This window comes from Spongiibacter pelagi, from assembly GCF_014705705.1.
Lineage (GTDB): Bacteria > Pseudomonadota > Gammaproteobacteria > Pseudomonadales > Spongiibacteraceae > Spongiibacter > Spongiibacter pelagi.
In genome coordinates, this window is the sequence record NZ_JACXLD010000001.1 from 1 (window position 1) to 115,343 (window position 115,343).

At 51.6% G+C, this 115,343-nt stretch carries 112 protein-coding genes and 1 tRNA gene (1 of these 113 running past the window's edge); 54 read left to right on the forward strand and 59 right to left on the reverse strand.

Annotated elements, in window-relative coordinates; genetic code table 11:
- Positions 1-215: 215 nt before the first annotated feature.
- The 3 genes from IB286_RS00005 to IB286_RS00015 form a co-directional block, all read right to left on the reverse strand.
- On the reverse strand, positions 216-1,163 hold the full coding sequence (locus IB286_RS00005) for a site-specific integrase (protein WP_317889667.1): 948 nt from the start codon (positions 1,161-1,163) through the stop codon (positions 216-218).
- A 142-nt stretch (positions 1,164-1,305) separates the two neighbouring features.
- Positions 1,306-1,382 (reverse strand) — tRNA-Arg (locus tag IB286_RS00010).
- 366 nt (positions 1,383-1,748) lie between these two features.
- Complete coding sequence (locus tag IB286_RS00015) at positions 1,749-2,441, reverse strand: FKBP-type peptidyl-prolyl cis-trans isomerase (RefSeq protein ID WP_190761627.1); 693 nt, start codon at positions 2,439-2,441, stop codon at positions 1,749-1,751.
- A gap of 273 nt (positions 2,442-2,714) precedes the next feature.
- Between IB286_RS00015 and IB286_RS00020 the strand changes: the two genes are divergently transcribed.
- Positions 2,715-3,488, forward strand: coding sequence for a hypothetical protein (locus tag IB286_RS00020; protein ID WP_190761628.1), 774 nt, complete (start codon positions 2,715-2,717; stop codon positions 3,486-3,488).
- Between the two features lie 17 nt (positions 3,489-3,505).
- On the opposite strand, the gene IB286_RS00025 is transcribed toward IB286_RS00020, so the two are convergent.
- Positions 3,506-4,006, reverse strand: a complete 501-nt coding sequence (locus tag IB286_RS00025) for a TIGR02444 family protein (protein WP_190761629.1) — start codon at positions 4,004-4,006, stop codon at positions 3,506-3,508.
- Positions 4,007-4,059: 53 nt separating this feature from the next.
- Between IB286_RS00025 and IB286_RS00030 the strand changes: the two genes are divergently transcribed.
- Positions 4,060-5,967, forward strand: a complete 1,908-nt coding sequence (locus IB286_RS00030; protein WP_190761630.1) for an ATP-binding cassette domain-containing protein — start codon at positions 4,060-4,062, stop codon at positions 5,965-5,967.
- Positions 5,968-5,973: 6 nt separating this feature from the next.
- Here IB286_RS00030 and IB286_RS00035 read toward each other — a convergent pair whose 3' ends face one another.
- Both IB286_RS00035 and IB286_RS00040 read right to left on the reverse strand, forming a co-directional pair.
- Positions 5,974-6,291 (reverse strand): DUF4870 domain-containing protein, encoded by a 318-nt coding sequence (locus tag IB286_RS00035; RefSeq protein ID WP_190761631.1) that lies wholly within the window; start codon positions 6,289-6,291, stop codon positions 5,974-5,976.
- 19 nt (positions 6,292-6,310) lie between these two features.
- Positions 6,311-6,970, reverse strand: a complete 660-nt coding sequence (locus IB286_RS00040; protein WP_190761632.1) for a glutathione S-transferase family protein — start codon at positions 6,968-6,970, stop codon at positions 6,311-6,313.
- Positions 6,971-7,199: 229 nt separating this feature from the next.
- On the opposite strand from IB286_RS00040, the gene IB286_RS00045 reads away from it, so the two are divergent.
- Positions 7,200-7,817, forward strand: a complete 618-nt coding sequence (locus IB286_RS00045; RefSeq protein ID WP_190761633.1) for a class I SAM-dependent methyltransferase — start codon at positions 7,200-7,202, stop codon at positions 7,815-7,817.
- Between the two features lie 4 nt (positions 7,818-7,821).
- Here IB286_RS00045 and IB286_RS00050 read toward each other — a convergent pair whose 3' ends face one another.
- A complete protein-coding gene (locus IB286_RS00050) occupies positions 7,822-8,487 on the reverse strand; it encodes a 2OG-Fe(II) oxygenase (RefSeq protein ID WP_317889668.1) in 666 nt (221 codons plus the stop codon).
- A 127-nt stretch (positions 8,488-8,614) separates the two neighbouring features.
- Here IB286_RS00050 and argA point away from each other — a divergent pair, with 127 nt between their 5' ends.
- Together argA and IB286_RS00060 are read left to right on the forward strand one after the other, a co-directional pair.
- Positions 8,615-9,922, forward strand: a complete 1,308-nt coding sequence (gene argA / locus IB286_RS00055; protein WP_190761634.1) for an amino-acid N-acetyltransferase — start codon at positions 8,615-8,617, stop codon at positions 9,920-9,922.
- 3 nt (positions 9,923-9,925) lie between these two features.
- Positions 9,926-10,660 carry a 16S rRNA (uracil(1498)-N(3))-methyltransferase gene (locus IB286_RS00060; RefSeq protein WP_190761635.1) on the forward strand — a complete coding sequence of 245 codons (735 nt, stop codon included), beginning with the start codon at positions 9,926-9,928 and terminating at the stop codon, positions 10,658-10,660.
- A 6-nt stretch (positions 10,661-10,666) separates the two neighbouring features.
- Here the strand turns inward: IB286_RS00060 and IB286_RS00065 are convergent, their stop codons facing one another.
- The 6 genes from IB286_RS00065 to pilG form a co-directional block, all read right to left on the reverse strand.
- On the reverse strand, positions 10,667-11,245 hold the full coding sequence (locus IB286_RS00065) for a hypothetical protein (protein ID WP_190761636.1): 579 nt from the start codon (positions 11,243-11,245) through the stop codon (positions 10,667-10,669).
- Positions 11,242-16,656 carry a hybrid sensor histidine kinase/response regulator gene (locus IB286_RS00070; RefSeq protein ID WP_190761637.1) on the reverse strand — a complete coding sequence of 1,805 codons (5,415 nt, stop codon included), beginning with the start codon at positions 16,654-16,656 and terminating at the stop codon, positions 11,242-11,244. The genes IB286_RS00065 and IB286_RS00070 overlap by 4 nt, the downstream gene beginning before the upstream one ends.
- A gap of 27 nt (positions 16,657-16,683) precedes the next feature.
- A complete protein-coding gene (locus IB286_RS00075) occupies positions 16,684-18,714 on the reverse strand; it encodes a methyl-accepting chemotaxis protein (protein WP_190761638.1) in 2,031 nt (676 codons plus the stop codon).
- Positions 18,715-18,763: 49 nt separating this feature from the next.
- Entirely contained in the window at positions 18,764-19,309 is a 546-nt protein-coding gene (locus IB286_RS00080) for a chemotaxis protein CheW (RefSeq protein ID WP_190761639.1), read from the reverse strand.
- A gap of 5 nt (positions 19,310-19,314) precedes the next feature.
- Positions 19,315-19,683, reverse strand: coding sequence for a twitching motility response regulator PilH (pilH, locus tag IB286_RS00085; RefSeq protein WP_190761640.1), 369 nt, complete (start codon positions 19,681-19,683; stop codon positions 19,315-19,317).
- A 70-nt stretch (positions 19,684-19,753) separates the two neighbouring features.
- Entirely contained in the window at positions 19,754-20,146 is a 393-nt protein-coding gene (gene pilG, locus IB286_RS00090) for a twitching motility response regulator PilG (protein WP_190761641.1), read from the reverse strand.
- Positions 20,147-20,457: 311 nt separating this feature from the next.
- Here pilG and gshB point away from each other — a divergent pair, with 311 nt between their 5' ends.
- The 4 genes from gshB to ruvX all read left to right on the forward strand — a co-directional run bounded on the left by gshB (position 20,458) and on the right by ruvX (position 23,422).
- A complete protein-coding gene (gene gshB / locus IB286_RS00095) occupies positions 20,458-21,414 on the forward strand; it encodes a glutathione synthase (RefSeq protein WP_190761642.1) in 957 nt (318 codons plus the stop codon).
- A gap of 44 nt (positions 21,415-21,458) precedes the next feature.
- On the forward strand, positions 21,459-22,352 hold the full coding sequence (locus IB286_RS00100) for an energy transducer TonB (protein WP_190761643.1): 894 nt from the start codon (positions 21,459-21,461) through the stop codon (positions 22,350-22,352).
- A gap of 85 nt (positions 22,353-22,437) precedes the next feature.
- The gene (locus IB286_RS00105) at positions 22,438-23,004 is read left to right on the forward strand and encodes a YqgE/AlgH family protein (protein WP_190761644.1); all 567 of its coding nucleotides are present in this window, start codon (positions 22,438-22,440) and stop codon (positions 23,002-23,004) included.
- Entirely contained in the window at positions 22,997-23,422 is a 426-nt protein-coding gene (gene ruvX, locus IB286_RS00110; RefSeq protein WP_190761645.1) for a Holliday junction resolvase RuvX, read from the forward strand. Before IB286_RS00105 ends, ruvX begins: the two co-directional genes overlap by 8 nt.
- On the opposite strand, the gene IB286_RS00115 is transcribed toward ruvX, so the two are convergent.
- Together IB286_RS00115 and IB286_RS00120 are read right to left on the reverse strand one after the other, a co-directional pair.
- Positions 23,419-24,564 (reverse strand): PilT/PilU family type 4a pilus ATPase, encoded by a 1,146-nt coding sequence (locus IB286_RS00115; RefSeq protein ID WP_190762633.1) that lies wholly within the window; start codon positions 24,562-24,564, stop codon positions 23,419-23,421. The two genes, ruvX and IB286_RS00115, sit on opposite strands and share 4 nt — an antisense overlap.
- Before the next feature lie 23 nt (positions 24,565-24,587).
- A complete protein-coding gene (locus tag IB286_RS00120; RefSeq protein ID WP_190761646.1) occupies positions 24,588-25,622 on the reverse strand; it encodes a type IV pilus twitching motility protein PilT in 1,035 nt (344 codons plus the stop codon).
- A 166-nt stretch (positions 25,623-25,788) separates the two neighbouring features.
- Between IB286_RS00120 and IB286_RS00125 the strand changes: the two genes are divergently transcribed.
- From IB286_RS00125 to rdgB, 8 genes are all read left to right on the forward strand, one after another.
- Positions 25,789-26,487, forward strand: a complete 699-nt coding sequence (locus tag IB286_RS00125; RefSeq protein WP_190761647.1) for a YggS family pyridoxal phosphate-dependent enzyme — start codon at positions 25,789-25,791, stop codon at positions 26,485-26,487.
- A 115-nt stretch (positions 26,488-26,602) separates the two neighbouring features.
- The gene (gene proC, locus IB286_RS00130) at positions 26,603-27,427 is read left to right on the forward strand and encodes a pyrroline-5-carboxylate reductase (protein ID WP_190761648.1); all 825 of its coding nucleotides are present in this window, start codon (positions 26,603-26,605) and stop codon (positions 27,425-27,427) included.
- A gap of 15 nt (positions 27,428-27,442) precedes the next feature.
- Positions 27,443-28,030, forward strand: a complete 588-nt coding sequence (locus IB286_RS00135; RefSeq protein ID WP_190761649.1) for a YggT family protein — start codon at positions 27,443-27,445, stop codon at positions 28,028-28,030.
- Positions 28,031-28,039: 9 nt separating this feature from the next.
- A complete protein-coding gene (locus IB286_RS00140) occupies positions 28,040-28,333 on the forward strand; it encodes a DUF167 domain-containing protein (RefSeq protein WP_190761650.1) in 294 nt (97 codons plus the stop codon).
- Between the two features lie 50 nt (positions 28,334-28,383).
- Positions 28,384-29,586 carry a homoserine O-succinyltransferase MetX gene (gene metX, locus IB286_RS00145; protein ID WP_190761651.1) on the forward strand — a complete coding sequence of 401 codons (1,203 nt, stop codon included), beginning with the start codon at positions 28,384-28,386 and terminating at the stop codon, positions 29,584-29,586.
- The gene (metW, locus tag IB286_RS00150; protein WP_190761652.1) at positions 29,576-30,166 is read left to right on the forward strand and encodes a methionine biosynthesis protein MetW; all 591 of its coding nucleotides are present in this window, start codon (positions 29,576-29,578) and stop codon (positions 30,164-30,166) included. Before metX ends, metW begins: the two co-directional genes overlap by 11 nt.
- A gap of 4 nt (positions 30,167-30,170) precedes the next feature.
- Positions 30,171-30,659, forward strand: coding sequence for a DUF4426 domain-containing protein (locus IB286_RS00155; protein WP_190761653.1), 489 nt, complete (start codon positions 30,171-30,173; stop codon positions 30,657-30,659).
- Between the two features lie 5 nt (positions 30,660-30,664).
- Complete coding sequence (rdgB, locus tag IB286_RS00160; protein ID WP_190761654.1) at positions 30,665-31,276, forward strand: RdgB/HAM1 family non-canonical purine NTP pyrophosphatase; 612 nt, start codon at positions 30,665-30,667, stop codon at positions 31,274-31,276.
- Between the two features lie 6 nt (positions 31,277-31,282).
- On the opposite strand, the gene IB286_RS00165 is transcribed toward rdgB, so the two are convergent.
- The gene (locus tag IB286_RS00165) at positions 31,283-31,657 is read right to left on the reverse strand and encodes a DUF4345 family protein (RefSeq protein WP_190761655.1); all 375 of its coding nucleotides are present in this window, start codon (positions 31,655-31,657) and stop codon (positions 31,283-31,285) included.
- Positions 31,658-31,822: 165 nt separating this feature from the next.
- Between IB286_RS00165 and IB286_RS00170 the strand changes: the two genes are divergently transcribed.
- Together IB286_RS00170 and IB286_RS00175 are read left to right on the forward strand one after the other, a co-directional pair.
- Positions 31,823-33,487, forward strand: coding sequence for a TIGR03545 family protein (locus tag IB286_RS00170; protein ID WP_190761656.1), 1,665 nt, complete (start codon positions 31,823-31,825; stop codon positions 33,485-33,487).
- Between the two features lie 71 nt (positions 33,488-33,558).
- Entirely contained in the window at positions 33,559-33,897 is a 339-nt protein-coding gene (locus IB286_RS00175) for a HopJ type III effector protein (RefSeq protein ID WP_190761657.1), read from the forward strand.
- Between the two features lie 12 nt (positions 33,898-33,909).
- Here IB286_RS00175 and IB286_RS00180 read toward each other — a convergent pair whose 3' ends face one another.
- Positions 33,910-34,530, reverse strand: a complete 621-nt coding sequence (locus tag IB286_RS00180; protein WP_190761658.1) for a class I SAM-dependent methyltransferase — start codon at positions 34,528-34,530, stop codon at positions 33,910-33,912.
- Positions 34,531-34,671: 141 nt separating this feature from the next.
- Here IB286_RS00180 and coaD point away from each other — a divergent pair, with 141 nt between their 5' ends.
- From coaD to cyaY, 3 genes are read left to right on the forward strand one after another with little or no spacing between them, the layout of a single operon-like run.
- The gene (gene coaD, locus IB286_RS00185; RefSeq protein ID WP_190761659.1) at positions 34,672-35,154 is read left to right on the forward strand and encodes a pantetheine-phosphate adenylyltransferase; all 483 of its coding nucleotides are present in this window, start codon (positions 34,672-34,674) and stop codon (positions 35,152-35,154) included.
- A gap of 3 nt (positions 35,155-35,157) precedes the next feature.
- On the forward strand, positions 35,158-35,412 hold the full coding sequence (locus tag IB286_RS00190) for a YfhL family 4Fe-4S dicluster ferredoxin (RefSeq protein WP_190761660.1): 255 nt from the start codon (positions 35,158-35,160) through the stop codon (positions 35,410-35,412).
- 17 nt (positions 35,413-35,429) lie between these two features.
- Entirely contained in the window at positions 35,430-35,756 is a 327-nt protein-coding gene (cyaY, locus tag IB286_RS00195) for an iron donor protein CyaY (protein WP_190761661.1), read from the forward strand.
- Here cyaY and IB286_RS00200 read toward each other — a convergent pair.
- Positions 35,753-38,500 (reverse strand): class I adenylate cyclase, encoded by a 2,748-nt coding sequence (locus IB286_RS00200; RefSeq protein WP_190761662.1) that lies wholly within the window; start codon positions 38,498-38,500, stop codon positions 35,753-35,755. The two genes, cyaY and IB286_RS00200, sit on opposite strands and share 4 nt — an antisense overlap.
- Before the next feature lie 159 nt (positions 38,501-38,659).
- On the opposite strand from IB286_RS00200, the gene mutM reads away from it, so the two are divergent.
- Positions 38,660-39,478, forward strand: a complete 819-nt coding sequence (gene mutM / locus IB286_RS00205; protein WP_190761663.1) for a bifunctional DNA-formamidopyrimidine glycosylase/DNA-(apurinic or apyrimidinic site) lyase — start codon at positions 38,660-38,662, stop codon at positions 39,476-39,478.
- Here the strand turns inward: mutM and ggt are convergent, their stop codons facing one another.
- Positions 39,479-41,158 carry a gamma-glutamyltransferase gene (gene ggt / locus IB286_RS00210; RefSeq protein WP_223826025.1) on the reverse strand — a complete coding sequence of 560 codons (1,680 nt, stop codon included), beginning with the start codon at positions 41,156-41,158 and terminating at the stop codon, positions 39,479-39,481. It lies immediately after the preceding gene.
- A gap of 172 nt (positions 41,159-41,330) precedes the next feature.
- On the opposite strand from ggt, the gene lptM reads away from it, so the two are divergent.
- The 4 genes from lptM to IB286_RS00230 all read left to right on the forward strand — a co-directional run bounded on the left by lptM (position 41,331) and on the right by IB286_RS00230 (position 44,324).
- Positions 41,331-41,453 (forward strand): LPS translocon maturation chaperone LptM, encoded by a 123-nt coding sequence (lptM, locus tag IB286_RS00215; protein WP_190761665.1) that lies wholly within the window; start codon positions 41,331-41,333, stop codon positions 41,451-41,453.
- Between the two features lie 3 nt (positions 41,454-41,456).
- Entirely contained in the window at positions 41,457-42,707 is a 1,251-nt protein-coding gene (lysA, locus tag IB286_RS00220; RefSeq protein WP_190761666.1) for a diaminopimelate decarboxylase, read from the forward strand.
- A gap of 71 nt (positions 42,708-42,778) precedes the next feature.
- Entirely contained in the window at positions 42,779-43,609 is an 831-nt protein-coding gene (gene dapF / locus IB286_RS00225; RefSeq protein ID WP_190761667.1) for a diaminopimelate epimerase, read from the forward strand.
- A gap of 13 nt (positions 43,610-43,622) precedes the next feature.
- A complete protein-coding gene (locus IB286_RS00230) occupies positions 43,623-44,324 on the forward strand; it encodes a DUF484 family protein (protein WP_190761668.1) in 702 nt (233 codons plus the stop codon).
- Positions 44,325-44,371: 47 nt separating this feature from the next.
- Here the strand turns inward: IB286_RS00230 and IB286_RS00235 are convergent, their stop codons facing one another.
- The 3 genes from IB286_RS00235 to IB286_RS00245 are packed head-to-tail and all read right to left on the reverse strand — an operon-like array spanning position 44,372 to position 47,525.
- A complete protein-coding gene (locus IB286_RS00235; protein ID WP_223826026.1) occupies positions 44,372-45,472 on the reverse strand; it encodes a prenyltransferase/squalene oxidase repeat-containing protein in 1,101 nt (366 codons plus the stop codon).
- A complete protein-coding gene (locus IB286_RS00240) occupies positions 45,469-46,185 on the reverse strand; it encodes a class I SAM-dependent methyltransferase (RefSeq protein ID WP_190761669.1) in 717 nt (238 codons plus the stop codon). Before IB286_RS00240 ends, IB286_RS00235 begins: the two co-directional genes overlap by 4 nt.
- Positions 46,182-47,525 carry a glycosyltransferase family 4 protein gene (locus tag IB286_RS00245; RefSeq protein WP_223826073.1) on the reverse strand — a complete coding sequence of 448 codons (1,344 nt, stop codon included), beginning with the start codon at positions 47,523-47,525 and terminating at the stop codon, positions 46,182-46,184. The genes IB286_RS00240 and IB286_RS00245 overlap by 4 nt, the downstream gene beginning before the upstream one ends.
- 268 nt (positions 47,526-47,793) lie before the next feature.
- Between IB286_RS00245 and IB286_RS00250 the strand changes: the two genes are divergently transcribed.
- Complete coding sequence (locus IB286_RS00250; protein WP_190761670.1) at positions 47,794-48,240, forward strand: hypothetical protein; 447 nt, start codon at positions 47,794-47,796, stop codon at positions 48,238-48,240.
- 197 nt (positions 48,241-48,437) lie between these two features.
- On the opposite strand, the gene IB286_RS00255 is transcribed toward IB286_RS00250, so the two are convergent.
- The 3 genes from IB286_RS00255 to IB286_RS00265 are packed head-to-tail and all read right to left on the reverse strand — an operon-like array spanning position 48,438 to position 54,187.
- Complete coding sequence (locus tag IB286_RS00255) at positions 48,438-49,364, reverse strand: branched-chain amino acid transaminase (RefSeq protein ID WP_190762637.1); 927 nt, start codon at positions 49,362-49,364, stop codon at positions 48,438-48,440.
- A 52-nt stretch (positions 49,365-49,416) separates the two neighbouring features.
- Positions 49,417-52,353, reverse strand: coding sequence for a bifunctional [glutamate--ammonia ligase]-adenylyl-L-tyrosine phosphorylase/[glutamate--ammonia-ligase] adenylyltransferase (gene glnE, locus IB286_RS00260; protein WP_190761671.1), 2,937 nt, complete (start codon positions 52,351-52,353; stop codon positions 49,417-49,419).
- Positions 52,354-52,357: 4 nt separating this feature from the next.
- Positions 52,358-54,187, reverse strand: coding sequence for a GspE/PulE family protein (locus tag IB286_RS00265; RefSeq protein WP_223826027.1), 1,830 nt, complete (start codon positions 54,185-54,187; stop codon positions 52,358-52,360).
- Positions 54,188-54,359: 172 nt separating this feature from the next.
- Here IB286_RS00265 and IB286_RS00270 point away from each other — a divergent pair, with 172 nt between their 5' ends.
- From IB286_RS00270 to argE, 3 genes are all read left to right on the forward strand, one after another.
- A complete protein-coding gene (locus IB286_RS00270) occupies positions 54,360-55,034 on the forward strand; it encodes a TIGR00153 family protein (RefSeq protein WP_317889669.1) in 675 nt (224 codons plus the stop codon).
- A gap of 34 nt (positions 55,035-55,068) precedes the next feature.
- Positions 55,069-56,343, forward strand: a complete 1,275-nt coding sequence (locus tag IB286_RS00275; protein ID WP_190761672.1) for an inorganic phosphate transporter — start codon at positions 55,069-55,071, stop codon at positions 56,341-56,343.
- A gap of 161 nt (positions 56,344-56,504) precedes the next feature.
- Entirely contained in the window at positions 56,505-57,671 is a 1,167-nt protein-coding gene (gene argE, locus IB286_RS00280; protein WP_190761673.1) for an acetylornithine deacetylase, read from the forward strand.
- 70 nt (positions 57,672-57,741) lie between these two features.
- Here argE and rpmG read toward each other — a convergent pair whose 3' ends face one another.
- Both rpmG and rpmB read right to left on the reverse strand, forming a co-directional pair.
- Entirely contained in the window at positions 57,742-57,912 is a 171-nt protein-coding gene (rpmG, locus tag IB286_RS00285) for a 50S ribosomal protein L33 (protein ID WP_190761674.1), read from the reverse strand.
- Between the two features lie 12 nt (positions 57,913-57,924).
- Positions 57,925-58,161: a 50S ribosomal protein L28 gene (gene rpmB / locus IB286_RS00290; protein ID WP_190761675.1), complete on the reverse strand. Its 237-nt coding sequence runs from the start codon at positions 58,159-58,161 to the stop codon at positions 57,925-57,927.
- Between the two features lie 303 nt (positions 58,162-58,464).
- Here rpmB and IB286_RS00295 point away from each other — a divergent pair, with 303 nt between their 5' ends.
- Positions 58,465-59,583, forward strand: a complete 1,119-nt coding sequence (locus IB286_RS00295) for an NADH:flavin oxidoreductase (RefSeq protein ID WP_223826028.1) — start codon at positions 58,465-58,467, stop codon at positions 59,581-59,583.
- 12 nt (positions 59,584-59,595) lie between these two features.
- On the opposite strand, the gene radC is transcribed toward IB286_RS00295, so the two are convergent.
- Positions 59,596-60,270, reverse strand: a complete 675-nt coding sequence (gene radC / locus IB286_RS00300; protein ID WP_190761677.1) for a RadC family protein — start codon at positions 60,268-60,270, stop codon at positions 59,596-59,598.
- Positions 60,271-60,346: 76 nt separating this feature from the next.
- Between radC and coaBC the strand changes: the two genes are divergently transcribed.
- From coaBC to slmA, 4 genes are all read left to right on the forward strand, one after another.
- Entirely contained in the window at positions 60,347-61,552 is a 1,206-nt protein-coding gene (gene coaBC, locus IB286_RS00305; protein WP_190761678.1) for a bifunctional phosphopantothenoylcysteine decarboxylase/phosphopantothenate--cysteine ligase CoaBC, read from the forward strand.
- 139 nt (positions 61,553-61,691) lie between these two features.
- On the forward strand, positions 61,692-64,100 hold the full coding sequence (locus IB286_RS00310) for a phosphomannomutase/phosphoglucomutase (protein ID WP_190761679.1): 2,409 nt from the start codon (positions 61,692-61,694) through the stop codon (positions 64,098-64,100).
- A 37-nt stretch (positions 64,101-64,137) separates the two neighbouring features.
- Complete coding sequence (gene argB, locus IB286_RS00315) at positions 64,138-65,040, forward strand: acetylglutamate kinase (RefSeq protein ID WP_190761680.1); 903 nt, start codon at positions 64,138-64,140, stop codon at positions 65,038-65,040.
- A 31-nt stretch (positions 65,041-65,071) separates the two neighbouring features.
- Entirely contained in the window at positions 65,072-65,656 is a 585-nt protein-coding gene (slmA, locus tag IB286_RS00320; protein ID WP_190761681.1) for a nucleoid occlusion factor SlmA, read from the forward strand.
- Between the two features lie 16 nt (positions 65,657-65,672).
- On the opposite strand, the gene IB286_RS00325 is transcribed toward slmA, so the two are convergent.
- Positions 65,673-66,314, reverse strand: a complete 642-nt coding sequence (locus IB286_RS00325; RefSeq protein WP_190761682.1) for a hypothetical protein — start codon at positions 66,312-66,314, stop codon at positions 65,673-65,675.
- Between the two features lie 44 nt (positions 66,315-66,358).
- Positions 66,359-67,000 (reverse strand): orotate phosphoribosyltransferase, encoded by a 642-nt coding sequence (gene pyrE / locus IB286_RS00330; RefSeq protein ID WP_190762642.1) that lies wholly within the window; start codon positions 66,998-67,000, stop codon positions 66,359-66,361.
- Between the two features lie 243 nt (positions 67,001-67,243).
- Here pyrE and IB286_RS00335 point away from each other — a divergent pair, with 243 nt between their 5' ends.
- On the forward strand, positions 67,244-68,020 hold the full coding sequence (locus IB286_RS00335) for an exodeoxyribonuclease III (protein WP_190761683.1): 777 nt from the start codon (positions 67,244-67,246) through the stop codon (positions 68,018-68,020).
- A 61-nt stretch (positions 68,021-68,081) separates the two neighbouring features.
- Here the strand turns inward: IB286_RS00335 and rph are convergent, their stop codons facing one another.
- On the reverse strand, positions 68,082-68,801 hold the full coding sequence (rph, locus tag IB286_RS00340) for a ribonuclease PH (protein WP_190761684.1): 720 nt from the start codon (positions 68,799-68,801) through the stop codon (positions 68,082-68,084).
- A gap of 116 nt (positions 68,802-68,917) precedes the next feature.
- Between rph and IB286_RS00345 the strand changes: the two genes are divergently transcribed.
- The 4 genes from IB286_RS00345 to IB286_RS00360 all read left to right on the forward strand — a co-directional run bounded on the left by IB286_RS00345 (position 68,918) and on the right by IB286_RS00360 (position 73,204).
- Positions 68,918-69,784 (forward strand): YicC/YloC family endoribonuclease, encoded by an 867-nt coding sequence (locus IB286_RS00345; RefSeq protein WP_317889670.1) that lies wholly within the window; start codon positions 68,918-68,920, stop codon positions 69,782-69,784.
- A gap of 315 nt (positions 69,785-70,099) precedes the next feature.
- Positions 70,100-71,350, forward strand: coding sequence for a tyrosine-type recombinase/integrase (locus IB286_RS00350; protein ID WP_043877032.1), 1,251 nt, complete (start codon positions 70,100-70,102; stop codon positions 71,348-71,350).
- 1 nt (position 71,351) lies between these two features.
- Positions 71,352-71,690, forward strand: a complete 339-nt coding sequence (locus IB286_RS00355) for a hypothetical protein (protein ID WP_001160163.1) — start codon at positions 71,352-71,354, stop codon at positions 71,688-71,690.
- Positions 71,691-72,514: 824 nt separating this feature from the next.
- Positions 72,515-73,204, forward strand: a complete 690-nt coding sequence (locus tag IB286_RS00360) for a hypothetical protein (protein WP_190761685.1) — start codon at positions 72,515-72,517, stop codon at positions 73,202-73,204.
- Positions 73,205-73,322: 118 nt separating this feature from the next.
- On the opposite strand, the gene IB286_RS00365 is transcribed toward IB286_RS00360, so the two are convergent.
- The 12 genes from IB286_RS00365 to IB286_RS00420 all read right to left on the reverse strand — a co-directional run bounded on the left by IB286_RS00365 (position 73,323) and on the right by IB286_RS00420 (position 87,484).
- Entirely contained in the window at positions 73,323-73,838 is a 516-nt protein-coding gene (locus IB286_RS00365) for a hypothetical protein (protein ID WP_190761686.1), read from the reverse strand.
- 2 nt (positions 73,839-73,840) lie between these two features.
- Entirely contained in the window at positions 73,841-74,539 is a 699-nt protein-coding gene (locus IB286_RS00370) for a DUF3800 domain-containing protein (protein ID WP_095500542.1), read from the reverse strand.
- 62 nt (positions 74,540-74,601) lie between these two features.
- Positions 74,602-76,638 carry a DUF3732 domain-containing protein gene (locus tag IB286_RS00375; RefSeq protein ID WP_175246652.1) on the reverse strand — a complete coding sequence of 679 codons (2,037 nt, stop codon included), beginning with the start codon at positions 76,636-76,638 and terminating at the stop codon, positions 74,602-74,604.
- Positions 76,635-77,087: a three component ABC system middle component gene (locus IB286_RS00380; RefSeq protein WP_190761687.1), complete on the reverse strand. Its 453-nt coding sequence runs from the start codon at positions 77,085-77,087 to the stop codon at positions 76,635-76,637. The genes IB286_RS00375 and IB286_RS00380 overlap by 4 nt, the downstream gene beginning before the upstream one ends.
- Positions 77,084-78,211, reverse strand: a complete 1,128-nt coding sequence (locus IB286_RS00385; RefSeq protein WP_190761688.1) for a hypothetical protein — start codon at positions 78,209-78,211, stop codon at positions 77,084-77,086. Before IB286_RS00385 ends, IB286_RS00380 begins: the two co-directional genes overlap by 4 nt.
- Positions 78,212-78,220: 9 nt before the next feature.
- On the reverse strand, positions 78,221-79,408 hold the full coding sequence (locus tag IB286_RS00390; RefSeq protein WP_190761689.1) for a restriction endonuclease subunit S: 1,188 nt from the start codon (positions 79,406-79,408) through the stop codon (positions 78,221-78,223).
- A gap of 2 nt (positions 79,409-79,410) precedes the next feature.
- Positions 79,411-80,889, reverse strand: a complete 1,479-nt coding sequence (locus IB286_RS00395) for a type I restriction-modification system subunit M (protein ID WP_190761690.1) — start codon at positions 80,887-80,889, stop codon at positions 79,411-79,413.
- A gap of 3 nt (positions 80,890-80,892) precedes the next feature.
- Positions 80,893-82,689 (reverse strand): ATP-binding protein, encoded by a 1,797-nt coding sequence (locus IB286_RS00400; protein WP_190761691.1) that lies wholly within the window; start codon positions 82,687-82,689, stop codon positions 80,893-80,895.
- Between the two features lies 1 nt (position 82,690).
- The gene (gene hsdR, locus IB286_RS00405; RefSeq protein WP_095500549.1) at positions 82,691-85,003 is read right to left on the reverse strand and encodes an EcoAI/FtnUII family type I restriction enzme subunit R; all 2,313 of its coding nucleotides are present in this window, start codon (positions 85,001-85,003) and stop codon (positions 82,691-82,693) included.
- 21 nt (positions 85,004-85,024) lie between these two features.
- On the reverse strand, positions 85,025-85,240 hold the full coding sequence (locus tag IB286_RS00410; RefSeq protein WP_005458449.1) for a helix-turn-helix domain-containing protein: 216 nt from the start codon (positions 85,238-85,240) through the stop codon (positions 85,025-85,027).
- 272 nt (positions 85,241-85,512) lie between these two features.
- Complete coding sequence (locus tag IB286_RS00415) at positions 85,513-87,255, reverse strand: DUF927 domain-containing protein (RefSeq protein WP_190761692.1); 1,743 nt, start codon at positions 87,253-87,255, stop codon at positions 85,513-85,515.
- Entirely contained in the window at positions 87,242-87,484 is a 243-nt protein-coding gene (locus IB286_RS00420; protein ID WP_031214901.1) for a helix-turn-helix transcriptional regulator, read from the reverse strand. The genes IB286_RS00415 and IB286_RS00420 overlap by 14 nt, the downstream gene beginning before the upstream one ends.
- A 479-nt stretch (positions 87,485-87,963) precedes the next feature.
- Between IB286_RS00420 and IB286_RS00425 the strand changes: the two genes are divergently transcribed.
- Positions 87,964-88,278, forward strand: coding sequence for a helix-turn-helix domain-containing protein (locus IB286_RS00425; protein ID WP_178969552.1), 315 nt, complete (start codon positions 87,964-87,966; stop codon positions 88,276-88,278).
- Positions 88,279-88,548: 270 nt separating this feature from the next.
- Here the strand turns inward: IB286_RS00425 and IB286_RS00430 are convergent, their stop codons facing one another.
- Entirely contained in the window at positions 88,549-89,898 is a 1,350-nt protein-coding gene (locus IB286_RS00430) for a type II toxin-antitoxin system HipA family toxin (RefSeq protein ID WP_190761693.1), read from the reverse strand.
- Positions 89,888-90,178 carry a helix-turn-helix domain-containing protein gene (locus tag IB286_RS00435; protein WP_190761694.1) on the reverse strand — a complete coding sequence of 97 codons (291 nt, stop codon included), beginning with the start codon at positions 90,176-90,178 and terminating at the stop codon, positions 89,888-89,890. Before IB286_RS00435 ends, IB286_RS00430 begins: the two co-directional genes overlap by 11 nt.
- A gap of 423 nt (positions 90,179-90,601) precedes the next feature.
- On the opposite strand from IB286_RS00435, the gene IB286_RS00440 reads away from it, so the two are divergent.
- Positions 90,602-91,033 (forward strand): type II toxin-antitoxin system PemK/MazF family toxin, encoded by a 432-nt coding sequence (locus tag IB286_RS00440; protein ID WP_190761695.1) that lies wholly within the window; start codon positions 90,602-90,604, stop codon positions 91,031-91,033.
- A 207-nt stretch (positions 91,034-91,240) separates the two neighbouring features.
- Here IB286_RS00440 and IB286_RS00445 read toward each other — a convergent pair whose 3' ends face one another.
- Positions 91,241-92,143: an HPP family protein gene (locus tag IB286_RS00445; RefSeq protein WP_190761696.1), complete on the reverse strand. Its 903-nt coding sequence runs from the start codon at positions 92,141-92,143 to the stop codon at positions 91,241-91,243.
- Positions 92,140-92,589, reverse strand: a complete 450-nt coding sequence (locus IB286_RS00450) for an Rrf2 family transcriptional regulator (protein ID WP_190761697.1) — start codon at positions 92,587-92,589, stop codon at positions 92,140-92,142. The genes IB286_RS00445 and IB286_RS00450 overlap by 4 nt, the downstream gene beginning before the upstream one ends.
- A gap of 123 nt (positions 92,590-92,712) precedes the next feature.
- On the opposite strand from IB286_RS00450, the gene IB286_RS00455 reads away from it, so the two are divergent.
- Positions 92,713-93,069, forward strand: coding sequence for a group I truncated hemoglobin (locus IB286_RS00455; RefSeq protein ID WP_190761698.1), 357 nt, complete (start codon positions 92,713-92,715; stop codon positions 93,067-93,069).
- Between the two features lie 233 nt (positions 93,070-93,302).
- Here IB286_RS00455 and IB286_RS00460 read toward each other — a convergent pair whose 3' ends face one another.
- A complete protein-coding gene (locus IB286_RS00460) occupies positions 93,303-93,503 on the reverse strand; it encodes a DUF465 domain-containing protein (RefSeq protein WP_190761699.1) in 201 nt (66 codons plus the stop codon).
- A 259-nt stretch (positions 93,504-93,762) separates the two neighbouring features.
- Between IB286_RS00460 and IB286_RS00465 the strand changes: the two genes are divergently transcribed.
- Positions 93,763-94,890, forward strand: coding sequence for a nitronate monooxygenase (locus tag IB286_RS00465; protein ID WP_190761700.1), 1,128 nt, complete (start codon positions 93,763-93,765; stop codon positions 94,888-94,890).
- Positions 94,891-94,956: 66 nt separating this feature from the next.
- On the opposite strand, the gene IB286_RS00470 is transcribed toward IB286_RS00465, so the two are convergent.
- Positions 94,957-95,583: a riboflavin synthase subunit alpha gene (locus IB286_RS00470; protein ID WP_223826029.1), complete on the reverse strand. Its 627-nt coding sequence runs from the start codon at positions 95,581-95,583 to the stop codon at positions 94,957-94,959.
- A 113-nt stretch (positions 95,584-95,696) separates the two neighbouring features.
- Between IB286_RS00470 and IB286_RS00475 the strand changes: the two genes are divergently transcribed.
- Positions 95,697-96,497 (forward strand): ParA family protein, encoded by an 801-nt coding sequence (locus tag IB286_RS00475; RefSeq protein ID WP_190761701.1) that lies wholly within the window; start codon positions 95,697-95,699, stop codon positions 96,495-96,497.
- 8 nt (positions 96,498-96,505) lie between these two features.
- Here the strand turns inward: IB286_RS00475 and IB286_RS00480 are convergent, their stop codons facing one another.
- The 4 genes from IB286_RS00480 to IB286_RS00495 all read right to left on the reverse strand — a co-directional run bounded on the left by IB286_RS00480 (position 96,506) and on the right by IB286_RS00495 (position 101,154).
- Positions 96,506-96,982: an LEA type 2 family protein gene (locus IB286_RS00480; protein ID WP_190761702.1), complete on the reverse strand. Its 477-nt coding sequence runs from the start codon at positions 96,980-96,982 to the stop codon at positions 96,506-96,508.
- Positions 96,983-97,036: 54 nt separating this feature from the next.
- Positions 97,037-97,708, reverse strand: a complete 672-nt coding sequence (locus tag IB286_RS00485; RefSeq protein WP_190761703.1) for an OmpA family protein — start codon at positions 97,706-97,708, stop codon at positions 97,037-97,039.
- 247 nt (positions 97,709-97,955) lie between these two features.
- On the reverse strand, positions 97,956-100,757 hold the full coding sequence (locus tag IB286_RS00490) for a CehA/McbA family metallohydrolase (RefSeq protein WP_190761704.1): 2,802 nt from the start codon (positions 100,755-100,757) through the stop codon (positions 97,956-97,958).
- A gap of 10 nt (positions 100,758-100,767) precedes the next feature.
- Positions 100,768-101,154 (reverse strand): MAPEG family protein, encoded by a 387-nt coding sequence (locus IB286_RS00495; protein WP_190761705.1) that lies wholly within the window; start codon positions 101,152-101,154, stop codon positions 100,768-100,770.
- Positions 101,155-101,386: 232 nt separating this feature from the next.
- Here IB286_RS00495 and IB286_RS00500 point away from each other — a divergent pair, with 232 nt between their 5' ends.
- Entirely contained in the window at positions 101,387-102,289 is a 903-nt protein-coding gene (locus IB286_RS00500) for a LysR family transcriptional regulator (RefSeq protein WP_190761706.1), read from the forward strand.
- Positions 102,290-102,306: 17 nt separating this feature from the next.
- Here IB286_RS00500 and IB286_RS00505 read toward each other — a convergent pair whose 3' ends face one another.
- The 3 genes from IB286_RS00505 to IB286_RS00515 all read right to left on the reverse strand — a co-directional run bounded on the left by IB286_RS00505 (position 102,307) and on the right by IB286_RS00515 (position 105,756).
- Positions 102,307-103,941, reverse strand: coding sequence for a ShlB/FhaC/HecB family protein (locus IB286_RS00505; RefSeq protein ID WP_190761707.1), 1,635 nt, complete (start codon positions 103,939-103,941; stop codon positions 102,307-102,309).
- Positions 103,942-104,005: 64 nt separating this feature from the next.
- Positions 104,006-104,869, reverse strand: a complete 864-nt coding sequence (locus IB286_RS00510) for an OmpA family protein (RefSeq protein WP_190761708.1) — start codon at positions 104,867-104,869, stop codon at positions 104,006-104,008.
- 38 nt (positions 104,870-104,907) lie between these two features.
- Entirely contained in the window at positions 104,908-105,756 is an 849-nt protein-coding gene (locus tag IB286_RS00515) for a DUF4126 domain-containing protein (RefSeq protein WP_190761709.1), read from the reverse strand.
- 98 nt (positions 105,757-105,854) lie between these two features.
- Between IB286_RS00515 and IB286_RS00520 the strand changes: the two genes are divergently transcribed.
- The 7 genes from IB286_RS00520 (at position 105,855) to IB286_RS00550 (ending at position 112,985) form a co-directional block, all read left to right on the forward strand.
- Positions 105,855-106,640 carry a DUF2889 domain-containing protein gene (locus IB286_RS00520; protein ID WP_190761710.1) on the forward strand — a complete coding sequence of 262 codons (786 nt, stop codon included), beginning with the start codon at positions 105,855-105,857 and terminating at the stop codon, positions 106,638-106,640.
- A gap of 341 nt (positions 106,641-106,981) precedes the next feature.
- Positions 106,982-108,427 (forward strand): coniferyl aldehyde dehydrogenase, encoded by a 1,446-nt coding sequence (locus tag IB286_RS00525; protein WP_190761711.1) that lies wholly within the window; start codon positions 106,982-106,984, stop codon positions 108,425-108,427.
- An 89-nt stretch (positions 108,428-108,516) separates the two neighbouring features.
- Entirely contained in the window at positions 108,517-108,999 is a 483-nt protein-coding gene (locus IB286_RS00530; RefSeq protein WP_190761712.1) for an ATP-dependent zinc protease family protein, read from the forward strand.
- A 23-nt stretch (positions 109,000-109,022) separates the two neighbouring features.
- Positions 109,023-109,928, forward strand: a complete 906-nt coding sequence (gene rimK, locus IB286_RS00535) for a 30S ribosomal protein S6--L-glutamate ligase (protein ID WP_190761713.1) — start codon at positions 109,023-109,025, stop codon at positions 109,926-109,928.
- 17 nt (positions 109,929-109,945) lie between these two features.
- Positions 109,946-111,043 (forward strand): succinylglutamate desuccinylase/aspartoacylase family protein, encoded by a 1,098-nt coding sequence (locus IB286_RS00540; RefSeq protein WP_190761714.1) that lies wholly within the window; start codon positions 109,946-109,948, stop codon positions 111,041-111,043.
- A gap of 197 nt (positions 111,044-111,240) precedes the next feature.
- Positions 111,241-112,152, forward strand: coding sequence for a DNA-binding transcriptional regulator OxyR (gene oxyR, locus IB286_RS00545; protein ID WP_223826030.1), 912 nt, complete (start codon positions 111,241-111,243; stop codon positions 112,150-112,152).
- 101 nt (positions 112,153-112,253) lie between these two features.
- A complete protein-coding gene (locus IB286_RS00550; protein WP_190761715.1) occupies positions 112,254-112,985 on the forward strand; it encodes a YebC/PmpR family DNA-binding transcriptional regulator in 732 nt (243 codons plus the stop codon).
- A gap of 9 nt (positions 112,986-112,994) precedes the next feature.
- Here IB286_RS00550 and IB286_RS00555 read toward each other — a convergent pair whose 3' ends face one another.
- The 3 genes in view from IB286_RS00555 to IB286_RS00565 are tightly spaced (each overlapping or abutting the next) and all read right to left on the reverse strand, a layout consistent with a single transcriptional unit that may run on beyond the window.
- Positions 112,995-113,735, reverse strand: coding sequence for a 4'-phosphopantetheinyl transferase family protein (locus tag IB286_RS00555; RefSeq protein WP_190761716.1), 741 nt, complete (start codon positions 113,733-113,735; stop codon positions 112,995-112,997).
- Positions 113,735-115,051 (reverse strand): glycosyltransferase, encoded by a 1,317-nt coding sequence (locus IB286_RS00560; RefSeq protein WP_190761717.1) that lies wholly within the window; start codon positions 115,049-115,051, stop codon positions 113,735-113,737. The genes IB286_RS00555 and IB286_RS00560 overlap by 1 nt, the downstream gene beginning before the upstream one ends.
- Positions 115,042-115,343, reverse strand: the end of a protein-coding gene (locus IB286_RS00565; protein WP_190761718.1) for a non-ribosomal peptide synthetase. Its footprint extends 3,847 nt past the window's final position; 302 of the gene's 4,149 nt are visible here — the last part of the coding sequence; its start codon lies off the right edge, out of view; its stop codon occupies positions 115,042-115,044. Before IB286_RS00565 ends, IB286_RS00560 begins: the two co-directional genes overlap by 10 nt.

The window sequence follows — 115,343 nt, forward strand, 5'->3', positions numbered from 1 at the left end:
GGGATGTTGTTTTACCGATTGTTGCAGCAGGCTGTTGCAACTGAACCGGTGACTTACGAGAACGTCGTTGTGAGGAAGGCTAAGGAGGAATAAATGAGAGGTGGAGCTAAATGGATACCCCTTATGCACATACAGTACATTTCCATTTTTACTTTGGCAACTATCCCAATTAACTATCAACGCCTAACGAAGCTTTACTGCAAGGTCTTCTGCTTTTAGGTGCGTAACCGCTTCAGCATCGCCAAATCTTTGTGCCCTGTAATTGCGGATACTTCCATTATCCCAAGCCCCAGCTCAAACAGACGGCTTGTGGCCTCATGCCTCAGGTCGTGGAAGCGTAGGTCTTCAATCCCCGCTTTTTTGCATACCCGATCAAACGCCTGAGTAATTGAGTCGCTACGGATAGGGTATACCCTGCCGGAAACATGACGCGGCTCTTTTGCGAGGATTGATACTACCCTACTGGATAGAGGAATAGTCCGATCCTCGCCATTCTTCGTGTCCCTCAGAGTGGCTGTGCGCCGGATCAGGTTCACATCTTCCCAGCGGAGAGCAGTAAATTCCCCTCTACGCATGCCGGTTTCAATAGCCAGTCGAATGATATTTCCAATATAGCCGCCGTACTCACTTGCAGCATTGAGCAAGCTTTCCTCTTCGCCGGGCTGTAGGCGGCGCTCTCTGGCTTTGGATTTCTTGGGCAGAGCGATGGATTCGACGGGATTACCGTGCGGCAGGTAGATATCCCATTCGCGCTGAGCGATTTTAAAAATCTGGCTGAGTAGCTGAACTTCCTTTCGAACTGTATCGCTGCTGACGGTTTCCGCCCGAAAATCCCGATACTCTTTGATCGTGCCTGGTGTCACCGCCGCTAACGTCAGGTGCCCCAGGTGGCGATCAAGCCGCTTCAGCCGACAATTTATTGATTCGACAGATTTTTTGGTGGGAGCCACTTCTTTGCCGTATTGAGCGATGGCCTCGGCAATGGTTGTCGTTTCGGCCTGGCTGGTGGACAGGAATACCCCCCGATCCATCTCAGACTCGACGAGGCGCGCCCACTGCTTGGCAAGGGTTAGATTTGCAAAGGTTTTGGATTGGGGCTCGTAGCCCTTGCGGCGAACTTTGGCTTGCACCTTGTTGCCGGGTCGCTTGGTGAAAGTGGCCACTTTCTCACCCTGATTTCTGTCCTTGAAATACTGAGCGTCCCAGAATTGTCCCAGAAACGCAATTCACAGGATTTGGAGTCGTTTTGAGATTCCGAAAACCCCATGTATCCTACTGTTTTTATTGGATTTTTATATCTAAAAATGGCCCGCCCGAGAGGATTCGAACCTCTGACCTTTGCCTCCGGAGGGCAACGCTCTATCCAGCTGAGCTACGGGCGGTTTAAGAGCGCGCAACTATACCAAAGCGCCTATAGGGCGGCAATCAAACGCTAATAAATAAGGTGCTATTCGCTCTACGCAATGACACGTTCTCGCTTCAACACGTATATCTACTGAGAGATAGTTCACATTTCTGCCGGTAATCTCCAACTCAGCCCTAATGCTGATAACGGGGCCCACTCAAGTAATGAAAGGGGTCACTCCATGTTTGAAGATACGCTCAACAAAAATCTGTCTGTTCTAGTGCTTTTCATGGCCGTTATCTGCATGTTCGCACCACAAATTGTCTAAAATAAGGCAATCCAAATAAAAAAGCCCCGGAAGTCCGGGGCTTTTCATTTCTACACTAACAAGCAAGAGCGGTAATTATTTTTCGCCGATGCTGATCAGCTCTACATCAAATACCAAGGCCGCATTGGGGCCAATCATTTGACCCGCGCCACCAGCACCGTAAGCCAGCTCTGGTGGAATAAACAACTTCCACTTAGAACCCACGGTCATCAGCTGCAGGGCTTCGGTCCAGCCCGGAATCACACCACCCACTGGAAAGCTCACTGACTGGCCACGCTTGTAGGAGCTGTCGAAAATGGTGCCGTCCAACAACTTGCCTTCGTAATTTACTTCTACGGTGTCTTCCGCGGTAGGTTTGGCACCAGTGCCTTCGGTAATAACCTGGTACTGCAGGCCGCTCTCAGTAGTCACCACACCTTCAACCTTGGCATTTTGCGCCATAAAGGCTTCCGCCTCGGCCTTATTGGTTTCAGACATTGCCTGACTTTCTTCACGGCGCTTGGTCATTTGCTTCTGCTGGAACGCTTGCAGAGTGCTCATGATTTCTTCTTCGGTCATTTTCAGTTCGGTGCCAGCAATGGCATCGCGAACACCGGCACTAAACGCATCCACATCCAGATCGATTTCATCACCGAAGCGCGATCCAATATTTACACCAATGCCGTAGCTCACCTGCGCAATTTCGCTATCCAGCTTTACTTCCGCTGTTGATTCGCCGCAGGCAACCAGCAAGCCAGACATCAGGCCTGCCACAATAATTCTTTTCATGAGTGTTCCTTATATTAAGTCAAACGTGCGTTATGTCAGTTAAAAGTTTAGTGCCAGCTAAACGTATTGTTACGCAAAGCAAGGGCTTAGCCGAGAGCTGCCCTAATCAGACTCAAGTTTGCCACAGCGGTTCATTCATCCCCAAACAAAATGCAAAGAAGCCGAGAATTGTTTCAAATTTAACCAAAAGCCCCTCTATATCCATAGATTCTAAGTGTCAAGTTTGTATAATGAAGAATGGCTATTTTTAACGCATTTAAACGAGTAAGAGATATGGCAAGCAATAATAAAAAAGCTGGTGCCGCTCCTAACCCTTTGGACGAGCTCAAAAAGCTGGAAGGCCAGCTAAGCGAGTTGCGGGAAAAGCAACTAAGCACGCTGGAGAAACAACTCCAAGACATTGAAAAACTTATAGAAAAACAGCAAGCCAAGACCGAAAAAGCCCGCGAAGATGTCGCCACAAAAAAGCAGGCGCTAGCCGATAAAAAGGCCGCCAGCCCCAGCGTAATCAAGCGCGCTGAAGACAGCTTGGCCAATAGCCAAAGCAAGCTTGAAGACGAACAAGCCCAATTGGCGACCCTACGCGGCGACGCCGTTGCCTTAAAGTTGGAAATTCGCAAGGAAAAAACTGTAAGAAGAGCGGTTACTAGCGCCGAAAAAACAATAACTCCTGCGAAAACCACCAAAACAGAGGCGCCTGCAGAAGCCAAACCCGCAGCCAAGAAAGCTACCGCTGCTCCCAAGGCTACTACGGCGAAACCTAAAGAAACTGCAGCGAAAAGCAGCAAACCAGCAGCCAAAACGACCGCTTCCAGCAAGAAAGTAACTGAGAAAGAAACGCCTGCGGCTGCAAAAAAAGAGGCCCCGGCAAGCACTAAGCCCACAAGCAGTAAGAAAGAAGCTACTGCCCCGGCTGAGACGAAGAAGCCAGAGCCGAAGCCGCTTCCCAAAGTGGAGCCGCGCAAGATTGTTCACCGCATGAGTGACATTCCAAGTCATCCAGACAAAGCGGAAGACCGGCTAGCGAGCCTGTTCGAAAACTTTTAAGCGCGATCTGCCAGTTGCTACTGCAGTAAAGCGGCTAATTTCTGCAGTAGCTCGCCCCGCCCTTCGCCCGGATTAAGCTCAAGGTAATGAGCAAAATTACGCCATATCGCGGCTTGATCCCCGGTGTTATCACACAATTCCCACATTTTCAGCTCGGCATTCAGACTTTCCAGCAGAGCTTTCATCAATTTCTGCTCAGCCTCCAGCTCCAAACGTTTCAAGCCCTCATACTCCCCAGCGCTCGACTGGGTTTTGGCCTGACGCCGCCGCTCACGCAAGTCGCGCAAGGCATTCCTTTCAACATCCTCAGCAAGCTCAGACAGGCTGCCTACCACTTCAAGAGAGCATTCCCATCCCCGACCTCCAAGAAACGCGAGAGTCAGCAGCAGCGAGACATTAAAACCATAACGATCCTGAAGCTCGAGGCAGATCGCCTCAACCCCCTCACGCCCATAGCGCTCCAGCGCAAATTGCCAAAGCGCCTTCTCCAGCTCTGATTGTAAAAAAAGTAGCTCCAAGCCCCCTCCAACACTGCTGCTTATCCCAGCAAGTCAGTATAATCGCCGCCATCATGATTGAGCTAAAAAACCTCAGCCTCCAACGCGGCGGCAAACCCCTTCTCGAGCAGGCAAATCTGCGCATTAATCCCGGCGAACATATGGCCCTGATTGGCGCCAATGGCACCGGGAAATCGAGCCTATTCCAGTTGCTAACTGGCAAATTGGGCTACGACAGTGGCGAACTGCAAATTCCCCAGCGTTGGCAGATTGCCGAAATGCGGCAGGAAGTTGAAAGCAGCTCACGCCCCGCTGTGGATTATGTTATCGACGGCCACCAGCAATTCCGTAAACTGGAAGCCGAGCTGAACACCTGCCAGGACGACCACCGCCTTGCGGAGCTGCACGGTGAATTAGACAGTCTCCGGGCTTATGAAATTAATAGCCAGGCCGAGCGCCTCTTGTTGGGTTTAGGCTTTCAACTGGCAGACTTGCAACGCCCGGTTAAGGACTTCTCCGGTGGCTGGCGCATTCGCTTAAACCTTGCCCAAGCATTGATGTGTCCGTCCGACCTGCTGCTGCTCGACGAGCCCACCAACCACCTTGATCTCGATGCCAGCCTTTGGCTGGAACAATGGCTGAACCGCTACCCCGGCACACTGCTATTGGTTTCCCACGACCGTGACTTCATCGATGCCTGCTGTGATTTTGTCGTGCATCTTGAGCGCTGCGAGCTGACCCGCTACAGCGGCAACTACAGTGGTTTTGAACGCCAGCGTGCCGAGCGGCTCGCGCAACAACAACAAGCCTTTGAGCGCCAGCAAATTGAACGCGCCCACATGGAAGACTTTGTGCGCCGCTTCAAGGCCAAAGCCAGCAAGGCCAAGCAGGCTCAAAGCCGGGTAAAAGCGCTTGAACGGATGCAGGAAATTGCCCCGGCCCATGTGGATTCGCCGTTTAAGTTTCGCTTTTATCCACCGACTCGATTCTCGGATCCGGTACTAAATCTTAGCGAAGCGGATCTGGGTTACAGCTCGCCACTGCTCAGCAAGATTAATTTAAGCATTCATCCCGGTACGCGCTTGGGATTGCTCGGCGCCAATGGCGCGGGTAAATCCACCTTAATGAAATCACTCGCCGGTGAAATTCCGCTGCTAAAAGGTCAGCGGCAACAGGGCGAACATTTTTACCTGGGTTATTTTCATCAGCACCAGCTCGAATCACTGGACTTAAATGCCAGCCCGCTGTTGCAACTGCAGCGCCTGCGACCAGATGCCCGAGAACAGGATATTCGCAACTTTCTCGGCGGATTTAATTTCAAAGGAAAGGTGGCCGACGAAAGCTGCACCAATTTTTCCGGCGGTGAAAAAGCCCGTTTGGCGCTCGCCATTATTGTGTGGCAACGGCCCAATATTCTGCTGCTGGACGAGCCCACCAACCACCTTGATTTGGAAATGTGCCACGCCCTGACCCAAGCACTACAAGAATTTGAAGGTGCGGTGGTGGTGATCTCGCATGACCGCCATCTGCTGCGCAACACGGTAGATGAGCTGCTATTAGTCGATAACGGCCAAGCCGAGCTCTATAAAGGCAGCCTAGATGATTATCGCGACTGGCTGTTAAGCCGCAACAAGAACAAAGACGGAGCGGAAACAGAAAAAGCCCCCGCACCAACTATAGAAGCTCCCAAGAGCACTCCGGTGGATAAAAAGCAGGCCCGGCAAGATGCCGCCGCCCAGCGCGCCAAGCTGGCGCCACTCACCAAGGCGATTAAGCAGCTTGAAAGTAAAATGGAAAAACTGGGCAAACAATTGGCAGAGATTGAGGCCGCACTTGGTGATAGCGCGATGTATGAAGAGGCCCAGAAGGACAAGCTAAAATCCCTGTTGGCAGATCAGGCCTATCTCAACCGAGAAAATGACGAAATAGAAGGGCAGTGGCTGGAGCTTCAAGAAGAACTCGAAGCTCTCAGCGCAGACTAAAATCCCTTATTTAATAAGGCGAAATGCAAAGGGCACCTGAAAAGAGTCGCCCTTATAACTGCCAATAATGCCCAAAATACAGAACACCAAATGGCAAATACCAATAATGGGCAGCAGTATCAAACCGATGCCAATAAAGCTCAGCAGATAAGCCACGATATATCCCGCCAGCACGGTGATCGACCAGTTCATCGCTTCCTTCGACTGCTCCAATACGTAGCGATCGTCTTTTTTCAGAAGATAAAAAATCAAGCCGGAGAAAATGCCAAAAAACAGCGTTCCGATCCAGCAAAGCAAGGCCATATTTTTTGAATCTTGATCCATCAGTGTCACCCCTTAATCATCACGCACGCTGTTGAAGATATTCCATAAAGGCCGGCATCATTTCTTGAGAAGCATGATCCAACTGCTGACTAATTTCAGAATCAGCCATCATCGCCTGCCAAGTTTTCATGCCCGGCACATCTGCCGCCAAGTCCCAAGCATAAACCGTCTGCGCCGAAATCTCCGCCGCCACCAAACTATAGCGCAGCGCAATATCCGCCAAGGTCATTTCAGTACCCATTGCGTAGGGCGTAAAGCTGCATAACTCTGCAAGGGCGGCACAGGCTTTTTGCATTACCTCGCGGGTTTCCACTTTCATCGGCTCTGGCAGGGCTTTGCCCATTAATGCCTGCGGAAACAATTTACGGCCCGACAATTCCAAATACAGCTCAGCAATTTTCATCACCTCGCGCACTTTGGCTTGCTGCCACGCGTCTTCGGGCATCAAAGGTTTGTCAGGGTAGCGCGCCTCAAGGTAGTCGAGTATCACACTGGTTTCGCAAAGCGCTCCGCGCTCAGTTTCGATGCAGGGCACTTTACCCACCGGGCTTTTGCTCAGGTATTTGGGATCCTGCCCCGGAAACACCGTGACCTCTTCAAACTCCACACCCTTATACAGCAGCACATGCTTGACCATATTGAAATAATTGCTAACGGCAAATCCATAAAGCTTAAGCATGAAAACCCCCATTGGCTGATTGTTGTTCTAGCAAGCACTATAGAAAGGAAACCTTTACGGCCACAAGCACAATCCATCGCATATTTAGAAAAAATCCAAGTACCGGCTATGGAGTAGCCAATGGAATTGTGTCGAAGCAAAGCATTAGCTAGAGTACTTGGTCAATAAAAAGCTCGGCCACTAAAATGCTCGGCCAATACCAAGGCCCAGCAATCAGAAAGGAAGAATTATGGCGCTGTCACTGCCAATCAATATTGAAGAGGTTAAAGGCTTTCTGGCCGAGGATGAAGCTCAGGCACTATATGACTACGCCCTTTCCGTTGCCGAGCGTGGCCCGCTACTTGAGGTGGGCAGCTACTGCGGCAAATCCACCATCTATCTCGGCATGGCCTGCCAGCAGAAAAACAGCCAAGTCTTTGCTGTCGACCATCATATCGGCTCAGAAGAACATCAGCTTGGCGAGATGTTTCACGACCCCGATTTATACAATGCCACCGATGGCATATTCGACACCTTCGCGGAATTTCGGCGCAATATCCGCCGCTGCAACTTGCAGGACGTGGTCGTACCTTTAGTCGCCCCTTCCGAGGTCTGCGCCAAATTCTGGACGACGCCTCTATCAATGGTTTTTATCGATGGCGGCCACAGCCTTGATGCTGCACTAAATGATTTTCGCTGCTGGAGTGGCCATGTAATGCGCGGCGGCCTGCTAGCCATTCACGATTTATTCCCCGCACCGGAAAAAGGTGGCCAAGCACCCATCGGCATTTATCGGCTGGCCTTGCAATCAGGTTTATTTGAAAGCGTCGCCCGCGTAAATTCACTGGGCATTCTGCGCCGCTTATAAAACGTTACTGAGGCGGGTTGAGCTGGCCATTGATGGAATCATTCACCCGGAACCAGCCGGCAATGCTGTAGCGTTGCCGATGGGCAACGACTACCTCATGGGGAACACGGTCGCTGAGAAAAACCACCAACGTCCCCATCAGCGGCAGAATGCTGTCCACCACCTGCTCTTCACCGTCGCGCTTATCGTAGATCAAAAGCTGACCACCATCGGCCACGGTCCAACCCGGATTCAAATAGGTCACCGTAGACAGAACCCGATTGGTGCGCCCCTGAAAAGCATCAAGATGCTTCTTATAAAACGCCCCCGGCGCATAACGGGCAAAATGGCATTCATAATCAAACAAGCCGAGAAACAAGCGCCGATTCATGGCCTCGCGCAGGCTTTCCATCCAGTCGAGATAATCGCGCTCTAACTCATCGGCACCGGTAAACCAGTGGATTTCATCGCTGCGAACAAAACGGTTCTTTTGAAAATCCCCAGAACGACCAATACCGGCCGAGCGAAATTCCGCATCTTCCATATCGATCACGCGCAGCAACAAGCGCTCAGCAAGCTCGGGCGGCACCGCTCCCGGCAATTCCATATAGCCACGCGTCTCCAGCGCCTCGGCCAAGGCATCAAAAGACGATTCACGCTGCGGATCAAAGGCTAAAAGTTCGGCGCTCACGGCAAACTCGCTCTAAAAAACGCCTATATACGCTTAATTCTTCCGCCGGTCATCAACTAATTGACTCTGTCACCTATTTATCTACACTGCCGGTAACTTCTTATTTTGCACACGCAGCGACAGCAACATGGATCAGCAGACAGATTACGTAAAATGGTTTCGCAACTCGGCCCCGTATATTAATGCGCACCGAGGCAAAACCTTTGTACTGATGATTCCCGGCGAGGCAGTCGCCGACCCGAACTTTGCCAATATCGTGCACGATATCGCCCTGCTCAACAGCTTGGGCGTGCAAATGGTATTGACCCACGGTGCCCGGCCCCAGATTGAAGAACTGGTCACCAATTCCGGCATGGAAAGTCGCTTTCACAATGGCATGCGGATCACCGATTTGCCGGAATTAAAATGCGTGACCTCGGCCGCCGGCAATCTGCGCGCAGAAATTGAATCCTTGCTGTCGATGGGCATAGCCAATTCGCCCATGCACGGTGCCGCCATTCGCATCTGCTCCGGCAACTTTGTCACCGCCAAACCCATTGGCGTATTGGACGGCGTGGATTTCCGCTATACCGGTCTGGTAAGAAAAATCGACGCCGGCGCTATTCGCGATGACTTACAACAGCGCAATATTGTGTTGCTATCTCCGCTCGGCTATTCACCCACCGGTGAAATTTTTAACCTCACCGGGGAAGATGTCGCCGTGCATGCTGCTCAAGCACTGCAGGCCGACAAGCTGATTATCTTCACCGGAGACGAGGGCTTGATGGATGCCGAAGGGCAGCTAATTCGACAGTGCGAATACCGGGACGTTAACGCCTTGGTCGCCGCCAATAATAACCTCGCCTATAACAACTCCGTGCAGGCCGTGGTGAACTCTGGCAGCGCCGGCATTAAGCGCTGCCATATGATTAGCTATCAACAAGACGGCGCATTGCTACAAGAGCTGTTTACCCGCGACGGTGCAGGCACGTTGATTACGCAAGAGCACTATGAACAGTTACATACCGCTGATATTGATGATGTCGGCGGTATTCTCGGCATTATCGAACCCCTTGAAGAAAAGGGGATTTTGCTAAAACGCTCACGGGAAGTGCTGGAAACCGAAATCAATCAATTTAAAGTGATTGAGCGCGACGGCATGGTCATCGCCTGCGCGGCACTGTATCCCTACCCAGAACAGTCTACGGGTGAAATTGCCTGCGTGGCGACCCACGCTGACTACCGGGGAGCCGATCGGGCTGAACGCCTACTGCAACAACTGGAAAAAGATGCCCGCAAAATGGGGCTGAAGCAGGTTTTTGTACTGACCACGCAAACCGCCCACTGGTTTCAGGAGCAGGGCTATGTGCAGTGCAGCATTGACTCTCTGCCGCCGGCCAAGAAGAAACTGTACAACTTGCAGCGCAATTCCAAAGTCTTTCAAAAGACGCTTTAAGTCATGCGCATTCCAAGAATTTATACCAGCCAAAGCTTGGCGACTGGCACGTCTCTGGAGCTGGAAGAGCGCGCCGCCCACTACCTGATTCAGGTATTGCGAATGAAGGCCGGGCGGCAACTTATTCTGTTTAACGGTGACGGTTTTGATTATCCCGCCGAGATCACCGAGGTCGGTCGCCGCCAGTTAATCTGCACATTGTCAGACACCGCAGAAAAAATCCGTAGTGAATCCCCCCTGCATATCGAACTCGGCATCGCCATCTCCAAGGGCGACCGCATGGACTTAGTCGTGCAAAAAGCCACTGAGCTGGGCGTGGCCAGTATTACGCCCCTATTCAGCGAGCGGGTAGATGTAAAACTACCGGAGGAGCGCCGCGAGAAAAAATGGCAGCACTGGCAGCAGATTATGATCAGCGCCTGCGAGCAGTCTGGCCGCGCACGACTGCCAGATTTAAACCCAATCACCGAGCTGGATAACTGGATTACAGAAGATAAGAATGCGTTGAATCTGGTGCTGTGCCCAGCACGGCTAAACGAGACTGGATTAAGCCATCAGCAAGATCAAAACATTCGACTATTGATCGGCCCCGAAGGCGGCTTGAGTGATGCGGAAATTGAACAGGCGCTAACTCAGGGTTTTCATACCTTACAGCTCGGCCCACGGGTGCTGCGCACCGAAACCGCACCGCTGGCCGCGATCAGTATTTTGCAATACCGTTTTGGCGATATGAATTAGACAGACCTAGTGATCTTTGTTTTCTGCGCTATCGCTAAGGTTTTCTATGCTCTGACCTTCCGGGCTCTGATCCTCAACGCTATCGCCGTCTTCGCTCCAGCTACCATCGCCATACAAGGTTTGCAGAATTTGTCGCTCCAGATATTCCCAGTCCGGCACCAGCATTTCAATGCCATCAACCTGTACCCTGCTCTGAATCACATCCTCTTTTTCACCCGCCGAGCCCGACTTGGAAATATCCAATAGGCCAACTTCTGCCGGAGATAAATTCCGCAGCCTCGGCATACCGGCAAGGGCGATAGCAAAATAGGGCAAACGCTCCGGCGCACTCAAGCCAATTACAATTGCCGCTTGCTTGAACTGATAATCCCGAGGCAAGGTGCGTCCCAACATGCCTTCCACACTGACAATCGGCACCTCATTATCTCGCCACTGCAGCGTTCCCAGGGTCACGGACGAAGCGATCGCAGAGGCAAGCCCCGAGTTCACCACCTCCGCCACACAGTTGTTGGGCACCAGTAAAAGATTGCGGTCGATGGGTAACATCAAGCAGGGAAGTTGCGAGCTATCGGCGATCGTCTTCATGCCACTTCCTCGCTCGCCAAGACTTCGTCAATAGTCTTCAATAACTGAATTTCCTGATAGGGCTTGCCCAAGAAGCGACTGACGCCAAGGGTGCGAGCACGCTGCCGGTGTTTATCCCCGGTACGAGAGCTGATCACAATAATGGGCATGGCCGCCAAATGCGGATTGCCCTTCACCTGACTGGCGACTTCAAAGCCGTCCATACGCGGCATTTCAATATCGAGCAGCATCACATCGGGCAAACGATCCATGCTTTGTAGTAACTGCATGGCTTCCAAACCGTCGCGAGCCAGCACCACATCCATGCTCTGCCGCTCCAACAAGCGCGAGGTTACCTTGCGAACCGTCACCGAGTCGTCCACCACCATAACTTTACGGCGCAGACGCGATGGCTCAGCAAGCACACCCTGACGACCATCATGCAACAACAGGCGCGCTTCATTCGCGCGGATGCTGGCGAGAATATCGAGGATGATGACCACACCACCATCGCCCAGAATCGTTGCACCAGAGAGTCCCGGCACCGCCGCAAACTGCGGCCCCAACGTTTTAACCACCACTTCGCGAGCGCCGAGAATAGAATCTACCTGCACCGCCGAAGCCGGATCAGCATTGCGGATCAGCAACACCGGACGCGGCTCAAATTCGCTTTGCAACACTGGTTTACCACTGCCCAATAGCTGGCCGAGGTAATGCACTTTGTAAGACTGGCCAGCGTAGTTGTAATCCGGCCCACCGGGTTCGTAGTACACCTCAAGCTCGTAGGGGCTGATGCGCACAATGCCTTCAATACTGTTGAGTGGCACCGCATAAATTTCACCGCCAGCACTCACTAACAAGGCGCGGTTCACCGATATAGTGAAAGGTAGGCGAATGGTAAATTCCGTACCTTTACCGGATTCTGAGCTAACAGAAATGCCGCCGCCCAATTGCTTCAGTTCACTGCGCACTACATCCATGCCGACACCGCGACCGGATATCTGGGTCACGTTTTCAGCGGTGGAGAAACCGGCGTGGAAAATATATTCCAGCAATTGCGCATCGGTCAGTTCCGCCTGCGCATCCATCAAGCCCAACGACTCAGCTTTGCGGCGCACGTTCTGTAAATTGATACCGGCACCGTCATCGGCAATGCGAATTACAACGTCACCACCCTGACGCTCAAAGTGCATATCGATGTAGCCAACCGGCGGCTTGCCTTCCAGTTGGCGACGGCTTGCCACTTCAATACCGTGGTCAATTGAGTTGCGTAGTAAATGCTCCAGCACCGGGATAATGCGTTCAAGTACCCGGCGGTCCATCTCGCCATCGGCGTTAAATACCCGGAACTCAACCTGCTTGCCAAGCTCACCAGCAACCTGCCTAACACCACGACGTAGGCGAGGAACCATGCGCGAGAAATGCACCATCTGCGAACGCATCAAGCCTTCTTGCAGCTCGCTATTAACGCGCGCCTGCTGAGTCAACAGGGTTTCAACATCGCGCTTTTTATTGACCACGGTACTGCGCAAGTCGATCAAGTCTGAGGCCGATTCCATTAGCGCCCGCGACAATTCCTGCAAGTGGCTGTAGCGGTCAAACTCTAGCGGATCAAAGCCCTCCGCCCCTTCGCTGGCCATTTGTTCACGGCGGAACAAAATCTGCGCCTCGGTCTCGCGGTCGAGTACCCGCACCTGATCTTGCAAGCGGGCAACCGTCATCTCCATCTCATCGAGGGAGAAGTTAATATCACTAACTTGCTCTTCAACCCGGCCGCGCGCAATAGAGGTTTCACCAGAAAGATTGATCAACTGCTCCAGCAATTCCGCCGGTACTTTGATCATTTCTTGTGGGCCGCGCGCCATCATGTTCAGGGCGGGATTTTCGCCATCCATCAACTCAGCGGATGGTGCTGCCGTGGCGACCAATTCCCCAGCACCCGGCTCGGTAACCGATGGCAAGGCCGCCTCTGCGGGCGGATCTAATTCCACCGGCACGGCTACGCCATGAACTTGTGCTTCTACCGTGTTGAAATGGGCGACCAACACATCTTGTTGGCGCTGAATTTCGTGCAATAAAGACGTCAGATCCGGATTTGTTCGCGCAAGTTCGGCATTGATTACGCCTTCAAATTGGTGGCTGAGATCGCCCAGTTGCGACAATCCCGAAAGACGCGCACCACCCTTCAAGGTGTGCAGGGAGCGCAACACCCCATCGAGAGGCGAGGTGTTGGCAATATCCTCGGACCAAAGGTGAATGGACTCATCAAGGCTGTCGATAAGATCGCGCCCTTCCTCAAGAAATATCTCGAGAATTTCCGGGTCGGCATCAGCGTCAATCAAGCCGCTTTTGGCAAGCTCGTTCGCTTCGGGCTCAATCTGGCTTGTTTCAGATTCGAGATGAGTTGCGTCTGGGGTGGATAACTCCACTACCTGCTCGTCGGCCGGTACCGAATCTATAGGCGCAGCGTCGGTGTCATCGCCTGACTCATCAACAGCTAGCCCATCAACAACTAACTCACCAGCGATCTCATCACTTGTCTCGTTACCTATCTCAACACCTGTCTCGCTAACAACAGGCTCAAAGGTCTGGTCTTCGCTAACTTCTTCGTAATCTCGCAGGCTATCCAGCAGCTCATTGTCACCATCAACCGACTGCTGCGAGGCCAGCTGATTCAGGTCTACCATCAACTGTTCCAGTGCGCGCCGCACCAGTTCAGGATAGGCTGCCGGCAGAGGATCGCGGGTACGCGAAAACATCACCTGCAGCGCTTGCGCCATTTCCGCCGTAGCCTGGCTGCCAATTTCTTCTGAACGATTGGCAAATTGTCCCATCACACCGGCATAGTTTCTGAACAGCGCCGCACTGATGCCATCACCGCCCTGATCAATCAAATCCATCAACTTCTGCAGGTGATCGCCATAATGCAGAAGAAAATCCAGTAACTCCTGCTGCCCCAAGGTGACGTCATCAACACCGCTGTGAGCACGGCTTAGCTGCTGGGCGCTAACCTGCTCTATACGGGCAATAAGCTCACTGGCATCCTGCAATGCAGAAACCGGCTCGGAGCGCAAAGTACGCAACATGTTTCTGGCGCTCTCCGCCACAGTTGCAATTAATTCCACCAGCGACTTGTCAGCGGTTACCCGCATCGCGCGCAACTCTTTCACTAACTCTTCAAGCGGCGAAATGATATTGGCCAGCGGCCATACCTCCGCCATTTTGGACGAGCCCTTCAGGGTGTGAAGAGAGCGCTGCAATTCGTCGCTAAGGCGCACCGGATAATTAACGATGCTATCGAGATAATTTTCGATGGTTTGCAAATGCTGCCCAGCCTCAACCACGAATACCCGAATCACTTCCGGTTCGTGAGCGGCAGAAGGAGAAGCATTCAAGGCTGCGCCCGATGATTGGCTGCGCGCCAAGGCCGAGGCCTGTTGTTCTAACAACTCAATTCGCGAGTGCGGAAGCTCTCTGCCCTGCTTCAACTGCGCCAGCATTTCCGGCAACAGCGCAACCACTTGTTTGAGCAGATCAAAACGGGCTGCATCTGCCCTGAACTGACCATCCACCACCCGGTTAAGCATGTCCTCAACCAGCCAAGCCAGCTCGCCAAACTGCATGGCGCCCGCCATACGGCCACTGCCTTTTAAGGTGTGAAAGGCACGACGCACCTCAGCCAATAATTCCGTAGACTCCGGCTGCCGCTCCCACTTGGGCAATTGTTCCAGCAAGCCATCTAAAACTTCGGCGGCTTCTTCCAGAAATACCTCTAGGATTTCTGGATCTAAACCGCTCTCGACAACAGGCTCGATAAGCTCTTGAACCGTCTCTGGCACCGCCTCGGTTACCCTTGGCGGATAACCCAGCCCCGTGACGCAGCGCTCAGCCAAGGCCAATAGGCTCTGATCGTCTTCACTATTGCCGTGAACACTGCGGGCAAGATAATAATCCACCGACGACATCGCATCGGCCAGCGCGTCCAACTCGGCCCACTCAGGCTGGCGATTAACGGCAATAAGTTGTTCATCGATATAAAGCGCGCAGCTATCCAGCAAGGCTGCCGGCAATAGCAGTTGCGCTTCGCGCAAGCTACTGCTCAATTCCCACAGCCAACCAGAAACCGGCTCCAACTCCGCAACAAGCCAGCCGCTATCGACATAGCTCATCACCGCATCTTGCGCTTCCTCAATCAGTTGGGCACTGCGCTCGGCAAGCAGTTTGCGCGGGGTAGGTTCAAGCTCAGCAAGCTGCCCGCGATTTTGTCCGTGAGCATATTGCTGAAGCGCATTGGCGCCTTCTTCCAGCAGGGTTAAAAGACCAAGCTGATTGTCTTGGTCGAGGCGAATTGCCAAATCTTCCAGCTCGCCGCGCAGGGCAAAAAAGGCCCGCGACTCACCCAATACTGCCAAGCCCGTTGCCAGAGACAAACAAGCCTCGCCATCCAACTCTGCACCTGCGCGACCTAATTGCGCCTGCTCATTCAGCATCCTCGCCAGATCGACACGGGCCTGTTCTTCAAGCGCAACAACGTCACTCTCAACTGAGGTGAAGTAGCGTTCACGCAATGACTGCAAAGTCTGGTCATCACTTTCGCTGCAGGCAATATGAAACAAAATACGCCGCTGCAACGCTGCCGGTGGCGCTTGTTCAAATGCCGCCAAACCGTGTTCAGTTAACTCACTGGCAAGCTGCGCAAGCTGTTGATGTAGCGCCTGCAATAATTGTTCGGCAATGCCTTTGGCTATTTGATCCTTTGCACAGAGTACGATCAGCCCTTGCGCAAGCAGCCAGAAGTTTTCCCACGGACTTGCGGCCGACAGCTTGGCGGCACGCGCAAAGACTTTGAATAGATAGTCACAACTCTGTGCTCGCTGCGATCCCTGCCGAAAAGCGGTCAGCGCCAACTCGCCCATTTTGTCGAGTTTCGCGGCCATCTCGGCCAGTTTGTCGGCTTCCAGCGCCAGTGCCTGCGAGCTGGGAGGCGCTACATCCAGTGAAACAGAGAACAGTGGCGGGGCAGAAAGCAGCGGTTTATCGACCGCAGCCCGCAAGTGGTCAAACAGCGGAATCAAACGAAATGGCTGCAGGGACTGATGTTGCCTAACTTCCTGCAAATAATCCGGCAGTAGGCGGCACAGGTTTTCCAGCACCCGCAATTCGGCTGCATGTTGCGTAGAGTCGGTATCTGGTAGCGCCGCCAAGTCACTTAGCACCGCTTCCATTTCTTCCAGTAATTGCGCAGGGCCGCTGAATTCGGCAAGGCGCAAACTACCCTGAATCAAGTGCAGCTGACGCGCCAGTTTTTGAATCCGCTCACTGTCCGCCGCGTGATCACAGAACGTCGCCAGTGTTTGAGCACTGCGCTGCAGCGACTCCCGCACTTCAGCGGCGAGCCATTCCAAGGCGACAACATTGCGATGAGCCAACATATCAGGAAATCAAATCCGCTCGAGCCATCAACGATTCGGGTTTGGCAGAGTGAAACCCGCCACCGAGCTACGCAGGTCGTTGGTGATTTCAGCCAAGGCCCCAATCGACTGCGCCGTCTCTTTGGTTCCCGAGGAGGTTTTGTCAGTAATGCGCTGGATAATTTCCATAATGCCGGCAATCTGTTCCGCCGAGCGAGTCTGGTCGTTTGCCGCGCCAGAGATGGCTTCAATCAGTCCCGCCAATTCCTGAGATACGCTTTCAATCTCGGTTAGGGCCTGCCCCGCATCCTGGGCCAGATTTGCCCCGCGCACCACCTCAGAGGTGGTCTGCTCCATTGAGATAACCGCTTCATTGGTATCTGATTGAATGGTTTTTACCAGCGCCTCAATCTGCCGGGTCGCCGCAGAAGAGCGCTCTGCCAAGCGCTGTACTTCGTCGGCAACAACCGCAAAACCCCGACCCGCGTCGCCAGCCATCGAAGCCTGAATGGCCGCGTTAAGGGCCAGAATATTGGTTTGGTCGGCAATGTCGTTAATCAAAGAAACGATATCGCCGATTTCTTGCGAAGATTCACCGAGACGCTTAATACGCTTTGAGGTGTCTTGAATCTGCTCGCGAATATTATCCATGCCCTTAATAGTGTTCTGCACCACCAGCGAGCCATTGTTGGCGATGCCAACCGAGCGCTCTGCCACCGCCGCCGAGTCGCGTGCGTTATTGGAAACCTTATTGATGATCTGACGCATATCGCCAATCGCCGAGGTCGCGCCGGTAATTTCCCGCGCCTGACTCTCTGAAGCTTCTGCCAATTCCAAGGCGGTCGACTGGGTGCTTTGCGCCGCTTTTGAAACTTCCTGCGCGGTCTCGTTGATTTGCGAAACCAGTACCCGCAATTGGTCGATAGTAAAGTTAATCGAGTCAGCAATGGCGCCGGTAAAGTCTTCGGTTACCGTAGCTGAGGCGGTCAAATCACCATCCGCCAAGTCCGCCAATTCATCCAGCAAGCGCAAAATAGCGGCCTGATTTTTTTCATTCGCTTCCGACGAGGTCGCCAGCCGACGACGACTATTGCGCACCGACTGCAAAGCCAATAGCGCCAAACCAATAAAGGTTAGCGCACCAAATAAAATGGCGGTTTTTACGGTAAAAACCCGCTTGCTATCGAGCTTGGCAATTTCACCGCTGAGCGAGCTGGTTACCGAAGTGACTTCCGGCACATTGTTCACAATGGCCATTGCCGCCTCATTGGCCGCCAACAACTGGGGGGCAACCTCGAAAATACGGCTTACCGACGCGCTTAAACTTTGAAAGTCAGTACTAATACGAGACAACAGATTTTGTGCTTCACGGTTATCTACCCGATCAATATTGATCGCCTTATTGCCTTTCATCAGCCCGGCGAGTACCGCACCAAACTCGTTGGCGTCTACGCCGAACTGCGCACCCGCGGTGTTAGCCGCCTTATCGCCAAAGTGCATTTGTACCGTGCTATTGCTCATACGTTCCAGCAGCCACGCCTGCCGCTGGGCAATAGCAACTTGATCCGCCTTGGCATTGTTGCGCACCATCAAAGCCACAACCTGATTGCTGTACTCCTGCAACTGCGGCAGGGTACGTTTCATCTCTGCCGTTACTTCGTAAACAGACAGAATTTCCTCTCGGGAATCAATAATGGTGTTGGTCGCGCGGTACAGCTCATCCCACAATTTATTTAATTGCTGAACTCGATCACCCAATAATTTGGCCGGGCTGAGCATCTCATCGCCACCGCTTACCAACTCGCGGCGCACCGTTTCAAAATTGCGCTGAGCGCGGGAAAGGACTTCAAACGCGGGAGCATCGCCCGCCGCCGCCCGACCAGAAGCGGTGGCTAACTGCTGCGAGTACAGGCGCATTTCACTGCTTAACTCAAGATAGCGCTGATCGAAGTTGGCATTGCGTAAAACAATGTAGGAGTTGATGGCGGCTGCGACAAAGCTCACCACGATGAGCACCATCAAAAACACCGCGGTGCGGTTGCCCCGGAACCTCGCCTCATAGGCATTTCCTAAAGCCATATACTGCAACTCCCCCAAAAAACTTTTTAATAGTTGCTACGCCGCCGAATCAGGCAGCGACATTCAGAAATTCGTAATCGTCAAATAAGCGCGCAATTTTAAACAGCAGCCAGGTCTGGGCATTTTCGCCAACACGATACCCACCTTGGATAAAGCGCCCCAACTCGGCGGGCAAATCTTCATTGCTGTCAAAATAGGTTCGACGCTGAAAATATTGCATCCCCAGCACCTCGTCAACGAGGAGGCCCACAAGAAAATCGTCGTTTTCGCAAACCAGTACCCGGCGATTGCGGTGGCTGCGCGACTCCAACCCCAAAAACGCGCCCAAATCGATCATCGGCAACAGCCGACCGCGAATATTTGCCACGCCTTTAACCCAGGTTTTCACTCCGGGAATTCGCGTTACATTGGGTTCGACCAATACTTCACTAACCTCGCCCATGGGCACCACAAAGCTGTGCCCAGCCAATGCAAAGCCAACCCCGCTCCATAAATTTTCAACGGGCTGATTTAAGCTGGGGCTGCGCTGCTGCCCCTCTCCCGCTAGCTGGGAGAGAGACCGTAGGTATTCAAAAGGGGAAAGAGAAACATCCATCTATATTAAAAACTTGGCAGCAATTCGCGGATTGTATTCAGTAATAATTTGCCATCTACTGGCTTGGTTAAGTAACCCTTGGCGCCTTGGCGTTCGCCCCAAAGCCGATCGGTTTCTTGATTTTTGGTGGTGACAATAATAATGGGGATATTCTGTGTATCTGGATCGCGGCTCAATTGGCGAGTCGCCTGAAAGCCATTCAGCCCCGGCATCACAATATCCATCAACACCACGTCTGGCCCTTCGGCACGCGCCATGGCAATTCCCTGCTCACCATCTTCTGCCGACATCACATCGTAACCATTTTTGGTCAACAACTGAGTCAGCTTAAGCACCTCAGTGGGCGAATCATCAACAATCAGTATTCTCGGCATACCCACCCCACTATTTTTTATTGTGAATTAGTATCACTTTTGACATCAAAAACACAGCCCCACCCCACGTTTACGCCGATTGTTTTTCAGCATGAGCGGCAATCGCCTCAAGTAACTCACCCTTGCTAAACGGCTTAGTCAGATACTGGTCGGCCCCGACAATACGGCCCTTGGCCTTGTCGAATAAACCATCTTTACTAGACAGCATAATGACCGGGGTCTTTTTAAACTCGCTATTGTTTTTGATTAACGCACAGGTTTGATAACCGTCGAGCCGCGGCATCATGATATCCACAAAAATAATATCCGGGCGGTGATCGGCAATTTTCGACAGCGCATCAAAACCGTCTATAGCGGTAATCACCTCGCAACCCGCCTTGGCCAACAGGGTCTCTGTTGTGCGACGAATAGTTTTACTGTCATCAATGACCATCACTTTCAGGTCGGGAAATGTTGGTTCCATGGGAATACACTCTTCTCACAAATCAGCGCCGGCGCCACGCCTGCAAACACTAAGCTATATCACTCAGATTTATCACGGAATAGATCGTGCCGCCATAAGTGTTCGCCAATAACGCGGCCTAGCACTCACTTATAGGGCATCCATCTGCAAAAACCAAACCCTCGCGGCCTTCAAACGGTTAACAGGCGACGGGTTTTAAGATACTTTAGCCACACCTGATTCATATAATCGCCGGAACCAGCCTGCCAAGTCTTGCTCACCATACACCGGCCATTCATTTTCGCCTGCGGGCAAAACCGACGGAAACAAGCATGAGTATTCAACTCGGCGTGGTCATGGACCCGATTGAACGCATCACCTATAAAAAAGACTCTACTCTGGCCATGCTCTGGGCTGCCAGCGAACGCGGCTGGTCGCTCCACTACATGACCCAAACTGACCTCTACATTCAAAACGGTCAGGCCCGCGCTCACAGCCAAACTCTGCAAGTGTTCCGCGACCCCGCACACTATTTTGAGCTGGGCGAAAGCGAAGATATCGCGCTGGGCGATCTCGATGTGATTCTGATGCGCAAAGATCCGCCCTTTGATAATGAATTTCTCTACACCACACACATTCTGGAAATGGCCAACCGGCAAGGTGCCTGGGTGGTAAACCGCCCCCAAAGCCTGCGCGACTGCAATGAAAAATTGTTCGCCCAACAATTTCCACAATGCGGCCCCACGCAGGTGGTCACCCGCGACCCCAAGCGCCTGAAAGCCTTTCACCAAGAGCATCAAGATATCGTTATTAAACCGCTGGACGGCATGGGCGGCTCTTCGGTATTTCGGGTACAGGCCAAAGACCCCAACCTCGGCGTGATTATTGAAACCCTGACCGAGCACGGCCAAACCACAGTGATGGCGCAAACTTTTTTGCCGGAAATTAAGAACGGCGACAAACGTATTCTGATGATTGACGGCGAGCCCGTGCCTTATTGTTTGGCCCGTATTCCTGCCGAAGGTGAAACCCGTGGCAATTTGGCCGCTGGCGGCACCGGTCGCGCACAGCCATTAACAGACCGCGACCGCTGGATTGCCGAACAAATTGGTGAAACGCTGCGCGAAAAAGGGCTGCTGTTTGTCGGCCTGGATGTTATTGGCGACTACCTGACCGAAATCAATGTGACCAGCCCGACCTGTATCCGCGAAATTGACGATCAGTACGGTACCGATATTGCCGGCCAGCTTATGGACTGCATTGCCGACAAACTGGCTCAGCGCAGCTAATCGCAGCCCTAATTAGACCCCCTAGTTAGACCAAGGCAGCCGAATTGTCCGTCACCAACCCGCCCGCTGAAGCCTTATGGCCTTATGCTCCGGAACAAGCGAATCCGGAGCGCATGGGCTTTATTGTCTGTTTTGCCACAGCGATTCATCTCTGCCTGATTCTCGGGCTGGGTTTCAGCGCACTAAAAAGCGAGATACAACTGCCCAGCATTGAAGTCACGCTTGCGCGTTACCAGAGCGAACAAACACCCGATAAAGCCGACTATCTCGCCCAATTCGACCAGCAGGGCAGCGGCCAACTGGAGCACAAAGCAGAGCCCACCACAACGACTCAAAGTGCATTTCATGACAATCAGAGCGAGACCGAAAAAACCCTGAAGATCGCCAAGTCATCGCCAAGCAGCCAGCAGCGCGCCGTGCTTGAAACAAGCAGCAATAGCGCCAGCTCCAGCCCGAGTAAACCCCGCGAATTCTCGCCCCCGTCAAATCAACAGGGCCAAGACGAACAAACCGAACTCAGCCAAAATATCAGCGCACTGGAAGCCCAATTAGCCGAGCTGAATCAAGCCTACGCCAGCCTACCCCGCCCCAAATTTATTACCTCGGTGGCAACGCGCGGCTCGCCAGATGCCATCTACCTCAACCGCTGGGAAGACCACATCGAAGCCATTGGCAACAAGCACTACCCGGAAGAGGCGCGCAAACAAGGTATTGAGGGTGAATTGCGGGTTCTGATTCTGCTATTTCCAGATGGCCGCATTGACGAAGTTCGCATTTTACAAAGTTCCGGCCAGCCAATTCTCGATCGCGCCACCCGCCGCATTTTGCGTTTGGCGGCCCCGTTTGAGCCGATTCCGCCTGAGGTTCTTGGCGACAAAAACCGTCTGGGAATTGTGCGAACCTGGCGTTTTGAGAATACCCGCCTGACCGCACAGTAGTTTTTTCGCCGGCCAAGCACTTGAGTTTGGCCCCTTTTCGACCATACTTGCAGTATTCGCCATCGAACCTCGCCGTCAACTTCCGATGCCAGATCCCAGCCCCTCACTCAAAGATCACTTTCTGATCGCCCTGCCAACCCTCGGCGAAGGCATCTTTGCGCACAGCATTGTGTATCTCTGCGAGCATAACGAAGAGGGCGCGATGGGCATAATTATCAATCGCCCACTCGATGTGCAGGTAGACGAAATTCTTGAGCAGCTAGACTTTCAGGTGCAGCCGGGCGATCACCCGGAATCGGTCTTTGCCGGCGGCCCAGTACACCCCGATCGCGGCTTTGTGCTGCATCGGCGCAATAGTCAAAACTGGGAATCCAGTGTTGAGGTAAATAGCGATATCTCGCTGACTACCTCGCTGGATATTCTCGATGCCATTTCCCATCGACGCGGCCCCAGCCAAAGTCTGGTCGCACTCGGCTATGCCGGCTGGGGGCCGGGACAATTGGAAGATGAAATTCTCGACAATGCCTGGCTGACCTTACCGGCAGACCAGCGCATTTTGTTTGATATCGACCCGGAACAGCGAGTCGATGCCGCCTTGGCCCAATTGGGCATTACCTTTTCCCAACTGGGCTCAGACAGCGGCCATGCCTAATATTAAATCGGCTATGGCCTTCGACTACGGCCTGCGCTGGATTGGCTGCGCCATTGGCCAAACCATTACCGGCAGCGCCTCCGCCTTGCCGGCATTGCGCGCCAAAGACGGCATTCCACGCTGGGAAGAAATCGAAGCCCTGCTTAAAGAATGGCGGCCCGATGTTGTCGTGGTTGGCCTGCCGCTGAATATGGATGGCAGCGAATCGGAAATGTGCCAGCGGGCACGAAAATTTGGCAACCGCCTGCACGGTCGTTTTGGTGTTCGAGTGGAGTTTAGCGATGAGCGGCTGAGCAGCTTTGAAGCACGCGGCCAGATTCTTGAACAAGAAGCCAGCCAAGACTTTAAGGCGCAGGGCGTAGACAGCCTCAGCGCCTGTGTCATTTTAGAAAGTTGGTTTCGCGAGCACAGCGCCTAGCGCTTGTAACCCGGCTTTTCCTTTTCGCCTTCTTCCATGCGCAATTTATCGGCACCCCGGCGCATGGTATCCACGCTATTATCCGCACCCAGTTTAATCAGCAGGCGCAGATCGTTGGCCGAGTCGGCATGGGCGATCGCATCTTCATAGGTGATTTCGCCGGTGGCGTACAATTCATACAAGGCCTGATCAAAGGTCTGCATACCCTGCTCATTGGACTGCTTCATCACCTCTTTCAGCCCGGCAACATCCCCCTTGCGAATCAAGTCTGCCGCCAGCGGTGTATTCAGCAGCACTTCCACACAGGCCCGTCGCCCTTGCCCGTCGCGGGTTGGCAATAATTGCTGAGCCACAATCGCTTTGAGGTTAAGGGACAAGTCCATCCACAATTGATTGTGCCGCTCTGGCGGGAAGAAATGCAGAATCCGATCCAGCGCCTGGTTCGCGTTGTTGGCGTGCAAGGTACACAAACACAAGTGTCCGGTTTCCGCATAGGTGATGGCGTGCTCCATCGCCTCACGGGTACGCACCTCGCCAATCATGATGACATCTGGCGCCTGACGCAGAATGTTTTTCAGCGCCACATCAAAGGATTCGGTATCAATGCCCACTTCGCGCTGGGTGATGATGCAGCCCTTGTGCTGGTGAACGTATTCGATGGGATCTTCCACCGAAATAATATGCCCGCGTGAATTTTCATTGCGGTGACCAATCATCGCCGCCAGCGAGGTGGATTTACCGGTGCCCGTCGCACCGACAAAAATCACCAAGCCGCGCTTGGTCATCGCCAGCTCTTGAATGGTTTCCGGCAGACCCAAATCATCAATCTTGGGAATTCGAGTTTCTATGCGGCGCAAAACCATGCCGATCAAGTTGCGCTGGTAAAAAGCACTGACCCGGAAGCGGCCTACGCCCCGTGCACTGATCGCAAAATTACATTCTTTATTGCGAGTAAATTCTTCACGTTGCTGGTCGTTCATTACCCCCATCACCAGCTCGCGGGTTTGCTCGGGGCTAAGCACCTGACTGCTGACCGGCATGACCTGCCCATGCAATTTTATAGACGGCGACACCCCCGCCGAGATGAACAGGTCAGACGCCCCTTTCTCGTTCATCAACTCCAATAATTTGTCGATTTTCAACATTCTGCGTTTAGCCTGTTAAATCAGAAATTTTCCGGGAAGCGGGCTTTCTGGCGCGCGCCATCACGGGTAATCACGCGTTTCGCGAGCAGGTCTTTCAGGCATTGATCCATGGTCTGCATCCCCATTTGCGCACCGGATTGAATCGCGGAATACATCTGCGCAACCTTATCTTCACGAATCAGGTTTCGAATCGCCGGCGTGCCAATCATGATCTCGTGAGCCGCCACCCGGCCACCCTCGGGGCGCTTGAGCAGGGTCTGGGAAATAACCGCCTGCAAAGATTCAGACAGCATCGAACGCACCATGGCTTTTTCTTCACCGGGAAAAACGTCCACCACCCGGTCGATGGTTTTCGCCGCCGAAGTCGTGTGCAGGGTGCCGAAAACCAAGTGGCCGGTTTCCGCTGCGGTCAGTGCTAGGCGAATGGTTTCAAGGTCACGCAGCTCGCCCACCAGAATAATATCCGGGTCTTCCCGCAGCGCAGAGCGCAGCGCTTCGTTAAAGCCGTGGGTATCGCGGTGAACTTCACGCTGGTTTACCAGACATTTTTTGGATTCGTGAACAAATTCGATGGGATCTTCAATGGTCAGAATATGGTCGAATTTATTGTCGTTAATAAAGTCGATCATCGCCGCCAGCGTAGTCGATTTACCCGAGCCGGTGGGACCCGTCACCAACACCAAGCCACGCGGCAGCATGGCAACATCTTTGAATACCTGACCCATGCCCAGCTCTTCGCAGGTTAATACCTTGGAGGGAATGGTACGAAACACCCCGCCGGCACCGCGGTTGTGGTTAAAGGCGTTTACCCGGAAACGCGCCACACCCGGCACTTCAAACGAGAAGTCAGTTTCTAGAAATTCTTCGTAATCCCGGCGCTGCCGGTCGTTCATAATCTCATAGATCAATGAGTGAACTTCGCGGTGCTCCAGCGGCGGCAAATTGATCCGGCGCACATCGCCATCAACCCGAATCATCGGCGGCAAGCCGGCAGAAAGGTGCAAATCCGATGCCTTTTGCTTAACGCTAAAAGCCAGAAGTTCAGTAATATCCATAGTATTCTCTAATCCAAATCCAGCAATTCAAATCGGATGCAATCACAATATCAGCGCAAAAAGATTGCACACATTAATGAGCACGCTTTGACACAGATAGCTTATATTCCACACCTGACCGATTCAGCGCAATGCCCAGCCGAAGTTAGTGAGGCATAATTCGCACATGAACTCCACTATTAGCAACAATATAGCAGCCATTCGCGAACGGATTCGCCTCGCTTGCGAATCCAGCCAGCGCCCATTAAAGGACGTTCGCTTAATGGCGGTTAGCAAAACCCGCTCCGCCGCCGATATTGCCGAGGCGATTGCCGCCGGCATTACCGATATTGGCGAAAACTACCTGCAAGAAGCGCTGAGAAAAAAAACCGAGGTCGATGCTCTTGGTCTCAAACCTTGCTGGCATTTTATTGGCCCTATCCAATCCAATAAAACCCGCGATATCGCCAATCAATTTGATTGGGTACACAGTGTAGATCGCGCCAAAATAGCTCGCCGCCTCAGCGAACAACGCCCTACTGATTTACCGCCGTTAAATATCTGCATACAGGTCAACATCAATCTTGAGGCGAGTAAATCCGGTGTTGCCCCTAATGAGGTCGCCGCGCTACTCACTGAAATCGCCAAGCTGCCCCAAATACAAATCCGCGGACTAATGGCGATCCCCGAAGCCAGCGACGCGCCACAAACCCAGCACCTTAACTTTGCCAAGGTGCGCCTGCTGCGCGACCAACTGCAACAGCAATTTCCACAATTGACATTGGATACGCTCTCTATGGGAATGTCGGGCGATATGGATGCGGCAATTGCCGAGGGCGCCACTATGGTCAGGATTGGCAGCGATATCTTTGGTGCTCGCGGCTGAAAATAGCGCGCACAAGCGCTTTCACCAAGCACAAACCAACACCCCAAACTGCTATACTGCCCAGCGTTTTTGCAAGGTGCTCAGTACGGCCTCAACATCAGTTTAGGAGCAATCGGTGTTAGATCTAAAAATTGGCTTTATCGGTGGCGGCAATATGGCGGCCAGCATTATCGGCGGCCTTATCGCCAGCGGCGTGCCCGCTGAAAATATCTGGGCCAGCGACCCCAGCACAGAAAGCCTGAGCAAACTCACCAAGCTGGGCGCCATTCACGCAGGCAAAGACAATAATGCCGTTATCAACACCGTCGATGTGGTGGTTATGGCGGTCAAACCACAGGTAATGAAAACCGTTGCCAACGATATTGCGGCCGCCGCTCAGAAAGCGAAACCCCTGGTCATTTCCATTGCCGCCGGCATTACCAGCGACAGCCTAAACAACTGGCTAGGTGGAAAAATCGCCATTGTGCGCTGTATGCCAAACACCCCCGCACTTTTGCAATGCGGCGCCACCGCGCTGTATGCCAATACCTCGGTAAGCTCGATTCAGCGCCAGCAAGCGGAGCATATTCTGTCTGCGGTGGGCATCAATTTGTGGGTAGAAAGCGAAGCCCAACTGGACGCCGTTACCGCCTTGTCTGGCAGCGGCCCAGCTTATTTTTTCCTGCTCATGGAAGCGATGCAGGCCAGTGGCGAAGCCATGGGCTTGTCGCCAGAGCAGTCGCAAAAACTGACCTTACAAACCGCCTTGGGCGCCGCGCGCATGGCAGTTGAAAGCGATGTTGATGCCGCCGAATTGCGCCGCCGGGTCACCTCACCCAATGGCACCACCGAGCGCGCCATCGGTATTTTTGAGCAGGGCGGCCTTCGCGAGCTGGTCGACCGCGCGCTAACCGGCGCCAAAATCCGCTCAGAAGAATTAGCCCAAGAACTGGATAGCTAAGGAAGCCCCTACCCAATGAGTGCTGCAAACGAAATCTCCATCATGCTGATCAACACTTTGTTCAGCCTGGTTTTAATGGCCTTTGTGCTGCGTCTGCTACTACAACTGGTGCGTGCAGATTTTTACAATCCCATCAGCCAAACCATCGTGAAGTTTACCAACCCGGTTGTATTACCTTTGCGGCGCGCCATTCCACCCATTGGACGCATCGACTCCGCCTCGTTGATTGCCGCATTACTGATTCAGGCGCTGACCATCACCCTGTTATTCAAGCTCTACACCAGCACTTTCCCCAACCCCGCCCAACTCATTATTTGGTCAATACTGGGCCTGTGCAGCTTGGTCATTCAGTTCTACTTCCTGGCCATTATCGGCACCATTATCATGAGCTGGATCGCCCAAGGCTCCTATCACCCCGCCGCCGCCATTTTGCATCAATTGACCGAACCGGTGATGGCGCCGTTTCGCAAATTGATTCCACCGCTGGGCGGTTTGGATCTTTCACCGATACTGGTGTTTCTGTCGATTAACGTCATCGAAGTTTTGCTGCGTCATGCAGCCGCCAGCGTCGGCCTGTATCCGGCTTTGGTATTTGGGCTTTAATTTCTGGCAATGAGCCCCTACTATCGCTGGCAAGGCGAAGAACTCCAGCTCTTTGTGCACTGCCAGCCCGGCGCCAGCAAAGAGGAATTTGCCGGGCAACACGGCGACCGTCTTAAAATCCGCCTGCGCGCCGCCGCCACCGAAGGGCAGGCCAATAAAGCGCTAATTAGTTTTTTGGCCAAGCAATTTAAAGTCGGTAAAGCAGAGATAGAGCTGAGCAGCGGGGCGCAGAGCCGCCAGAAAACATTAAAGATTAAGCAGCCCAATCGGCTGCCAGAAGAACTGGAAATCACAGCGCCCTGATTTATTTTAAAAATTAGGGTCGTTACATAATTTAGTGCAGTTTGGAAAAAATGAATCAAACGCCACACACCAACAAAGATAACGTCGGCATTGTCAGCCCGCAGACCCTGCATTTTTCGCAACCGCTGCAATTGGCCTGCGGGCAGGTGTTAGCCGCTCACGATATTGTGTTCGAAACCTACGGCGAACTTAACGCCGATAAAAGCAATGCCATTCTGATCTGCCACGCCCTGAGCGGCCACCATCACGCCGCCGGCTACCACTCCTCCGAAGACAAAAAACCCGGCTGGTGGGATAGCTGCATTGGCCCCGGCAAACCGATCGACACCTCGGCCTTCTTCATTCTCAGCATCAATAATATTGGCGGCTGTAATGGCTCCACCGGCCCAACCTCTATTAATCCAGAAACCGGCAAAATCTGGGGGCCGGACTTCCCGCCCTTACGCTGCCGCGATTGGGTAGAAAGCCAGAAGTTGATGATGGAGCATTTTGGCATTAGCCAATGGGCGGCCATTATTGGCGGCAGTCTTGGCGGTATGCAGGCCATGCGCTGGGCACTGGAATACCCAGACAGCCTGCGCCACTGCGTGGTCATCGCCTCGGCAATGAAGCTCTCTGCCCAGAATATTGCCTTTAATGAAATTGCGCGCACCGCCATCACCCGCGACCCCGATTTTCACGGCGGGCGCTATCTGGAACACAATACCCTGCCCCGACAAGGTCTGGGGCTGGCGCGCATGATCGGTCATGTCACCTATCTGTCTGAAGACGGCATGATGGAAAAATTTGGCCGCGAACTCAAAGCCGGTAACTTCGTCCGAGGCCGTCACGATGGCGTGGAGTTTCAGGTAGAAAGCTATCTGCACTACCAAGGCGAGAATTTCTCCTCTGGCTTTGATGCCAACACCTATTTATTGATGACCAAGGCGCTGGATTATTTTGATCTGGCCCGCGAGTATCAAGACGATCCGATCGCCGCATTCAGCAATGCCAAATGTCAGTTTATGGTGATGTCGTTTACCTCCGACTGGCGTTTTGCGCCCTCGCGCTCGCGGGAAATTGTCGATGCATTGGTCGCGGCAGGCAAAGAAGTGAGCTATGCCGAAATTGAAGCCAGCCACGGCCACGATGCGTTTCTAATTCCTATTCCCCGCTATATGGATGTATTTCAAGGCTATATGCAGCGTGTGAGTGATGAGTTGAAAAATCTTAGCCAGCCTTCAGCAATACCCGGAGATCGTCATGCGCTTTGATCTCACTCTGATTCAACCTTGGATTAATCCCAGCAGCCGCGTTCTCGATCTGGGCTGCGGTGATGGCACCCTGCTAAAAACCCTCAAGCAGGAAAAGCAGGTATTTGGCGTAGGTCTGGAAATCGACGCGGACAATATCAGCAAGGCGCTGCGCAACGGCGTTAATGTGATTGAACACGACCTCAACACCGGCCTGAGTAATTTTCAGGATCGCAGCTTTGATATGGTGGTCATGACACTTGCCTTGCAAACACTGCGCTATCCCCATTTAGTGATCGATGAAATGTTGCGGGTAGGCCGCGAATGTATTGTCACCTTCCCCAACTTTGGTCACTGGCGTAACCGCTGGCACCTGAGCAGCAAGGGCCGTATGCCAGTGTCGAAATTCCTGCCCTACAACTGGTATGACACACCCAATATTCACTTTTGTACGGTGCGGGATTTCGAAAAACTCTGCGAAGAAAAACAGATAAAAATTTGTAATCGACTGGTTGTTAGCGGCGATCATCCGCTCAATCCGATTGCTCGCACCATGCCAAATTTGTTTGGTGTCACCGCTATTTACCATATCAGCAGGTAAGACCATGCCCCGTCGACTTATTCCCTTTTTTCTTGCCTTAAGTTTGCTTGGCGGCCTCAGCCAAAGCGCTTTCGCGCAGGATATTGTGCAGCCCCAAACCAGTGACGGTGAAAGCAGCCGCCAGTTTGGCCCCGACACCATCCATTACAGCGTTCTCAATACGCGCTTTCTCTCGGCGCAAGTTGCCCAAGCCTATGGCATCACCCGTGGCGACAATAAGTTTCTGCTCAATATTGCCGTGCGTCATCAAGGGGAAGCCAGCGAGCACGCCATCAAAGCCAAAATCAGTGGCACCAGTTCAGATTTGATTTACCAAACACCACTGAAATTTCGCGAAGTGGTCGAACAGGATGCCATTTATTATTTAGCTGAATTTGAAGTGCGCAGCGAAGAGCGCCTGAGCTTCCGCCTGCAAGTTCAAACCGCGACCCGTCCCATGCCTTACGATTTGCAATTCAACAAAATGCTCTATCCCGCCAAGGATGGAATGTAAGCCCGATGAGCCAATCGCTAACTACTCAGCAGCCCCAAACACTGGTTTTGGCCAGTGGCAATAAAGGCAAGCTCGCCGAGCTCAATAGCCTGCTTGCCGAACAAGGCTTTACCGTTCGCAGCCAGTCTGAATTTGATGTTATTGAAGCCGAGGAAAACGGACTCAGCTTTGTTGAAAATGCGCTTATTAAAGCCCGCAACGCCGCCCGTCAAACCGGTTTGCCTGCACTGGCAGACGACTCTGGCCTGTGCGTAGATGCCCTCAACGGCGCGCCCGGAATCTACTCTGCTCGCTTTGCAGGTGCTAACGCGTCGGATGCCGACAACAACGCTCTACTCCTCGAAAAGCTGGCCGCAGAATCCAAGCGTCACGCCCATTTCCATTGCGCGCTAGTGATGGTGAATCACGCCGATGATCCCGCCCCGATCATTTGCGAAGGCCTGTGGCACGGCGAAATCCTGCACGCTCCCGAAGGAGAAAACGGCTTTGGCTACGACCCGCTGTTTTACGTGCCATCACTGAATTGCAGCTCCGCTGCGCTCAACAAAGCGCAAAAAAATGCCATCAGTCACCGAGGACTGGCGCTACAGCAATTCATTCAACGGCTGAGTAAATAATCCCGCTTACGCCGGCTTGCGCAATAAAATTACCGCTACCGCCGTAGCCAAAAATTCAAACACCAACGCCCCGGCGGTATAACCACTGAAATCGCTGGCCAGCAAGGCGCCCAATAAGCGAGCGCTAAACAAGCCACCGGTCGCAAAAGCCAAGGCAATTAAGGCCGGGCGCTGCATGGCCGCGTTTACAAGACCCGCCGCCGCCAACACCCCCAACGCCGTTTGCACACCACCGTACATAGCGCGTAGCTCTACCGTACCCGTTGCACTCACGGCCGTGATAACGCCCATATCATTAAGAACTTCCGGGGAAATAAAACAGTAAATCCCGTACCCCGCCCAAGCCAGCGCCGACAAACCCAGAAAAATTGAATGCCACATAGTGCTCTCCATTTATTATTTTTCATTTTTGCTCTCGCAGTGTAATCCAGCTAATCCGCGCGAACACAGACATTTTTTGGGAACAGGACCGGCTTCCACGGTGTCAATCTCAGTATCAAAACGCTATGCTGATTATCGAAATCTCGAACCATCTCCGAGGAAATCATGAGCAAGATTCTAAAAATTATTCTGGCGCTCGTTGTCGTTGTCATCGCCTCTGTAATACTGGCCATTGAACCCATCGCCAAATGGGCCATTGAAAGCGAGGGCAGTAAAGCCGTTGGCGCCAAGGTCAATGTAGATAGCGTGGATATTCAGTTTTATCCAACGCATGTTGCACTAAATAATTTGACCGTAGCCAACCCCAAAGAACCCATGAACAATCTGGTTGAGAGCGAAAAAGTCTCAGCAGATGTGGATATTGCCACCCTGATCAAACGCCAATTTGTGGTCGATCAAGTGCTACTTTCCGGCCTGCAGGTCAACACTGCTCGCAGCACCCCCGGCACACTGGACGGCAGTATGCCGCCACCTAAACCCGTACAGGAAAAACCCGGCCTACCCAGCATTAACTTGCCCAATCCCAAGGCCATGATGGATGAAGAGCAAGCCGCAATTCAGGCCGAAATTGATGAAATTCAAACCGGCTTTAAAACCATTGAAGGTCGCTGGAAGGGCAAAGAACAGGAGCTGCCCAAACAGGCCAAGCTGGATGAATTCAAACTCCGCTGGGAAGAGCTGAAGAAAAAAAGCACTTTTGAACGCATTGCCGGCACCAAGCAATTACGCGACGATATTAAGGCCGAGCTTAAAAAATTCGACAATTGGAAAAGCCAGCTTTCCACTGATATCGCCGAAGCCAAAGCCCTCAGCGTTCGCGCGGCAAAATTACCCGGCGACCAATCTCAACGCATCATTTCAAAATACGGTTTTGACCAAGGCACCGAAGGCTTTATTAAATTCTTGGTCGGTGATGAAGCCAATGCCTTAGTGCAACGCGGCCTGACCATGTACAAAGAAACCATGGGCATGTTGGCGGCACAAGAGTCGGAACCCGCCCCGGCGGAGCCGGAAGCCAGCAGCGAATTGCCGGTAAAATTGCTGATTCGCGAAATCCTGATCGATGGCTACCAAGTAATTGGCGGCGAGAAACTTGCCTATTCCGGCAAAGTTAACGATGTAACTGACCAGCAAGCGTATTGGGATAAACCCATTACTATGGCGCTACAAGGGGGTATCCAAAACCAGAAACAACTGTTGATTGACGGCATTTTTGATCAGCGTAGCGAAGTCATGAAAAGCGCGTTTAACATGGGACTTAAGCAATTGGCCCTTGCCGGGGTTCCACTATCACAGAACCCAAGTCTGCCCCTGCAATTGGAAAAAGGGGTGGCGGACATTGCCGCCAATTTCAAACTGGATGGCGACGCTCTGAGTGGCAAAGTTTCCGGTTTGATTCAACAAGCCAGCCTGTTGGTAACCAATCTTGCCGCAGATTCAACCAACACCACCCTGAAGCGTTTGGCGGAAGCCCTGAAAGGCGTCAACAAGCTGGTAATGGATTTGAACGTTGGCGGCTCAGTTGACGACCCGATCATCGGCTTAAAATCTAACCTCGACCGCATTCTTGGCGATGTACTCGGCGAGGAATTTAAAGGCCAACTTAAAGACGCCGAAACCAAGCTTAAGGCCGATCTGCAGAGCAAATACTCCAAGGAAATTGCCCAGCTTGAAAGTGGTAAAAATATTCTCAACGATTACAGCAAATTGCTGAATGATCGCGAAGCTGCCATGCAGGCATTGATGAACGAGCTGATTACTCGTCTTTAATTAAAACTTATCAACACTGCGCCATCGGCAGCCGAACTGCCGGTGGCGTTTTTTTTATTTATGGAGAAAATATGACCCCGAACGAACTCATTCAAGCACTGGCAAATGGCCCGGTAGATTTTAAACAGACCATGAGCGTTATCGACCAGTTTTACCAATTCAGCCCCACCACCTTCAGCAATGGCACCGCCGTAAACGAAGCGGGCAGCAATAACGGCTCTTGTAAAATCTTTGCTTTCGGCAAGTTAAATGAACTCTCTGAACAAGCCACTCTGAATGCCTTTGGCGATTTCTACACCGTAGATGTATTGCAAAATCCAGACGCGGAAGACCACGCCAATATCCGCAATTTTATGAAAACCGGCTGGGGCGGCGTTACTTTTTCCGGCGATGCCCTCAGCCCACTCTAATCGTAATTCAGTTCATTTCGGCTGATATTGAAAGCGAAAGTAGTGAAAGGCCTGCTCCCGCCCGGCGGGAGTGTGGTGCTGCTCGCGCCGCTCCTCCAGCAAATTAAAATCGGCCCCTAACACGGCCTGCAGCTTTTCGGCATCGTATTGCACAATCTCCAAACCACTGCATTTCTCCGGCCCGCCGATATCAAAAGCCGAAAGAATTAAAAATCCGCCGGGCTTGAGCGCCTGCTTTAAATTTTCAATATACGCCTGCCGATCCGCCGCCGCCGTTAAAAAATGGAATACGGCTCGGTCGTGCCAGAGATCGAATTTAACGCCGAAGTCCACCGCAGTTATATCGGCGGTGCGCCAACTGACCTTCTCGGCCAAATCACCAAGCCGCTGCTGACTGTGAGCGAGCGCCGCCGCAGAAATATCCAACACCGTAAGCGACGTAAAACCTTGCTCGAGCAAACTGTCCACCAACAGTGAAGCACCGCCGCCAACATCGATGACACTGGCGTCTTTCGGTAACTGGCAGCGCTCAATCAGCGCTAAAGAAACCTCCGGGATAGCCTGATACCAGCTAACTTCCACAGGAGATTTTTGCTGATAAACGTTTTCCCAATGTGTTTTTCGCTCAGACATCGTCTTTCTCACTTTTTATTTTTGTTTTGCCTTACTGACCAGTGCCCTCAAAATCCACCTGAGCGGTAACCAGAGCGGCATTTTGTGTTAGCCTAGCGCTTTCCGACATATCTGCCCAGAAAATTACCTCCCGGCTCTGTTATGAAACGTATTGTCTACCCCGGTACTTTTGACCCCATTACCCGCGGCCATATCGATTTGGTGCAGCGCGCCAGTAAATTATTCGACACGGTGGTGCTTGCCGTTGCCAATAGCGAAAAGAAAAAGCCCATGTTCGAGTTACAGAAGCGCATGGACTTGGCCGCTGAAGCCCTATCTCACCTGCCCAATATTGAAGTTTGCAGCTTCACCGGCCTGACCGTAGAACTGGCTCGCGAGCAACAGTGCAAGGTGATTTTGCGCGGCGTACGTACCGTTTCCGATTATGAATACGAATTGCAGCTCGCCAATATGAACCGGGCACTGGCCCCAGATATCGAAACAATTTTTCTCACACCCGGCGAATCCCTGTCGTATGTTTCCTCCTCGCTGCTGAGAGAAATCGCCAGCATGGGCGGTGACGTGTCACGCTTTGTACCCGACAACGTTATGGCCGCCCTGCACCAGCGCTTCGCCAATAAATAAGCCATGTCTCTAATCATTACTGACGAATGCATCAACTGCGATGTATGCGAGCCCGAGTGCCCCAACGACGCGATTTACATGGGCGAGTTGATCTATGAGATCGACCCCAATCGCTGCACCGAATGTGTGGGCCACTTTGACGAACCCCAATGCCAGCAGGTATGCCCGGTGGATTGTATTCCCCTCGACCCCAATAATATGGAAACCGAGGATGAGCTATTGGAAAAATACCAGCGCCTGACTTCAGCCGCAGTTTGAATTCAACGGAGCCAACGGTGAACGAAGCCGATTTCCACGATCAATTAGACGACCTCTACGACGCCATTGAAGATGCGGCTGACGAACTTGAAGCCGATATCGACTGCGAAATTAGCGGCTCGGTACTGACCCTGAACTGCCCCGACGGCAGTGCCATTATTTTCAGCCGGCAGGGTGCCAGCCGTGAATTGTGGCTTGCTGCCCGCAGTGGCGGATTCCACTTTAGCTGGAATGGCGAGCAATGGTTTTCGCAAAAGGAAAATCAATCGCTGCAAACCCTGTTTAATCAGGCCTGCCAAGAACAAATTGGCGAAACCTTCGCACTGGACTGGAACAAGCTCTAAGACGCTGGGTTTTCCATCACCCTATCGAGCAAGCGCTGTTCGATATAATGCTTATAGCGCAGAAAAACGGCGGTCTGTGGTGACGGCAGCAACGCATTGTTTTGAGCGTTTGCAGAAGCCTTAAAATACAAGGAGTCCAGTTGGATTTCCTTTGCAGACGGATTCAGATCACTGGCTGCCCGCTGCAAACTTCCCTCTCCCAACCACTGTTGACCCGCCCAATAAAGATCGACATGCGGCGGCGACGAGGGCAAAAACACATCGGCAATCAAGCGCTCTGACTCATTCAATTCATCGGTTTCAAAAACCGAAATATCGACCGCCTCACAAGACCAATGCCCCGCCTGATTTTCCAAGGCAAACACGTTTATCCCGGAGCGCTCTATATTGCTTTTGCAAGACTGCTGAAGAAAGCCAAGATAACGCCCCACGGTAATCTCCGGCTCTGAGCAGGGGTAGCTACTATAAAACAGGCTGCCTCGCTCATCGGAACTGAAGACATCCAGCACGCCATCGTGGAAGAAATAAAACACCGAAATCTGCTGCGACGGCGCCGTTTCCAAAATCATGCTCAGCGCCGTTCCAGCTAAACAATCTGGCGCCAAGCTAATTCGACTATAGCCGGATTGCCCCCGCCCCAAGCACTGAATCAGTTCCGCAAAATCTTTGGTTCGCGTGGCCTGTAACTCACCCGCTTGAACCTGTAAGAGCATAAACTCCTGGCCCAAGGACATAACAAAGCGACCGTGCTCCTGTTCTAAACAGGCTTTTTGCAGAGCGGAAAATAGTGCGCTCAACCACTGCGCGGTGGATTGATCCGTCTGCTTAAAATCTTCGACAATGACCTGTACCGATTCCGTGGCATTAAAATGACGTCTTTCTGAAAGGGCTAATTGCCAGCGCTGTAAAACCTGAAATAACGCCTCGCCACCGCTGTATGACCAGCTATTCACCTCGCCCCAACTACTCACCTCAACTACATCGGCGCTGTGAATTGAATAATGCCCACCAACGCTAAGATGACTTGCTCCCAAGCCATGCAACCCCTGCTCATCGAGATTCAAATAAATCAGCAAGCGGGTTGGTACTTTTGGCTTCGTAAATGCCGAATGTTGGCTGGCATCCGCCGCCATCAAACTTTTCGGCAAATGAGCATTAAGGTGCTGAGCCAATTTCAGCAGGCCCTTTTCAGTTAGCCCGCTACCACGCCAGTTCAAACGCGAACGCTCATTGACCAGACCGTTACACAAACACCAACTCAATAGCCCGGTTAAACTTTCATGCTCGTACAAAGGCGCTTCGCTTGAGGGCGGCGGCGTTGAATTGACCTGCCACTTGCTGCCCATTTTTTCCGGCCGGGAAACATAGAGCTGAGCCTCTACCAGCGAGGCAACAATCCCCGGATTGAGCCACTCCACCTTGTGAGACTTGCGCTCAAAGGCGGCAAACAACTTGCGCCCCAATACCGCCATTTCTTCCTTGGCGATTTTGGCCTGCCCGCCGTAGCGCTCGGCAAACTCCTGCAAAAGCCGATAGCTTCGGGTTAGCTCCGCCACCAAAATACGATGTTCTTCCCGCACTCGCCGCAGCCGCCAGTGTCGGTGAGTATCCAAGTTGCGCAACTGCTCATCCTTCCAGCCCCAATCTACTAGCAGTGACAGCATGCGCTGCTGACGCCAACCGGAGCGCTCAGTATCCTGACTCAAACTCAAATCGGTTTTGAAATACATCGCCCGCCGTATCAGTTCTAGCCGCTCTAACTGGCCTTTGCCCAGAAGATAATCTTCGAGATAGCGGTAGACTTGGATGTAATTATCAAGGGACTCCGCACACTGGCCATCCGCATAAAACTGCTGCTTATACTGCAGGCACAGCGGCGTGAGATTTTGCTGAATATGAGCATCGGCGTAGGCCTCCGCCAACATCAGTTTGAGAATCGCTTTGTAGGGAGAACGAATCGCCTTATAGAGTTGCCAGATACCCGCACCGATAAACTCCCCGGTAGGAATATCCGGCACACCACCAAAATCCAGCGTGGAAATATCGGCCAATAAGCCCGATTCCGTCAGCGCTGTTAAATACTCGCTGTAATTGCCTTCCTGCTCAGTGGGCACAAACCACCATTGCGGCAATTGGCCGGCCAGCAAAATATGGCTGCGATAAAATTCGTCTAACAAAAGATAGTGCTGACTACTGCCCACCCCTTCTGCCGAAAGCTGTTCACTAACCTCGGCCTTCATCTGAGCGGCATCAACAAGAAAGATATGCAGATCGAGCTCGATACTCGCCGCATGGGCCATTAAGGCCTCCGCTTTTTGCTGTAATTTTCCCAGCGCAGCGGCGTCTAAACCCGGCTTATGGCAGAGCCAGATATCTAAATCCGAACTCGCCTCCTGCGCGACGCTGCCACAGGAGCCCATAATAAAGACCCCCTGAATTTGTCGCTCTGCAGGCAAAAGCCGCTGGTAGTCCAAACTTTTTACATAGAAATCCTGCGCTCGCTGTAGCGTTTCCTCACTCGGCTCGTAATCAATAACCCCAGCGGCCACAAACTGCCCAACATAGCCGGGCAGCATGGGGTGATTTAAATGGAAAAACAGCGGCAGCAGTTCGAGAAACAATTGCTGTTGAGGTTTCAGCATCGAACGCGTGCTCAGCAGACGATCGCGGTTTACCTGCAAAACGCGCTGGCGGATCTCAAGCACCGACTCGCGGCTAGGCATAGCTGTCAGAGCAGAATTCACAAATCGCCCTTCACAAAAAATACGCTGTGCTGCCCCGAAGTCACCGCAAATTACTCCCGCTGCAAACCCATTGCCCTAAACCAGCCCAGACTTTACCACAAGCACGGTTTCTGCCCCTTGTGCTAAGCTCCCTTTTCCATTTTCTAGCCGTGATTGCCCGTGCCCGAATTACCCGAAGTTGAAACCGTCCGCGCTGGTATTGCGCCGCACCTCACCGAGCAGCGCTTTTCTAAAACTATCGTGCGCAATCCCAATCTGCGCTGGCCAGTACCGGCTAATCTTGAAAAATTATTACGGAATCAACGCGTACTGAATGTCGAACGGCGTGCCAAATATCTACTTATCAAACTGGAAACAGGAACGCTGGTCATCCATCTTGGCATGTCCGGTCGGCTGTATTTTGTCAGCCCCGACACCCCATTAGGCAAACACGATCACTTAGACTGGCTGCTCGATAACGGCAAATTAATGCGCTACACCGACCCCCGCCGTTTCGGTGCCGTGCTATGGCTCAATCCCGGCGAAGAAACCAGCCATAAACTTTTCAGCGCCCTTGGCCCGGAACCACTTTCCGATGCCTTTTCTGCGGAGTACTTGTACAGCAAAACCCGCAACCGCAAACAACCACTCAAAAGCTTTATTATGGACGGCCACATAGTCGTGGGCGTGGGTAATATTTATGCGAATGAAGCGCTGTTTTTAAGTGGCATTCGCCCCACACTTGAGGCCGGAAAACTCAGCAAGCCACGTTGTGAACGGCTGGTAGAAAATATAAAAATCGTGCTCGCCAAAGCCATTGCTCAGGGCGGCACCACGCTAAAAGATTTTGTGAATGGCGATGGCAAGCCCGGCTACTTTAAGCAAGAATTGATGGTCTATGGGCGTGGCGGGGAAGCCTGTGTCAACTGCAAAACCACACTCAAGGAAATCCGCCTCGCTCAGCGCAGCACGGTTTATTGCCCGCGCTGTCAAAAATGATTAAAACCCCTGTGCCACGCCTTCTCTGCGCGGATCAGCAACGCCATACCAGCCACCCTTAACCCTCATTATGCCGTGTAGGCCCGAGGTTTCTGCGGCCAATTTTGGTTTATGGCCAAGCGCGGAAATTGCCTGAACCTGCGCCTCACTAAACTGGCCTTGTTCCAGCTCAAGAAAATCCCCCATGGCCACAATATGGCCGCTGGCGATCGCCGGAGCGAGATCCCAACCAAGGCCCAACACCTTGAACAGGCTTCCCGCTACATAATCAATAATCCGCGCACCACCGGGGCTACCTATTGCCATGAGCGGCTCACCCCGCTCAAAGACCAAGGTGGGTGACATGGATGAACGAGGCCGCTTGCCCGCCTCAATCCGGTTGGCAATAAGCTCGCCCGCTTCGCCCTTGGGTGCGAAGGAGAAATCCGTGAGCTGATTATTCAGCAGAAAACCACCCACCATAATTCGCGAGCCAAAGGCGGTTTCAATGCTGGTGGTCATGCTCAGTATATTGCCCTTGGCGTCGACAATACTCAGATGGCTGGTTGAGGGCATGGCCTTGCTAATACCATCTTTAACCGGCACCGCTCCCGGCGGCTGCCCGGCAGTAACGGAGGCCAAGCGCTGATCACTCAGCAAGGCCGCTCGTGAGTTTAGGTAATCTGTATTCACCAGACCGTCCGTTGGTACCGGGGTAAATACAGGGTCAGCCACGTAGCGATTGCGATCGGCAAAGGCGAGCCGAGAAGATTCGATAAAATCATGCTGCCAGAAGGATTTTTTCTGGCTCTGCCGGGCATCAAGAATACCTAATATCCCCAATACCGTGGTGCCACCCGATGACGGCGGTGGCGCACCGCAGACTTGATACTGGCGATAGGGCGCACAGATCGGCGCCTGAATACGCGGCGCGTAGCTCGCCATATCTGACTCGCTTAATAAGCCCGCTCGATTGGGATCACGCTGTACGGCTTGAACAATTTTTGCGGCCAACGCCCCGCGATAAAATTCCGCGACGCCACCCTCGGCGATCGCCTTCAAGCTTTGTGCATACGCAGGGTTTTTCAGCAGGGCTCCCACCGGCTTAGGTGCAAAGCCGTCGCCATCTTTATTAAAAAAATACGCTTGAATTTCAGGGTTTACCGCCAGCTTGGGCGATTTTTCAAGCAGGGTGTAAAGTCGCGGAGAAATCTGAAAACCGTGTTTCGCCAGCGTAATCGCCGGCGTGAACAGCTCCGCCCAAGGCAGAACACCGTGAGCTTGGTGAGCGGCCCACAACATGGCCACCACACCGGGCACACCCACAGCATGACCACCAATGACCGCATCGTAAAAATCCATGGGCTTGCCGCTGGCATCCAGAAAATGATTTTCTGCCACCGCCGCCGGCGCTTCTTCGCGGCCATCCCAGCTGCTAACCCGGCGCTGCTGTGCATCCCAAAGCAACATGAACGCACCGCCACCAATACCCGATGATTGCGGCTCAACCAGCCCCAACACCAACTGCGCCGCAATTGCAGCATCCACCGCACTGCCGCCTTTTTTGAGTATTTTCAAGGCTGCCGCCGTGGCGTGAGGATTTGCGGTTACCGCCATAGCATGGGCGGCGGTCGCCGACTTAACGCCGCCAATCTCACTCTCCACCTCGGCCACAATTCGAGCATCGCTGGCGAATGTCATCGAATTTCCGAGCAACAATAAAATGGGAATTAAAACCAAGCGGAGCGAGCGAGTCATATCGGGATCACCATTCTTTACTTTCTACGTTCTGTCGCGGCCCTAGTCCGAGCGCATCAGCTCATCTCAGGCTATAATGCGCGGTCACTTTTTCAAAGGGATCAAGAGGGTCACTATGCCACAATTTCAAACTGCCTTGCTGATACTGCTGGTCAGCCTATTGTGTGGCTGCGGACAAACCGGCCCACTTGTATTACCAGACGAAAACCCGAACGCCCAATCGAGCACAACGAAGTAAACCATGGAAAATTTTCAATACCGCAACGGCGAGCTGTTTGCCGAAAACGTCTCCCTGCAATCCATTGCCGAAACCTACGGCACGCCCTGTTATGTGTATTCTCGCGCCCATTTTGAAGCGCGCTTTTCTGAGTACACCAACGCCCTGTCTGGCTGCGAGCATTTAGTGTGCTATGCGGTAAAAGCCAATTCGAATATTGCGGTATTGAATGTACTAGCCAAGCTCGGCGCCGGTTTTGATATTGTGTCTGTAGGTGAACTAGAGCGCGTTCTGGCCGCCGGCGGCCAAGCGAATCGAGTGGTATTTTCTGGCGTAGGCAAAACCCCAGAAGAAATTGCTCGCGCACTGGAAGTGGGCATTTACTGTTTTAATGTGGAATCAGAAGCCGAGCTAGAGCGCATCAATAATGTGGCCGGCAAGCTGGGCAAGGTCGCGCCGATTTCCGTGCGCGTAAATCCCGATGTAGACGCACAAACCCATCCCTATATTTCCACCGGTTTGAAAGACAATAAATTCGGTATTGATATTGCCCGCGCCCCGGAAGTGTATGCCCGCGCCAATGGCCTGCCGAATATTTCTGTGCAGGGTGTGGATTGCCATATCGGTTCACAACTGACCGACACCACACCGTTCCTCGATGCGCTGGATCGAGTTTTGACCTTGGTGGATGAGCTGGCCGGTCGCGGCATCAACATTCACCATCTCGATCTCGGTGGCGGCCTTGGGGTTCGCTACAAAGATGAAACACCGCCATCCACCGCCGATTATATTGCTCAAGTTCGCGCCCGCTTAGGTGACCGCAAGCTCAAACTCATGTTTGAGCCGGGTCGCTCTATTGCCGCCAACGCCGGTGTACTACTGACCAAGGTGGAATTTCTGAAACTGAATGAGCACAAGAATTTTGCGCTTATTGATGCCGCCATGAACGATATGATTCGCCCCGCCCTGTATAGCTCGTGGATGAATCTAATTCCGCTGCGCCCCCACCAAAATACTGAGAGCCGCCGCTACGATGTGGTAGGCCCGGTTTGCGAAACCGGCGACTTTCTGGCCAAAGATCGCGAACTTTGTATTGAAGAAGGCGACTATCTCGCCCTTTGTTCCGCTGGCGCCTATGGATTTACCATGAGTTCCAATTACAATAGCCGAGGACGCGCAGCAGAAGTCATGGTCGACGGCGAAACGCCACACCTGATTCGTGCCCGCGAAACTGTCGCCGACTTGATGCGTGGTGAAGCTCTGTTACCTGATTAACAGATCACAGCACAACCATAACGCCCGCATCACAACATGCACCACCGGCGAGGTGCACAACAGGATTTGTGATGCAGCTACGTTTTACCAAGATGCATGGCCTGGGCAACGACTTTGTGGTGGTCGATTTGATCACCCAGCGTTTCAGGCTTAAGCCCCACCATATTCGTCGCCTTGCCGACCGCCATTTCGGCATAGGTTGCGACCAAGTGCTGACGGTGGAAATTCCCACCCAGCCCGATGTCGATTTCCGCTACCGAATTTACAATGCTGAAGGCAGTGAAGTTGAGCAATGCGGCAATGGCGCGCGTTGCTTTGCCCGTTTTGTGCGCGACAAACGCCTGACCGGCAAACAGAAAATCAAAGTGGAAACCCTTGCTGGCATTATCGAACTGGAGCTGACGCCCAATCGCCATGTGCGGGTGGATATGGGCGAGCCGATCCTCGACCCCAAGCGCATTCCGTTTACCGCTGACCAACAAGCGCAAACCTATGCGCTGGAAGCGGATGGCCAGCAACTGCAAGTCGGCGCGGTTTCCATGGGCAATCCCCATGTGGTGCTCAATGTAGAAGACACCACTAGCGCACCGGTAGACCATCTCGGCGCTATTCTGGAGAGCCATCCGCGCTTTCCCCAGCGGGTAAATGTGGGTTTTATGCAGGTGCTCGATCGCCAGCATATCCGCCTGCGGGTATTTGAACGCGGTGTGGGTGAAACCCTCGCCTGTGGCACTGGCGCTTGCGCGGCCGTGGTTGCCGGAATTACCCAAGGCAAGCTCGATGAAACCGTGAGTGTTAAATTACCCGGCGGCGAGCTGGAAATTCACTGGGCTGGACCCGGCAATGCCGTGATTATGACCGGGCCGGCGGCCACGGTGTTTGAAGGCCAAATACAAATATAAATAGGACGCCACTATGGAAACCGTAGACGCGAATAAAGACAACCTGCCGAGCGAGGCCGAAGTTCAGCGCTATTTGCGCAACCATCCCGGCTTTTTTCTGCAGAACGAAGATATTCTCGCTGACCTGAAATTGGCCCACCAATCCGGCAAAGCCGTCAGCCTGCTTGAACGCCAAGTGGAAGTTCTGCGCGATCGCAACAAGGATATGCGCAACCGACTGAGCAGCCTGCTCGACAATGCCCAGCACAACGATATTTTGTTTGAGCGCAGCAAATCCCTGATTCTGTCGATTATCGAAGCCAAGCGTGCCGAAGAACTCAGCCAAGTGCTGTGTCGCAAACTAGTTAACGACTTTGACAATATCGACTACGCCAGCTTGATTGTTTTTGCCGATCCCAAACAAATTGGCAGCAGCCAACTCAAAGTGGTTAGCCCTGAGCGCGCGCGTGAAAAACTGGGTAATTTACTGCGCTCTGGCAAAGGCGTTTGCGGCGTATTGCGGGCCGATGAACTGAGCTTTTTATTTGGCGAACACGCTGGGCATGTTGGCTCCGCCGCATTGATGCCGGTACGCGCAGGTAATATCGACGGCGTACTCGCAGTGGCGAGCAAAAATCCCGCTCACTTTAAATCCAGCATGGGCACCATGTTTTTGGAATATATTGTCGAAGTGATTAATCGCTGCCTGCCAAAAACCCTGCGGGTCATTGGCTGATAATTTCAGCGCCGCCCGCCGGCCAAAATCGCAAACGCAGCAATGAATCAGTTTGAACGCGCCCGCTCGCGCGGCGCCGGTGCTGCAATCCGCGCATAGCCATCTTCCGGCAAATCCAACAGCGCAACTTTATTGAATAACTGATAAGCCGCGGTGTGCTCAGTCAGCGCATCCGCCGCGAGCAAAATGGCCGCTGCCGTCCATGTTGGGCGCTCATCGGGCCACAGCAAATCTTCAACAAACTGATAACCGGTCCAGTATTCGCCGCGCTCACCCCGCCACTGATGCAACCAGCTATACACCATCACCGCACGGGCATGATCCCCCGCCGCCAACAAAGCCATGGTCAACTCGCAGGATTCCGCCACGGTTACCCAAGGCTCGTCAGATACGCAGCGACACCCCATACCCTGTTCTACAAATTCACCCCAGCGTGCCTGCAAACGATCATGGGCTTTTTTGCCTGAAATCGCCCCACTTAAAACCGGGTAGAACCAATCCATAGAAAAGCGCTTTTTGCTTTCCCAGGTGCGGTCAAAGCGCTCGGGCTTATTGCGTAGCGCCTCGCCAAGTTTTTCCCGCGCATGACGCCAATGCAATTGTCGCTGGCCCAGCACCACCGAGATATTCCAAGCGCATTCCAGGCTTTTATAAATTGAAGAACAGCCGGTAATCAGCGCATCGACCATCGGCACGCCCTGCGCATCCACCGCCCAGTTGATCTCGCCGTGTTCGCTTTGTTGATAGAGCACAAACTCAATGGCGCGGCGCACGGTTGGCCAGATTTCCACAAGGAATTCACGGCGCTTGCTGATCAGGTAATGGTGCCAAACTCCGGTGGCAATATAGGCAACGAAATTCGTTTCCCGGCGCTCCCGATTGTCCACCTCACCATCGCGGTAGGCCGCCCACCAGCTACCATCTTCCAGTTGCGTATTTTTCAACCAGCGGTAGGCGTTTTCTGCAGCCGCAAATTCTCCGCCAATGCTGAGCCCCATGGCCGATTCCACATGATCCCAAGGGTCGGCATAACCACCGTCAAACCAGGGAATACTGCCATCGCTCTGCTGTGCCCGAAGCAAGAACTCCACCGTTGGGCGAAAAAATTCTTCCGGGTAGAGGCCCTTACTGAGGAACAGACCACTCATAGCTGCTCCCCTTTGCGAAAGTACATCACCACGGATTTACCCATAACCGGATTCAGTGCCGCTTCCATACCGCGGGTTAGCAAGGGCCGATCCAACAGATCCCACACTAAAAAGCGGTGGTAGGCCTTCACCAGCGGATTGTCGTCCTGCTTTTCCCAGAACAAACATTTCAGCCACCAGTACGGTGAATGCAAGGCGTGCGCCCAATGGCGGCGGTAAAACTTAAAGCCCAAACCTTGAATCTGCTTACGCAGTTTGGCGGCTTTGAAAATGCGTAAATGGCCGCCTTCAACCTCGTGATATTCGCGGCTTAATGCCCAGCAAATTTGCTCTGGCCATGCGCGCGGCACACTGGCGCAAAACAGGCCGCCGGGCTTCAGAATTCGCTCGATCTCAACCAGTACCGCGCGGTAATCCGGAATATGCTCCAACACCTCAGAGCAAATCACTTTGTCGAAGCTATTATCGGCAAAGGGCAGGTTCAGGGCATCGGCATTGGCCAAGCCAAAACTGCGGCGGGTATCGTCGTTATCAATAAAGTCACTGGCGCGCTGCTGAGCGGTTTGCAAATCCTTCAAGCAGAGATCTACACCCACCACATCGACTTCGCCTTCCACATAGGCCGAAATCACATGGCGGCCTTCCCCGCAGCCCAAATCCAAGACACGATCACCGGCTTCCAGCTGAAAGTGTTTGAAATCAACCGTCTTCATACCAGCACCTCCCGTGGAGATACCGCAGCATCCGCAACCAATTCCGTAGCCGCCTCATTGCGCTCGCCCAGCTTTAATACCCGGCGATAAAACTGCTCCATTTCCCCGGCTGCCTTGGCCCAGCAAAATTCAGTTTCCATGCGCTCGCGTCCCGCTTGCTCCAGAGTTTTGCGCAGCTCGGCATCATCCAGCAGGCGACGAATCTGCGCCGCCAGCGCTGCACTGTCACGCACCGGCACTTGCAAGGCCGCATCGCCAAACACCTCGGGAAGTGCACCGCCATTGGTAGACACCAGCGCAGTACCACAGGCCATGGCCTCGCCTGCCGGCAGGCCAAAACCTTCATACACCGAGGGCACAACGGCCACTTCCGCCTCGTTGTAATAGCGCACCATCTCTTCGGTGCTAATGCCCGAAACAAAGCGCACCGCATCCACCAAACCCAAACGTTGCAGTTGCTGCTCGGTCACGCCACCCGGCTGGGTTTTGCCCACCACTAATAATTCCAGATTCGGATAATCCGGACGCAGTGAAGCCATGGCATCCAGTAAATAAGACATGCCCTTTAACGGCTGATCCGCCGACACCGTTGCCATAAGACGCTGGGGAATTTTTTTAACGTCTGCCAGCGGGACAAATTCGTTTGTTTCAATACCGCAGTAGACCAAGGAAATTGCCGAGGGCTGAATGCCAAAGGCTTTGGCAATATCTTGGCGCGAACATTCCGACACCGTAACTACATGGTGTAATTGTCGCGCCACCTCGCGCTGCATATTAATAAACCCGTGCCAGCGGCGAATCAGCAAACGCTCGTACCAATTCTTGGCGTCTTTCAGCGCGATTTTCAGGTCACTGGTAATGGGGTGGTGAATGGTCGTTACAAAGGGGAATCCCAGCTTTTGTAACTGCAACATGCCATAGCTCAAGCACTGGTTGTCGTGAATCACGTCGTAGTCACGGCCGTGCTTTTTCAAATACTTAACGACCCGGCGACCAAAGCAATAGGGCTCAGAGAAGGAGCCGGTCAATTTTCCAGTCCACTCAATAATATTGGTCAGCGAGCTAAGGTGGTGCGGACGGAGTGAGCCGAGGCCATTTTCGTACAGGTTCATGCCCGGCATCTTGATCAGGCGAACCCGCTCATCGAGATGTGGGTAAGGTTGGCCGGAAATCACATCGACCTCATGGCCAGCATCGACCAGCGCCTTACTCAGATACTTTAAATAGATGCCCTGCCCGCCACCAAAAGGGGCGCTGCGGTATCCGAGTAAACAGATTTTCAGCTTTGTTCCCGCCTGAGAAACAGGCAAACCAGAAGGGGCCAGAACCGAGTCTGGCAATGTTGCGGCCGTATTGTCCAAAAAATTATCCACCAAATATCGTTGTTATGTTTTAGCTGCCGCGTCTGTGGGTGACGTAGTAAATATATTCGCGTAATTGGCGGCGGATGATGTGATCCGGGCCGGGCGCGGCATGGTATGCGTAAACCTCTGGCGGGTTCTGCGCAGGCTAGCCCGATTCTAACCAGTTGAATTAGGCCAAGTCCACTGATTGCGGGGCTTTTGGGGTCACAGGAGCATTACGACTTGGTCATGTTACACTGCTGAAATGAATTTTTTTAATGCCCAAGGCCCCATGAAATACCGTTTATCCACCTCTAGCCGATTCTCGGCATTGCTCGCGCTCTTTCTGGCCGTGAGCGCATGCAGCTCTCAGCCCAAAACCACCACCAGCGCCGGCGAATTTGTCCCTCAGGTACGCAGTGGCGGCATTAAGTTGTTTTCCTATACCGAGAAAATGATTATGCCCAAGGTCGGCCCCATTCATCAGGTGGCTGATCCCCAAGCCGAGGCGGCGAGAAGAGCGAAATATTTGCCCGCCACCCAGCTACAGGCAGCTCAAATTCGCCTGAATCGGGATGAGCGCTTAAAAAGCTTTTGTCCTAACGGGTATACGGAAATCGAGAAATACGCGGTGCTGGATGAGATCGTCATCCGGGGAGAGTGCCAATATACTGAAGACCTAGCCGCCAAAAGCTCAGGAACCTCTGATTAATTACTGCGTTTGCAATCTCAGTCGTCGGCGCTGCTCGAAATGCTCATTTATTTGCATATAAACTCCGCTTTCTGCGCTGCGGCGACAACCAATCTTGCTGCACTCGCTACATTAATCAGAGGCTCCTTGGACACATACGCAAAAAAAAAGGCGAGCCAATCGGCCCGCCTTTAGATAGGTTTGCGTAAGAAAAAATCTTAGGCGACTGGCGACAACCACTCAGGGAATTGCTCGCGGCGACCTTTAACTTGATCAAAGTAGCGGGTTTGCAATTCCGTGGTGATGGGGCCACGCACGCCGCTGCCAATGGTGCGACCATCCAGCTCACGAATTGGCAATACTTCAGCGGCGGTACCGGTGAAGAATGCTTCGTCAGCCACATAGACTTCATCGCGGGTAATGCGCTTTTCAATCACCTCAACACCCAGCTCTGCAGCCAATTCAAAAATGGTGTTACGAGTAATGCCATCCAAGCAGCTAGTCAGTTCTGGCGTGTAGATTTTGCCATTGCGCACAATAAAGACGTTCTCGCCACTGCCCTCGGCCACATAGCCTTCTGGGTCTAGCATCAGCGCTTCTTCACAGCCACTATCCAATGCTTCACGCAGGGCCAGCATCGAGTTGATGTACTGGCCGTTGGCCTTGGCCTTAGTCATGGAGATATTAACGTGGTGACGCGTGTAAGAAGAGCAGCGTACCTTAATACCCTTGTCGCGGGCTTCAGGGCTCATATAGCTCGGCCAATCCCAAGCCGCGACAATAATGTGGGTACGCAGATTGTCTGCTCGCAGGCCCATGCCTTCGGAACCGAGGAATACCATCGGCCGCAGGTAGGCTTCTTCCAAATTATTTTCCCGCACCACCGCACATTGCGCCGCATTGATGGCGTCTTTGTCGAAGGGCATTTTCATATTCATGATATGCGCGGAACGGAACAGGCGGTCGGTATGCTCCTGCAAGCGGAAAATACAGGTTCCGCGATCAGCAGTTTTGTAGGCGCGAACGCCTTCAAAAACACCCATGCCATAGTGCAGGGTGTGGGTCAGCACGTGCACTTGGGCTTCGCGCCAAGGCACCATTTCACCGTCAAACCAAATTAGGCCATCGCGATCAGCCATGGACATCATGCAATACTCCTCAAAGCGTAGTCAGGTCGAATCCCTACGGATTCGAGGTTTAGGCCGGTTCCTCAAGCATCAGCTGTTGCCAACACCGCTCAACGGCACCTCGCTCATCGGCCAACTGTGAATCGGCCACCTGACCACTTTGCTCCTGCAGACTCAATCGATGTGCCTGACTGCGGAAGGCCTTGTAGGCCTCAGTTAAGGTGTCAACGTCCTCGGCACTGAACAGGCCTTGCTGTTGCAGCGATTCAAGGATGCGGATATTGTCGGTATAGACTGACAGCGGCGGGTGCTGATGCGACCAAGCCAAAACGGCATATTGCACCATAAATTCGATGTCAACGATACCACCCTCACCCTGTTTCAAATCAAATTGCCGATTATTTTCATCCCGCTTGGTCTTTGGCAGCAATTGCGTGCGCATTTTGTCGCGCATTTGTACGACATCGGCCCGCAGCAGAGCTTCATCGCGGGATAAGCCTAAGATACTGCGGCGCAACTCGGTAAACTTCTCGGCCAGTACCTCGTCACCGGCGACCACGCGCGCCCGCACCAATGCCTGATGCTCCCAAGTCCACGCCTCTTTGTGCTGATATTCATCAAATGCGCGGAAAGAGCTGACCAACAGGCCGGAGTTACCCGAGGGACGCAGCCGCATATCAACTTCGTACAAGCTGCCCATGCGGGTTTGCGCGGTGAGGATATGAATAATGCGCTGACCCAAACGAGTCATAAATACCGCGCCATCGAGCGGGCGCTCACCATCGGTTTGGCAGTTGGGCGGCAGATCATGCACAAACACCATGTCCAGATCGGAGCCGTAACTCAGCTCGATACCGCCCATTTTACCGTAGCCGAGAATAATGAAATGGCGACGGGCATCGTGGATATCCGCGAAATTGCCGTGCTTGCTCACTAAATTCTGCCAGGCAATTTCCAGTACCGACTCCAGCACCACTTCAGCAATATTGGTGAGGTAATCGCTCACTTTCATCAGCGGCAAGGTGCCGCTAAGCTCTGCCGCCGCCACCCGCAACACATGCGCCAAGCGGAAATAGCGCAGCGCTTCCATTTGCGCCTCTAAATCATCTTGGTCGATACGCAATAGACGCTGGCGCAATTCACTGCGCAGGCCGTCTTTTTCCACCGCATGATAAAGCTGTTCCGTATTCAGTAATTCATCCAGCAGTACCGGATGGGCGCTGAGCTGCCGCGCCATCCACGGGCTGGTATCACACAGCGACACCAAGTGCTCCAATGCGTGGGGATTTTCCAGCAATAACACTAAATACGCCGTACGCCGCAACACGGCTTCAATCAGTGGAATCAGGCGAATCAAGGTTTCTGTGGGCTGCTCGGCACTGGAAAGCGCCTCTAAAAAAAGCGGCATAAAATCGTCCAGCCGCTCGCGACCGCTACTCTGCATGCGTTTTACTGCACCGCCGTCCATTAACAGAATCAGACGCCTTGCCGCTTCTTCCGCATTTTCAAAACCCGATTCCGCCAGCGCAGCGGTCAGTGTTTCCGGATTAAGCTCATCGAGCAGCAATTGCCAATGCTCACAGCGCTGCGAGGAAGGCGCACCGTCTTCATCTTCTGGCGGCGCAATAAAGTTCTCAAAATGATGGGTGACCCGCTGGCGATGCTCAGCCAAACACTGCTCAAAACCTTCGATATTCGCTTCGCCATCGGCAAACACAAAGCCCATGGCAAAGGCCAGCGCCACTCTAGCCTCATTGGATTGAGGCAACTGCTGGGTTTGCTCTTCTCGCCAAGCCTGAATGCCGTGCTCCACATCGCGCAAAAAACGGTAGGCCTGATGCAATTCATCCACGGCCTGCGCGGGCAGATACTGCCCATCTCGCAATGTACCTAAAATCGATTTCAATTCCCGGGCTTGCAGATCAGGTTCCTGCCCACCGCGAATTAATTGGAAACACTGGGCGATAAATTCGATTTCCCGAATTCCGCCCGCGCCCAATTTAACGTTGTCATGAAGATTGCGCCGGGCCACTTCACGCTGAATCATGGCTTTCATATCACGCAGGGATTCAATAGCCGAAAAGTCCAGATAACGCCGGTACACAAAGGGCCGCAGATCGCGCATTAACTCCGCCCCAGCAATATCATCGCCGGCCATACAGCGAGCCTTGATCAAAGCGTAACGCTCCCAATCCCGCCCCTGATCCTGGTAGTACTCCATCAAGGCATCAAAGCTAACCACAAGCGGGCCACTCTGACCGTAGGGGCGCAAGCGCATATCCACGCGAAATACAAAGCCGTCTGCCGTGCGCGCATCCAGACTTTTAATCAGGCGCTGCCCCAAACGGATAAAAAATTGTTGGTTATCAACACTGCGCGGCCCGCCCTGAGTGCTGCCCGACTCGGGATAAGCAAAAATCAGATCGATATCCGAGGACAGGTTTAATTCGCCCGCGCCCAGCTTGCCCATACCAATCACCACCATGCGCTGCGGCACACCGGCTTTCGAATGGGGCTCGCCCCACTCAATACACATTTGCGCGTGATGAAAATCCAAGGCCTGCTGAACGCAAATATCGGCCAGCACCGAGAGGTCTTCGGTGGTTTGCTCCATTACCGCAAGCCGAGTCAGGTCACGCCAGACAATGCGCATCCAGTATTTAATGCGGAAACGGCGCAATTCCGCCGCCGCCTCATCGGCGTTTTGACAAACGGATAAGCCCGCACGCAACTCATCAGCAAGCTGCTCTTGTGGCACATCGCCAAGTAACCAGCCATTGCGATCCAATGTCGGCAAAAAATCCGGAAAGCGCTGGGCATAATCCAGCACGATGGCACTACAGGAAAAGGCTTTGAGAAGTTCACCGCGCCGGGGTGAGGCGAGCATGTCGCCGTACCACTGAGCATCAAAAGGCTCAGCTCGCTCCATTAAATGAGCCCAACGCACCTGTAAATCAGCTTGCAAGGCGAGGGGAATCTCCCCCGCCATAAATTCCAAAGCGGTCATATTATTATTCCGATACTGTGTCGTTAGCCGTTTTAGGCGCATTCACACTAAACGCAGGCGCAACTCGCATAACTTCAGCCAAATTTGTTTCACCCGCCGCCACTTTATAGGCTCCCGCCAAACGCAGGGTGCGCATACCGTTTTTCATGGCCAATAGCCGCAGTTGATCCAGCGGGACATCCTCGTGAATCGCCGCCTGTAATTCACCCTCAACGGTGAGAATTTCATAAATACCCTGCCGCCCTTGATAGCCGGTGTTACGGCATTCCAAACACCCCTGCGCCTGATGCACTTGTTTGGGCGGGCTTAATTTCCACGGTTTTACCAAGGCCTGCCAGGTATCGGCAAACTCGGCCTGCTCAGCCTCACTCATTGGCTGAACGGTTTTACAGTGCGGGCACAAATTGCGCACCAAGCGCTGCGCCATCACCCCAAGTACGGTAGCCCGCACTAAATACGCAGGCACACCCAATTCCAGCAGGCGGCTTATTGCCGAGGGCGCATCGTTAGTATGCAGCGTGGAAATGACTAAATGGCCGGTCAGCGCCGCCTGAATCGCCATTTCAGCGGTTTCCCGGTCGCGTATCTCACCGATCATAATAATGTCTGGGTCTTGGCGCAGCAGGGCGCGTACCCCGGAGGCAAAATCCAATTTGATATTGTTCTGCACCTGCATCTGATTGAAGGCGCCTTCCACCATTTCGATGGGGTCTTCAATGGTGCAAACATTCACCTCTGTGCTGGCGATTTGCTTGAGGCTGGAATACAGGGTGGTGGTTTTACCCGAGCCGGTGGGGCCGGTGACCAGCACAATGCCGTGAGGCGCACGAATCATCTGCTGCCAGCGAGCGAGATCATCGCCGCGCAGACCGAGCTGATCAAAGCTGCGCAGTAGAACCTCGGGGTCAAAAATCCGCATCACCATTTTTTCGCCAAAGGCGGTAGGCAAGGTGGAAAGACGCAGCTCTATTTCGTCGCCAACGGGATTTTTGGTTTTCAGGCGACCATCTTGCGGACGGCGCTTTTCAGCCACATCCATCCGCCCCAAAATTTTTAAACGGCTGACCACCGCCGCCAGTACCGAGGCCGGCATTTGGTACACGGTGTACAGCAGGCCATCAATCCGAAAACGAATATTGCCCTGATCGCGACGCGGCTCAATATGAATATCACTGGCGCGCTGGTCATAGGCGTATTGCAGCAGCCAATCGACAATGCCGACCACATGGCCGTCATTGGCGTCCAACTCGCCGCGCTTACTGATCTCTAGCAGTTGCTCCAGATTGGCTGCCGGCTTGGTGCTGCGATTCACCGTGCCACCCTCAGCCCCGCGCACCGATTTCGCAAGGCTGTAAAACTCCAAGGTATAGCGATCAATATCCTCTGGATCGGCCAATACCCGGCGGATGGGTTTCTTCAGCGCCTGCTCAAGCACCGAAACCCAACCATCGACAAAGGGCTCAGCGCACGCCACTACCACTTCGTTAGAATTCACTTCCAAGGCCAAAATCTGATGACTTTTAGCAAAGGCAAAAGACATTGCCCCAGAAACACTCGCCACATCAATTTTGAGTGGATCAATACGTTTCACCGCCATACCGGCATGGCCGCCCAGCCATGCCAATAGCGCGTCGACATCCAGCACACCGCCCGTCTGGCGGGCATCCGGCAAGTTCTGACTTGCCAGATAATTAATAGGGTGTTGACGCTTACCGGCCACCATCGGTGGATTTAGCCCCACACCGCGCCGCGCTTCCACACTGAACACGCCGTCCTGCTGGAGCTGTTTTACCAGCGGGATAATATCGAGACTTGCCTGCGGAAAAGCGTTCAAAATTGACCGTCCATTATTGTTAGACCCGAAGTTTGCCGTAACAAGAGCCTATGACAAGGTGATGACAAACAGGAAAATAAAGTCCAGTTTTTCCATACAATCCGGGTTGGTTGCATCTTATTTAGCAAACTATAATACCGGGCAGTGGAGAACCCTAAAAGAGGAAGTCCTTGTGATCAGTCCGTTACAGAATTTATTCGGCAAGTCCCCATTCGGCCCCCTGCAAAAGCACATGAAGAGCGTACAGGCCTGTAGCGCCATTCTTCCCGATTTTTTCGAGGCGGTGCAAAACGCCAACTGGGATAAAGCCGCGGAGCTCAAGCAAGCAATCATTGATCGCGAAAACGAGGCAGACGCCCTGAAAAAAGAACTCCGCCTGAGTCTCCCTAAAAGCCTCTTTATGCCAGTCTCACGCAGCGACATCCTCGACCTGCTGCGCACTCAAGACAAAATTGCCAACGTATCACGCGATATCGCAGGCCTAGTATCTGGTCGCCGCATGAAGTTCCCCAGCGAGCTGGCCGGCAAGCTTAACGAGTATCTTGCCCACTGCGTAAAATCCAGCACTCTCGCCCTAGAAGCCATTGAGCAACTTGATGAACTACTGGAAACCGGGTTTCGCGGCCATGAAGTCATCTATGTTGAAAAACTGATCCTGCAATTAGAAGACTTCGAAAACGAAAACGACAAACTCTCTTCCGAGCTAAACCAATCTCTATTCGCCATTGAGAAATCACTGGACCCGGTAGACGTCGTGTTCCTCTATGAACTGATTCGGTGGTTAGGCGACCTTTGCGACCAAGCTCAAGCGGTGGGTTCACGCCTTCAGGTCATCATCGCTCAATAATTCTAAATTACTGACAATATTAAAAGGTACTTCCATGTCTATTATCGCTGAACACGGCCAGCTATTGCTTGTGCTGGGCTGCCTTTTCGGCTTCTTTATGGCCTGGGGTGTGGGCGCCAACGATGTAGCCAATGCAATGGGCACCTCGGTCGGCTCCAAAGCTCTTACCATTAAGCAAGCTATCCTTATCGCGATTGTCTTCGAATTTTGCGGCGCTTACCTGGCGGGTGGCGAAGTCACCTCGACCATTCGCAAAGGCATTATCGACGCCGCCTATTTCACCGACACTCCACATCTCTTGGTGTACGGTATGGCTTCCGCACTGCTTGCCGCCGGCACCTGGCTGTTTGTGGCCAGCTTGATGGGCTGGCCGGTCTCTACAACTCACTCGATTGTGGGCGCTATTGTCGGCTTTACCGCCGTAGGTGTCAGCGCCGACGCAGTTGCCTGGGGCAAAGTGGGACAGATCGTAGCGAGCTGGGTGGTATCACCAGTACTCGCCGGCGCCATGTCATGCATTCTGTTTCTCAGCGCCCAAAAGCTAATTATGGATCGCGACGATCCCTTTGCCGCCGCCAAGCGCTATATCCCCATTTACCTGTTCCTTGTCGGCTTTATGATTTCCATGGTGACGCTGACCAAAGGGCTGAAACATATTGGACTGGGGCTGAGCTTTAACGAAAGCCTTGGTGTCTCTGCCGCAATCGCCACAGTTATCATGATTATTGGCAAGCTGTTTATGGCTCGAGTCAAACCCAGAGCCACCGACTCAAGCCCACATAACACCGAGCGCTTTGCTGATGTAGAGCGCGTGTTTGCGGTACTGATGGTCTTCACCGCCTGCTCTATGGCCTTTGCTCACGGCTCCAACGACGTAGCCAACGCCATCGGCCCGGTAGCCGCTATTGTCAGCGTAATAGAATCCGGCGGCCAAATTGCCGCCAAATCCGCACTGCCCGGCTGGGTATTATTCCTCGGCGCCGGCGGTATCGTCTTTGGTCTGGCCACTTACGGCTTCAAAGTTATTGCCACCATCGGCACTCATATCACCGAGCTAACGCCAAGTCGCGGTTTTGCCGCTGAGCTAGGCGCCGCCTCTACCGTGGTGCTGGCCTCTGCCACTGGCCTGCCTATCTCGACTACCCACACCTTGGTCGGCGCCGTCTTGGGCGTAGGCTTGGCACGGGGCATTGGCGCACTCAACTTACGGGTAATCGGTAATATCTTTATGTCTTGGCTGATCACTCTGCCTGCCGGTGCCATTCTGGCAATTATCTTCTTCTTCACCTTTACCAGCGTATTCGGTTAAAGCTAACGCTAGAATATTTTTAGGGCGCGCAAGCGCCCTTTTTTGTGCCTAATTTTTTCCTCGACCTTTCAGATCCCCATTTTTAACTATCGCCCTATTTCCCTTTCCTACAGCTTCTCTACAATGAAGTCGCTAAAGACTTTATTCACACGAGAACCCTCATGCTCAATCTCAGCCTCACCGATATGCTGACCCGCCTGATTGCCCACCCCACCGTGAGTTCAACCAGTGTCAAATGGGATATGAGCAATCGCCCGGTTATTGATGAGCTGGCGGACTGGTTTGAAGAGTTGGGGTTTAAAACGCGGATACTGCCTCTCAAACATCAACCTCAAAAAGCCAACCTCATTGCCGTTTTGGGCGAGCCCTCGCAAAGCGGCGGCCTAGTGCTTTCCGGCCATACCGACACCGTACCCTATGACGATCGCCGCTGGGACAGCGACCCCTTTACCCTAAGCGAGCGCGATGGTCGTTTTTACGGTTTAGGCACGGCAGATATGAAGGGCTTTTTCGCACTGGCAATAGAAGCGATTCGGCCCATGCTGCAGCAGGGCATTTTAGGCACTTCGCAAAAAGCCCCGCTGATTATTTTGGCCACCGCCGACGAAGAAAGCAGTATGGATGGCGCTCGCGAGCTGGTCGCTGGCGATTTAGCCGGCGCCCGCCATGCCATTATTGGCGAACCGACCGGGCTTAAACCCATTCACGCCCACAAGGGCATCATGATGGAGTCGGTGAAGATTGTCGGCCGCTCCGGCCACAGCTCGAATCCCGCCCTTGGCAATAACGCCTTGGAAGCCATGCATGAGGTGATCGGCGAGCTATTAGGGTTGCGCGCCAAACTGCAAGACAAATACCGTCACTCCGGCTTTAAAGTGCCCACACCGACGATGAATCTGGGCTGTATTCACGGCGGCGACAATCCCAACCGTATTTGCGGACAGTGCGAACTGCACTTTGATTTCCGCATGATTCCCGGCATGGAGCTGGAATTTATCAAACATCAACTGTCCGACAGCTTGAGCCCTATCGCTGAGCGCCGCCAGATTGATATTTCATTGCACTCATTAATGCCCGGCCTACCCGCCTTTGAGCAAGCCCGCGACAGCGAGCTGATCAAAACCGTGGAATCACTGAGCAGCTACCCCGCCGAAACCGTCGGCTTTGCCACCGAAGCGCCCTTTTTACAGCAATTAGGATTACAGACCGTGGTACTCGGCCCCGGCCATATTGATCAGGCCCACCAGCCCAATGAATATTTAGGCACCGACCAAATCGCACCGACCGTTGCTCTGCTACAAAACCTCATTCGCCATTACTGCTGTTAAGCGCCGCAAAATATTGAGGCGAAAAAAAACCGCGCGGTAAAGCGCGGTTCTCTGTGTTCTTAAAAGAAGCTTATTTGATTTTGGCTTCTTTGTAGATCACGTGCTGGCGTACCACCGGATCGTATTTCTTGAATTCGAACTTATCGGGGGTATTGCGCTTGTTTTTTACAGTTGTGTAAAAGTGACCGGTACCTGCGGAGGAAACCAGACGGATTTTTTCAGTTACACCTTTCTTCGCCATGACTAACGCTCCTTAGAATTTTTCACCGCGGGCACGCAGATCGGCCAGAACCGAATCAATGCCCTTTTTGTCGATGATACGCATGCCCTTTGCAGAAACACGCAGACGTACAAAACGGTTCTCGCTTTCCACCCAGAAGCGGTGGCTGTGCAAGTTAGGCAAAAAACGGCGACGAGTGCGGTTTTTCGCGTGTGATACATTGTTACCTGTTACAGGACGCTTGCCGGTAACCTGACATACTCTAGACATGATCTTCGCCTCTAAGCTTTGTTTGCTTCGACTCACTACGCTGCGCAAAACCCGCGTTCAGCATAAGGGCCGATGCCAATAAATCTGCTCAATAATCGTTCAGTTTAGGGCCAGAGGGCGGCATTACCTGCGCCAAAAGACCTCGGAATTTGTTGCTATTCCGGGGGCGACCCGAATCAGAGCGCGACTTTATACCAGAAGCACCAAGTAGAAGCAACGAAAACCACAATTTTTGGCGATTTCTCTCTGAGTTTGAGCCCATTCCGTCTGCTGGTCTAAAATTGCCGCCCATTCCTTATTCCCTTGCTGGAGAATCCTGTGTTTGACGCCCTGTTTAAGCCCTTTCAGTGCAAGTCTCTAAACCTGCCAAATCGCCTCGTCATGGCGCCGATGACACGCTCTCATTCTCCCAACGGCATTCTCGGCCCAGATATGGCGCCCTATTACGCCCGCCGCGCCGCAGCCAATGTTGGCCTGATTATTTCTGAAGCCACCGGCATCGCCCGCCCCGGCTCATTGAACGATTTAGATGTACCACGATTTTATGGCGAGGCCGAACTGGCGGCATGGAAAACCGCCGTGGACGCAGTACATGCCTCCGGCGGACAATTTGTGCCACAACTTTGGCACGTTGGCGCCATGCGCGCCGCCGCCCATGCCCGCCGCGTAGATGACGCACTGTTGGAAAGCCCCTCCGGCCTCGACGCCAAAGGCCAGTTGCGCAACAAACCGATGACCGACAGCGATATTGCCGACACCATTGCCGCCTACGCCGATGCCGCCGCCAATGCCAAAAAAATGGGCTGCGATGGCGTGGAGATTCACGGTGCCCACGGCTACCTGATCGATCAATTCTTCTGGCCGCTCAGTAATCGCCGCGAAGACCAATGGGGCGGCAATACCCTGCTGGAGCGCTCACGCTTCGCCGTAGAAATTCTAAAAGCCGTCCGCGCCTCCGTAGGCGAAGACTTTGCCGTAATTTTGCGGGTGTCACAGTGGAAGCAGCAGGACTATGAAGCTCGGCTGGCCGAAACACCACAGGAGCTGGACGCATGGCTTAATTTATTGAGTGATGCGGGCGTGGATATTTTCCACCTGTCTCAGCGCCGTTTCTGGGAAGCAGAATTTGCAGGTTCAGAACTAAACCTCGCCGGCTGGGCGAAAAAACTGACCGGCAAGCCGACTATTACTGTCGGTTCCGTCGGCTTAAATGGCGATTTCCTCAGCAGCTTCAGTGGCGGTGGCGCCGATCAGGCCGCCAATTTAGACCAGCTGGCGACTCGTCTTGAAAAAGGCGAGTTCGATCTGGTCGCCGTGGGCCGCGCGCTGTTACAAGACCCGGCGTGGGCCACCAAACTAAAAGAAAGCCGCAGCGACGAAATGAGCAGCTTTAATGCCGCTTCGATGCTAACAGTTTTCTGAGTCTGTCTTTTTTCAAAGCAAGCCTTGCTCGGCCAGAGACACCACCTCTGGCCCGGCAACAATGCAGTGATCCAGCAAGCGTACATCCAGCAAATCCAAGGCTTCGCGAATACGCCGTGTGATACGCACATCGGCATCACTGGGCTCCGCCACCCCTGACGGATGGTTGTGCGCCAGAATGACCGCCGCCGCATGCTCCTCCAGCGAGCGCCGTGCCACCTCTCGCGGATACACCGCCGCACCATTAATGGTGCCAAAAAACAGCGGCTCGTATTTAATCAAACGGTGTTGGTTATCGAGGAATAACACCGCAAACACTTCGCGCGGCTCGCCCCGCAACTGCGCCTGTAAGTAGCGACGGGTGCGATCTGCACTGCTAAATACCTCGCCGGAAGACAAGGCCTCAGCCAAATGACGGCGGGACATTTCAATCACCGCCTGCAACTGCACGTACTTGGCATCACCCAAACCGTGGGAAGCGCAGAATTGCGCCCGCCCCGCCGTTAACAATGCCGACAAGCTACCAAAATCCTGTAATAGGTTTCTGGCCAGCTCTACCGCCGACTGCCCCTTAACCCCGGTGCGTAAAAATATTGCCAGCAGCTCGGCATCACTCAGCGCCCCCGCACCCCGTGCCATTAATTTTTCACGGGGCCGCTCCGCCGCTGGCCAATCGCTTATCGCCATGCTCTCCCTCCTTGGAGATATTATTCCTGCCTTAAACTGGCATAATAGTCGCAAATTTTTCTATGGCCAGTGCAGCATGAAGCAGTTGAGCAACCGACAAATTCTTCTCGGCATTACCGGTGGGATCGCCGCTTACAAAAGCGCCGAACTCGTTCGCCGCCTGAAAGACCACGGCGCGGATGTGCGAGTAGTGATGACCGCCGCCGCCCAGGAATTTATTACCCCGCTCACCTTGCAAGCCCTCTCCGGCAACCCTGTTCACACCACCTTGCTCGACCCCGAAGCCGAGGCCGGCATGGGCCATATTGAATTGGCGCGCTGGGCCGACTTGATTTTGGTGGCTCCAGCCAGCGCCGATTTTATGGCTAGACTGGCCAATGGCCGTGGCGACGATTTACTCACCACACTATGTCTTGCCACCCCGGCCCCCATAGCCTTGGCCCCCGCCATGAACCAAGGCATGTGGCGCGACCCCGCCACCCAGGCCAATGCTGCGATATTGCAACAGCGCCAAATTCATTTATTTGGCCCCGCCGCCGGTGAACAGGCTTGCGGCGATATTGGCCCCGGCCGGATGCTGGAAGCCGAACAATTGGCCGAACATGCCGCCGCGCTTTTTCAAACCCGCTGCCTAGACGGTATCAAACTAACCATTACCGCCGGCCCCACCCGCGAAGCGATTGACCCGGTGCGCTACATCAGCAATCACAGCTCCGGCAAAATGGGCTACGCACTGGCCGAAGCCGCCGCCGATGCCGGCGCACAAGTCACCTTAATTAGCGGCCCCTGCAATCTCTCGGCCCCGGAAAGGGTGAATTGCGTCAATGTGGTCAGCGCCGAAGACATGCTGACCGCCAGTTTGAATCATCTTGGCGAAATATTTATTGCCTGCGCGGCTGTGGCCGATTACCGCCCGGTTGCCGCCGCCGATCAGAAAATTAAGAAAAGCCAAGCAAGCATGAGCATTGAGTTGGTGCGCAATCCCGATATTGTCAGCACAGTAGCCAGCCATGCCCAGCGCCCCTTCACCGTAGGCTTTGCGGCGGAAACTCAAGACGTTTTGCACTACGCTAAAGATAAGTTGCAGCGCAAAAATCTGGACATGATTATTGCCAACGATGTTTCAAATTCTGAGATCGGCTTTAATGCCGACCAGAATGCGGTTACCGCCATTTGGCCAAAGGGAGAAACCAGCCTACCCCAAGCCAGCAAAACCCAGTTGGCCCGCCAGCTTATTGCGCTGATAGCCGAACAATATATAAATAAAGGGGCCTCTGATTAATCTAGCGAGTGCAGTCGCAGTAATTAATCAAAGGCTCCTAAAGTTGATGCACTTATAATTAATACCAGGGCTCGCTGGACAGCCGCCCCGGATTTATTGAACATGGAAGCAATTCGCGCAAAAGGAACCGTTACGCGTCATGGTGAAAATAAAACCCACCAAGAAAATTCATATCGGCACTGCCCAGAGAGACATTCTGCTATCGGCCATTGTCAGCATCGGCTTGGTACTGGCCGGGCTGTATTGGGTGAAGGAAATCGAGCAGCCTCGCGCCTTTGATAATCAGATTATCGCCATCACCAGCAATATTGCCGAGCACCAAAGCCGCGTCATCAGCACCGCAATTAGTACCCTCAGCGCTCGCAGCACCAGCTTGGCCAGCAGCCCGCTGTTCGATCAAGCTGCCAATGCAGGCAATGGCGAATCGCTGGAAAAATTACTCAAGCTCAGCTTTCCAGAAGCCGTAGACGCCCAAATTCTGCGCTTAGGTAAACTCGGTATTGCCGATGAAGACACCGACACCCAGCGCCTGCGCAATAATATTGAAGTGGATATGCTGCGCAAGGCACTGGAAAGTCAGGCGCTGGTGATTGAGGGTTATCAGCAAAACCAACAATGGCTGCTGTCCTTCACTCAACCAGTCAACGACAAGGCCGCGCTTTTTATTAGTTTTCCCGCAAGCTATTTTTCCGACATGATTACCATTCTGGCGGGCTCATCGGCACACAACGAGCTGATTCAGACCTATAAATCCAGAACCGAAACCATTTTAAGCACCGGCTCAACCCGGTATTCAAACTACTCACAAACCCGCCCCTTAAGCATTCCCGGCTGGAGTATTGTGGTTTATCCCACTGAATTGGAAGTTGAGAAATACAAGGCCGATGACACGCTGCTTTGGTTGTTCTCATTGGTGTGCATCGCACTACTCGCCTGCAGCCACAGTATTTTCTTTTTGCGCAGCCTAGATCAGCCAAAGCCAACCAAAAAACCGACAGCTCCAGAAGAAACAGCGCCTATTCAGACCGTGACCAGCACTGAAAATGTGCCCAACACTGAAAACGCGACCAGCACACCGGCAGCCACAAGCAGCCACCCCGACTACGCACCACCACCGCATCCTGAAGTTGAAATTGGTTATGCCAATGCCGGCGCAAAACATTTAGCGGCCAAAGCACTGCCACCAGCGGAATGTTTTCGCGCCTACGATATTCGCGGCGACGCAGATACCCAGCTCACCGATGAAAACTGCTATTTGATCGCCCGCGCTATCGCCAGCGAAGCCATTGCCATGGGGCAGCGCAAAATCTTGCTGGGGCGCGATGGTCGCCTGAGCAGCCCGCGCATTCGCGATGTAGTGCTAAATGGATTTCTTGAAAGCGGGTTAGACGTTATCGACATTGGCCTAGTCGCAACTCCCATGCTGCACTTTGCCAGCAAAGAGCTGAATATCGGCAACGTGGTGATGATCACCGGCAGCCACAATCCCGCCAAAGATAACGGTCTCAAAATCGGTTTGGATTTTCAGGCCTTGAGCGATGGCGATATCCAAGGCTTGTACCAGCGTATTATCGACCGGGATTTTGCCGAAGGTCAGGGCAAGCTGGAATTGGAAACCATTGAACAGCGCTATATCGACCGTATTTGTGGCGACGTGGTAATCGCACAAACTTTAAAAGTGGTGATCGACGCCAGTAACGGCGCCACTAGCAATATTGCAGCACCGCTGTTTGAAGAACTGGGCTGCGATGTCATCCCCATTAATTGCGAAATTGATGGCCGCTTTCCCAACCATCCACCAGACCCAACCATTGAAGCCAATCTTCAACAATTGCGCGAAGCCGTTTTGCGAGAAGGCGCGGATATTGGTATCGCCTTTGACGGTGACGGCGATCGCCTTGCGGTAGTCAGCGGCAAGGGCGAATGCCCCCGCGCCGATCGACTGCTGATGATTCTTGCCGAAGATGTGGTTAGCCGTAATCCCGGTTGCGAAATTCTGTTCGATATAAAAAGTACCCGCAGCCTGCCCGAAATGATTTTGGCACTGGGCGGCAAACCCACCATGTGGAAATGCGGCCACTCGTTTATGAAGCGCAAACTGGCTGAAACCGGCGCGCTGTTGGGCGGCGAATATTCTGGCCATATCTTTTTCAACGAGCGCTGGTACGGTTTTGACGACGGCATGTACACCGCCGCGCGCCTGCTTGAGTCATTAAGCCTAGCCGGACGCACCTTGGATGATGCACTGGCGGCGCACCCGGCTCGCCCCAGCACCCCCGAAATTATTATTCCGGTGGAGGAGTCCCGCAAATTTGCCATTGTCGACGCCTTTGCCAAGCAGCAGCATTTTAGCGAAGCCGAAGTCATTGATATTGACGGCGTACGCCTTGAAACCCGCTCCGGCTGGGCTCTGTTGCGCGCGTCTAATACTGGCCCCGCACTGAGCTTGCGCTTTGAAGCCGACAGCGATGCCGCCCTCGATGCACTGCGCAGCAGTGTGAAAGAAGTGCTGGCAAGGATTGATCCCGCTGCCGCAGATAGTCTTTAATAGCGACCTTTCATCAGCATTCAAAAGAGCCAACATCATGTCACTCGACCGCAATGCGGCATCCAATATTGCCAAGGTACTTACCGAAGCCCTGCCTTATATCCAGCGCTTCACCAATAAAACCATCGTGGTGAAATTTGGCGGCAACGCCATGATTGACCAAGATTTAAAAACCCAGTTTGCCCGCGACATAGTGCTGATGAAACTGGTCGGCATGAACCCGATCGTGGTGCATGGCGGCGGCCCGCAGATTGGCGATCTCTTAAAACGCTTACAAATTGAATCCCGTTTTGTTGACGGTATGCGCGTAACCGACACGGCCACTATGGATGTGGTAGAGATGGTACTCGGCGGCACCGTGAACAAAGAAATTGTATCGCTGCTGAATACTAATGGCGGTAAGGCGGTGGGCCTGACCGGTAAAGACGGTGGTCTGATTCGCGCCAAAAAACTTAAAGTGACGCAAAAATCACCGGATATGGCCAAGACCGAAATTATCGATATTGGCCACGTTGGCGAAGTTGAACACATCAGCACCGATGTGCTGGATATGCTGGTCAACAGCGACTTTATTCCGGTGATTGCCCCCATTGGCGTTGGCCCAGACGGTGCGTCTTACAACATCAACGCCGACTTGGTGGCGGGCAAAGTAGCCGAAGTGCTAAAAGCCGAAAAACTGATGCTGCTGACTAATATTGAAGGCCTGCTAGACAAATCCGGCAAGGTGTTGACCGGACTAAGCACCAAGCAAGTTGATGGATTGATTGAAGACGGCACCATTTACGGCGGCATGCTGCCCAAGATTGGCTGCGCACTGGATGCCGTTAAAGCCGGCGTGACCAGCGCACATATTATCGACGGTCGTGTGCCCCATGCGGTGCTGCTGGAAATCTTTACCGACACCGGTGTCGGCACCCTGATTACCAATAAAACCCTCTAATTTCTTGTACCTGTAATACTAAGGCTGTTGAATGAACAAGCGCCCTTCGCGACGCGATGAAATCCTGCAATCCCTAGCCACTATGCTGGAATCCCAGCCCGGTGGCCGCATTACTACCGCCAAGCTGGCGGCGGAAGTTGGCGTCTCGGAAGCCGCTCTCTATCGCCATTTTCCCAGCAAGGCGAAAATGTTTGAGGGCTTGATCGAGTTTGTTGAAGAAGCGATTTTTAGCCGAGTGAAAATCATCCTCAGCGAAGAAGGTCAGGCTATTCAGCAAGTTGCCAAAATTTTGCATTTGGTACTGGCATTTACTGAACGCAACCCCGGCATTACGCGCATTTTTAACGGCGACGCCCTCGCCGGTGAACACGAGCGACTGCGCGCCCGAGTCGTACAGTTTTACGACCGCCTGGAAACCCAGCTAAAGCAAATTCTGCGCGAAGCGGAATTGCGTGAAGGATTGCGCACCCGCATTACCGTAAACAGCACTGCCAATCTGTTAATCGCGGCGACGGAAGGACGAATTGGGCAATTTGTGCGCAGTGAATTTAAACGTCGCCCTACTGAGAACTGGGACGAGCAGTGGGAATTTTTGGCAGAGCAAATCTTTCGTTGATGCGCTTTCTCGCCAATTAATTACTGCGCACGCGGCGCAGCCGCGACTGCAGCTCTAGGAAACGCAGCTTGTCTTGCTCGTAGTTTTCCGCAACCGAGACCGTTTCCTCAGAGCGCTGATTTATTTGCATTTCCATGGTGCTGATTTCGCGGCGCAAATCGCGGATGGTATTGGTTAAACCTTCCGGCACGCTGCGACCCTCACGCTCTAACTCAGCGGCTTCTTGTTGATTTTGAATAACCTGCCGGCGCAGCACCGTTAAATTGCTATCGAGCATAGATATGCGGACTTTCAGGTTTTTCAGGGCGCGGGCCTTGGCCACCTCAATATCCGCCACATCACTGTAGCGCAGCAGCAGCGACTCATCCCATTTGCGCAGCTTTTCTTCCGCCTCTGCGCGCGCTGCGGCAATCTCGCGCTCTCGCGCCAGTTCGCTCTTTTCTTCCTCGCTAAGCATAGGCGCAATGGTTTTTACCACACTGCCATCTACTCGAATGACATCATAGCCACGGGGAATCGCCTCTGGTGGCACTTTGCTGTCAATAACAACATTACCCCGGCTGTCGGGGTAGCGGTAATACAGCGCCTCAGCCCATAGCGCCTGCGCGGCACAGAGAATGACTATTGTGAATAATGGTTTTACAGCCCGTAACAGCAAAGGTGACTCCGTTCATTTATGGTGCTTTGGCAGCACTAGCCTAATCAAACAGCGTACTGTTCCCGATAGGCAGTAATTTTGTTCAGGAGTTCCTTGTCCTCCCGGTTATTGTGCAAATATTGCACAATATTTTCCAAGCCGACAATGCTCACTACCTGCAAACCTTGCTCTGCTTCTAATTCTTGAATCGCAGACCGCGCACCTTGTCCGCGCTCTTGGCGATCCAAGCCAATTGCTACACCGGCCACTTCTGCCCCTGCCCCTTCGATCATGGCAATGGCTTCGCGTATAGCGGTGCCGGCGGTAATCACATCATCAATAATCAGCACCCGCCCTTTTAGCGGCCCGCCAACCAATACGCCGCCCTCGCCGTGGTCTTTAGCTTCTTTACGATTGTAGACAAAGGGCAGATCTCGTCCGTGATGCTCCGCCAGCGCGCAGGCAGTGGCCGCCGCTAGCGGAATACCTTTATAGGCAGGCCCAAACAACACATCAAATTCCAAACCCGAATCAACAATAGCATCGGCGTAACACCGGCTCAGCGCCGACAACGATCCACCGCTGGCAAATTTACCGGCATTGAAAAAATACGGGCTAACTCGACCAGACTTAAGGGTGAATTCGCCAAAACACAGGGCCTCGACCTGAATCGCCTGTTCAATAAATTTCTGTTGGTAAGGTTTAATCACAATGCGGGCTCTCAACTGCGCTAGCGGGAAAATTGGCATATTGTAGCTGGCAATGCCGCAATCATCAGCCAACAGTGGCGCTTTTCTGCAAAATAGCGCTGTAGCGCCCATGACAAGGGTCTAAGTTGTGCGATAATGGCGCCCAACTAAAAAGAACAACCCTCTAGAATGCGATTTCTAATTCCACCCGCTATTGTCTGAGTTAGCGGTTCTAGAGTGAAATCTTGAAATGGAAAATACATGAGAATTATCAGCTTCTGCGCTGACAGCATTGTGGATGCTGCAGAGAAAGGTTTTTTCGACTGGGTCACAAACCAGGACGCTGACATCATCTGCATTCAGAATCTGGGCATTGCCGAATATAAATTGCGCGACGATGTGTACTTTCCGCGCGACTACAATCCCTATTTCTTCGATTCTGCCGACGGTAAAAGCAACGGTGTTGCGATTTACTGCCGCCAATTGCCCAAGGCGATTATGACCGGCTTGGGTTTTCTCGATTTCGATATGGAAGGTCGCTATATTCAGGCGGACTTCGACAATATCAGTATCGGCTCCCTGCTCGCGCCCAGCGCCAGCAACGATGCCGAGCAGATGCGTAAAAATCAGTTCTTCGATCAATACCTGAATCACCTGCACAAAGTGCGCAACAAGCGCCGTGATTTCGTGATCTGCGGCAACTGGAATATCGCCCATAAAAGCGTGGACATTCAGGACAAAAAAGCCAACCACGGCGTATCCGGTGGTCTGCCTGAAGAACAGCAATGGCTAGACCGCCTGTTCCGCGAAGAACAGTATGCCGATGCCTTCCGCATGGTGAATAACGATGCCGACGAGTTTAGCTGGTGGCCCGATGGCGGCCAGGAAAAAAACGGCTGGCGCGTGGATTACCAGATCGTATCAGAACGCATTAAGCAGAAAGTGGAATACGGCGCCCTGTACACCGTGCAGCAATTTGGCAGCCACGCCCCACTGATAATGGACTACGACTTCGAACTGCCAGACAGCGGTTTTTAAACGACAAAGGGCGCCCTAAGCGCCCTTTTTATTGTCCGCCAGTTACCGCGGCCATCACACTTTAAGAATTCAAAGCCTGCTGCTGCGCTTCAATCAATTCGGCAATGCCTTTCTCCGCCAAATCCAGCATCGCATTCATTTCAGTGCGGCTAAACGTGACGCCTTCAGCGGTACCCTGCACCTCAATCATGCCACCGCTGGCATCCATCACCACATTCATATCGGTTTCTGCGGTAGAGTCTTCCGCATAATCCAGATCCAATACCGGCATACCCTGATAGACGCCCACAGAAATCGCCGCCACCATATTAAGCAGTGGATCACCGCTAATCACCCCGCGCTGTTGCAGGCTGCGAATCGCATCGACCATAGCGATACAGGCGCCGGTAATGGATGCCGTACGCGTGCCGCCATCGGCCTGAATCACATCGCAATCGAGGGTAATGGTATTTTCGCCAAGCGCTTTTAGATCAACTGCCGCCCGCAAAGAGCGACCAATCAAACGCTGAATCTCCTGAGTGCGGCCCGACTGTTTTCCCCGCGCCGCTTCCCTATCCATACGGCTACCCGTGGAGCGCGGCAACATCCCGTATTCAGCGGTAATCCAGCCCTGTCCTTTACCTTTCAAAAAGCGCGGCACTGAATCTTCTACCGAGGCCGTGCAAATCACCTTGGTATTACCCATTTCAATCAACACTGAACCCTCAGCATGACAGGTGTAATTACGCGTGATGGTTACAAGGCGTTTTTCATTAGCTTGGCGTTGGCTGGGGCGAGACATCGTGATTTCCTAGGTCAATAACAAAACCCGATTATACCCGCCCCAACCCGTGCTTGCTGAACCGCAACGCGAAAGGGTTTAAAATGCACCGGCATTCACCACTATCGAGGTTTATAGTGTCTATCTCCAGCATGACCGCATTTGCACACCAACACACCGAATTCTCATGGGGCTCTGCAACCTGGGAGTTACGCTCGGTCAATCACCGCTACCTCGAACTCAGTTTCAAACTGCCGGATAGCTGGCGACTGCTAGAACCCAAATTAAGAGACGCCCTTCGTCAACAACTCCAGCGCGGCAAGGTGGAGTGCGCGCTGCGAATTAAACTGCGAGAGAACGACCAAGAGCTTGCGGTGAATCACGCGCTGGTCTCGCAATTAATTAATGCCAGCCGCTCGCTGGAAACACAACTTAGCGAACACAACCCCATCAATGTTCTGGACTTGCTGCGCTGGCCCGGCGTTATTCAAGCCACCGAGCTAGACAGCGAAACCCTAAGCGCAAATTTGATGGACAGCTTTGCCGAAGCCCTCGCCGAACATATTCGCGGCCGTCACCGCGAAGGCGAATCTCTGAGCGAACTGATTAACCAACGACTCGATCAAATTTCAGAAATCGTCGCCACGGTACGCCAGCGTATGCCCGACATTGTTCAGCAACAGCGAGATAAACTTTTGCAACGCATTGCAGAACTTAAAGTCGAACTGGACAGCAATCGCCTTGAACAAGAAATCGCCCTGATTGCGCAAAAAGCGGATATTGATGAAGAACTAGACCGCCTCAACACCCATGTTGAAGAAGTGCGCCGCGTACTAAAAAAAGGGGGCGCCTGCGGCCGCCGCCTCGACTTCCTGATGCAAGAACTGAACAGAGAAGCCAACACCCTGTCCTCTAAATCTGTGGTCGCAGACAACACTCAGGCGGCAGTGGAGTTGAAAGTGCTAATTGAACAAATGCGCGAGCAGATTCAAAACATCGAATAGTTTTTTCACCCGTCCAAGAATGTCTTAGAAGCCCTGTTATTTGCTTGTAAATACAGGGCTTTTTTATTTTCGCCGTCCAAATCGGTTTGCAGATGTCCGTTACCAACTGCCTGTTTAGTGGTGGGCAGAATGGTGGGCAGCCCCCTCATTTTGGCTCAATAAGCGTTTTGCGGTGAGCAAATTGGTGGGCAGTAAGTTGACCAATTTTCGCATTTAACTCGCCACCACAACAGGTTAGCTGCTGATTCAATAAGCAAATCGGTGGTGGGCAGCCATTATTGCCCCCTCCATTATTTCAGCAACTATGGAGTAAACATGGGAAAACTCACAGCAAAACAGGTTATTGCATACAGCAAAGCCGACCCAAAAAAATATTCAGATGGTGAAGGGCTATACTTTTGCGTCCGCAAACAAGGCTCGCCTTACTGGATGATCCGCTACACCACAGCCAAAGGACGACGAGAAGCAACCTTGGGGCAATTTCCTTTAATGTCGTTGGCAGACGCTCGAATTGCCGCCGCATACTTTCGAAAGGAAGTACGTGACGGCATAGATCCTCTTCTAGAAAAACAGAAAATCGAGTTACCTGACATTGAAACCGTGGATCAACTGTTCCATGACTGGTATCGAACCGATCTTAGTCGACGACTTAAGCATCCCAAGATTCCGTATCGGGTTTACACCAAAGACATAAGCCCAGTCATTGGCATTAAGTGTATTGCTGAGGTGACCGCACGTGACGTGCGGGAGGTGCTAGAGCGCATTCGAGAAAGTAACCGCCCTACCATTGCCAACGATACCTTGATGTACATGAAGCAGCTATTTCGGCATGCGATAAAGCTCGACTTAACGCTGAACAACCCAGCCGCAGCATTTACCGTAGACGATGCCGGTGGCGTGGAGTCCAGTAAAGACAGGATGCTTAGCAAAGAGGAAATTCACTACGCCTTTAGCGTGTTTCATACCCATATCAATAGCTTTGGCCGCGACAACTACCTCGCTTGCTGCCTGTTTTTGGTATTGGGTGTACGCAAAAGCGAACTGTGCGAAGCCATGTGGCGTGAAATGGATTTAACCACAGGCGTGTGGGATCTGCCCAAAGAACGCAGCAAAACCGGCGTGCCAATCAGCATTCCCTTACCACGCCAAGCCATTGCTTGGTTTAACGAGTTGCAAATCCGCGCTTGTGGCTCACCTTATGTTTTCCCAGCCAGACGAGCAAGCCATCGTCCACATATGGGGCCAGATACGCTAAACCGTGCCATTTCTAAGCTCTTTGGTCGCGAGCCTGGGCGCAAAAAACAGCCTCCCAATAAAATGGGCAAACTTGAACACTTCACCGTACACGATTTGCGCCGCACCTTTCGCAGCCTTGCCGCCTCTTTGGGTATTGCAGGCAACGTAGCCGAACGCTGTCTTAACCATAAGCTAAAAGGCGTTGAGGGTATCTACGACCGCCACGATTACTTTGAAGAGCGCCGAATTGCCCATCAAACCGTGGCTGATGTGGTTGAACCATTGGTGAACTTTGAGCCCGCTTCACAACACCACACAGGAGGGCGCTAACATGCAATTTATGATGCGACTTGCCCCCATTACCTTTCCAATCACCATGCTGGCAGGGCTTGGTTGGTGTATTGGCATTGCCTTACTCGAACAACCTCATGGTATAGGCTACGCACTTACTCGGCATTGCCTGATGGTATTCGTGGTACTCGCTCCTTGGTTGATGCTAAAGCTCATGTTCTACGTGATTGTCAGTTTAGGACGCAAACTGGGGCTCATCCCGCCTGCACGTCCAACGCACAGTTTGGGGTATGAAGAATCACTCTATTGGTTCAGAGTATTGGCCTTTTTCGATGGCAAACGCAGCCGCATGCCGAAAAGGCCCATCAGGCGAAACTAACAAGCCCCCATTTGCTCACTTACCGTGGGCAGTTGGGGCAATGGGGCAACACTTGATACACCAAGCTTTAGAGGGAGAATAAGAGGAAAGCAAACTGCCCCAAGGAATGGGGCAATTGGGGCTTTGATTGACAAAATAGGTCACTAAACATAATCTTCAAGCCAATATGGCCGACGCCTCTGCATTTCTGTACGCGTCGGTTCTCATTTCGCCTTGTCACTATTCAGCCATTGCTTTTCCTACCGATAGCTCGCTTACAAAATACCACACCCAGCTTTAAGCTAAATCAACCAACCCAATTACTTACTTTGATCAGCTGATGCAATCCCCCCTAGGCGTCATTTGCTAATCCATGAGTTTCAACAGCCGCCACACACTTCCCCATGCCTTTACCCCCATACGCCAAAACCACTATCCGTTTGGCTTTTGGATCGAAACGCCAAACAGGGAAATTAGCCCATTTACTGTTTGGCTTCTCGATTGAAATCCAACGCTGGTAGGCCTTGCCATTACTGGCTCAAAGCAAGGTTTGGCACTTTTTTCGCCCTAAACCAACCTCGGCATCAAAGTACAAACCGTTTGATTTTTTAAACCCAGAATGCAAACGATCGTTTGGCGTCTCGATTTTTTTGCACTAGTTGAATGCCGCCAAACAGAGCCGCATTGGACGATATATTTCAATCAGTTAGCCGCGCACAGGTCATCATAAAAAACCGATTTGACTGGTGAGTTTGATGGCCATTTCTTTCATCTAATTCACCACCGCGTCTGCACCCGACGACTGAAAATAGATGGCATGAAAAACCAACAAGGTGATAAGTGACGTGTTATGGGCAAGTGCTAACGATTGGGATAGAGAATGGATACAGCAGGTGGTCACTTTACTGGTTGGGCATGGCGCGTTTACCCTCTACCCAGAATTAAGCCAGTGCGATAATGCCGCCGAACGTTTAACCCGCTGGCTGACCTATCAGTTACCGCGCATTAAACAAGCGCATCCAGGCTGCCCGATTCACCAATGGCTAAATAGCATTGGCGCACAAGTGATCGTAGAAAAATGGCAAAGCTCTGAGCAATGGCCAAATCTGTATTGGCTACCTTTACCTGAGGTTGAAGGCCACGCGCAAGGCGGGTTGGTTTTGTTACCAGCACATTTGTTACCGACAAATAGGGATGGCAAGATTCAAACTAGAATATTGCAAGCAAACACGCCCGCTAACGCCTGCATCTTTTGGTGCATTTCGCCTTTATCTAAAACAGGAAAACGCGCTACCTTGCATCCCAAGCAGCAAAACCGAGCATTTTGCCTGCCCAGTTCGCCGGAGCAAATGGGCAAATCATGCACGGGGTTATTACTAAGAGGTTTGAGAAAAGAAAGCCAAAAACGAAACGGCAAAGTGGTCAGCCACCAAATCAACCTAGCGCTGCTGCACCACCTTTGTGGGCCAGAGAATGATGTGTGGATTACGAACAAATGCTTTGTTAACGAGAACGAAACTCAACAACAAGGCTAAATAGCTTGATATTTTTCATCAAGAGCACCATAATTCACCCAAGTTCTTCGGAACTGGTTGAACCTTTACCTAGTGTTTTGGTTCGTGGCTGCGCCTCAGTCGCCGTTAAGACTGGGGCTTATCTCCCTCCTTGTTTAGTTTCCACTAAAAAGCTAGTCCTCTTTATCCGATCAAAATAGGCTTGGTCTGCTGGAAATGCTGTGACAAACCAATGTGGATCTCCGACCTTCCTTGGATCATCAAATACAACTACATACTTTTCTTCAACGACGACCAATGTCCTACGCTTTGCGGTTTTACCGCGATCGGTTTGACGAGATTGACTGTAACGCTGCACCGTCCCGGCTGATAGAGCCAACACTTCTTTAATCCACATTATTCGTCTAGCACGCTTTTTGGAGAAACCGCCATCGTGAATACCTGCACTGGTTCGGTAATTGGTAGACTCCGTAAAGGCATGATCAAAAGCACCCGCACCAAACTGGTAGGTTACACCACACCAATCGGTAAACACTCTGGCATTGCCATTTTCATCATGAACATAATTTTCCAGATATACCTGACGGTATTTCTCAATCAGCTCGTCTTCGCTATCGGCTTTTAACCGCAATTGCGGCCACAGACTTTCTGTCACTGCTATCGTCCCTGCCAATTGAAGATATTAAAGTTTCGCTCGCCTTTGGTTGTGGTGTAACGCAGGCTACCCTTACCTAACGATCTCGCAAGTTCATCAACAAACGCAGCTTTAAATGCACTTGCATTAGGTCGGTTCTGCATTTCGTTCCAGCTATATCCTACCGCTCCCATCAATAAATCAGAGAGTTGTATCAGTGGTTGGTTATGTGATTCAACTGGCTCTAAACAAGCAAGCTTAGCGCGGCCAGACAACTTATGAACCAAGATCTGACGTAACTCTTCAAAGCGTGTACTTGAAGCATTCTGCTGCCAATCAAGATATACATGATAGCTGTCGCCAGGTTGAAGCCAGTGGACTAGCAATTGATAGTACAGCTTGTAAAAACCAAGCTCTTTATCCCCATCGTTCCACTGTTCGTGATTCAGTTGCCTGCGGTCGACCACAATACATCGAAATGAAAGTGAGTTTTCTTCAGAAAACAATTGTATAAGGCTTCGATAAAAATCAGCCTTGTTAGGCGATAGCTTTTTCCAGCCAAATTCGGTCTTAATACCATATTTAGTCATCAGGCCATGTAAGCGCCCAACAATACGGTGTTTTTCTTCACGAGGGCATTGCAGTGCACCGATAACAATATAGTGTTGAGACGGGTCTGATGTATGGCGACTTTCGTCGCAATAGACGTTATAAATGGTCACATTTGCCTCTGAAAAATTTAATATTCAACAGGTCTAAAAAATCATATCTTGGAAGCATAATTTTAACTATCACCTTGCAACTCTGGTGCCGGCACAATAAGACCGCGAGTACGCCACCGATTACCATTCACAAGTGCTTCAAAATCAAATCCATTAGAGAGAGTCAGATTGTCCGCATGGTCAGTCACTATAATTTGCGGACTAAAGCCATTGCTTAATTGGAGGTCATTGCAATAAATCGATAGCTGGCTGAATAAGTTTTCAACGGCTTTTATATCCTCATCAATATTTTGATCCACACTGTGGATCTTGCGCTGTTCTGCTTCTTGTTTCTTTTGTTCTTCGAAGGTTGCAGAGTTATCACGGTTAAAATTAGGGAAATATACCTGTGTTGGTTGGTCTAAGAAAAGCACTGAAGGTATGGCACACTTTTCACCTAATTCAACGAAATACTTATGCAAAGCCAAAAATAACGTTATATGACAATAAAGCCAGTTTGCACCGCTACCCATTGAACGAAGGTAGATTTTTTCGTTTTCGGGCGTTAAATGATAAAGGTCGAATGTCTCAAATGAGAAATGGAGGTTAATTGGTTTATAGCTTGCCTCAAATTCAAAATGGCTACCTATGCTGGCCATATATTCGTTTACCTTAAGCGATGCAGCTGCCAAACCTTTTTGCACATCGTATTCTTTTAGTGCATCAGTAATCTTCTTGAGCTTCCTCTTTAACTCTTTGATTTCTCCATCAAGTTCAGCATCATCAGCCATATTCAAGGTATCAAGAAGTGCAAACAGCTTGGCTTTTTGCATTATAATGCTTTCATACAAGCTCTTCTGTTCGGCTAACTGCTGATTTACTTTTTCAATTTCAGCTATTTGTTGATTGAGATCGGTTAGCAACTTACTAACAATCTCTGTATCACGCTGTACTTCAATTAAAGATGATTGAAACTTTGCTTTCATAGGACGAGCTTGAGCAAGATTCCCCGATACTTTCGTAATGGCCTGTTGAAGCTTCTCTGCACTTTGTCGCAAGTTGTCTTTTTCGGTATGGCAGAATGGGCAAACCGTGGCGGAAATATGAACATGCTGAGGTGAGTTAAAGCGTTTTACATTCTCAACAAATAGCTCTTCTTCCTGGATGTGTTTATTAATAGATGCAGCTTGACGCTGCAACTTTCGTAACTCAGAAGTTTTTTGATTGCGCGCCAGTTTCAACTGCTCATACCGTTGTGTCATCGCATCGGAACTGTGAACGATTTTCTCGGCAACTATGATGCTATCTAGCTGATCCTTTGCATCTTGAGGATGCTGGAGCACCTTTGTCAGAGATATAGGCTCATCTTTAAAACCCATTAAAGCGTAAAGCTGACTTAATACAGGGGCGACTTTTTGTTTGTAGCTTTCTGATGTGCGTTTATTGGTTTCTTTTTGCCGTTCTAAACGTTTTACGTCTGTGCTTAACCGCTCTTTTTCTTGTGATAAGTGAAAGAACTTTTGATCGACAAGTCCTAAAAATATCTTTGTATGTTCAATTGCCTGATCGCGCTTTTCCTTTTCATCGAATCGATAAAACAACGCATGCTTATTGGCAACCAAGTTTTGATGCTGAAGCATAAAAGATGTAAAACTACGCACCGATGGTGTAGGTGCTTTTTGATTAAATCTCCTGTTAGCTCTCGCGGCTAAAGATTCATCAACATCATCAATATCTAGGAAAAAGTCTCTTAAATGCTTCTTAAACTCGTTTAACGGACGAAAATAGCTAGAACTAAAATATTCGCGATCAATCTCTCCCGAATCGAATGCGTCAACACGACGGAAAAATGCTTTTGTTGCAAGATTGGGGTCTCTGGCAATCACCATATCTTGTTCATTAACAGCAAGCGCAACATAGTAAATTGCAGCACTGTTTGTAATCACACCTTTTGGAATGGTGTTCTCATCGCTGCCAAAGCAATAATCAAAAATTTCAATTAAGGCACTTTTACCGGTTGATGATTTACCGGTAACCACATTGAGCCCTGCTTGAAAATTAACAGGGTGTTTGAGACCTTGCTGGTCAATCACGCCTATTTCATGAATAAGTGTTTTCATCGCGGTTTCACTCCTAAAAACGCATAAATCTCGACCACTGAGTGACCACTAAATAACCGGCCTAACCTTTCTGCACTCTTTTTAGTGATAAAGCCGGAGACAGCCTCATCACATTTCGTTAGGCATAGCCGCTGCTCATTAACGAATAACCAGTCGTTGACTAAACAATATTGAATACACTGCTCTGTAAGGGTTTGAAACCCTTCAATTCGCTCTTGTAGGTCATAGAGTTTTGTTCTGTCGTCAAATACAGACCAGATAGAGCTTCGCTTGTTCGAGTTTAACAACTTATGGCTGTATATCGGATGGCTACAAAGCGGTATGACCAACTGGGCAAGCAACAAATTGTTCTCGGATTCCTCTAGGGCCGTATAAAAAGAAGCCAAGTATGGCCCATACTCAAATGGGTTGTACTTTAATTCATATAGAGCGTCGATAATGCTACTCATGGTTCAACCTTCCATTTCAAATCACGCTCGTCATCGTCCATTGCGTCATGGATAAGGCCATTTTTATATTCAATTGGCGGAATATCATTACCCATGTTGAGTGGCTGCTCTTGCATGGTCTTGTTGTAAAGTAACTTTGAGCTTTTAATTGCATCAACCGACTCAAGTTGAGCACTTGAATACGAAAGCTTGTATTTTTTTACCAATTTATTTTGATAAGTTACCGTTTTATCTTTATACAAGGGGTATTCATCAAGCTGTTCTAAAAATGAGTTTTGCAACTCTAGCCAATTACCTATGGCATCGGGGATCATTGCGTGATGCTCTATCTCAGCTATTTTTTGAACAAAAAGTTTATCTTGATGTAGTTCCACCTCAAGATCTGATGCTTCATAGCCTGAGAATACTGGGAAAGTAAATTCCCTTTTACATAAAAGAGCTGTCAACTCTTCACACTTAGCCCTAAAAGCCTGCTGGCTAATACTCCATGAATGCTGCGTTGCCTGTGCATACACAAAACCAACTAACCCCTGGAGGTAACTACTTAAATTATTCTTAGGAATGCCTACAGGTTTAGCCAAAATACACTGTTCTAAATCCTGTGCGTTATCGGCCTCGGTAAACAAGGTTACTTTATCAAGTACACTTTTTAGCAGAGCTTCATTACAAGCCATCACGGCTTTTTGTAGTTTGATAATTTCTGATGGATTTTCAGCATTCCCCTTATCTTCTGGACGGCTAAAGAAAATATCTTTCAATACTTGTAAACGTTGCTCAGCAGTTTGGATGTTCCAATTCTTCAGCTTGGTTGTTGCACCAAAAGCCTGTGTGGTATGCAGTACCAAAACACCATATTGAGTATGATCGAAATCGGGAGCTAACCAGTTCTTAAGCGTTTTCCAGAGGTTTTCATGGTGGTCAGTAAGTGCTGCCGAATAGTCTTTCACTTCCGTTTGAGATGAAGTTAAAGTATTAGGGGAAATAAGGCTCACATCACCGTCTTTTTCAAACCAAACAGATTGGCCTTCGTCCAATGCAAAGCACTTTTCCAAGCCAATCAGCACTTGGTAATGAAAGGCCAGGGCGGTTGTTAACGCGGCATTTTTAGTCTGACCACCACTCATACTCCCTCCTTAGAGCTCGCCTTTAAATGCTGAATCGAGAATTGATGCTTTTAGTTGGTTCAATGACGTAATTTCTGCTGTCACTTCAGCTTCCAAATTCCGGCTTTTATTTACTAATTGCCCAACTTTATCAACAATATCATTCTGAATAGCTTTACTCGGAACTGGGATAAGGTATTTCTCTAACGCCTTTTTATTTACCCCTGACTGACCAGCTGCCCTTTGAGAAATGCCAATAACATAGTTCTGTATTGACGGTGACTGAAGGAACCAAAATAGGTAGTCCTTTGTTAAAACATCTTCATTAGGTACAGCTTTCATCAAAGCAACGTTATAAGCGCCATCAAGCCCTCTCAATATCTGAAATACTGGCGGTCCATAGCGTCCAATCATCACATCATCTTTCGTACAGAATTTCTTCGTTGATGCGCTATCGACATAAACAATATGGTTATCAGTCTTATAATCACGAATCTGAATTAATCGAACATAGCCTTCTTTCTGAACATCAGAAAATTGTGATTTTGGAGGCTGTGAACCACCGATAAAATCAACCACCTCCGTTAGTGGCACAGAATCACAATCCGACAGTTTAAAAAATTCATCTAATACACTGTCGAACAGTTGTTTAGATAGATCGAGCTTGCTCTGTAAATGCTCGATGGCGGTGTCGATGCGGTTGAGCAGTGCATCGAGTTTTTCGACTATACGTTTTTGTTCTTCGATGCTTGGTATCGGTATTGGAGCCTTCTTAAGATTTCCATCAGTAATCGCGGGGTATGAAGCGCCACCTACATAGGGCTCAATTTGTGCTTGAACAAAATCTGTTGTGACAAAATAAAACAAATAGGCAGGCAAAACCTTTTTGTTAGCTCTGAGAATACAGAAACCTGTAGATGCCACTGGTGAGCTATATTCATCCCGAACCAACGCTATGTTTTTTAGGTTTGGTCGCGTCGTCGCAAATATTACGTCGTTTAGCTGTACATGCTTTTTCGCTCGTGATGGAGCATCTTTTCCTAGAATTTCCTTTGGATCTGTAACTGCAAATCGATCACGATCTACTGATGATATATCAATGTACGTCCACAGCTGATCTGCGTGTTTTAACGGGTTCAAGTTTTCCGTTTTAACAACAACATCTGCTAACTCTTGCCACTCCCACCCATCCGGCAATGAATATAAAACCTGTTCCATGCTTATTTCTCCGCCAACAGGTTTTCAATTTCATCCAACAGCCCTGATACCAGCTTTTCTTTGGTACGGATCTGCTTAAGAATATCGCTTGGCGCTAAATGCTCGGCATCTTTCTGCTTGGCAGGGTTTTTAGCGGATAGGTCATAGTCTTCAGCCAGTTTGCTGGCTGAAACTATCCAGGAACGTTCGGTCGTCTCACGGCTGGTATACAGCTCAACAAACTCTTTTAAGTGGTCATCGGTAATAGGTTTGTTTTTGGTGAGCTTTTGCTCAGGCTCACATTCGTAGTACCAGACATCGCTGGTGCCGCCGCTACGCTCGAAAAACAGCACGTTGGTTTTTACGCCCGAATATGGCAAAAATACCCCAGCGGGCAGGCTTAAAATTGTGTGCAGGTTAAAGTTTTCCAGCAGTTCTTGTTTAACCTGTTTAAACGCACTGTTGGTTTGGAACAGCACACCTTCTGGTACGACGATGGCTGCTTTGCCGCCACTTTTCAGGGTTTTCATGAAGTGTTGTAAAAACAGCAATTCGGTGGCATTCGCTTTAATAGGAAAGTTCTGTTGGATCTGATCTTTTTCTTTCCCGCCAAACGGTGGATTAGCCAGAATAATGTCGTAACGGTCTTTTTCCTGAATGTCGCGGATATTCTGAGTTAAGGTATTACCACGGAATAGGTTGGGTGACTCGATGCCATGCAAAATCATGTTCATCATGCCCATCACATAAGCCAGCGAGGTTTTTTCAAAGCCAAAGAAGGTATCGCGCTGGATAAAGTCCCATTGCTCAGTAGAAAGCGCACTCTTTTTTGCTTTTAGGTGGTCAAAGGCTTCGACTAGGAATCCGCACGAGCCTGCCGCTGCATCATAAATGGTTTGCCCGGCTTGTGGGTCAATAGCTTTGATCATGGCACGTACCACCGGACGCGGGGTGTAAAACTCACCCGCATAGCCTCCCGCATCCCCCATGTTTTGCAGTAAGCCTTCATAGACCAGCGAGAGTTCAAACATTTCATCACTGGACTGGAAATTCAGTGTGTCGATAATATCCAGCACTTCACGCAAAGTATGACCAGACGCTACCTTGTTGTCTAAATACTGGAAGATGGCACCAATTTTATAGGCGAAGGATTTAGGGTCTGAACCTGTAACGGCAGCATTAGCAAAGCTTTTTAAGTAAGGGAATAGCTCATTATTCACATAATCGGTTAAGTCATCACCTGTGCGAACTTTGTTGATATCTAGCTTGCCATCGGCATTTTTCGGGCAGGCCCAATTCGACCAACGATGTTCTTCATCTAACACCGGTTGATAATCTTTACCTGACAGTACCGCTTCATCTTCTTTTTCAGATTCATAATCATCCAAAAACTTTAAGAACAGTACCCACGAGGTTTGCTCGGTATAGTGCATAGCACCACTAATGCCATCGTCGCGGCGCAGTATGTCGGTAATTCGGTCAATCTTTTGTTGTAATGACATGGCTTATAGTTTTCCGATAATAAAATTGTACATATTGGTGATATCTTCGCTGATTTCTGCGGGCGGAATCAGGTCGATATAGGCTTGTAGCTTCTCAATATCAAGGCCTATACCCTCGGTATTGATCAGAGGGTCAATGACACTTTTGGCATTTAATCGCCGAATATCGTCGTTATCACCTGGATTGTTTGGTTGTAAATGATTTCGCTGCGCAATATCAGGGTTGTTGATTGCAGCAAGTACGTTGTGATGCGACAGTGCTGTATGTGAAAGCAGATAGTTTTTGATTTCACGGCGTTTCCAAGCCAATAGATATGGCGAAACTCTGGTACCACGCGGCCATTGAATGGCATTTAGCAACTCACGGTACACTTGCCCGTTCACTTGAACGCCATTGGCAGCATTCCAGTCCAATGCCGCCTCGTCTCGATCACAAATTAGGAAAATCTGTGTTGTTACAAGTGGTGATTCAATCTTGCTTAAGCCATGTAACCAATCTATTTTGCCCTTGCCAAAGGTTTCGTTAGCAGAAGCGTAACTGGACGACTTTTTCATGGCATGCACAGTGGCTAATCGATTTACGTCCAACCCTGCACGTGAGGCAAGTTTGATAAAGATAACCCAGTCGTTGTAGTCATCTAATAAGGCGATGTTAGGTAGTTTGCCACACACCTCAAATTCAACGGATTTGGCACGAGAAAGTACACTGAGTCGGGAGATTAGCTGTTTGATTTTGTCGTCTTCATTGATTCGGCCGTGTTCTACAACTTTCAGATGTTCTATGCGGTTTTCTTTTGCAGAAATAGAATCCAACAGGTGTGTCGTAGTAATCGCATGGCCTTGTATGCTGTGTAATAGAGACCATAGTTTCTCTACGTTTTTGTAGTGCAGGTGCGAATCTGCTTCATCAAACAGGAATAGCGTATTCGGTGCATCAAAAAGGTCTATCAACGCGTATAGAAAGAGCAGCTGGTATTCACCGTCGCTTAACTGGTCAAGCTCTATTCCATCTTTAAAAACGAGTTTGTAGCCTTGTTTGTCTATGAAGTAATCGTTATCCGCCGCTTGGGTAAAAAAACTCACTTCAGGATCAAAAGCTGTATTTTGAGCCTGAGCATTTGCTTCACCGGCCTCAATACCTTCTTCACCTGCTTGTGGCTGTCTTGGGTAATCGAACGAAACATCGATCAATCGGCTTGCTGGTATTTCAATGGTTCGCTTACGTAGCGGTTGCTCAAACTCATAATCATTTGAGACAAATGTGTTGATGAAGCTATCTAACGAACGGAAATAGGGCGTATTTCGTAGCGTATCAACCTCACCACTTTCTTCACGCTTCAGAGCGTCCTGAACTCGATTGACATAGTTTTTATCAATTTTGAATGCGCATTTTAAGCACGTAGTTTGGTCATCGCCTGCAAATGCCGACTCAGTAACATAACCTCTTTCGCGCAAAAAAGAGCGAACTTTGCCACTACGTTTAGTCGCTGTTGCGAGGAAAATGAGTAATTTTGACCAGGGCTTGTCAAAGTAAAGGCACTCTAACCCCAACCCTCTGCCAGCTTGACGCTCGCGTTTTAAGTAAATACCAAACTTTTCAGAGTAATTTTCATTCTGCCCTGAAGAAAAGCACACCACATTTAGGTGGTGATGTGCGCGTTTGTTTAACCGCTCTTCAAATACTGACTGCAAGATACTGGATTTACCACTGCCATTTTCACCAATTAAAGTAGCAACCTTATTGATGTTTAAGGTTTGTGGCTGGTCGTGCAAGAGGTTAGGTGCGAGTATTAATTCCATTTCAATTCACGTGATAAAGCTGTTGTTGTAATTGTTTAAAAGCCGCCAGCAAATAGGCTGGTTTTCCACCGAATGCTGTTGAGGCGTCTTTGACAGTACCCAACCCTGATAGCTCGATAAGTGCTGGCAAGCGCTCGCGTGATAGCTCGGTGCTGCCGGTTTGCTCATACCGGTTAAGCACAAAGTGCAAAAACTGCTGTGCCTTTTCTTGTTGGTACTGATTAAAGAAGGCGCTGTTAGTACGTACTTGATCGGCACGAGCTTTGCGGGTTGCCATAGGCTGTTCAAAGGCTAAAAAAGCCAGCAGATCGAAGATATCGCACTCTTCTGCTTCAAACATCCGTCGAAGTGTGGCGAGTTGCTCTTTATCAAAGCCTGCTTGTACGAGTTTTCCGAGCAAGGTTTCGCGTTCGTCTGGGTCTGACCATATCTGCCGCAATTCCTCAACCGATTTAAACAACCCTGGTAATTGGGTGATCAAGCGCTCAACAAATTCTTGCACCGTGAGAGGTTTGCCGTTTTCATCGATATAACGAGTTTCAACGTCAATGACTTTCAGTTCACGGTGTTTGCCTAACTTTACTTTCAACCGAGGTTTTGGCTCACCCGGTTCAGGCTCTGGGCCATCTGTTCCTCCGGGTGGTTCTGGTGTGTAAGGTGGTGTTGGCTCACCAATACCTCCTGGCTCTGGTGCTTCGGGTTCACCATCCCAATCTTTGTCGTAAAACTTATTGGTTGCACCGCGAAAATCGACAATGGTGAAATAGTCTTTGCCATCAAAAACACGGGTGCCGCGACCGACAATTTGTTTAAACTCCACCATTGAGCCAACGGTTCTATCCAGCACTACGTTACGCACGTTACGGGCATCCACCCCTGTGGTTAACATTTGTGAGGAGGTAATAATGGTGGGGATGTCTTTGTCGTTATCTTGGAATTTTTCTAGTAGCTCGCGGCCGACTTTGCCCTCATCACTGGTCACGCGCACGCAGTAGTGCGGATCTTTCAGTTTTTTGTGTTTGTTGATCATGTCACGCATGGTCAGTGCATGATTTTGGTTTTCGCAAAAGACGATGGTTTTTTCTAGTGGATTGATATTGTCCAAAATGGCTTTTGCGACCAGCTCGGTACGTTCATCTACGACGATTTTTTTGTCGTAATCTTCTACCTGATAGACGTCTTGCCCTGATTCACCTTCGATCACTTGGTCATCTTTGGTCAGCACTAGCTCGTCTAAGTTGGTACGTACCCGCTTAACACGATATGGCGTTAAGAAACCATCGTTGATGCCGTCTTTTAATGAGTATTCAAATGCAGGTGTACCAAAGTAATCATAGGTATCCACGTTGGCTTCACGTTTCGGTGTAGCTGTTAGGCCGACATGTACCGCACTGCCAAAATGGACCAGTATGTCTCGCCATGAGCCTGCTTCATTAGCACTGCCTCGGTGACACTCGTCAATCATTACAAGGTCAAAAAAATCTCTTGGATACGCTTTGTAATAGCCTTCAATGTTTTCTCGCTCAGCAATGGCTTGGTAGATAGCAAAAAAGATATGTGCATTGGTTGGCACTACACCGCCACGCTTGCGTACCTCTTCACCGTTTATTTTGATGAGGTCTTTTTCATAGGGATTGAAAGTGTTAATGGCTTGATCGGCCAAAATATTACGGTCAGCTAAAAACAAAATTCTAGGCCTACGCGTACCCGGAGATTCTTTGTTCCAACGGGACTGAAACAGTTTATGGACGATTTGAAAGGCAATAAAGGTTTTACCTGTACCAGTCGCCAGCGTTAATAGCACTCGTGGCTTACCTTTGCCAATGGCATCTGTGGCGGCATGGACCGCTAATTCTTGGTAATAACGTGGCTGCATTGCGCCTTCTAAATGAAAAGGCACATTACGAAGCTGCTGGCCTAGATCCGAATTAACACCCGCGTAGCGGTTTTCAAGCTCTTGTGGTGTTGGATAAAACTCGATGTAGTCGCCTTTACCCGTTTCTAAATCGAACTCATAGGTTTGTTTGCCGTTGCTTGAATAGACAAAACGAACGAGTAGCTTCTTAGCATAGTCTATGGCTTGTTGAAGGCCTTTGGTTGGGTGCTCAGACTCTTTTTTGGCTTCAACAACCGCAAGGTAACGATTGTCTTTGTGCAGCAGATAATCGACGAAACATCGACGACCACGGACACCGCCAGCAAGCTTACGGCCATCGGTAAAGTAGTGCTCCCGAATGATATTGCCCGGTTGCCAATGTGCGGCTTTTAACGCTGGATCGATGTAGTTTGCTCTGGTATCTGCTTCTGACGACATGTCGTCACTCCTTGATAATTTTTAGCCCTGTCTATCGCTTGGCATTTTTTCCAATATGTCGCTCAATGGGCAGTTAAATAAATCGCATAGCTTATCGAGCGCTTCTAAGTCCACCTTGAGCGCGGTTTCTTTGTAAAGTAGCGTGACGGTGGTACGGCTTAGGCCGGTTTCTCGCATCACGTCGCTAATGCGCATTTTTCTCTCGCCCATTAAACGGGCTAGATGGCAGCGAATCATGCTCTCTCCACGGTGTTTTCTTAACCATAAACTTGGGGATTTTTCACTGTTGCTTACCCTACCACGATTATGATTATTCTCAACTTATTTGAGTTAAAACCAAATAATTGAGCGTATTTGTTATTCGTTCGGTGCTGGTTGTTGGTACGCTAGCGGTTCACGGGAATGCCTCTAGCGGTATTGTCTGCGTTGGACTTCAAACATCGCTAGCTATTTATGTTGACTGGCGGTTCACTGCAAGTCGACAAGCCCACACAAGATTAATCGCCTCGTTAGTCATCCAAAATACTGCCTTTAACACAGTACATTCGTGGGCGGGTGTTGTCGGGCAGGCTGACTTTTCGCTGTGGTCGGTTGCCATCGGGGATTAGGTAACCTGCGGCTATCAGCGCTTTGGCGGCGCGATCTGGGCTTAGGCCTTCGGTGGCTTCACGCCAGCCAGTTGGGTAAAACAGGTAGAGGGTTTGTGGGCCGGTGACATCTATCCACCCTGCTCGTTGGCGTACTTGGCTGCTGTAACCAATTTGTTTAGGCGTAAAGCGGCTTTCGCCATGCTGCTCAATAAAGCTGCGCACTTGGCGAATGGCTTGTTGATCTTCATTGGCGGCTACACCACCGCGAGCAAGTATCCATTGGTTAAGCTGGCTTAAACAGGCGGCTTCGACACTTTGGGTTGGCCAATCGAGCACCTTGGCTTGAATGGCTAACAGGCCTGCGCTAGCCAGTAAGGCAAACTTTTCGGCTACTCGGCGCACTTGGCCGTCAGCCTCGGTTGGTAAGCTAGCTAAAAAACGTTGGCGTACGTTTTGGAAAACGGGTCGCACCTGTGCGCCGTGCTGCGTTAAATACCGTAACCAGTCCAAGGACAAGCTGCCGTAATGTTGGCGACTTTGCTGTTTAAGATGATCGGCTAAATCGGCGGCGTTCATACCATGGCTCTGGTTAAACACGCCCATTTGCGCTCCAGCATCGGCACTGAGATCAATCACGCGCACTTGCTGGCCGGCTTTTACGCGCTTGCCGATACTGGCAAGATGGCTTTCGAGCGTCACTTCGCCAGTAGATAAAAACACCAAACGCCAACGGGCGGGTAAGCGCATTTCACCGTATTTGCCTGCTCGTGTTTTACCCTGACCATTGGCAAGCATATAAGCGACATCGCCCGCCTCTTTTGGGTCAACTTCGCCCATTTCATCGAGCGCCAGCAAGGCATCGTTATGCGCTAATGCTGTGCCTTCTAAACCGTTGGCCGTGGCACGCCAACTATGGCGCAATTGATTAGGCTCGCCCCACACCGATAACGCCGGATACAGCGCCGCAGTTTTACCAGTACTGCTGGCACCGTAGAGGTGTAAACCAAAACCATCCACTCCGCACAAGTGCAACAAAGGCGCGGCCAGCGCAGCGCAGACACCAACGATTAATAGCGGGTTATCCAGACAATAACGGCCAACGTGCTGCCGCCAACTGTCGCTACTACCTTGTTGAATAAAGCCTTCTATCGGGTGCATGGTTTGCAGCACCATGCGCGGGTTGTTGCTGTGTTCGCTTGGGTAAAAGGTGAGGCGCGGATGCACATAAGCGTGGTGATGCCAGCCAATACAGTTCACGCTGATGGCCTTTTGCGTGGCCAGCTCGCCCATTTGTTGAATAAACAGGGAGAGCAACTGCCGCGATTTGACACTGTTACTCAGCCGCATGCCTCGGCTGAGTAGGATTCGGCGGTACTCGCTGCCGTCTCCGGCCAATAGTTCTGCGGGCATCGCCCAGTAGCGATGGCGATTGTCATCGTCTAACCAGTGCAATAAATAGCCGTAGTTGTCCCCTTGCGGATCGCGAGTACGAGCAGCTACTTGCAACCAAGAGCAGATTTTAACTGGGCTATCTTGCCCAGCCGGTTGCATCACCAGCCAGTTTTGCGCGTTATAGGCAAAACCAGCTGGTAATTTTGGCTCGTTGCTATGCATATCACTGGAAGGTAGTTGGTTTGATGCTGATGGTTTATCCACGGCCATAAGCAGCACCGATACGGCGGGTTTCAATCCACTGGTCGATATCGCTTTCTAACCAGCCCACGGCACGCGCACCAATACGAATGGAACGTGGAAATTCACCGCTGGCCATCAGGGCATAAATGGTACTGCGGCCAAAGCCTGTTTTGGCCTTTACCTCGGGCAAGCGCAAAATCCGCTGCTGACGCGCTGGGTGTACTGAGTTTGTGGGTGATTGTGTGGTTGGGTTCATCGTTTGCTTCCTCACTGATCTGTTAAGTTCAGTTAGGAGTTTGCCAGTACTAATCGGACGCAGTAGGCAGATAAATGCTCAGATCGTGCAGCTTTCTGAGGGTACAGGTAGCTAACTGCCCCAGAATTGACATAATGCCCCAAGTAACAAATACCGTATGGGCAGTATTGGTGTGCGCCTAAGTGGCGTGAACTAAGGCTTTGCCCAGATTGCCGCAAAAGCCCAAAGAACAGCGTACTGCTTTGAAGTTCCCTACTCATACCCCTGTATCGGTGAGTCGTTTGGATTAAAAGTTGATATGTCGAGTGTATCGACATATAAAAAACTCATGTCGAAAAAACAGTAAAAAATCGACATGACCTGTTCAGATCTTGGCTCACTTTACTTCGAGAGATTGGCAGTTTATTGCTTTACAACTTGACGATAAAAGTGAAACTATAATTTCACTAAATTAAGATTTAAGAAAATATAGTTTCACTATGAATACTGTCGAGCCAAAATCAAAACGCACTGCGGTCATATTCCCTAGACAAAGGAAGATGTTAAGCATCTTAGGAGAAAACTTAACATTGGCGATGAAGAGACGCGGCATTACTCAAGAAATGATGCATAGTAGGACAGGGATTTCTAAGCCAACACTGCGTAAAATATCAAAAGGTGATCCTTCCGTTTCGCTTGGTCACTACGTTAAGGTTTTAGCAGTCCTCGGCTTGTTAGACGACCTAACCAAGGTTGCCCGTGATGACGAGCTGGGAAGAAAGCTGCAAGACATCCAATTGCTGAATAAAAAATAAGTGCAGCAGTAGCCCATATCCACATGACTAAAACTTGGCCAGCAAGGTCAGCTTCAGAGAAGAAAGATAGCTATTAAAGGGCTGTTTTATACTCAATAAGAACCAAATTACACTTTTATGCGCGTAAAAGTGTGCAATACAAGTTGAGTACTCGTCTATGCGTTTTACCAAACGGGGGGATGCAGAGGTTGGAGGTCTACACAAATTGACTTTATGGGTAACAATCTGTAGACCTTGTATTTATTGTGAATTGAAAAGTTTGTTTTACTTTCATTGAAAAAGAGCTGCATTTTCCTGTTTGCGCTGATCCAATGTCTTAGCAATTGCAGACACTGTTGTTTTACTGATCCCTTGCTGCTGTGCCAGATACGTAAATTGGCTGATGGCTTCTGCGACTTCTTCAATGACTTGCCTTGCATCATGCCAATTCGCAAAACCAGCACTGGTAGCAAGTTTTTGCATCACCTTAAGCGGTGGCGCTTTGCCATAACCTCCGAAAGCAGTGGCGTGTTCGTTGAATGGATGTGGGCTGTAGGTAACATCGTAAAAAGGGGCAGGATCCCATTGACCGTCATCCGCTTGCAAGAACGCCCAGTTTTTACTGTGGTCGTCTTGATTGGACGACAGCAGGTTAAAAATGGCGCGGCGAAATTGCAGCTGTCCGGCGGCTGGTGATTTACACAACTGACGGCTGGCTTTAATCAAATCAATGTAATCTAAACTTGGCGTTCGAAAGTCTGCATCCAGAAGCCCGCAAGCGCTGTGCATATGCAATCGACCTGCACTGCGCTTGCTGCCTAAGTCGGCCTGTTCAGTGACATAATCAAAACGCTTAAGCGCCAACCAAGCAGACGCACCGCTTGTAGGTGGTGCTTCAATGAGTTGCCATTGCGGCGGTTGACACTTAGCAAGTTCTGCCATTTGTAAATAAACCGCCTCACACAAACCTTCTTCATGGCCAAGTGCGAGATTTTTAGAGGTAAACTTCACCAGCCAAGCCTCATCTCCAAGCTGAGCGAAGGTTCGACAATGCTGAGTTTCCCCAGCAGGCATATAAATTTGTGCCTTAGGTCTGGCCCCGCCCGAACTACCTCCGGCGACTAATGCGGCCAACACCTGTTGCGTATGCCCATCTAACTCACCGTGATTATCATCCATATAATCTGACATCGAAGAATCGAACAGCGTTTGTGCTTCTAAGCCTAACGTCGCTAAATCAATATCCGCGTGCGTGGTGGCTGAAAACTCAGACACAGGAGAAAAAGACAATGCTCCCATGCCTTTATCGCCGACAAAGGCTAACCTATCCATCGCCGTTAATTGATTAGGCAGTATGCCCTTTTGCCGGAAAATACGATCTTGTAACAGCATGCCCCAGCCATCGGGTAAACAATCTCCAAATACGCCATGTACACCTTGGTGCGGTGCTTTAGGAGCGACTTGAACTTGCGCGTTCGACTGCAAGGTAAAAGGTGATAAGTTGCCAAACTGCTGCAAATAGCTGTCTGCATACTGAAAAAAAGCGCCTTGCCGATTCTGCGCCAAGACCCCTACAGCAACCTGCTCACCTGAGCTTAAGGTGCGAGTCACGGCGAGTTTTTGAATGGGTTTAAAACTCATCTTTTAGCACCTCATCAATACTCGTGGGTATAGCAGCGCGTTCTTTGCTAGGTTGTGTGAGTTGATAGAGCCTCTCTAGCGAATCAAGGGTCTGCCATAGCAACAGCAATTGGCGAAATGAAATTTGCCCGGTCAGCTCAAATTTCTTAATGGTGGCCGCAGGTACACAGCTTCGCTCAGCAAGCGCCGCTCGTGACAGCTTTGCCTGCTTTCGTAACTCACGTAAATAAGCCGCATAGGCTTGGCTTACATCGGTATCATCAAGTAAGGTAAATTTCATCCGCACAGACCAAGTGGATACAGTTATATCCATTATAGTGAAATAAAACAAAAAGTGGATACTATTGTATCTATTTCTGGATGAAGTATTGAAAAAATCACTCGATAAAGCCCTTCAAAACTGCTATGTTTTAGCTCTAACAGCAGCATAAAAACGGCACTGTTTTTCCGTAGTTTTAGCCAAGAAGCACCACTAAGATTTAGTAAAAGCCATAGGCAAGTGGTGGGCAGTTTGGTGGGCAAATAGGCATTTTTGAACGGATTATTTTCGATAACTCATTGAGTTTATTAAGGTCTAGGCCAATGCTCAATGAGCAGATCCAGAATATTGAGTGATCACGGCAATCTCCGCTTAGAAATCCATATCTAAGCAACTCTTTGTCTTTCTACTAAGATGGTAATGGGAAGACAAGGAAGTGTGCCTATGAGTTTAACGTTTCACCCAAAACCCGGAACGGTTTTGATGTGTGATTTTAGTGTTGGTTTTACCGCACCAGAAATGGTGAAAATTAGACCCGTGGTAGTTATTTCGCCGAAGAGAAAGCGCTGCTCAGGGCTTTGTACCGTTGTTGCCATAAGTACTGTATCACCAAGCGCAGTCGAAAACTGGCACTATCAAATCCCAAAAACTTGCATGCCTAGTGCTCAGCGCTTTCAAATTAATGACTCATGGGTAAAGGGCGATATGATTTATCGTGTTAGTTTCAGCAGACTAAATCTCATCAAACTTGGGAAAGAACCCAATTCAGGAAAGCGACTGTACTTCAAACAAACCCTTGACCAACACCAAATGAAACAAATTTATAGCTGTGTGCTTCACGCCCTCAATCTAGGTCATTTACCCCAATATTTATGAGATATACGGGTTATTCAATATTGACTTACCCCTGTAATTGCTTAAAATTTAGCCGTTCCTGCGCTGCTCCGGCATCAGGCTTTTAAGACTATCATCAGTGGTAGCTAGCTATAGAATGAGTAATGACAAGCTTGCTATAGCTATGAATTCAGGCTCCGAGAGGGGCCTTTGTCGTATTTAAGCCCCTGCTTTTGCTGTTTCAATTCACTAATTCGACTTCAACGGCCGCACTCGTTCCTTAGCCCATTGCTCAAATTCCACCAGCAAAAGTGTGCCGTTTTTACCTTTGCCGGCACCGCCAAGGGTGCGGTACATAACCAGCCGCTTGTCATACCGCGGGTGGTTAGAAATATCCCTGACTTGCCGCGCAGCCCAACCGTAACCCGCTGCCGCATTGGTATAGATGCCACCCACTTCGATATTAAACAGCGGCCGGTTTTCTTCCCTCATTAATTCATCGGCTTTGTCGATAATGTATTTAATCTGTTCCGGCGCAATATCGAGCACCTCGTCCAAGGTCGCCATCGCCTTTTGCAAATGGCGCACTTGAATACCCGAAGTTTCCGGGCTGTACATGGTGTTGTCGTATTTCATTAAACTGGAGGGGTAGCGGCGCCAGTGAAATAAGTTATTAAAGAGCATGGCCCACGCAAAAATGATCAGACAGTTAATCAATGTTGGAAATAATAGATAACTAAAACCCAGCTCACGAACCGCATCGCCGCCCACTACAGCAATTAATGCCGTTGCTCCGCCCGGCGGATGAATACAGCGAAATACGTGCATCAGCAAAATTGACAGCCCCACTGCCGAGCCCGCCGCCAGATACATATTGGTGATGAATGTTGCGCAGCACACACCAACCAAAGCAGATAATAAATTTCCGGCGAGTAATGCCCAGGGTTGGGAGAGCGTACCGTGTGGCACGGCCAGCACTAATACAGCAGAAGCCCCCATTGATGGCAGGATCGCCACCGCCAATTCAAAATTCGTAAGCCAGTCGGTGACGAAGAAAACCAAGCTGATGCCGGTCAGCGCACCTAAACCAGAAACGACTTTCTCATCGAGAGAGGAGCGCGATTGAACGCCCCAAAATGCCCAGCGCTTCACGACTTTATTTCCAGCACCTGAGCGGCACTTTCTCCATCTAGTGTTTTATTACCTGCAGTGCAAACATCTGCCAGCGTCTTGCCTTTTAAGGTATCCATAAAGGCGCGACTGGCATCAAACAGCACGCCCTTAAGCTGGCAGCTCGACAGGATTTTACAGCGCGGTACCGTACAATTTACCGGCTGTAGGGTGGTTTCAAAGTTCTCAACAACATAGGCGAGGCTGATTGTCTCCGCCGGCACCGCTAGAGCAATCCCGCCACCGTTACCGCGCACAGCGCGCACCATACCCAGCTTGGTGAGTTTCATCACTACTTTGGCGATATGGTTTTTTGATATTCCGTAGAAATCACAAATCTCTTTGATATTCGCCAATTTACCCGCCGGCAGTTCTGCTAAATACAAAAGAGTACGAAAGGCGAAATCCGTTTGCTTGGTCAACTGCATGGTGTAGGTACATCTCCAGACACTGGGGGGCTTTACCCAGCTCAAATATGCAGATAGCATACATCTTTAAAGATGCAAATAAAATGCATCTTTGGGTAAATACAAAGACCGAGGGATATTCCGATGACAACACTCTACGAACGACTGGGCGGTGAAGCTGCTGTAGATAAAGCCGTTGATATTTTTTACGACAAAGTACTGGCCGATGATCGCATTTCTGGATTCTTCGAAAATCTCGATATGGTTGCCCAAGCCAATAAGCAGAAAAAATTTCTGACCATGGTGTTTGGTGGCCCCAATGATTACACCGGCAAAGACATGCGCAACGCCCACGCTCACCTTGCACTGGAAGAGGAGCACTACAACGCGGTTGTTGAAAATCTTGCGAATACCCTAGCCGAGCTGGGCGCCACCCCCGAAGATATCGGTGAAGTCGCCAAGATTGCCGACAGTGTAAAAGACGATATTTTGAATCGTTAAAGATGCGAAGGCGGAGGAAGGCGAAAATCCTTACTTCGCAGTCATAAAATCCGCAGGCATAAAAAAAGCCGGAGCAAGTTGCTCCGGCTTTGGGAATTTCGACATCCATTGTCGCATTCAATCCGTCGAACGCTCTAAGTCATCCTGACAAGACCTATTATCCAAATTCACGACGGGAAAAATATCGGACATTGCCACTAAGATTTGTGAGATATATCTCACAGCGGCAATGATTAAGCGTCTAAGTCAGGAATTAAATCGTCTTTCAGCCGTTCAATTGTGTCTTTCAGGCGCAATTTCTCTTTCTTTAGCTTTTGCACCAAGAGCTGGTTTTGCCAAGGGTTCTCGGCCATCGCTTTAATCTTTTCATCCAGAGCACGATGCTCCCGCTGTAATTGCAGGATTCGGGTACTTGGCGAGAGGCTATTTTCCATTTACTAAATACGGCTCGCATGGAGAGAACGCGGGTTGATATTTTTACCCTCTGCCACGCCCCTGAGCAAGCCCAATTAACTTGTATAAGCACAATTTTTAGTGATCTTTTTAGTCAGCGGCTTTTGACAATTCCGACATTGTTGCCTAGCCCCGTCACCGCAATACTCTTTTCACACTGTGGCTAAATCCCGGTCACAATAATAAGCGTGAGGCGAGTCAGCCCCACAATAATGGATTGCTATTCACGAGGCCCCAAACATGCACAGCGTTCTATGTGACAAGCTCGGCATTGAGTACCCTATTTTTGCCTTCACCCATTGCCGCGATGTTGTCGTTGCAGTTAGCAAAGCGGGAGGCATCGGTGTGCTTGGCGCCGTGGGCTTTACCCCAGAACAACTTAAAGAAGAATTGGATTGGATTGACGAGCACATCGGCGATCTGCCTTACGGTGTTGATATCGTTATTCCACAAAAATATGAAGGCATGGGCGATATGGACCCCGCCCAGCTCGAGAAAGAACTGTGGAAAATGGTTCCCGAAGAGCACATTGCTTTCGCCCAAAAATTATTGGCCGACCACGGCGTTCCCGAGTGGCCAGACGGCACTCACAGCATGGGCCTGCTGGGTTGGACTGAAGCAACCGCCACTCCCCTGCTAGAAGAGGCACTCCGTCGCCCCAAATGTAAGCTGATTGCTAACGCGTTGGGCACACCACCAGCAGACAAAGTCAAAATGATTCAAGACAGCGGTCGCTTAGTTGGCGCCCTGTGTGGTCGTGTAAAACAAGTTAAAGCCCATAAAGCCGCTGGCCTCGACTTTATCATCGCCCAAGGCGGCGAAGGTGGCGGCCATACCGGCGATGTTGGCTCTATCGTATTTTGGCCACAAGCGGTGGAAGCCGCCGAAGGTATTCCCGTGCTTGCCGCCGGCGGTGTCGGCAACGGCAAACAAATGCTGGCAGCAATGGCCATGGGCTGCGCCGGTATTTGGACTGGTTCACTATGGCTAACTGTGGAAGAAGCCCACGCTGAGCCAGCGCAAAAAGAATCTCTACTGAAAGCCTCAAGCGAAGATACCGTTCGCTCCCGCTCATGGACCGGCAAACCCTGCCGTATGCTGAAAAATGACTGGACCGAAGCGTGGGAAAACGCAGACAACCCAAAACCGCTGGGCATGCCACTGCAAGGGCTGGTCTCTGGTGACGGTATTCGTCGTACAGCAAAATACGCCGCCGTTGGCGAATGCCAAAAAGTGGCGTTCAACCCCGTTGGCCAGGTCGTCGGCCAAATCAACCACGTGGAATCTTCACGCGCGGTCATCACTCGCCTGATCACCGAATATGTAGATGCGCTGGAACATGTAAACAGCTTAATGCCCGAAGCTTAAGCTGTAGCCTTTAAAGCCAAAGGGCGGAATTACCGCCCTTTTTTATGCCTAGATGTTGAGTAAAACTTATTCTGCCAGTCCGCGCTGAGCCAAAACCCGCTCAACCGTATCCACAATAACCTGGGTCTGACGATCCACCTCAATATTCACCGGATCACCCAGTTTTAAATTTTCCAGATTAGTCATGCGCCGGGTCTCTGGAATCAAGCAAACACTAAATACCCCGCTCTCATCCACCGAGGCTACCGTCAAACTGCAGCCATGTAAGCCGATAAACCCTTTATGAAAAACATATTTCCGCAAGCGCTCTGGCAATTGAAAAAACAAACTCAGATTATTTTCTGACTCTTCTCGGCGCACCAAGGGCGCGGTGCCATCCACATGACCGGAAATAAGATGCCCGCCAATTTCTGCACCCTGCTTTGCCGAGCGCTCAACATTCAAGAGCCGACCCTCTGCAAGATTTCCCAGCGTGGTGAGGTTTAGCGTTTCCTGCATGGCATCAAAGCTCACGCCCTCTGCCTCGATAGCCGTCACCGTCATACACACCCCGTCTAAGCCCACGCTGGCGCCAATTTCCAGGCCATCCAGCAATGCCTCAGGCAAGGCCATGCGCAATTGCGAGAGGCCGGGCAGCTTTTTTAGCTTAACCAGTGGAAATGCACCTTGAACAATGCCGGTATACACACTCATTCCTCAACAAGGGTTTTCGTTTTAGAGGCCCGCCAAGCGTGGCAGTGCCTATTGAGACCTGCTAGCATTGTGGCTTTGTTTGTGCCCACCACGCTAGGAACAGGACTTTAGTAATGAAGCGCGTCATCTTCAACCAAAAAGGGGGTGTTGGCAAAACCAGCATCAGTTGTAACCTCGCCGCTATCAGCGCGTGGAAGGGCTACAAAACCCTGCTAATCGATCTCGACATCCAAGGTAATAGCAGTGAATACCTGATTGGCGAACAATTCCGCGATCTGGAAGACAACGCCGCTTCGTTCTTCAAGCACAAAATGTCCTTGTTCGGCAAAAAGCGCGACGCGGGCGATGTGGTGTATCGCACCGAATTCGACAATTTATTCCTGATGCCGTCAAACCCGGAGCTGGCCCTGATCGAACGCGAGCTGGAAACCCGGCACAAAATCTATCGCCTGCGCGACGGCCTGCAAGAGCTGCAAAAAGAATACGACCATATTTATATCGACACGCCGCCCGCACTGAACTTTTACAGCCGCTCAGCACTGATTGCCGCCGACAGTCTGGTCATTCCTTTTGACTGCGACAGCTTCTCGCAAGGCGCGCTACTGGGCCTGCTCGATACCGTTGACGAGCTGCGCGACGACCACAACCCCGACCTAGTACTGGAAGGCATTGTGGTTAACCAATTCCAGTCTCAGGCCAGCCTGCCCCAGCAATTGATTGAAAGCCTGCACGCCGACAATCTGCCTGTGTTTGAGCAATACCTGAACAGCTCGGTAAAAATGAAGGAATCTCGCAGCCGCCAGATCCCTCTGATTTACATGGCACCAACCCACAAGCTGACCCAGCAATTGGTCAGCCTGCACGACAGTTTAGACACTGCCGCTGCGGCTCGGCAGAGCGCTCGCTCCGCCTAAGACATCGCCTATTTGGCAGTACCCTGCGGGGTGCTGCCAAGACCAATGCCCACCAAGCCTTTTTTGCTCACGGTAACGTCGCCAAAACCAAAGTTCAGCACATTGGCGGTCAGACTCAACTCATATTCCAATTGATCCTGCGGCGCGTTCAATAAGCTGCGAATCAAACCCAACCCGCTGAGCAAATTCACCTGAACTGGCACGACTAGGTTGACCCGATCATTGGCCGGCAGCATCACCGCCTCATTAAAACTCCCGCCCGCCAACGAATTGCCCGCCAGTGCAATGTCATAACGAAAGCGCCCCAAATTGATATCAAAACCATTTGGGTTATCCAACTGTAAGCCCACTTTCAGGGTTTGTTGAAAACCATTATTCGCACCAACTTGTATATTGGTTACAGCTACTTCTGGCTTGGCAATGGGATTCACAGAGGCGCAAGCACTCAGTAGCAGCGCCGACAGCACAGCCACAAAAATTTTCACAGAATATTCCTTAAGGAGAGGCGGGCAGCACGCTACCCGCCAAAATGAAGGGACTTACTTAGTCGCCGTAGGCAGCAGTTCAATTTCTACCCGACGGTTTTGGGCACGGCCACTGGACGTGCTGTTATCCGCAATGGGGTTACGTGGACCCATGCCTTGGGTGCGAATCCGGCTTGAAGGAATGCCAGAGTTCATAAAGAACCGTGCCACGCTGCCAGCACGCTCTTCAGACAGACGCTGGTTAGTTTCAAAGCTGCCGGTAGAGTCGGTAAAGCCGTTGATTTGCATCAGGGTTTTATCGAATTCTTTAGTTACTAGCGCTACGCTATCCAGCACACTGGTAAAACCAGATTGAATCACTGAGCTGCCAGTATCAAAGGTGATATTGCCGGGCATAATCAATTTGATGGTATCGCCAACACGCTGCACACCAACACCGGTGCCTTCAAGACGGGCACGCAGTTTGGCTTCTTGACGATCCATGTAATAACCGTAGCCACCACCGGCTGCCGCACCCGCTGCTGCACCGATCCAAGCACCTTGTTCGCGGTGATCTTTATCAGAAACCGCCGCACCGAGGATGGCACCACCCAATGCACCCCAGCCCGCCCCCTTGGCGGTGTTGCTGGCTTTCTCTTCACCAGTGTAAGGATCAACGCTACAGGCTGTGGCAAAAACTGCCGCCATGGTCAGTGTTGCTAAACGGCCTTTTGTGAACGTGGACATGTTGTTCTCCTGTTGTTAATTATGTGCCGAGGTTGAGAATCACGGTATTAACTATACAACACCCTGACAAAAACCCCAGCGGTGCGCGTGACAAAATTGCGAACCGCCGCACCTGAGCGATAAGACGCGCTTTATCATTAAGAGGTTCCCCATCGACGGCAGAAACCTTCGGTAGTATTTACTGATTAAGTTTTCCAGATTCGCACAGAAATATTGCAGCTTTAATGCGCCTTTCCTAGAGGTTCTATTAAGGTCGCCACTCGCCGTTGGCATCCGCATCAAAATAAATCGGATTACTTAGCGCCAGCGGCGTCATATCGGGCACCAGCATTTGATAAATTTCGCTGGCTGGGCCGTCCACCTCAACCACCAACCACGCATCTCCGCCAACCACAACCTCAACAACTTTGTGGTCGCCGGGGCTAACCGGTAATTGGCGATAAAGCTGGCCGTTTACCCAAATATTCAGGCGTTCAACATTCACCCAAGGGGCCGCTTCCACCTGAATATCCAAAGTGCCGCGATCGCTCGCAAGGGTATCGCCCATGCCGAACTGATTTCCCTTGTCATCTCTCAGCGTGAGCTTCAGCAGCGGGCCCGTAGTTAAATAGCTGTGGCCCTGCTTCAAGCTGCGTACAAAAGCTTTTTCATCCACTGGCGGCTTTATTGAACCGGGAAGATAAACATAGTTTCGCGGCAATCCGACAATCAATTGCAAGCCGTGAGAATCGCTATTACCGGTCGCCACTCGCTTCACGCCTTGGTTTAACAGCGAGAACCAGTCATTGCGCACAAAGGGATAGCGATCAAATTCTGAGCCGTTCAACACTTCCAGCAGGTCGAAATCCAGATCGCGTGCGCCGGTGGTCGGATCAATTTCCAGCAGACTGCGATTTGCCTCGCTGTCTAAGGGCTGACGCGGATCGTAGGCACGCCCCAAGGAAAGATGCTCAAAAAAAGCAGAATCCGCATCTAAACCATCAACACTGCGCGGATGATTAAGCTGGAAAACACTTTCAGGGTCGCGCTCCTTCGCCGCCGCAATCACCTCACCCAAGCGCCGGTTTTCAATCGGCACAATCCCGCCAGCAAAGGCTTTTTCATCAGGCTCTACTGGAAAGACATTGCTGTGGCCGATAGTGAATGGTGCTTTAGGCCCACGCGACATCCCGGTCAACTCACTACCGGTAATAAGCTGAACCTGCTCCTCAAGCCCCATGTCGGTAACCGTCTGCCGCTGATCAATATAGCGATTGTGCTCACTGGCCACTAACACCTCGGCACCCTGCGCAACAAAGCTGCGCACCCGCTCCTTTATAGGCAAGGCTGAATCAAAGCTTGCTCCGGAGTGAACATGCAAATCGGTGCTGCGCCAGTTTTCGCTATACCAGTGACGCACGGGAGCAACAATGGGTAAGCGACTGGTTTTGCCACCCACCACGCTGAGCAGATATTCTTTAACCTTGTACTCGATGCCACGCGCCACCAATACCCGGTACTGCCCCGGTGGCAAGGACACTTGCTTGGCATCGCTCTCGATACCGGCAAGATCGATCCGGTTAGTGCGCTGCTGCCCTTTTTGTAATTCCCCCGCGATACTGAAACCCAATAAATCATCGCCAAACGCGGGATCAGGGGTGTCGTTCATGCCAAAGAAATACAAACTCATGGGGATACCGCGAGGCAATTCTAGGCGGCCGTTGCGGCGGAAAATCCAGCGCCCGGTATCGTTGCGCTCGTCGGAAACCGAGATATCTCGACTGATGCGCTGCCCCCAAGGGGCAACCGCGTCAACCCGCACCCGATTCATATTTCTCGGCAGGCGAATATAAAAACTGCCATCGGCATCGGGGCGAGCCTGAGTAACGGGACGACCATAAGGGTCCCAAACCGAAAAAGACACATTGGTATAGTTGCTATAGCCGCGCAGTATTGGCCCGCGATAAACCTGATCGGTAATCGCGGCGACATCGCTGCGCTTGCCAATCCGCAGCCGGAACTTGGCCAGCATTCGCTCGCCACGCTTCAGATCCATAAATTTGTTCTGCAGCATGGAGAAGGTATCGAGCTTAACGCTCTGAAACCACAGCGGGCGGGTTAGCCAGCCGTGCATACTGTAATCGGGAAACACTGCCAAAAACGTGGGCAGACTTTGGCGCGAACCATTTTTGCCCAGCAACTCCACCGACTCCAACTGCACCCCGTAGCTGGCCTCAGTATCAAATAGCGTGGTGCCGACCAGAATATTCCAGTCGGCGGGCATCAACCCCGCCAGCAGCGATGAGGTATTGCTGCGATCAATTTTAAGTTGCTGAAACCCCAACGAGGCGTCCGGCATATAGCTAGACAGGGTATAGGGCGTCATTGAGGTATTGGTGTGCAGAGTAAAGAAACCGCTAATCCTAACTGGATCACCCTCTTTTACTCGCTCAATCAGCACCTCCATTTCGAGATTACTGGCATCGCGCTCAAGACGATAAGTAACGGTTTGGCGCAAACCATTTGCCTCACCCACCGCAATAATCTCTGCGGTATCGCCCTCAAGCTTCGCAGAAATAGTGCGCACCGGAATCGCCGTTTCCTTGGCCAATCCGGTCAGAATATTGGAGTAAGTCCATTGATCATTGCGCAGATCACAATGACTGTAATCAACCAGATTTCCACCACCGCGCACAATGCCGGTATCGTGCTCGACATCGCTAATGGCAACACATAACTCGCCATTAGATAACCACCAATCACCGATACCAGCCACGCCATCCGGCCCGCCCCGCGCCAAATCACCGATATTTTCCTCGGTGATCTGCAGCGCCGTCAGGCTGCGCGCTTTTGGCGCTTGTGACATCGGTTGTTCGTTGGCAAAAGCGCCTAATCCGGGCAACTCACCAGGCGGCAAATCCAACATCGGCGGCAGGCCAATCGCCGGCTGCGACGCCTCATCTTCTTGCGCAAGCAAGCCAGAAGAACCCGACAAACACAGAATAATTGCGCTGTGAATCATTACCCGCCGGGGTAACAACAATCCTTTGCCGCGCAGAAATGATTTCATGAAAGCTCCGTTAGGCGGCCATCACAAACAGAGAAATACTGGCACCCAAACCAACAATAAAGCTCAGCGAACGCAGCATGTCGATATTGGCGATATAGAACACGGGGTAGAGAATCCGCGCTGCCACAAAAATCATTGCCGCCATATCGGCATTGCCCTGAGCCACACCAGCCGCATGAGCAACCAACACACCACTGGCAAAAATAGGCAGCGCTTCCCAAGCGTTTTGCTGGGCAGCAACGGCGCGAGCACCGGCTCCTTCCAGTTGCAGGTATTGAGCGCGGGGGTGTTTATTATCCACCTTGCCCAGCTGCTTCATACGGAAATAACCACAGGCCCACGCCGTCACGATCGGCAGCAGACAGGCAATCAACAAACACCAAAACGCAATAGTCATAATTTCCCCACTCTTTTATTAGTTTTCGAGCAGCGCACAGAATCTTTTTCGCGACGCTGATATTGTGTTTTCGTGGAAAAGTCCTTCTGCGTATTTCTGCCATGTCCTTGGCAACAGTTCCGCGAGCGAATCAATATACCTTGCTAAGCGTCTGATCGCATTGCATAAAATGCGTCTCAGCCATATATTCTAAAATCAGATTATTTTAGAGAGCATTATCGGCGGAATAAATATGAGATACACCCTTCGGCAACTGGAAGTCTTTCTCGCCGCTGCCCACACGGAAAACATCACCCGTGCGGCAGACACCCTCGCCATGTCTCAGTCCGCCGCCTCCAGCGCCCTCAAAGATCTGGAGCAACAATTCTCCATTCAATTATTTGATCGTATCGGTAAACGGCTACAGCTTAATGAACTCGGGCGTGCGCTGCGTCCCCGCGCCCAAGCGCTATTAGATCAGGCTGCGCAACTGGAGCAGGGCTTTCGTCAGAATAATCGCGTGGGCGATCTTAAAGTCGGTGCCACCCTCACCGTCGGCAATTATCTGGCAGTCGATATCATGACCGAATTCATGCAGCGCTATCCCGATTCTCGCGTTGATCTTACCGTGGCCAATACCGCCGCCATCGGCCAGCGAGTTCTTAACTTTGATCTGGACGTTGGTCTGATTGAGGGCGAGCTGCACCACCCTGATTTGGAAATTAATCGCTGGTGCGAAGATGAATTATTACTTTTTTGTCGCCCCGACCACCCCTTTGTCGCACTGGAAACCCTGAGCACCGAGCACTTGCTTGAAGCCCAATGGATTCTGCGCGAAAGCGGCTCTGGCACCCGCCAGGCTTTTGACCGCGCCATGCACGATCTACTGCCCAAATTGGATATTCGTTTAGAATTGCAGCACACCGAGGCAATTAAGCGCGCCGTAGAAAAAAGCCTCGGTATTGGCTGCCTATCTCGCATCGCCCTTGAAGCGGAGTTGGAAACCGGGCGAATTGTTGAACTGAAAGCCCCGGAGCGGGATTTCACCCGCTATTTTTATTCTATTTTGCACCGGCAAAAATACCGCAGCGAGGGCATCGCCCGCTGGCTGGAGCTATGCGAAAGCTTTGCCCAGCAGACGGAAACCTCTGATTAATTACCGCATTTACGATCTTAAAACCGCAATTTTAAGCGCCAGTAAAAATCGGCCCGCAGATTTTCCAAACGCTCGGCGTCACTCACATCGTCGGCAAGAGGCGCTGCGGCGATCAACTCACTACTTAAACCCCAATCACTTACCACGCCTAAACGAAGACCGGCATCGCTAGCGTTTTGACTGTCACTCAAATCCGGACGGGCATCTTCAAACCAAGCCGCGCCCCACTCGGCAAAGGCCGCCGTTGTAAACTGCAACGTCCCCCAATACCAATCGCGTTGCATCGCAATATTCAGCAGATAACCCGAATCGCCCAATAAGGCTCCCGGCAACCAGGCACTCAAACCATTCATGCCACCCAACACCCATTGCTGCTGTTGGGGAAGCTGCACATCGTTGGCAAATTGCCCGGTGAAAAGCGCGGTACTGCGCCACTGCTGTGGCCATTCCAATTTATAAGCGAGCTGGGGTGCAAGGGTGACGAAATCCGCCTGACGCCGGCCAATACCCACCCCGTCACTTGTGTCCGTGCCCAAGCTGCCCTCGTTATCACTCAAGCCGACATTCACCCCCAACTCCGCTCGCAGCGAAGCCCGTTGGCCAAAATGCTGCCCGCGCCACGCATAGCGAGTACCTAGACCCAATGTGGCGTAACGCTCTTCCAGCAATCGCTCTCCGGCCTCGGTTTCAATGCTTGAATCCACATATTCCAGTTGCTGAAATACGGTAATGCGCCGCGCCGGATTACTGCGCAGCACCTGCTCGCCCTGCAAAGCAACACGCCCAACTTCTGCATCCAGATCAAAAATATTCGTCGTCGCTGAAGTACAGGCAATTCCCAGCAATTCACACAGGAGGTTTGACTCAGCCGCTTGGGTGACGCCCAATTCCCGGCTATAGCTCAGGTAAGAGCCCGATATACCATACAAGCCAAAACGAGTTGCCCGCTGATAGCGCAAGTCCGCTTGGTGGTAATCATCACCCTGATTCGACTCACCCAAATCCGTCAACGCGGTTTGGTAGCTACCGGAAAATTCGCTGCCATCCGGAAGCCGCTGCACCACATTCGCTTCGGCAAAATACCGGCCCAGAAATCGGCTGCCGCGATTATCCAGCGACATTTGAAACTCGGTAGCCTGGTAATCCGCTGCCGGCCGCGAAACCAGCTCCATAATGACTTTGTCATCGTCGTGCTGCTCAAAGCTAACGGCATAATCCAAACCAGCACGATCAGCGCGCCAATCAGCTAAAACCCGCGCCCGGTCGAATTCCGCCATCTGCAAATCGGCATCGCCAACCAAACCTTGAAAATGCGCTGCAATCCCTTTTTCTCCGCGCACCCCAGACAAGGTGTTTTGCTTTACCAACACGGTCACGGTGTCGCCCACCCGGAAATAGCGCACGCCAACCAGCAAATGACCGGCGTTATAGTATTGGCGCGTCAGTTCGGTAATGGCCGCAGAGGGGCTAGTCGCCGCATCCAACAATGCTTGTACTTGCGCGGCCGAAAGTGCGGTATTGCCAATTACGCGCAAGGTCACACCAGCGATGGTCGCCTGCTGAACCCGGCTTTGATCGAGAAAAGCGCTGGCCTCGATTTGGCTTTGCGTAGCCAATTGAGGGGGCAGCACCGGAGGTAAATCGATGGCCATTTCGTTTCCTTAAGAGCTTTAAATTCAGAGAGGAAGGAATGTGCTTAAAACAAGCGTAGTGAACTTAGTCGGTAAGCATCCGCAAAGTTACCCGGCGCTCGGAAGCCTGCTCGCCCGCTGCGGCAACCAAAGTATCGCCATAGCCCTTCGCTGAAAGCCGTTGGGGAGGCACACCGCGACTGACCAGATAATCAATCACCGCATCGGCCCGCGCTTCCGAGAGCGCAATATTGTGGCGGGCATTACCGGTGGCATCGGCATAGCCATGAATCTCAAGCTTGCGGCTTGCTCTGGCCAACATCATTCCGGCAAGGCGATCCAATTGCGGATGATCGGCGGGCTGAATATCGCTGCGATCTAACTGAAAAAAGATGGCCGTTTCAAACAAGGCATCCGCCCCCGCCAACACGCAGCCATTCGCCATAACCTGCGATTGCGCCGGGGTGTAAGCACATTGATCTTCTCCGTCACAAACACCATCACGATCTTCATCCCGACAAGCCAGTTTTACCTGTGGGCTTCCCCCTTTGTACTCGGCCTCGGGCAGGCTGGGTGCCGAAAGCGCAGGCTGATCGCCACTGCCATTTACCGGATTTGCCGCTGCGCTTGGCGTAAAAAGTGCCGTGGCGGCAGGCTCATCCATGCTCAGTAAATCACCGAGTTGGGTATCGCTCATACCCAAGGCGCTGTCTTGTGGCAATAACAGATCGGCCAAGGGCTGGGTTTGCAAACCGCTATCCAAGGCCACGACTAAGGCGCGAACATCAAGATTGGTCGACTGCGCCAAGGGATCGAGCAAGGCCCACAAACCCAGGCGCTGACCTAATTGCTCCAACAAGCCACCCTCGGCCTGAACTGCCGGACTCAGCGTCAAACCGACAAAAACTACGCTGGCAATCCGATGCCATAAACGCTTTTTCAAAAACATGCCCGTCAATTTCCTATCAATGGCTTGCTGCACTTTGCTTAAACACCCTGCTTCAACACGCCAGCCTTGGCCAGCGCAAATTCCTCATCGCTCAAACTACCTGACCGGTGCATGGCCTCGAGCTTTTGCAACTTCTCTAAAATGGCATCCGCCGCATTCTCTGGCGCCGCTTGCTCGGCCACAACTTGTGACGTACTGGGCTGCGAGGTATTAGCCTGCGCCACATTTTCCGCGGGTTCAGCGGGCTTCACCAAGCCCAACCACTGCCCAATTTTGCGGAATACGCGAATAATTCCGCGCCACAATTTCGGCAACAGCCAGATCAACAGAATGATAAAAATAATAAAGGCAATCAAGAACAGCACCGGGTGATTCAGTGCCGCCCACAAACCGCCAAATACCGCCAAATCTTCCGTTATCGACGCCGTCCAATTGGTCACCGGTTCCGGCGAGGTATTGATCATCACCCGAGTGCTGGCCTTGGCCGCGTGAGTTACCCCGGTAACCGAGCCGCCGACCAAGGCCGCTGCCAGTTCCATTCCGGGGCCGACATCACCCACCGTGCTGGCCGCCAGCAAAGCCCCTGCGGGAATTCGCACAAAGGTGTGAATGGCATCCCAGCCGGTATCCACGCCGGGTATTTTGTCGGCAAAGAACTCCACCGCATACATCAGGCCCGCCGCCAAAATCACCATCGGCTCCTGCACAATCTGCAAATCTTCCGGCAGCACCACACTGCCCGTGGCCCCGCCCAAGCCCAACATAAGAATGGCCGCGTACAAATTCAGGCCACTGGCCCAAGCCACGCCCATCGTCAAAGACAAAGTGCTAATAAGTGTTTGATATTCTTCCACGATGGTCTCTCCCTCGGTGACCCAATGCGTCATGTATTTCGACAGCTTCAGTCACTACTTTTATCACTGATAACAGTAATCTGTGCATCTTATATAAGCAGCTAATGTAACGTATCCAGCGGGAGAATGGCATGTCAGACGATGATAGTTACCCACGCAACCCCGATTACGGGAAAGGCTGCTATCGCCGGCGAATTCTTCTAAGCGCGAGCGAGGGCCAAACCCGCGGCGACTTGGAAGACGATAACCACGGCTTTTGCGTCACAGTCCGTCACGATGGCCAATACATTACGGCTATAGAAGCAGAAACGCGTCGCACACCATTTACGACCTGCTCAGGAGCCGGCGATCCCTTACAAAAGCTGGTGGGTTTAAAGCTGACCGACAATAGCGCGGAGCTTATTCTACAAACTCAGCCCCAAGCCAACTGCACCCACTTATTCGACCTAAGCATACTGGCCATCTGCCAGACCGCCCGTTTTCTGAATACCGGCGAAAGCCAGCGCCAATACGATATCCGCCTTGAAGATCAGCAAGCTGAAGGCTCGGCCAACTGCGAAATTTTCCGGGATGGCCAACGGATTCACCACTGGCAAACCCGCGACTGGGTGATTCAATCACCTTCGGCGCTGGCCGGAAAAGTGCTGTTTAAAGGCTTTAAGGATTGGGCTTCACAAACCTTTAGCGGTGATGAGGCCGAAGCCGCCTTTGCTTTGCAAAAAGGCTATTTTGTCGGCAATGCCCGTCAGTACAATCTGAGATCACTGATTGGCGAAACCGCCGACTCCCACCGCGAGTATATGTACGGCGTGTGCTATACCTATACCTCACCGCAGATTGAAAAAGCGGTACGGATTACCGACTCGATCCGAGATTTCACCGACACGCCAGAGCAACTTTTACGGTTCTCTAACTGAGATGTACAGCGCTATAGCACAACAAAACCGCACTGCGGCGTCACACTACGCCGGTAGGCACAATTACGCATTACGCCCAAGCTGGGGATTACGTACAGTGGAACCATGGTCAAAGGACGAGATGTCCGCCAACCCCCTCCATAGTAGCACCCCCGCTTGGCACCCACCCCTGGGTGCTTTTTTTATGCCTAGCGCTTTTGTACCATGCCTATTACTCAGGAATTGGCATCTGATAACAAGACCCGGCGCGCCTTTCAACGCACAATGCCCCGCTTTTCCTGAAGTGGCGCCCAAAGCTCATTTCCGGCAACCGCCCCTTATGGTTTTATTGGAGAGACCTAATGAACAGCCACACTGACGCCAGCAAAACCACAATGGCAAAAATTCTGGAGCGCCAACGCCGCGCCCAAACTGTTGGCGGCGCCGTAAGCGCAGATATGCGCCAAGATCGTCTGCAACGCCTGATCGATCTGGTATTCGATAACCGCGATGCGCTGGTTGCCACTTTGTCAGAAGACTTCGGCCACCGCAGCAGCCATCAATCGCTGATGTCTGATATTTACGCCACCATCGAATGCCTCAAACACAGCAAAAAACACCTGCGCAGCTGGATGAAAGCGGAAAAACGCAAAGCCCCCGTACCGCTGAATGTGATGGGCGCCAAGGCGTGGATTGAATATCAACCCAAAGGCGTGGTGGGCATTATCGGCACCTGGAACTTCCCTATTAACACCGTACTTGGGCCACTGGCTGGGGTCTTTGCGGCGGGCAACCGGGCAATGATCAAATGCTCTGAAATCACGCCCAAAACTGCCGAATTGCTCGCTCGCCTGATTGCCAATAAATTTGCCGAAGAAGAGCTGACCGTGATTCTGGGCGGCCCCGAAGTGGGCGCCGAATTCTCTGCACTGCCCTTCGACCACATTATTTTTACCGGCGCCACCAGCATTGGCCGTCATATTTTACGCGCTGCCTCAGAAAATCTGGTTCCCGTTACACTGGAGCTGGGCGGTAAATCTCCCGTTGTAATTAGCGACAATTACGATTTGAACAGCGCCGCCGAACGCATTATTAACGGCAAAATTTTGAATGTGGGCCAAGTGTGCCTATCGCCGGATTACATCTTTGTACCCGAAGGCAAACTGGAAGCACTGGTGGAGGCGATTATGGCCCACCTCAACACCCTGTTCAGCGATCTGGTTGATAATCCCGACTATTCGTCTGTGGTCAACGAGCGCCACTACCAGCGCCTGCTGTCCTATTTGGAAGATGCCCGAAATAACAACGCCGACGTGCGTGAATTCAATCCAAACAACGAAGACTTCACCAAGCAGCAGGGCACCCACAAACTGCCCCTAACGCTGATCATTAACCCTGCCGATGAACTTAAAGTCTCTCAAGACGAACTGTTTGGCCCGCTGCTGTGCATTCGCAGTTACAAGCGCATCACCGACTGCATTGAATACATCAATGCCCGTCCACGCCCGCTAGCGCTGTACTACTTTGGCAACGATCAAGCCGAACAACGTCATGTGCTGGATCACACCGTCTCCGGCGCAGTGACCATTAACGATGTTATTTTCCACGTTAGCTGTGAAGACCTGCCCTTTGGCGGCATCGGCCCCAGCGGCATGGGCAACTACCACGGCGTTGACGGTTTCCGCACCTTTAGCCACGCCAAAGCGATTTACAAGCAGAGTAAAATCAATCTGCAAAAACTTGGCGGCATGCTGCCACCCTATGGTGAAAAGTGCGATAAGACCCTGAACACCATGATTAAAAAATAAAACACGGCTTCATTTTTAGAGCGAAGTATATTCCGCGCTGACGTTATCGCTTATTCTTAGCCCATGTAAAAAAACCTTGGGCATGTGTTTTGACAAAGCAAGCAACAGCCACCCCGCAGAGCAGTGCGGTGCTGGGATGGCGCGAGTGGCTTGAGCTTCCAGAACTGGGCATCAAGCAAATCAAAGCCAAGATTGATACTGGCGCCCGCAGCTCTTCGCTGCACGCCTACGACATCCAATGCGAAACCGTGGACGGCCAGAAGTGGGTGAACTTTAAAGTTCATCCACATCAGCACAATGACGGCGATCCGGTAAACTGCCGCGCACCGGTCAAAGATTACCGCCAAGTCACCGACTCCGGTGGTCATCGCAGTATGCGCTACGTGATTGAAACCACGATTTCGCTGGGTGGCGAATTGTTAACGGCTGAGATTACGCTGGCAGACCGCTCCGATATGCTGTTTCGAATGCTATTGGGGCGCACCGCCATGAACGGCCGCTATCTGGTCAATCCCGCCAGCTCCTATTGTCTAGGCAAGCCCACGGCAACAATGACAACAAGCTCTACCTAACAATAAGTGCTTTGGAGACAAGCATGAAAATCGCCATTCTGTCGCGCAACAGCCGCCTTTACTCCACCAAGCGACTGGTGGAAGCCTGCCAAAAACGCGGCCACGAAGTGCGCGTACTGGACACCCTTAAATGCTATATGGAGCTCAATACTTCTGAGCCCGCTGTTTGGTACAAAGGCGAAAAACTGGAAGGGTTTGACGCCGTGATTCCCCGCATTGGCGCCAGCATTACCATGTACGGCCTCGCCGTAATCCGTCAGTTTGAAATGATGGGCACCTACAGCCTGACCGAATCGGTGGCACTGGGTCGCTCACGCGACAAACTCCGCGCCCTGCAATTACTGTCGCGCAAAAAGCTCGGCATGCCTATTACCAGCTTCGCCCACGATGTACACAACACCAAAGAGCTGATCAAACTGGTTGGCGGTGCGCCGCTGGTGGTAAAACTGCTGGAAGGCACACAAGGTCGCGGCGTAGTACTGGCCGAAACCGCCAAGGCGGCAGAATCGGTTATCGACGCCTTTCGTGAACTTAAAGCCGATTTTTTGGTGCAAGAATTTATCAAAGAAGCCGGCGGCTCAGATGTTCGCTGCCTGGTCATTGGCAAGCGTGTCGTTGCCGCCATGCAGCGCAATGCCGCTAGCGGCGAATTCCGCTCTAATCTTCACCGGGGCGGCACTGCCGAACTCACTCGCCTCACTCCCGCCGAGCGCGCCACCGCCGTAAAAGCCGCACAAATTATGGGCTTAAACGTAGCCGGGGTGGATATTCTCCGCTCCTCTCGCGGGCCGCTGATTATGGAAGTGAATTCCTCGCCGGGCCTAGAAGGCATCGAAACCGCCAGCAAAAAAGATATTGCCGGTGAAATCGTGAAATTTATTGAAGAAAACGCCGCCCCCAATCGCAATCGTACCCGCGGCAAGGGCTAAGAGACTCGGAAAACAGCGTGACTGAAACACCCACTCCAAGCCGGCGACGCAAACCCAAACACAAACCGGTCAGCATCGCCGGACAAAATATTCTCCCCGCCAGCCGGACGCAAATAGAACTGCCGGTCGCCAAGCTCTACACCCATACCGAGCTGTCGATCACCATTAAAGCCGTTCGCGGCAAACAGGACGGCCCCACCCTGTTTGTTAGCGCCGCCATCCACGGCGATGAAATTAACGGCGTAGAAATTGTGCGCCGCCTGCTTGAGCACCGCTCTTTGCGCTCGCTGCGCGGCACACTGGTCGCCATTCCCGTCGTCAACGTTCACGGCTTTTTGAATACCGAGCGATATCTGCCCGATGGCCGCGACTTAAATCGCTCATTCCCCGGCTCACCCAAAGGCTCGCTGGCCGGTCGCATTGCCCACAGTTTTCTCAACGATGTGGTGCGACACTGCGACTACGGCATTGACCTGCATACCGGCGCGCGCCACCGCAGCAATCTGCCGCAAATACGCGCCGACTTGAAAGACCCAACCACCTTGGCTATGGCCGAATCTTTTGGCGCACCGGTGCTGCTGCACTCCCGCACCCGAGACGGCTCCCTGCGCGAAGTCGCCACCGATGAAAATATTCCGGTGCTGTTATACGAGGCAGGGGAAGCGTTGCGCTTTGACGAAGTGGCCATCCGCGCTGGCGTATCCGGCATTATTAATGTCATGCGCCATATTGGTATGCTACCCGCCTCGCGCCGTAAAAAACCCAACCGCAAACCCATGCTCACCAACCAATCCTTCTGGGTGCGAGCCGGCGTCAGCGGCGTATTGCGCGCCCTTATTCCGCTGGGCAGTCTGGTGAATAAAGACGATGTCATCGGTATTATCTCCGACCCCATGGATGACAAAAACACCGATACGCCAGTCATCGCCTCGGACTCCGGCATTGTTATCGGCCGTAGCTTTCTGCCGCTGGTCTACGAAGGTGACGCCTTATTCCATATCGCCAAATACCGTGGCGACACTGATGACGCCCAAAGCAATATCGACGAATTCCGGCAGGAATTTGAACCCGACCCCGACAAGAGCCATAGCTACGACCCACCAATAGCGGGCTGAAAAGAAAAAAGCCCTTTAGGGGTAAAGGGCAAGAGGGGTATACGGAGAGAGCCGTATAGTTGAAAAGGGCAGAGACCTGGGTGGTCGTATGTCTTTCACAGTTCTTACTTTAATCCTTGGCCTTCCCTTTATAAAATCGATTGACTCAATTACATTAATAGCCATTAGCTATTAATCCACCACGATTACAACGAATCATGATGATCAAACTCCGCGACCTGCAATATCTCGACGCCGTGGTCGAGCACCAACATTTTGGCCGAGCAGCAGAAGCCTGCTTTGTCAGCCAGCCCACCCTGAGCGGGCAAATTATGAAGCTCGAAGAGCAGCTTGGGCTGACCTTATTCGAACGCCATCGCAAGAAAGTCATGCTGACACCCGCCGGCACTGCTCTGATTGATCAGGCCCGTAAAGTATTGCGCGCAGCACAGGAATTTGAAGAAACCGCTCGCGCCCTGCTCGACCCACTCAGCGGTGATTTTCATCTCGGTTTAATTCCCACGGTTGGCCCTTATTTACTGCCGCACATCATGGGCCCTCTCACGGAAAAACTGCCCAATATTAATTTCTATCTGCATGAAGGCCAGACCCATCAACTGATGCAAATGTTGGATGAAGGCAAACTCGATGCGGTGATTCTGTCGTGGATGGATACCTTTAATAATGTCGAGCGCTATTCCCTGTTCAATGAACCATTGCTACTTGCCCTACCCAACTCTCACCCACTGAGTAAAAAGCAATCACCAACCCTCAAGGATCTGGATAAGCAGCTTATATTGACCCTTGAAGACGGCCATTGCCTGCGCGATGAAACCATGGATTATTGCTTTACCGCCGGTGCTGAAGAAGACCAACATTTCCGCGCCACCAGCTTGGAAACCCTGCGCTATATGGTGGGTAACCAACGCGGCATCACCCTGATGCCAGAGTTGGCCATGCGCGAAAGCGATGCCCAAAGCGGGCTGAGCTATCGCCGCTTTGCCAAGCCCGAGCCCACCCGTGAAATTTGTCTACTGGTGCGCCCCAACTATTCTCGGCTGGAAAGTGTTCGTGCCATGGTCGGCTGCATTCGAGAGGCCATTACCCCAAAGTTGGAAAGCGCCAAATAAGACCTAAAGCGCCAAGCAAAGCCGCGTAAAACGCCTTGAGGATTCCCTCAGCGGCTTCATGTGGATAGAATTCGCACTTTGAATTTTGTCCGGAGTCTCAAATGGGCCGCGCCTACCAAAACCGAAAAGTCGCCATGGCAAAAACTGCGGCGGCAAAAACCAAGGTCTACAGTAAATACGGCCGTGAAATCTATGTTGCTGCCAAAGCCGGCGGCGCCGACCCCGATGGCAACCTGACCCTGCGCAGCCTGCTTGATCGCGCCAAGAAAGATCAGGTGCCCAGCCACGTTATCGACAAAGCGCTGGAAAAAGCCCAAGGCGGCGCTGGTGAGGACTTTTCTCCAGCACGTTATGAAGGCTTTGGCCCCGGCAATGTGATGGTCATTGTCGACTGCCTAACCGATAACCCCAACCGGACGTTTGGCGATGTGCGCCTGTGCTTCACCAAAACCAAATGTAAAATCGGCACCCCCGGCGTAGTCGGCCATATGTTTGACCACGTTGCCATTTTGTCTTTCCCCGGCGAAGACGAAGAAGCGGCACTGGAAGCACTGATGATGGCTGACGTCGATGTGTCTGACATCGAATGCGAAGACGGCAAAATCACCGTATTTGCCCCGCACACCGATTTCTTTAAAGCCAAGCAAGCGCTGCTGGATCAATTCGGTGCAATCGAATTTGATACCGAAGAAATTCAGTTTGTGCCGCAAACCACGGTAGAAATTGGCCCCGATGATATGGCCATGTTCGACAAATTTATGGATATGCTGAACGACCTAGACGACGTTCAGAACGTATTCCACAACGCCGAATTACCTGACGACGAAGAATAAAACAGCGAACTACGCTGTCGGGGAGCACCAGCAAATTACGGCGCTCCCCCGATCCTGCCAGTGCACCACCATCTCCTCTGCACCAACATCCAAGCCCGGTTTAATCAGTTTTAAACGCAATTGCTGCCGCGTAATATCAATTGACTGCAGCGTCAAATCAGAGAACTCCAGCCCAAGCCGTAACTTGGGGTACAGCGCTTTATAAAGACTTTCCTTAGCCGAAAAAGCCAATGTGAATGCTGTGCTTTTATCCGCAACACCGGAATCGACAATCAACCTTGATATCAACTTCTGCTCGGCTGGCGACAACACCATATTCCAAAGTGCGGCGACGGTGTTTTCATCGGCCTTATGTTCGATATCAATCCCGAATAATGCACTGGATGTCATGGCCGCCGCCACCGCCCAATCCCGGCTATGACTGATCGAGCCCACCACCAAACCACTCGCTAATTCCGGCCACTGGGGCAAGCCATCCGCCGCCATCGGCGGACACATGCTGCCCGCTCCTAAATCGCTCAAAGCTCGTCGCGCGGCAAATCTGCCCGCTAAAAATTCCGCCCAACGCGACGGAACCGCCGTTCGCAGCGCTTCTGGAAAGTCACATTGATACAGACAAAAATGATGAGGGCGAAAATCCGCTACAGAAAAACGACACAGCCATGCCGCCCCATCAAAACCCTGAAGTTTCAGCGCGTGGGATGCAATAAGGAAGTGATCCTCACGGGGGAATTCAAGAACCGAGGACATCAGCCAACACAGCGCTGCAGTTCGCCATCTATTACTCGAAGGCTTTCTTCTGCCGCAACAGCGTCGAGTAAACCCGCCTCGGTCATACATCGAATCGCTTCAGCAACGCCGTTTTCCCGGCGCATTTTTTCACCTAACTCGGCGGCCTTACCTTGCATGATTTCGCTATGGGCAAGATTGACCGCTGCCGCAAACTGCTCGGCGGTAAAGGTTTTGCGATCCAACGCCGTAGGTGCCGCCCCCGCCTGTAATAGCGTCCACGCCCAAAATGGCTGATCACCAAAGAAAGGAATAATTACCGAGGGAATACCCGCTCGCGCAGCCGCCGCCGTGGTGCCCGCCCCGCCGTGGTGTACCGCCAAGGCCACTTTCGGAAACAGCCAATCGTGAGGAGCAGCATCCAGCACATAGCAATTTTTATTGGCAGAAATCTCGAGGCCGCCCCAGCCCGAGGCGATAATTGCACGGCGACCACTGGCTAAAATCCCCGCCAGAATTCGCTCACTAAAGGTGCTTTTATCTTCCGCCACCATACTGCCAAAACCGATATAGATCGGTTTTTCACCGGCAGCTAAAAACGCCTCTAACGATTCCGGCGGCGTCCAACTTGCGGCTTGCTCTAAATAGAAATTACCTACCACTTTAATATTCTGTGGCCAGTGCGGCGAAGGTGCTAATAAACTCGGGCTGTACGCCAATAAGCGATAGCGATCCCGACTTTCTTGCCGGTAATACGGCCCATACCAGGGGTAGGGTTTTAATTTTAAATCACGACGCAGCTGGGCATAGGCGGCCCCCAACATTTGCCACGTCAGCACGCGGGCAAACTGATAAAGACCAAGATTAACGGCCCCCGGTAATTTCTTGCGCCCCGGTTTTAACACCATTGGCGGAATATCCGGGCAAGGAGTCACCGGCTGCAACTGGGTTTCTACGCACTTTGCTCCCACCAGCTCCGCCATTGTCGAGGCCAGTAATGCGACCATGCCGTTGCCGATAATCAGCTCAGCACCCGCGACCGCACTTTGCGCTTGAGTAGACCAGTCAGATGCCATATTGCGCAGGTGTTTACGCACCGTGGGCACCAGCGCGATTGGATTTAAGCCCTTTTGAATGGCCCGAGGATCACTGGCCATCACCTCTAAAAAATCAGCACTTAGCGGGGCATATTCCAAGTCATTTTCCTGAATCAGCGCGGCGCAGCTTGCACCACTGGCAATAACGACCCGATGGCCAAGTTGCTGTAACGCCACGCCCAAGGCCACAAAGGGACGAACATCCCCCTGCGTGCCTATCGAGAAAATAACTATGCGCATGTAAGCACTTTTTCGACTTTCTCAAACCACAGCATTCGGTCAGCACGCTGCAAGGCCGCGTTCACCACCGGGCCAATTTGCGCCAGCGCGTCCGGCTCCAACATTTGCTGGTGCGCGCAGTCCACATCCACCAACTCTACCGCGCGGGCATGACGACACCAGACCGCTGGACTGTGATGCAGCACATCCGCCATATCCACCTCGCTGCTAGCTGCCGCTCTGAAAAACAAAAGATCAGCGTCTACCACGCCCGGCACAAATCCACCCAGCAGACGCAGGTTATTTTCAATCA

Excerpts from the sequence above, each read along its gene's own strand:
- IB286_RS00475 (WP_190761701.1), top strand. The coding sequence starts at position 95,697 with ATGAAGCGCGTCATCTTCAACCAAAAAGGGGGTGTTGGCAAAACCAGC.
- IB286_RS00135 (WP_190761649.1), top strand. The coding sequence starts at position 27,443 with ATGAGTGCTGCAAACGAAATCTCCATCATGCTGATCAACACTTTGTTC.
- IB286_RS00485 (WP_190761703.1), bottom strand. The coding sequence starts at position 97,708 with ATGTCCACGTTCACAAAAGGCCGTTTAGCAACACTGACCATGGCGGCA.
- IB286_RS00455 (WP_190761698.1), top strand. The coding sequence starts at position 92,713 with ATGACAACACTCTACGAACGACTGGGCGGTGAAGCTGCTGTAGATAAA.
- IB286_RS00165 (WP_190761655.1), bottom strand. The coding sequence starts at position 31,657 with ATGTGGCATTCAATTTTTCTGGGTTTGTCGGCGCTGGCTTGGGCGGGG.
- IB286_RS00070 (WP_190761637.1), bottom strand. The coding sequence starts at position 16,656 with ATGTTGGCTCATCGCAATGTTGTCGCCTTGGAATGGCTCGCCGCTGAA.
- IB286_RS00550 (WP_190761715.1), top strand. The coding sequence starts at position 112,254 with ATGGGCCGCGCCTACCAAAACCGAAAAGTCGCCATGGCAAAAACTGCG.
- IB286_RS00400 (WP_190761691.1), bottom strand. The coding sequence starts at position 82,689 with ATGGAATTAATACTCGCACCTAACCTCTTGCACGACCAGCCACAAACC.
- metX (WP_190761651.1), top strand. The coding sequence starts at position 28,384 with ATGAATCAAACGCCACACACCAACAAAGATAACGTCGGCATTGTCAGC.
- IB286_RS00390 (WP_190761689.1), bottom strand. The coding sequence starts at position 79,408 with ATGGAACAGGTTTTATATTCATTGCCGGATGGGTGGGAGTGGCAAGAG.
- IB286_RS00350 (WP_043877032.1), top strand. The coding sequence starts at position 70,100 with ATGGGAAAACTCACAGCAAAACAGGTTATTGCATACAGCAAAGCCGAC.
- IB286_RS00020 (WP_190761628.1), top strand. The coding sequence starts at position 2,715 with ATGGCAAGCAATAATAAAAAAGCTGGTGCCGCTCCTAACCCTTTGGAC.
- IB286_RS00235 (WP_223826026.1), bottom strand. The coding sequence starts at position 45,472 with ATGAGTGGTCTGTTCCTCAGTAAGGGCCTCTACCCGGAAGAATTTTTT.
- IB286_RS00425 (WP_178969552.1), top strand. The coding sequence starts at position 87,964 with ATGAATACTGTCGAGCCAAAATCAAAACGCACTGCGGTCATATTCCCT.
- IB286_RS00415 (WP_190761692.1), bottom strand. The coding sequence starts at position 87,255 with ATGGCCGTGGATAAACCATCAGCATCAAACCAACTACCTTCCAGTGAT.
- hsdR (WP_095500549.1), bottom strand. The coding sequence starts at position 85,003 with ATGTCGTCAGAAGCAGATACCAGAGCAAACTACATCGATCCAGCGTTA.
- IB286_RS00385 (WP_190761688.1), bottom strand. The coding sequence starts at position 78,211 with ATGAGTGGTGGTCAGACTAAAAATGCCGCGTTAACAACCGCCCTGGCC.
- IB286_RS00065 (WP_190761636.1), bottom strand. The coding sequence starts at position 11,245 with ATGAAGACGATCGCCGATAGCTCGCAACTTCCCTGCTTGATGTTACCC.
- IB286_RS00120 (WP_190761646.1), bottom strand. The coding sequence starts at position 25,622 with ATGGATATTACTGAACTTCTGGCTTTTAGCGTTAAGCAAAAGGCATCG.
- IB286_RS00030 (WP_190761630.1), top strand. The coding sequence starts at position 4,060 with ATGATTGAGCTAAAAAACCTCAGCCTCCAACGCGGCGGCAAACCCCTT.
- IB286_RS00470 (WP_223826029.1), bottom strand. The coding sequence starts at position 95,583 with ATGAGTGTGTATACCGGCATTGTTCAAGGTGCATTTCCACTGGTTAAG.
- IB286_RS00500 (WP_190761706.1), top strand. The coding sequence starts at position 101,387 with ATGAGATACACCCTTCGGCAACTGGAAGTCTTTCTCGCCGCTGCCCAC.
- IB286_RS00230 (WP_190761668.1), top strand. The coding sequence starts at position 43,623 with ATGGAAACCGTAGACGCGAATAAAGACAACCTGCCGAGCGAGGCCGAA.
- IB286_RS00240 (WP_190761669.1), bottom strand. The coding sequence starts at position 46,185 with ATGAAGACGGTTGATTTCAAACACTTTCAGCTGGAAGCCGGTGATCGT.
- IB286_RS00395 (WP_190761690.1), bottom strand. The coding sequence starts at position 80,889 with ATGTCATTACAACAAAAGATTGACCGAATTACCGACATACTGCGCCGC.
- IB286_RS00140 (WP_190761650.1), top strand. The coding sequence starts at position 28,040 with ATGAGCCCCTACTATCGCTGGCAAGGCGAAGAACTCCAGCTCTTTGTG.
- IB286_RS00045 (WP_190761633.1), top strand. The coding sequence starts at position 7,200 with ATGGCGCTGTCACTGCCAATCAATATTGAAGAGGTTAAAGGCTTTCTG.
- IB286_RS00310 (WP_190761679.1), top strand. The coding sequence starts at position 61,692 with ATGGTGAAAATAAAACCCACCAAGAAAATTCATATCGGCACTGCCCAG.
- lptM (WP_190761665.1), top strand. The coding sequence starts at position 41,331 with ATGCCACAATTTCAAACTGCCTTGCTGATACTGCTGGTCAGCCTATTG.
- argE (WP_190761673.1), top strand. The coding sequence starts at position 56,505 with ATGCTCAATCTCAGCCTCACCGATATGCTGACCCGCCTGATTGCCCAC.
- IB286_RS00495 (WP_190761705.1), bottom strand. The coding sequence starts at position 101,154 with ATGACTATTGCGTTTTGGTGTTTGTTGATTGCCTGTCTGCTGCCGATC.
- coaBC (WP_190761678.1), top strand. The coding sequence starts at position 60,347 with ATGAAGCAGTTGAGCAACCGACAAATTCTTCTCGGCATTACCGGTGGG.
- IB286_RS00440 (WP_190761695.1), top strand. The coding sequence starts at position 90,602 with ATGAGTTTAACGTTTCACCCAAAACCCGGAACGGTTTTGATGTGTGAT.
- dapF (WP_190761667.1), top strand. The coding sequence starts at position 42,779 with ATGCAGCTACGTTTTACCAAGATGCATGGCCTGGGCAACGACTTTGTG.
- IB286_RS00515 (WP_190761709.1), bottom strand. The coding sequence starts at position 105,756 with ATGACGCATTGGGTCACCGAGGGAGAGACCATCGTGGAAGAATATCAA.
- IB286_RS00465 (WP_190761700.1), top strand. The coding sequence starts at position 93,763 with ATGCACAGCGTTCTATGTGACAAGCTCGGCATTGAGTACCCTATTTTT.
- IB286_RS00170 (WP_190761656.1), top strand. The coding sequence starts at position 31,823 with ATGAGCAAGATTCTAAAAATTATTCTGGCGCTCGTTGTCGTTGTCATC.
- IB286_RS00505 (WP_190761707.1), bottom strand. The coding sequence starts at position 103,941 with ATGGCCATCGATTTACCTCCGGTGCTGCCCCCTCAATTGGCTACGCAA.
- argA (WP_190761634.1), top strand. The coding sequence starts at position 8,615 with ATGGATCAGCAGACAGATTACGTAAAATGGTTTCGCAACTCGGCCCCG.
- IB286_RS00080 (WP_190761639.1), bottom strand. The coding sequence starts at position 19,309 with ATGGATGTTTCTCTTTCCCCTTTTGAATACCTACGGTCTCTCTCCCAG.
- oxyR (WP_223826030.1), top strand. The coding sequence starts at position 111,241 with ATGATGATCAAACTCCGCGACCTGCAATATCTCGACGCCGTGGTCGAG.
- IB286_RS00075 (WP_190761638.1), bottom strand. The coding sequence starts at position 18,714 with ATGGCTTTAGGAAATGCCTATGAGGCGAGGTTCCGGGGCAACCGCACC.
- IB286_RS00250 (WP_190761670.1), top strand. The coding sequence starts at position 47,794 with ATGAATTTTTTTAATGCCCAAGGCCCCATGAAATACCGTTTATCCACC.
- IB286_RS00175 (WP_190761657.1), top strand. The coding sequence starts at position 33,559 with ATGACCCCGAACGAACTCATTCAAGCACTGGCAAATGGCCCGGTAGAT.
- IB286_RS00355 (WP_001160163.1), top strand. The coding sequence starts at position 71,352 with ATGCAATTTATGATGCGACTTGCCCCCATTACCTTTCCAATCACCATG.
- glnE (WP_190761671.1), bottom strand. The coding sequence starts at position 52,353 with ATGACCGCTTTGGAATTTATGGCGGGGGAGATTCCCCTCGCCTTGCAA.
- coaD (WP_190761659.1), top strand. The coding sequence starts at position 34,672 with ATGAAACGTATTGTCTACCCCGGTACTTTTGACCCCATTACCCGCGGC.
- IB286_RS00255 (WP_190762637.1), bottom strand. The coding sequence starts at position 49,364 with ATGTCCATGGCTGATCGCGATGGCCTAATTTGGTTTGACGGTGAAATG.
- IB286_RS00190 (WP_190761660.1), top strand. The coding sequence starts at position 35,158 with ATGTCTCTAATCATTACTGACGAATGCATCAACTGCGATGTATGCGAG.
- IB286_RS00490 (WP_190761704.1), bottom strand. The coding sequence starts at position 100,757 with ATGAAATCATTTCTGCGCGGCAAAGGATTGTTGTTACCCCGGCGGGTA.
- IB286_RS00015 (WP_190761627.1), bottom strand. The coding sequence starts at position 2,441 with ATGAAAAGAATTATTGTGGCAGGCCTGATGTCTGGCTTGCTGGTTGCC.
- argB (WP_190761680.1), top strand. The coding sequence starts at position 64,138 with ATGTCACTCGACCGCAATGCGGCATCCAATATTGCCAAGGTACTTACC.
- metW (WP_190761652.1), top strand. The coding sequence starts at position 29,576 with ATGCGCTTTGATCTCACTCTGATTCAACCTTGGATTAATCCCAGCAGC.
- pilG (WP_190761641.1), bottom strand. The coding sequence starts at position 20,146 with ATGGAACCAACATTTCCCGACCTGAAAGTGATGGTCATTGATGACAGT.
- rph (WP_190761684.1), bottom strand. The coding sequence starts at position 68,801 with ATGTCTCGCCCCAGCCAACGCCAAGCTAATGAAAAACGCCTTGTAACC.
- slmA (WP_190761681.1), top strand. The coding sequence starts at position 65,072 with ATGAACAAGCGCCCTTCGCGACGCGATGAAATCCTGCAATCCCTAGCC.
- rpmG (WP_190761674.1), bottom strand. The coding sequence starts at position 57,912 with ATGGCGAAGAAAGGTGTAACTGAAAAAATCCGTCTGGTTTCCTCCGCA.
- rdgB (WP_190761654.1), top strand. The coding sequence starts at position 30,665 with ATGAGCCAATCGCTAACTACTCAGCAGCCCCAAACACTGGTTTTGGCC.
- IB286_RS00560 (WP_190761717.1), bottom strand. The coding sequence starts at position 115,051 with ATGCGCATAGTTATTTTCTCGATAGGCACGCAGGGGGATGTTCGTCCC.
- IB286_RS00275 (WP_190761672.1), top strand. The coding sequence starts at position 55,069 with ATGTCTATTATCGCTGAACACGGCCAGCTATTGCTTGTGCTGGGCTGC.
- rimK (WP_190761713.1), top strand. The coding sequence starts at position 109,023 with ATGAAAATCGCCATTCTGTCGCGCAACAGCCGCCTTTACTCCACCAAG.
- lysA (WP_190761666.1), top strand. The coding sequence starts at position 41,457 with ATGGAAAATTTTCAATACCGCAACGGCGAGCTGTTTGCCGAAAACGTC.
- IB286_RS00520 (WP_190761710.1), top strand. The coding sequence starts at position 105,855 with ATGTCAGACGATGATAGTTACCCACGCAACCCCGATTACGGGAAAGGC.
- IB286_RS00155 (WP_190761653.1), top strand. The coding sequence starts at position 30,171 with ATGCCCCGTCGACTTATTCCCTTTTTTCTTGCCTTAAGTTTGCTTGGC.
- IB286_RS00460 (WP_190761699.1), bottom strand. The coding sequence starts at position 93,503 with ATGGAAAATAGCCTCTCGCCAAGTACCCGAATCCTGCAATTACAGCGG.
- IB286_RS00180 (WP_190761658.1), bottom strand. The coding sequence starts at position 34,530 with ATGTCTGAGCGAAAAACACATTGGGAAAACGTTTATCAGCAAAAATCT.
- rpmB (WP_190761675.1), bottom strand. The coding sequence starts at position 58,161 with ATGTCTAGAGTATGTCAGGTTACCGGCAAGCGTCCTGTAACAGGTAAC.
- IB286_RS00105 (WP_190761644.1), top strand. The coding sequence starts at position 22,438 with ATGCCAGATCCCAGCCCCTCACTCAAAGATCACTTTCTGATCGCCCTG.
- pilH (WP_190761640.1), bottom strand. The coding sequence starts at position 19,683 with ATGCCGAGAATACTGATTGTTGATGATTCGCCCACTGAGGTGCTTAAG.
- IB286_RS00380 (WP_190761687.1), bottom strand. The coding sequence starts at position 77,087 with ATGAGTAGCATTATCGACGCTCTATATGAATTAAAGTACAACCCATTT.
- IB286_RS00410 (WP_005458449.1), bottom strand. The coding sequence starts at position 85,240 with ATGATTCGCTGCCATCTAGCCCGTTTAATGGGCGAGAGAAAAATGCGC.
- IB286_RS00525 (WP_190761711.1), top strand. The coding sequence starts at position 106,982 with ATGAACAGCCACACTGACGCCAGCAAAACCACAATGGCAAAAATTCTG.
- radC (WP_190761677.1), bottom strand. The coding sequence starts at position 60,270 with ATGGCGATAAGCGATTGGCCAGCGGCGGAGCGGCCCCGTGAAAAATTA.
- gshB (WP_190761642.1), top strand. The coding sequence starts at position 20,458 with ATGAGTATTCAACTCGGCGTGGTCATGGACCCGATTGAACGCATCACC.
- IB286_RS00375 (WP_175246652.1), bottom strand. The coding sequence starts at position 76,638 with ATGAAAACACTTATTCATGAAATAGGCGTGATTGACCAGCAAGGTCTC.
- IB286_RS00510 (WP_190761708.1), bottom strand. The coding sequence starts at position 104,869 with ATGTTTTTGAAAAAGCGTTTATGGCATCGGATTGCCAGCGTAGTTTTT.
- ruvX (WP_190761645.1), top strand. The coding sequence starts at position 22,997 with ATGCCTAATATTAAATCGGCTATGGCCTTCGACTACGGCCTGCGCTGG.
- IB286_RS00450 (WP_190761697.1), bottom strand. The coding sequence starts at position 92,589 with ATGCAGTTGACCAAGCAAACGGATTTCGCCTTTCGTACTCTTTTGTAT.
- IB286_RS00435 (WP_190761694.1), bottom strand. The coding sequence starts at position 90,178 with ATGAAATTTACCTTACTTGATGATACCGATGTAAGCCAAGCCTATGCG.
- IB286_RS00430 (WP_190761693.1), bottom strand. The coding sequence starts at position 89,898 with ATGAGTTTTAAACCCATTCAAAAACTCGCCGTGACTCGCACCTTAAGC.
- IB286_RS00335 (WP_190761683.1), top strand. The coding sequence starts at position 67,244 with ATGAGAATTATCAGCTTCTGCGCTGACAGCATTGTGGATGCTGCAGAG.
- IB286_RS00060 (WP_190761635.1), top strand. The coding sequence starts at position 9,926 with ATGCGCATTCCAAGAATTTATACCAGCCAAAGCTTGGCGACTGGCACG.
- IB286_RS00040 (WP_190761632.1), bottom strand. The coding sequence starts at position 6,970 with ATGCTTAAGCTTTATGGATTTGCCGTTAGCAATTATTTCAATATGGTC.
- IB286_RS00035 (WP_190761631.1), bottom strand. The coding sequence starts at position 6,291 with ATGGATCAAGATTCAAAAAATATGGCCTTGCTTTGCTGGATCGGAACG.
- IB286_RS00555 (WP_190761716.1), bottom strand. The coding sequence starts at position 113,735 with ATGTCCTCGGTTCTTGAATTCCCCCGTGAGGATCACTTCCTTATTGCA.
- ggt (WP_223826025.1), bottom strand. The coding sequence starts at position 41,158 with ATGACATTCGCCAGCGATGCTCGAATTGTGGCCGAGGTGGAGAGTGAG.
- IB286_RS00420 (WP_031214901.1), bottom strand. The coding sequence starts at position 87,484 with ATGAACCCAACCACACAATCACCCACAAACTCAGTACACCCAGCGCGT.
- IB286_RS00125 (WP_190761647.1), top strand. The coding sequence starts at position 25,789 with ATGAACTCCACTATTAGCAACAATATAGCAGCCATTCGCGAACGGATT.